Annotated in this window: 96 protein-coding genes, 2 tRNA genes and 4 pseudogenes (2 of these 102 cut by a window edge); 39 read left to right on the plus strand and 63 right to left on the minus strand. The window is 64.5% G+C overall.

The genetic code is table 11. From position 1 onward, the window contains the following. The 5 genes from AC1POX_RS19405 to AC1POX_RS19425 all read right to left on the minus strand — a co-directional run. Positions 1 to 1,355, minus strand: the 5' portion of a protein-coding gene (locus AC1POX_RS19405) for a TIGR04222 domain-containing membrane protein (protein ID WP_372356495.1). It extends 139 nt beyond the left edge of the window; only the first 1,355 of its 1,494 coding nucleotides appear in the window; its start codon is at positions 1,353 to 1,355; its stop codon lies off the left edge, out of view. After that, positions 1,352 to 1,798 (minus strand): hypothetical protein, encoded by a 447-nt coding sequence (locus tag AC1POX_RS19410; protein ID WP_008571207.1) that lies wholly within the window; start codon positions 1,796 to 1,798, stop codon positions 1,352 to 1,354. The genes AC1POX_RS19405 and AC1POX_RS19410 overlap by 4 nt, the downstream gene beginning before the upstream one ends. Further along, on the minus strand, positions 1,795 to 3,132 hold the full coding sequence (locus AC1POX_RS19415; RefSeq protein ID WP_071118101.1) for a phosphatase PAP2/dual specificity phosphatase family protein: 1,338 nt from the start codon (positions 3,130 to 3,132) through the stop codon (positions 1,795 to 1,797). Before AC1POX_RS19415 ends, AC1POX_RS19410 begins: the two co-directional genes overlap by 4 nt. Continuing rightward, on the minus strand, positions 3,129 to 4,889 hold the full coding sequence (locus tag AC1POX_RS19420; RefSeq protein WP_122273360.1) for a bifunctional alpha/beta hydrolase/class I SAM-dependent methyltransferase: 1,761 nt from the start codon (positions 4,887 to 4,889) through the stop codon (positions 3,129 to 3,131). The genes AC1POX_RS19415 and AC1POX_RS19420 overlap by 4 nt, the downstream gene beginning before the upstream one ends. 84 nt (positions 4,890 to 4,973) lie before the next feature. Continuing rightward, positions 4,974 to 5,591 carry a CDP-alcohol phosphatidyltransferase family protein gene (locus AC1POX_RS19425; protein WP_008571211.1) on the minus strand — a complete coding sequence of 206 codons (618 nt, stop codon included), beginning with the start codon at positions 5,589 to 5,591 and terminating at the stop codon, positions 4,974 to 4,976. Between the two features lie 72 nt (positions 5,592 to 5,663). Here AC1POX_RS19425 and purH point away from each other — a divergent pair, with 72 nt between their 5' ends. The 4 genes from purH (at position 5,664) to yccS (ending at position 11,867) form a co-directional block, all read left to right on the plus strand. Beyond that, complete coding sequence (gene purH, locus AC1POX_RS19430) at positions 5,664 to 7,247, plus strand: bifunctional phosphoribosylaminoimidazolecarboxamide formyltransferase/IMP cyclohydrolase (protein WP_008571212.1); 1,584 nt, start codon at positions 5,664 to 5,666, stop codon at positions 7,245 to 7,247. Between the two features lie 24 nt (positions 7,248 to 7,271). Continuing rightward, the gene (locus AC1POX_RS19435) at positions 7,272 to 8,117 is read left to right on the plus strand and encodes a hypothetical protein (RefSeq protein ID WP_209261045.1); all 846 of its coding nucleotides are present in this window, start codon (positions 7,272 to 7,274) and stop codon (positions 8,115 to 8,117) included. 32 nt (positions 8,118 to 8,149) lie between these two features. Continuing rightward, positions 8,150 to 9,445: a phosphoribosylamine--glycine ligase gene (gene purD / locus AC1POX_RS19440; protein WP_014089207.1), complete on the plus strand. Its 1,296-nt coding sequence runs from the start codon at positions 8,150 to 8,152 to the stop codon at positions 9,443 to 9,445. 208 nt (positions 9,446 to 9,653) lie between these two features. After that, positions 9,654 to 11,867, plus strand: coding sequence for a YccS family putative transporter (gene yccS / locus AC1POX_RS19445; protein WP_372356496.1), 2,214 nt, complete (start codon positions 9,654 to 9,656; stop codon positions 11,865 to 11,867). 131 nt (positions 11,868 to 11,998) lie between these two features. On the opposite strand, the gene AC1POX_RS19450 is transcribed toward yccS, so the two are convergent. After that, the gene (locus tag AC1POX_RS19450) at positions 11,999 to 13,189 is read right to left on the minus strand and encodes an MFS transporter (protein WP_372356497.1); all 1,191 of its coding nucleotides are present in this window, start codon (positions 13,187 to 13,189) and stop codon (positions 11,999 to 12,001) included. Between the two features lie 97 nt (positions 13,190 to 13,286). On the opposite strand from AC1POX_RS19450, the gene AC1POX_RS19455 reads away from it, so the two are divergent. The 4 genes from AC1POX_RS19455 to AC1POX_RS19470 all read left to right on the plus strand — a co-directional run bounded on the left by AC1POX_RS19455 (position 13,287) and on the right by AC1POX_RS19470 (position 17,397). Further along, on the plus strand, positions 13,287 to 14,189 hold the full coding sequence (locus AC1POX_RS19455; protein WP_127165416.1) for a LysR family transcriptional regulator: 903 nt from the start codon (positions 13,287 to 13,289) through the stop codon (positions 14,187 to 14,189). 68 nt (positions 14,190 to 14,257) lie between these two features. Then, positions 14,258 to 16,180 carry an MFS transporter gene (locus tag AC1POX_RS19460; protein WP_008574011.1) on the plus strand — a complete coding sequence of 641 codons (1,923 nt, stop codon included), beginning with the start codon at positions 14,258 to 14,260 and terminating at the stop codon, positions 16,178 to 16,180. Positions 16,181 to 16,642: 462 nt separating this feature from the next. After that, positions 16,643 to 16,987 carry a CD225/dispanin family protein gene (locus tag AC1POX_RS19465; protein ID WP_005920117.1) on the plus strand — a complete coding sequence of 115 codons (345 nt, stop codon included), beginning with the start codon at positions 16,643 to 16,645 and terminating at the stop codon, positions 16,985 to 16,987. Next, a complete protein-coding gene (locus AC1POX_RS19470; protein WP_008574010.1) occupies positions 16,987 to 17,397 on the plus strand; it encodes a DUF2752 domain-containing protein in 411 nt (136 codons plus the stop codon). Before AC1POX_RS19465 ends, AC1POX_RS19470 begins: the two co-directional genes overlap by 1 nt. A 79-nt stretch (positions 17,398 to 17,476) precedes the next feature. Here AC1POX_RS19470 and ampE read toward each other — a convergent pair whose 3' ends face one another. The 6 genes from ampE to AC1POX_RS19500 all read right to left on the minus strand — a co-directional run bounded on the left by ampE (position 17,477) and on the right by AC1POX_RS19500 (position 23,490). Continuing rightward, positions 17,477 to 18,367 (minus strand): regulatory signaling modulator protein AmpE, encoded by an 891-nt coding sequence (gene ampE / locus AC1POX_RS19475; RefSeq protein WP_372356498.1) that lies wholly within the window; start codon positions 18,365 to 18,367, stop codon positions 17,477 to 17,479. A gap of 73 nt (positions 18,368 to 18,440) precedes the next feature. Then, the gene (gene nudC / locus AC1POX_RS19480; protein WP_372356499.1) at positions 18,441 to 19,331 is read right to left on the minus strand and encodes an NAD(+) diphosphatase; all 891 of its coding nucleotides are present in this window, start codon (positions 19,329 to 19,331) and stop codon (positions 18,441 to 18,443) included. Positions 19,332 to 19,608: 277 nt separating this feature from the next. Beyond that, entirely contained in the window at positions 19,609 to 20,871 is a 1,263-nt protein-coding gene (locus AC1POX_RS19485) for a lipase family protein (protein ID WP_029818498.1), read from the minus strand. A gap of 958 nt (positions 20,872 to 21,829) precedes the next feature. Beyond that, the gene (gene erpA, locus AC1POX_RS19490) at positions 21,830 to 22,216 is read right to left on the minus strand and encodes an iron-sulfur cluster insertion protein ErpA (RefSeq protein ID WP_002808218.1); all 387 of its coding nucleotides are present in this window, start codon (positions 22,214 to 22,216) and stop codon (positions 21,830 to 21,832) included. Positions 22,217 to 22,299: 83 nt separating this feature from the next. Continuing rightward, positions 22,300 to 22,749, minus strand: coding sequence for a bactofilin family protein (locus tag AC1POX_RS19495; RefSeq protein ID WP_008574004.1), 450 nt, complete (start codon positions 22,747 to 22,749; stop codon positions 22,300 to 22,302). A 3-nt stretch (positions 22,750 to 22,752) separates the two neighbouring features. After that, positions 22,753 to 23,490, minus strand: a complete 738-nt coding sequence (locus tag AC1POX_RS19500; RefSeq protein ID WP_033837242.1) for a DUF6776 family protein — start codon at positions 23,488 to 23,490, stop codon at positions 22,753 to 22,755. 140 nt (positions 23,491 to 23,630) lie between these two features. Between AC1POX_RS19500 and AC1POX_RS19505 the strand changes: the two genes are divergently transcribed. The 3 genes from AC1POX_RS19505 to AC1POX_RS19515 are packed head-to-tail and all read left to right on the plus strand — an operon-like array spanning position 23,631 to position 28,582. Continuing rightward, positions 23,631 to 24,257, plus strand: coding sequence for a DUF4126 domain-containing protein (locus tag AC1POX_RS19505; RefSeq protein ID WP_011346185.1), 627 nt, complete (start codon positions 23,631 to 23,633; stop codon positions 24,255 to 24,257). Between the two features lie 38 nt (positions 24,258 to 24,295). After that, positions 24,296 to 26,272, plus strand: coding sequence for an EAL domain-containing protein (locus AC1POX_RS19510; RefSeq protein ID WP_008575603.1), 1,977 nt, complete (start codon positions 24,296 to 24,298; stop codon positions 26,270 to 26,272). 39 nt (positions 26,273 to 26,311) lie between these two features. Then, positions 26,312 to 28,582, plus strand: a complete 2,271-nt coding sequence (locus tag AC1POX_RS19515) for an ATP-binding protein (RefSeq protein ID WP_029818494.1) — start codon at positions 26,312 to 26,314, stop codon at positions 28,580 to 28,582. 363 nt (positions 28,583 to 28,945) lie between these two features. Here the strand turns inward: AC1POX_RS19515 and bfr are convergent, their stop codons facing one another. The 3 genes from bfr to AC1POX_RS19530 form a co-directional block, all read right to left on the minus strand. Then, positions 28,946 to 29,416, minus strand: a complete 471-nt coding sequence (bfr, locus tag AC1POX_RS19520; protein WP_003483093.1) for a bacterioferritin — start codon at positions 29,414 to 29,416, stop codon at positions 28,946 to 28,948. Between the two features lie 304 nt (positions 29,417 to 29,720). Next, entirely contained in the window at positions 29,721 to 29,930 is a 210-nt protein-coding gene (locus AC1POX_RS19525) for a (2Fe-2S)-binding protein (protein ID WP_029818492.1), read from the minus strand. Between the two features lie 80 nt (positions 29,931 to 30,010). Next, positions 30,011 to 30,628 (minus strand): RNA pyrophosphohydrolase, encoded by a 618-nt coding sequence (locus AC1POX_RS19530; RefSeq protein ID WP_011346181.1) that lies wholly within the window; start codon positions 30,626 to 30,628, stop codon positions 30,011 to 30,013. A gap of 118 nt (positions 30,629 to 30,746) precedes the next feature. On the opposite strand from AC1POX_RS19530, the gene AC1POX_RS19535 reads away from it, so the two are divergent. Then, positions 30,747 to 30,823 (plus strand) — tRNA-Met (locus AC1POX_RS19535). 52 nt (positions 30,824 to 30,875) lie between these two features. After that, positions 30,876 to 30,950: transfer RNA gene (locus AC1POX_RS19540), tRNA-Gln, on the plus strand. 224 nt (positions 30,951 to 31,174) lie between these two features. On the opposite strand, the gene rpsI is transcribed toward AC1POX_RS19540, so the two are convergent. Both rpsI and rplM read right to left on the minus strand, forming a co-directional pair. Next, positions 31,175 to 31,567, minus strand: a complete 393-nt coding sequence (gene rpsI / locus AC1POX_RS19545) for a 30S ribosomal protein S9 (protein WP_003483085.1) — start codon at positions 31,565 to 31,567, stop codon at positions 31,175 to 31,177. 2 nt (positions 31,568 to 31,569) lie between these two features. Beyond that, on the minus strand, positions 31,570 to 31,998 hold the full coding sequence (rplM, locus tag AC1POX_RS19550) for a 50S ribosomal protein L13 (protein WP_003483082.1): 429 nt from the start codon (positions 31,996 to 31,998) through the stop codon (positions 31,570 to 31,572). Between the two features lie 182 nt (positions 31,999 to 32,180). Between rplM and coq7 the strand changes: the two genes are divergently transcribed. Then, the gene (coq7, locus tag AC1POX_RS19555) at positions 32,181 to 32,834 is read left to right on the plus strand and encodes a 2-polyprenyl-3-methyl-6-methoxy-1,4-benzoquinone monooxygenase (RefSeq protein ID WP_277573073.1); all 654 of its coding nucleotides are present in this window, start codon (positions 32,181 to 32,183) and stop codon (positions 32,832 to 32,834) included. Between the two features lie 285 nt (positions 32,835 to 33,119). Here coq7 and AC1POX_RS19560 read toward each other — a convergent pair whose 3' ends face one another. Then, the gene (locus AC1POX_RS19560) at positions 33,120 to 33,434 is read right to left on the minus strand and encodes a DMT family transporter (protein WP_029818486.1); all 315 of its coding nucleotides are present in this window, start codon (positions 33,432 to 33,434) and stop codon (positions 33,120 to 33,122) included. Positions 33,435 to 33,596: 162 nt separating this feature from the next. Continuing rightward, entirely contained in the window at positions 33,597 to 34,391 is a 795-nt protein-coding gene (gene speD, locus AC1POX_RS19565) for an adenosylmethionine decarboxylase (RefSeq protein WP_007967854.1), read from the minus strand. Between the two features lie 137 nt (positions 34,392 to 34,528). Here speD and crp point away from each other — a divergent pair, with 137 nt between their 5' ends. Beyond that, positions 34,529 to 35,221 carry a cAMP-activated global transcriptional regulator CRP gene (gene crp, locus AC1POX_RS19570; RefSeq protein ID WP_005914205.1) on the plus strand — a complete coding sequence of 231 codons (693 nt, stop codon included), beginning with the start codon at positions 34,529 to 34,531 and terminating at the stop codon, positions 35,219 to 35,221. Between the two features lie 320 nt (positions 35,222 to 35,541). On the opposite strand, the gene AC1POX_RS19575 is transcribed toward crp, so the two are convergent. From AC1POX_RS19575 to AC1POX_RS19630, 12 genes are all read right to left on the minus strand, one after another. After that, positions 35,542 to 36,258: a haloacid dehalogenase-like hydrolase gene (locus AC1POX_RS19575; RefSeq protein WP_007967853.1), complete on the minus strand. Its 717-nt coding sequence runs from the start codon at positions 36,256 to 36,258 to the stop codon at positions 35,542 to 35,544. Then, positions 36,251 to 37,126 (minus strand): indole-3-glycerol phosphate synthase TrpC, encoded by an 876-nt coding sequence (gene trpC, locus AC1POX_RS19580; RefSeq protein ID WP_170922806.1) that lies wholly within the window; start codon positions 37,124 to 37,126, stop codon positions 36,251 to 36,253. Before trpC ends, AC1POX_RS19575 begins: the two co-directional genes overlap by 8 nt. Positions 37,127 to 37,188: 62 nt before the next feature. Beyond that, positions 37,189 to 38,226: an anthranilate phosphoribosyltransferase gene (trpD, locus tag AC1POX_RS19585; RefSeq protein ID WP_057681086.1), complete on the minus strand. Its 1,038-nt coding sequence runs from the start codon at positions 38,224 to 38,226 to the stop codon at positions 37,189 to 37,191. Between the two features lie 115 nt (positions 38,227 to 38,341). Beyond that, on the minus strand, positions 38,342 to 38,974 hold the full coding sequence (locus AC1POX_RS19590) for a flavin reductase family protein (protein WP_008575588.1): 633 nt from the start codon (positions 38,972 to 38,974) through the stop codon (positions 38,342 to 38,344). A 142-nt stretch (positions 38,975 to 39,116) separates the two neighbouring features. Beyond that, on the minus strand, positions 39,117 to 39,695 hold the full coding sequence (locus AC1POX_RS19595; protein WP_011346175.1) for an anthranilate synthase component II: 579 nt from the start codon (positions 39,693 to 39,695) through the stop codon (positions 39,117 to 39,119). A gap of 10 nt (positions 39,696 to 39,705) precedes the next feature. Continuing rightward, complete coding sequence (locus AC1POX_RS19600; protein WP_014089191.1) at positions 39,706 to 40,488, minus strand: SIMPL domain-containing protein; 783 nt, start codon at positions 40,486 to 40,488, stop codon at positions 39,706 to 39,708. 18 nt (positions 40,489 to 40,506) lie between these two features. Continuing rightward, positions 40,507 to 41,583, minus strand: a complete 1,077-nt coding sequence (locus AC1POX_RS19605; protein WP_218504780.1) for a threonine aldolase family protein — start codon at positions 41,581 to 41,583, stop codon at positions 40,507 to 40,509. Continuing rightward, positions 41,583 to 43,058 (minus strand): anthranilate synthase component I, encoded by a 1,476-nt coding sequence (gene trpE, locus AC1POX_RS19610; RefSeq protein WP_011346166.1) that lies wholly within the window; start codon positions 43,056 to 43,058, stop codon positions 41,583 to 41,585. Before trpE ends, AC1POX_RS19605 begins: the two co-directional genes overlap by 1 nt. Positions 43,059 to 43,335: 277 nt before the next feature. Next, positions 43,336 to 44,265, minus strand: coding sequence for a lipid kinase YegS (yegS, locus tag AC1POX_RS19615; RefSeq protein ID WP_014089189.1), 930 nt, complete (start codon positions 44,263 to 44,265; stop codon positions 43,336 to 43,338). Between the two features lie 235 nt (positions 44,266 to 44,500). Next, the gene (locus AC1POX_RS19620) at positions 44,501 to 44,992 is read right to left on the minus strand and encodes a GNAT family N-acetyltransferase (protein WP_218533912.1); all 492 of its coding nucleotides are present in this window, start codon (positions 44,990 to 44,992) and stop codon (positions 44,501 to 44,503) included. After that, positions 44,989 to 45,690 (minus strand): ribulose-phosphate 3-epimerase, encoded by a 702-nt coding sequence (rpe, locus tag AC1POX_RS19625; protein WP_173363312.1) that lies wholly within the window; start codon positions 45,688 to 45,690, stop codon positions 44,989 to 44,991. The genes AC1POX_RS19620 and rpe overlap by 4 nt, the downstream gene beginning before the upstream one ends. Positions 45,691 to 45,815: 125 nt before the next feature. Then, complete coding sequence (locus tag AC1POX_RS19630; RefSeq protein ID WP_014089186.1) at positions 45,816 to 46,145, minus strand: J domain-containing protein; 330 nt, start codon at positions 46,143 to 46,145, stop codon at positions 45,816 to 45,818. 209 nt (positions 46,146 to 46,354) lie between these two features. On the opposite strand from AC1POX_RS19630, the gene AC1POX_RS19635 reads away from it, so the two are divergent. From AC1POX_RS19635 to AC1POX_RS19665, 7 genes are all read left to right on the plus strand, one after another. Further along, on the plus strand, positions 46,355 to 47,281 hold the full coding sequence (locus AC1POX_RS19635; protein WP_008575574.1) for a phosphoribosylaminoimidazolesuccinocarboxamide synthase: 927 nt from the start codon (positions 46,355 to 46,357) through the stop codon (positions 47,279 to 47,281). A 216-nt stretch (positions 47,282 to 47,497) separates the two neighbouring features. Beyond that, positions 47,498 to 48,169, plus strand: a complete 672-nt coding sequence (locus tag AC1POX_RS19640) for a hypothetical protein (RefSeq protein WP_372356500.1) — start codon at positions 47,498 to 47,500, stop codon at positions 48,167 to 48,169. A gap of 286 nt (positions 48,170 to 48,455) precedes the next feature. Next, positions 48,456 to 48,977 (plus strand): hypothetical protein, encoded by a 522-nt coding sequence (locus tag AC1POX_RS19645; RefSeq protein WP_081029572.1) that lies wholly within the window; start codon positions 48,456 to 48,458, stop codon positions 48,975 to 48,977. A 220-nt stretch (positions 48,978 to 49,197) separates the two neighbouring features. Beyond that, positions 49,198 to 49,734: a hypothetical protein gene (locus AC1POX_RS19650; RefSeq protein ID WP_109291291.1), complete on the plus strand. Its 537-nt coding sequence runs from the start codon at positions 49,198 to 49,200 to the stop codon at positions 49,732 to 49,734. A 72-nt stretch (positions 49,735 to 49,806) separates the two neighbouring features. Then, a complete protein-coding gene (locus AC1POX_RS19655) occupies positions 49,807 to 51,561 on the plus strand; it encodes a peptidoglycan-binding protein (RefSeq protein ID WP_372356501.1) in 1,755 nt (584 codons plus the stop codon). Between the two features lie 425 nt (positions 51,562 to 51,986). Continuing rightward, entirely contained in the window at positions 51,987 to 53,585 is a 1,599-nt protein-coding gene (locus AC1POX_RS19660; RefSeq protein WP_218489096.1) for a M4 family metallopeptidase, read from the plus strand. Positions 53,586 to 53,681: 96 nt separating this feature from the next. After that, positions 53,682 to 54,167: an Mpo1 family 2-hydroxy fatty acid dioxygenase gene (locus AC1POX_RS19665; protein ID WP_011346155.1), complete on the plus strand. Its 486-nt coding sequence runs from the start codon at positions 53,682 to 53,684 to the stop codon at positions 54,165 to 54,167. Positions 54,168 to 54,192: 25 nt separating this feature from the next. On the opposite strand, the gene AC1POX_RS19670 is transcribed toward AC1POX_RS19665, so the two are convergent. Next, positions 54,193 to 55,095, minus strand: a complete 903-nt coding sequence (locus AC1POX_RS19670) for an NAD-dependent epimerase/dehydratase family protein (RefSeq protein WP_218489097.1) — start codon at positions 55,093 to 55,095, stop codon at positions 54,193 to 54,195. A gap of 164 nt (positions 55,096 to 55,259) precedes the next feature. Here AC1POX_RS19670 and AC1POX_RS19675 point away from each other — a divergent pair, with 164 nt between their 5' ends. The 6 genes from AC1POX_RS19675 to AC1POX_RS19700 are packed head-to-tail and all read left to right on the plus strand — an operon-like array spanning position 55,260 to position 61,203. Continuing rightward, positions 55,260 to 58,088 (plus strand): monovalent cation/H+ antiporter subunit A, encoded by a 2,829-nt coding sequence (locus tag AC1POX_RS19675; protein ID WP_031420833.1) that lies wholly within the window; start codon positions 55,260 to 55,262, stop codon positions 58,086 to 58,088. Then, positions 58,088 to 58,462, plus strand: a complete 375-nt coding sequence (locus AC1POX_RS19680) for a Na+/H+ antiporter subunit C (RefSeq protein ID WP_011346152.1) — start codon at positions 58,088 to 58,090, stop codon at positions 58,460 to 58,462. The genes AC1POX_RS19675 and AC1POX_RS19680 overlap by 1 nt, the downstream gene beginning before the upstream one ends. After that, a complete protein-coding gene (locus AC1POX_RS19685; RefSeq protein ID WP_071117372.1) occupies positions 58,459 to 60,003 on the plus strand; it encodes a monovalent cation/H+ antiporter subunit D in 1,545 nt (514 codons plus the stop codon). The genes AC1POX_RS19680 and AC1POX_RS19685 overlap by 4 nt, the downstream gene beginning before the upstream one ends. Beyond that, entirely contained in the window at positions 60,000 to 60,506 is a 507-nt protein-coding gene (locus tag AC1POX_RS19690; protein ID WP_008575552.1) for a Na+/H+ antiporter subunit E, read from the plus strand. The genes AC1POX_RS19685 and AC1POX_RS19690 overlap by 4 nt, the downstream gene beginning before the upstream one ends. Continuing rightward, positions 60,503 to 60,787 carry a K+/H+ antiporter subunit F gene (locus AC1POX_RS19695; RefSeq protein ID WP_003486364.1) on the plus strand — a complete coding sequence of 95 codons (285 nt, stop codon included), beginning with the start codon at positions 60,503 to 60,505 and terminating at the stop codon, positions 60,785 to 60,787. Before AC1POX_RS19690 ends, AC1POX_RS19695 begins: the two co-directional genes overlap by 4 nt. Further along, positions 60,784 to 61,203 (plus strand): Na+/H+ antiporter subunit G, encoded by a 420-nt coding sequence (locus AC1POX_RS19700; RefSeq protein WP_008575549.1) that lies wholly within the window; start codon positions 60,784 to 60,786, stop codon positions 61,201 to 61,203. The genes AC1POX_RS19695 and AC1POX_RS19700 overlap by 4 nt, the downstream gene beginning before the upstream one ends. Positions 61,204 to 61,542: 339 nt before the next feature. Here the strand turns inward: AC1POX_RS19700 and AC1POX_RS19705 are convergent, their stop codons facing one another. Continuing rightward, positions 61,543 to 62,166 (minus strand): lectin, encoded by a 624-nt coding sequence (locus tag AC1POX_RS19705; RefSeq protein ID WP_122273598.1) that lies wholly within the window; start codon positions 62,164 to 62,166, stop codon positions 61,543 to 61,545. A gap of 165 nt (positions 62,167 to 62,331) precedes the next feature. Between AC1POX_RS19705 and AC1POX_RS19710 the strand changes: the two genes are divergently transcribed. Continuing rightward, positions 62,332 to 62,883: a hypothetical protein gene (locus AC1POX_RS19710; RefSeq protein WP_008575544.1), complete on the plus strand. Its 552-nt coding sequence runs from the start codon at positions 62,332 to 62,334 to the stop codon at positions 62,881 to 62,883. A 321-nt stretch (positions 62,884 to 63,204) separates the two neighbouring features. Here the strand turns inward: AC1POX_RS19710 and hmgA are convergent, their stop codons facing one another. The 3 genes from hmgA to hppD form a co-directional block, all read right to left on the minus strand. After that, the gene (gene hmgA, locus AC1POX_RS19715; RefSeq protein ID WP_014089175.1) at positions 63,205 to 64,524 is read right to left on the minus strand and encodes a homogentisate 1,2-dioxygenase; all 1,320 of its coding nucleotides are present in this window, start codon (positions 64,522 to 64,524) and stop codon (positions 63,205 to 63,207) included. Between the two features lie 85 nt (positions 64,525 to 64,609). Further along, positions 64,610 to 65,002, minus strand: a complete 393-nt coding sequence (locus tag AC1POX_RS19720; protein WP_051876349.1) for an endonuclease domain-containing protein — start codon at positions 65,000 to 65,002, stop codon at positions 64,610 to 64,612. A 171-nt stretch (positions 65,003 to 65,173) separates the two neighbouring features. Continuing rightward, complete coding sequence (hppD, locus tag AC1POX_RS19725; RefSeq protein ID WP_372356502.1) at positions 65,174 to 66,289, minus strand: 4-hydroxyphenylpyruvate dioxygenase; 1,116 nt, start codon at positions 66,287 to 66,289, stop codon at positions 65,174 to 65,176. A gap of 122 nt (positions 66,290 to 66,411) precedes the next feature. Here hppD and AC1POX_RS19730 point away from each other — a divergent pair, with 122 nt between their 5' ends. Beyond that, positions 66,412 to 66,900: a MarR family winged helix-turn-helix transcriptional regulator gene (locus AC1POX_RS19730; protein WP_008575539.1), complete on the plus strand. Its 489-nt coding sequence runs from the start codon at positions 66,412 to 66,414 to the stop codon at positions 66,898 to 66,900. A 359-nt stretch (positions 66,901 to 67,259) separates the two neighbouring features. Here the strand turns inward: AC1POX_RS19730 and AC1POX_RS19735 are convergent, their stop codons facing one another. The 3 genes from AC1POX_RS19735 to AC1POX_RS19745 all read right to left on the minus strand — a co-directional run bounded on the left by AC1POX_RS19735 (position 67,260) and on the right by AC1POX_RS19745 (position 70,527). Further along, the gene (locus AC1POX_RS19735) at positions 67,260 to 67,850 is read right to left on the minus strand and encodes a thioredoxin family protein (RefSeq protein WP_008575538.1); all 591 of its coding nucleotides are present in this window, start codon (positions 67,848 to 67,850) and stop codon (positions 67,260 to 67,262) included. Positions 67,851 to 67,861: 11 nt separating this feature from the next. Beyond that, on the minus strand, positions 67,862 to 69,382 hold the full coding sequence (locus tag AC1POX_RS19740; RefSeq protein ID WP_011346143.1) for a peptide MFS transporter: 1,521 nt from the start codon (positions 69,380 to 69,382) through the stop codon (positions 67,862 to 67,864). A 248-nt stretch (positions 69,383 to 69,630) separates the two neighbouring features. Next, on the minus strand, positions 69,631 to 70,527 hold the full coding sequence (locus tag AC1POX_RS19745; protein ID WP_029818459.1) for a tryptophan 2,3-dioxygenase: 897 nt from the start codon (positions 70,525 to 70,527) through the stop codon (positions 69,631 to 69,633). A gap of 461 nt (positions 70,528 to 70,988) precedes the next feature. On the opposite strand from AC1POX_RS19745, the gene AC1POX_RS19750 reads away from it, so the two are divergent. From AC1POX_RS19750 to AC1POX_RS19770, 5 genes are all read left to right on the plus strand, one after another. Continuing rightward, on the plus strand, positions 70,989 to 74,570 hold the full coding sequence (locus AC1POX_RS19750; protein ID WP_372356503.1) for a lamin tail domain-containing protein: 3,582 nt from the start codon (positions 70,989 to 70,991) through the stop codon (positions 74,568 to 74,570). Positions 74,571 to 74,747: 177 nt separating this feature from the next. Further along, entirely contained in the window at positions 74,748 to 75,836 is a 1,089-nt protein-coding gene (pdhA, locus tag AC1POX_RS19755; protein WP_008575531.1) for a pyruvate dehydrogenase (acetyl-transferring) E1 component subunit alpha, read from the plus strand. Continuing rightward, positions 75,829 to 76,899 carry an alpha-ketoacid dehydrogenase subunit beta gene (locus tag AC1POX_RS19760; RefSeq protein ID WP_011346140.1) on the plus strand — a complete coding sequence of 357 codons (1,071 nt, stop codon included), beginning with the start codon at positions 75,829 to 75,831 and terminating at the stop codon, positions 76,897 to 76,899. The genes pdhA and AC1POX_RS19760 overlap by 8 nt, the downstream gene beginning before the upstream one ends. Position 76,900: 1 nt before the next feature. After that, positions 76,901 to 77,284: an SH3 domain-containing protein gene (locus tag AC1POX_RS19765; RefSeq protein ID WP_008575527.1), complete on the plus strand. Its 384-nt coding sequence runs from the start codon at positions 76,901 to 76,903 to the stop codon at positions 77,282 to 77,284. After that, complete coding sequence (locus AC1POX_RS19770) at positions 77,281 to 78,795, plus strand: dihydrolipoamide acetyltransferase family protein (protein WP_372356504.1); 1,515 nt, start codon at positions 77,281 to 77,283, stop codon at positions 78,793 to 78,795. Before AC1POX_RS19765 ends, AC1POX_RS19770 begins: the two co-directional genes overlap by 4 nt. A gap of 469 nt (positions 78,796 to 79,264) precedes the next feature. On the opposite strand, the pseudogene avrRxv (AC1POX_RS19775) reads toward AC1POX_RS19770, so the two are convergent. From avrRxv (AC1POX_RS19775) to avrRxv (AC1POX_RS19785), 3 genes and pseudogenes are all read right to left on the minus strand, one after another. After that, positions 79,265 to 79,777, minus strand: a pseudogene (avrRxv, locus tag AC1POX_RS19775) (type III secretion system YopJ family effector AvrRxv); the annotation flags it as partial. 16 nt (positions 79,778 to 79,793) lie between these two features. Continuing rightward, positions 79,794 to 80,902, minus strand: a protein-coding gene (locus tag AC1POX_RS19780) for an IS3 family transposase (protein ID WP_122272034.1) whose coding sequence is annotated in 2 segments (ribosomal slippage) — positions 79,794 to 80,641 and positions 80,641 to 80,902 — 1,110 coding nt in all. Because the reading frame shifts where the segments join, the coding sequence is not laid out codon by codon here. A 72-nt stretch (positions 80,903 to 80,974) separates the two neighbouring features. Continuing rightward, positions 80,975 to 81,590: pseudogene (avrRxv, locus tag AC1POX_RS19785) on the minus strand (type III secretion system YopJ family effector AvrRxv); the annotation flags it as partial. Positions 81,591 to 81,924: 334 nt separating this feature from the next. On the opposite strand from avrRxv (AC1POX_RS19785), the gene AC1POX_RS19790 reads away from it, so the two are divergent. After that, positions 81,925 to 83,217, plus strand: coding sequence for a DEAD/DEAH box helicase (locus AC1POX_RS19790; protein WP_122273377.1), 1,293 nt, complete (start codon positions 81,925 to 81,927; stop codon positions 83,215 to 83,217). A gap of 434 nt (positions 83,218 to 83,651) precedes the next feature. Here the strand turns inward: AC1POX_RS19790 and AC1POX_RS19795 are convergent, their stop codons facing one another. The 7 genes and pseudogenes from AC1POX_RS19795 to AC1POX_RS19825 all read right to left on the minus strand — a co-directional run bounded on the left by AC1POX_RS19795 (position 83,652) and on the right by AC1POX_RS19825 (position 91,252). Beyond that, positions 83,652 to 83,987 carry a DUF6172 family protein gene (locus tag AC1POX_RS19795; protein WP_008575519.1) on the minus strand — a complete coding sequence of 112 codons (336 nt, stop codon included), beginning with the start codon at positions 83,985 to 83,987 and terminating at the stop codon, positions 83,652 to 83,654. Positions 83,988 to 84,166: 179 nt separating this feature from the next. Beyond that, complete coding sequence (locus AC1POX_RS19800; RefSeq protein WP_372356505.1) at positions 84,167 to 85,090, minus strand: oxidoreductase; 924 nt, start codon at positions 85,088 to 85,090, stop codon at positions 84,167 to 84,169. A 15-nt stretch (positions 85,091 to 85,105) separates the two neighbouring features. Next, positions 85,106 to 85,930: pseudogene (locus tag AC1POX_RS19805) on the minus strand (efflux RND transporter permease subunit); the annotation flags it as partial. A gap of 27 nt (positions 85,931 to 85,957) precedes the next feature. Continuing rightward, positions 85,958 to 87,060, minus strand: a protein-coding gene (locus AC1POX_RS19810) for an IS3 family transposase (RefSeq protein ID WP_126952755.1) whose coding sequence is annotated in 2 segments (ribosomal slippage) — positions 85,958 to 86,802 and positions 86,802 to 87,060 — 1,104 coding nt in all. Because the reading frame shifts where the segments join, the coding sequence is not laid out codon by codon here. Between the two features lie 68 nt (positions 87,061 to 87,128). Beyond that, positions 87,129 to 89,411, minus strand: a pseudogene (locus AC1POX_RS19815) (efflux RND transporter permease subunit); the annotation flags it as partial. Continuing rightward, the gene (locus AC1POX_RS19820) at positions 89,408 to 90,556 is read right to left on the minus strand and encodes an efflux RND transporter periplasmic adaptor subunit (protein ID WP_057681070.1); all 1,149 of its coding nucleotides are present in this window, start codon (positions 90,554 to 90,556) and stop codon (positions 89,408 to 89,410) included. The gene AC1POX_RS19820 and the pseudogene AC1POX_RS19815, both read right to left, overlap by 4 nt. A 78-nt stretch (positions 90,557 to 90,634) precedes the next feature. After that, positions 90,635 to 91,252, minus strand: coding sequence for a TetR/AcrR family transcriptional regulator (locus tag AC1POX_RS19825; RefSeq protein ID WP_008575513.1), 618 nt, complete (start codon positions 91,250 to 91,252; stop codon positions 90,635 to 90,637). An 88-nt stretch (positions 91,253 to 91,340) separates the two neighbouring features. On the opposite strand from AC1POX_RS19825, the gene AC1POX_RS19830 reads away from it, so the two are divergent. Then, positions 91,341 to 92,849 carry an efflux transporter outer membrane subunit gene (locus AC1POX_RS19830; protein ID WP_372356506.1) on the plus strand — a complete coding sequence of 503 codons (1,509 nt, stop codon included), beginning with the start codon at positions 91,341 to 91,343 and terminating at the stop codon, positions 92,847 to 92,849. Between the two features lie 125 nt (positions 92,850 to 92,974). Here AC1POX_RS19830 and AC1POX_RS19835 read toward each other — a convergent pair whose 3' ends face one another. Both AC1POX_RS19835 and AC1POX_RS19840 read right to left on the minus strand, forming a co-directional pair. Beyond that, positions 92,975 to 93,406 (minus strand): VirK family protein, encoded by a 432-nt coding sequence (locus AC1POX_RS19835; RefSeq protein WP_003486419.1) that lies wholly within the window; start codon positions 93,404 to 93,406, stop codon positions 92,975 to 92,977. A 230-nt stretch (positions 93,407 to 93,636) separates the two neighbouring features. Next, positions 93,637 to 95,046: an FAD/NAD(P)-binding protein gene (locus AC1POX_RS19840; protein ID WP_218556611.1), complete on the minus strand. Its 1,410-nt coding sequence runs from the start codon at positions 95,044 to 95,046 to the stop codon at positions 93,637 to 93,639. A gap of 377 nt (positions 95,047 to 95,423) precedes the next feature. Between AC1POX_RS19840 and AC1POX_RS19845 the strand changes: the two genes are divergently transcribed. Further along, positions 95,424 to 96,179 carry an SDR family NAD(P)-dependent oxidoreductase gene (locus AC1POX_RS19845; protein WP_372356507.1) on the plus strand — a complete coding sequence of 252 codons (756 nt, stop codon included), beginning with the start codon at positions 95,424 to 95,426 and terminating at the stop codon, positions 96,177 to 96,179. A gap of 403 nt (positions 96,180 to 96,582) precedes the next feature. Here the strand turns inward: AC1POX_RS19845 and AC1POX_RS19850 are convergent, their stop codons facing one another. The 6 genes from AC1POX_RS19850 to AC1POX_RS19875 form a co-directional block, all read right to left on the minus strand. Continuing rightward, positions 96,583 to 96,825 (minus strand): hypothetical protein, encoded by a 243-nt coding sequence (locus AC1POX_RS19850; protein WP_207306621.1) that lies wholly within the window; start codon positions 96,823 to 96,825, stop codon positions 96,583 to 96,585. A 53-nt stretch (positions 96,826 to 96,878) separates the two neighbouring features. Continuing rightward, a complete protein-coding gene (locus AC1POX_RS19855; protein ID WP_372356508.1) occupies positions 96,879 to 98,057 on the minus strand; it encodes an RHS repeat-associated core domain-containing protein in 1,179 nt (392 codons plus the stop codon). Positions 98,058 to 98,288: 231 nt separating this feature from the next. Further along, entirely contained in the window at positions 98,289 to 98,756 is a 468-nt protein-coding gene (locus tag AC1POX_RS19860; RefSeq protein WP_372356509.1) for a hypothetical protein, read from the minus strand. Continuing rightward, positions 98,738 to 99,931: an RHS repeat domain-containing protein gene (locus tag AC1POX_RS19865; protein WP_372356510.1), complete on the minus strand. Its 1,194-nt coding sequence runs from the start codon at positions 99,929 to 99,931 to the stop codon at positions 98,738 to 98,740. The genes AC1POX_RS19860 and AC1POX_RS19865 overlap by 19 nt, the downstream gene beginning before the upstream one ends. A 54-nt stretch (positions 99,932 to 99,985) precedes the next feature. Continuing rightward, the gene (locus AC1POX_RS19870; protein WP_372356511.1) at positions 99,986 to 104,053 is read right to left on the minus strand and encodes a DUF6531 domain-containing protein; all 4,068 of its coding nucleotides are present in this window, start codon (positions 104,051 to 104,053) and stop codon (positions 99,986 to 99,988) included. Positions 104,054 to 104,082: 29 nt separating this feature from the next. Continuing rightward, a complete protein-coding gene (locus AC1POX_RS19875) occupies positions 104,083 to 107,763 on the minus strand; it encodes an IPT/TIG domain-containing protein (protein ID WP_481108592.1) in 3,681 nt (1,226 codons plus the stop codon). On the opposite strand from AC1POX_RS19875, the gene AC1POX_RS19880 reads away from it, so the two are divergent. Then, entirely contained in the window at positions 107,762 to 108,901 is a 1,140-nt protein-coding gene (locus AC1POX_RS19880; protein WP_372356513.1) for a cytochrome-c peroxidase, read from the plus strand. The genes AC1POX_RS19875 and AC1POX_RS19880 overlap by 2 nt on opposite strands. Here the strand turns inward: AC1POX_RS19880 and AC1POX_RS19885 are convergent. From AC1POX_RS19885 to AC1POX_RS19910, 6 genes are all read right to left on the minus strand, one after another. Continuing rightward, positions 108,898 to 109,392 carry a hypothetical protein gene (locus AC1POX_RS19885; RefSeq protein ID WP_277574531.1) on the minus strand — a complete coding sequence of 165 codons (495 nt, stop codon included), beginning with the start codon at positions 109,390 to 109,392 and terminating at the stop codon, positions 108,898 to 108,900. The two genes, AC1POX_RS19880 and AC1POX_RS19885, sit on opposite strands and share 4 nt — an antisense overlap. A gap of 177 nt (positions 109,393 to 109,569) precedes the next feature. Further along, complete coding sequence (locus AC1POX_RS19890; RefSeq protein WP_218561053.1) at positions 109,570 to 110,202, minus strand: NAD(P)H-binding protein; 633 nt, start codon at positions 110,200 to 110,202, stop codon at positions 109,570 to 109,572. A gap of 16 nt (positions 110,203 to 110,218) precedes the next feature. Then, entirely contained in the window at positions 110,219 to 112,381 is a 2,163-nt protein-coding gene (gene glgX, locus AC1POX_RS19895) for a glycogen debranching protein GlgX (protein WP_008575501.1), read from the minus strand. Between the two features lie 117 nt (positions 112,382 to 112,498). After that, a complete protein-coding gene (locus tag AC1POX_RS19900; RefSeq protein ID WP_008575499.1) occupies positions 112,499 to 112,684 on the minus strand; it encodes a DUF2934 domain-containing protein in 186 nt (61 codons plus the stop codon). A 21-nt stretch (positions 112,685 to 112,705) separates the two neighbouring features. Then, positions 112,706 to 115,315 carry a malto-oligosyltrehalose synthase gene (gene treY, locus AC1POX_RS19905; RefSeq protein WP_372356514.1) on the minus strand — a complete coding sequence of 870 codons (2,610 nt, stop codon included), beginning with the start codon at positions 115,313 to 115,315 and terminating at the stop codon, positions 112,706 to 112,708. Continuing rightward, on the minus strand, positions 115,312 to 115,343 hold the 3' end of the coding sequence (locus AC1POX_RS19910; protein WP_372356515.1) for a 4-alpha-glucanotransferase. 1,918 nt of this gene lie beyond the right edge of the window; the window shows 32 of its 1,950 coding nt (coding positions 1,919-1,950); its start codon lies off the right edge, out of view; its stop codon occupies positions 115,312 to 115,314. The genes treY and AC1POX_RS19910 overlap by 4 nt, the downstream gene beginning before the upstream one ends.

A 115,343-nucleotide genomic window follows, 5' to 3' on the forward strand; every position in this document is an offset into this window, starting at 1 on the left:
TAGTCGGCCCAAGCGGTTCCGATCAGTGCCGCAGTGCCGTACAGCGCCACCGCCTCGCCTGGATCACCGCCGGTGCGCGCCGCATCGCGTCGCCGTGTCTGACGCAGTGTCGCAAGGCGGGCCTCGCCGCCGAGCGTGCGCCGCACGGGCACCAGCGCAAAGCCCAGCACCAGCAATGTGGTCAGCACCATCAGACACAGCAGATAGCCCACCGGATGGTTGCCCTGCACGCCGATGACCAGCTTGCACAGGCCAAGCCCCCATACCAGCGCCACCGGCACGGTACATGCCAGGCGCACCGCGCGTGCCTGCGCCTGGCTCAGCCACAGGCCCTTGTCGATCAAGCGCTGCTCCAGCGGTGCGGCCAGCGCGCGCAACGCGCGCAAGGCCCACACCGGGTCTTCGGTGGTGCGCACCGCTTCCAGTGCCGGCTCCAGCGCAGGCGGGACTGCAATCTGCCGGTGGCAACGTACCCAGCGACGTGCCGGTTCGGTTGCGTCGCGCTCCAGATACACCGCATTGCGCACCAGCAATTCGGTGAACCACAGGTCGGCCACGCGATCGGCACCGCCGCCCAGATATGCAAGCTCGCTGGCATCCACTGCTGCTGCGGTGCGACCGCGTCGCAGCACCCGCCGCAACCATGCCGCCATCGACCAGGCCAGACCGATCAGCGCGATGAACAGCGGCAGGAAATAGACACCGCGCCAGTGCAGCGGCGACAGCGCCCCGCCATTGGCTGAGTGACAGACCATGCCCACTGCCACCGCGATTGCCCACACAACCACGGCATACGGCACACCGCGCTGCGGCCCAGCTGACTGTGGCGCTCCACGCAAGGCTTGCAAGGTCTGTTCGGCAGTGTGGCCGTGCAGCGGATCCAGCGTCGATTGCGGCGGTCGCGCCACAGGCCACCATTGCGCCGGCGGCTCGCCGAACTGCGTGCGGTAACGCTCCAGCGTCTGGCGGTACTGCGCCTGGAAACGCGCTTCTTCGCCGGCATCGCCGCGTCCGGGTTGATGATGCAGCGTAGTCTGCAGCACGTGCGGGCAGAACTGCTGCCAGTACTCGCGGGTGTCGGTCAGATGCGTGTGCCAGACCTGGTCGACCAACGGGCTGGGGGTGACGTCGACGGTGTCGGTGCAGGCAAGAAAACAGAACCGGCGGTACTCCTCCACCAACGCCTGCGCTTGTTCGGTGCTGCACTGTGCCTGCTTGGCCACGCGCCGAACGAAGGCGGCAAACGCTGCTTCGTCCTGGCCAAAACGATAGCCCTGCAGCCGTTGCCACAGCGCTCGCTGCGCTGGCGTGGCATGGCGCGGTTCGCGCCGAGCGGAATCGGGTTGGTTGCTCATCCGAATATCCTGAGAGCGAGCGCGGCAGCCACCAACAGCAGTTGCACCACCACGCTTGCCAGCTGCCAACGCAGCAGGCGGCGCATGCCGGTCCAGCGCGATGCCCAGTCGCGGGTGGGCGAAAGCTTTGGTATCAGGCCAATCGCATGCATCGCCGCATCGAGCTGGTGCGCGGCGTCTTGCCCGGTGCCACCGCAGCGTTCGAGATGCGCGATGGAGGCTGCCAGCAGGTCGGCATCCAGGCCCACGCGAAACGCCCAATAGCGCTGCAGCACGCCCGCAAGCATGCTGATGGCATAGCTCAACTGCATCAACGGCGGCGCCTGCGCAACACCAAGCAAGCCGATGGCCGCTGCCAGCAGCAGGAGTGAGAGGCGGTCCAATGCTGCACCTTGCCGCAGCACTGCGCGCATGGCCGCCAAGGTCAGCGGGGCGATATTCATTGCGCTCTCCGTTCGGGGATGTCGTCGCCACCGTCATGACCGTCGCATGCCGTCACGATCGCCGCGCGATGCGCATGCCCGAGCACGATCGACGGCCGCACGGCGCGTAACTGTGCGATGGCCGCATCCACGTCCTGGGCGCGACCGCTGCGCACCAGCCAGGTGGCCACACTGGCAGCACTGCGCGAATAGCCCAATGCACAACACACCAGCACCGGCCCGATCGCCTGCGCCTGCGCGATCGCCTGCGCGGCCTCGCGCAGCTGCGCCGGCGACGGCGCGACCAGATCGAGCATCGGCACCACACGGTCCTGCGCCTGCGCGGCGTACAACGAGAGCTCTGCAGACACGTCCACCACGGCGGCACGCTTGTCGCGCTGGCCGGGCAACGGAATCCGCCCCAGCCACACGCCATCGCACACCGCGCGCGGCAACGGCGCACGCCGTGTCCAGAGCCGGGAGTTGCACCAGGCCGCCAACAGATACGGCGCATACAACCAATGGGCTGCAAGACTCAGGCGCCCATCGCTGCGCTTCTGGAATCCGCCCGGCCCGAGCAGCGCGTAATTCAAGGCAACCAGCAGCAAGGCCAGGGTGATCCACAGCAACCACAGTGCTGCACCGCCGCTCCACAGCGCCAGCGCAGCGCTGACCAGCGCGCCGGCCAGATACATCGCGGCCAGGCGCCAACGGCGCAGGTCGCGTGCACACCGTGCCTGCGCAAATGGTGCGGCGACCCGCTCCGGCCATAGCCACACGCAGAGCCAGCCCACCGCGAGTCCGGTAGGAATATCGAGAAAGTGATGCTGATACGTGGTCAGCACCGACACACCGATCAATGCGAACCAGGCATGCAGCAACCAGCGCCACACCCCGCAAAGATGCTGCCCATAGCGCACCCACAGCACCACCAGCAGCACGATGTGCAGCGACGGCGCCTGATTGAAGGGTTTGTCGAAGCCCAGCAGCACCGCGAACAGCCAGCCGAACACACCCTCGGTCTGCGGCCGTACGAAGCTGTAGCGCAGCGGCCACAACACGAAACACGCCACGCAGATCAGCTGGGCGCTGAGCAAGCGCAGTGCATGCGTGTCCAGCTCGCGGCGGTTGCGGCAGACAAAGAACGAGACCGCGTAGAACACATCGATCGACCAGTACGGCACGATGGTCCACGGCCAGAACGGCATACCGTGTTCCCAGCCGAACACCACCGATGGCACATGCGTCGCCCGCCCGGCCAGCGTGTTGGCCAGGCCGTAGCTGAGGAAGAAAAACGGTCCCAGCAACGCCAGCCACAGCGCGGCACGGCCGGATGGGCGCGCAACGTGGCTCATGCGTCGATTCGCTGCGCCATCGAGACGGTGAAGATGCCGAACGCATCGATGCGTTGCGCCACCTTGCGAAAGCCCGCCGCTTCCACCAGGCCATCCATCTCCTGCTGGCTCCGCCGGCGCATCACCCAGGCCACGCCATCGCGGTGACTGGTCAGCGCGCGCGCAATGAATTCCAGTTGCGGATGCCAGGGCTGGCCGGTGTAAAGCAGATAACCGCCCGGCTGCACCGCCGCGGCCAGGCCGGCCAGCGAACGCGCGACCTGGTCGTTGTCGGCAAACAGCTCGTACAGGCCCGACACCACCGCCAGCGTCGGTGCCGGTTGCACTGCGGCCAGCGCTGCCGGGTCGAACGCATCGCCTTGTTCGAAGCGGGCGATATCGCCTGCGCCCAACGTCTGGATCAGCGCCGTGCCCTGGGTCACGTTGAGCGGGCTGAAGTCGCGCAGCACGATCGCATCGGCACGCTGTGCGCCGCTGCCCAGCGCTTGGAGCACATAGCGGCCGTGCCCGGCAGCGACATCCAGCACGCGCACCGGCTTGCCGGCGCCACGCAAGCGCGCCGCCGCATCGCGCAGCAATTCGCCCAGATGGCTGCCGCGGATGCGGATGCCACGCCAGCCGATCGCGTTGAGATACGTGCGGTCGATCATGCGCCCCAACGGCCCGCGACCACGCGCCTGATTGCGGTAGATGTAATCCAATGTGCTGCCGGAATCGAAACCGGTCTGCAGACCAAGCGCGATGCCCTCGGAGAGCCTGCCACCCAGGCGCAGGCCGGCACGCACGCCACGCCAGCGCAGGTCCTGCAGGCTATTGCGCTGCGGCGGCCAGGCCAGCCGTTCGGCCTCTTCGAAACTGGGCCCGGCACGGTGTGCATCGCCCAGCGCGGCGCGCACCGGCGGTTGCGCAAAACGCGCCTGGACGAACTGGCGAATGTGCGCGATGGCCATCGCGCGATCGCGTTCGCCCAAGGTGTCGTGGAAGAACCCCGGCAGCCAGTGGCGCTGCTTGATCGGCGAGCGCAGGTTTTCGTAGAAGCGGTCCTGCGGGCCGCGATGCACCACAAAATCCGCACCGGAGACCAGCAACTGGGTCGGCACGGTAATGGCCTGTGCATCGTCCACCACGCGATCGGCTGCCGCATACAGACCGAGCAATACGCGCACCGAAATCGGGCGGGTGATCAACGGATCGGTGCGATAGCTTTCCACGCGCGCCGGATCATGCGTCAGCCATTGCGGCTTGACGTAGCTGTTGACGAAAAAGTTGCCGCGCAGCGCATGCAGCAACGCCAACCCGGGGCGTGCAAACGGCACATACAACTTCACCTTGAACGCCGGCGATGCCAGCACCAGCGCGCGCAGCGGCGGGGCGTAATCGTGCACCCAGGTGGCGGCCACCACCGCGCCCACACTCTGCGCAATCACCACGATGTCCTGCACCGCAATGCCGTGGGTGGCGCGAAGATGCGCGATGAAGCTGTCCAGATCGCGCACCAGCGCTTCGAAGCCCGGCGCATCGCCACGCACGCCCGGCGAGCGGCCGTTGCCGCGTGCGTCCCAGGCGAAGAACTGGGCGTCGGGCATGTCGAGTTCTTCGGCCAGATGCATCACACGGCCAGAGTGCTCATGGCCGCGATGCAGCAGCACCACCGCCTTCGGCGTGCCGGTCGCAGCGGCATCGTGCAACGGCCAGTGCCGGTAGAACAGCGGCACACCATCGAAACTGACGAACTCGCGCTCTAGCACTGTGCGCATCGAAGCATCCTGAAAAGTCGAAAGGTTGAATCGCAGAGATCACCACAGCGCAGCGGCCAGCGGCGTTGCTGCGGGAATGGATCGCTAGGTGCCTGCGGGCGCCTGCGCCAGGCCGGCGCGCACCCGCCGCCACACCGTGACCGCGCAGGCCAGGCTCACGGCAATGGCGACCCAGGTGACGCCGCGCGCACCCAGCCAGCCACACGCCAGGCCCACGCCCAGCACGCCGATGACGAAGGCGCGGTCGCTCTTGCCCATCGGCCCGTCGTAGCGGCGGCTGGCGCCGACCATCAGGCCGAGCACGCCGGCGTACTCGGTCAGCGCGGCCAGCAGCGCGAAGATCCACAGCCAGGGCGCACTCACACCGGGCACGCCAAGCAGGCTCAAGTACAAGGCCGCATCAGCCACCACGTCGCACAGCTCGTTGAGGTAGGCGCCCAGCCGCGACTGCTGGCCGAATTCGCGCGCCAGCATGCCGTCCACCGCATTGAGCGCCATGCGCAGCAGCATCCACACCGGCAGCAGCAGATACAGCAGCGGCCAGCTGGGGCCGCCGCGCAACACCACCGCCGCCACCATCAGCGACACCGCCGCTGCGCCCAGCGTGACCTGATTGGCGGTGATGCCACCGCGATACAGCGCGCCCACCATCGGCCGCAGCAGCGCCTGGAAGCGTCCCTTCAATGCGTAGATCGAGGCCATACGGGGTGTGAGTCCATTCGAGCGCTGGCGCAGCCTACAATATCGGCTGCTCCGCAACGACATCCCCCACCGATGGCCTCTGATTTCCTGCCCGTGCGCCGGGCCCTGCTCTCCGTTTCCGACAAGACCGGCCTGATCGACCTGGCCCGCGCGCTGGTGGCGCGCAACGTCGAGCTGCTGTCCACCGGCGGCACCGCCAAGGCGATCCGCGAGGCCGGCCTGCCGGTGAAGGACGTTGCCGAGCTGACCGGTTTCCCGGAAATGATGGATGGCCGCGTCAAGACCCTGCACCCGCTGGTGCATGGCGGCCTGCTCGGGCGCGCCGGTGTCGACGAAGCGGTGATGGCCGAGCACGGCATCGTGCCGATCGACCTGCTGGTATTGAACCTGTATCCATTCGAGTCGGTCACCGTGAAAGCCGATTGCACCCTGGCCGATGCGGTGGAAAACATCGACATCGGCGGCCCGGCGATGTTGCGCAGTGCGGCCAAGAATTTCGCCCGCGTGGCCGTGGCCACCGACCCGGCGCAGTACGCCGACCTGCTGGCCGAGCTGGAAGCCAACGACGGGCAGCTGTCGGCGGCCAAGCGCTTTGCGCTGTCGGTGGCTGCGTTCAATCGCGTGGCCCAGTACGACGCGGCGATCAGTAACTATCTCTCGGCAGTGGCCGACAGCAGCGAGGCGGTGCCCACGCGCAGCCCGTTCCCGGCGCAGATCAATTCCAACTTCGTCAAGGTGATGGACCTGCGTTACGGTGAGAACCCGCACCAGTCCGGCGCGTTCTACCGCGACCTGTATCCGGTGCCGGGCACGCTGGCCACCTTCCAGCAGCTGCAAGGCAAGGAACTGAGCTACAACAACCTGGCCGATGCTGATGCAGCGTGGGAATGCGTGCGCCAGTTCGACGCGCCGGCCTGCGTGATCGTCAAGCACGCCAACCCCTGCGGCGTGGCGGTGGGCGCGGGCTGCGGCGATGCCTATGAACTGGCCTACGCCACCGACCCCACCAGCGCGTTCGGCGGCATCCTGGCGTTCAACAAGACCCTGGACGCAGCGACGGCAAAGGCCATTCTGGACCGCCAGTTCGTCGAAGTGCTGATCGCGCCCGACTACGAGGCCGGCGCACTGGAATACGCCACCAGGAAGGCCAACGTGCGCGTGCTCAAGATTCCGCACGGCAATGGCTTGAACAACTACGACACCAAGCGGATCGGCTCGGGCCTGTTGATGCAGTCGGCCGACAACCGCAGCATGTCGCTGGGCGAGTTGAGCGTGGTCACCCAACGTGCGCCCAACGAGGCAGAACTGGGCGATTTGCTGTTTGCCTGGCGCGTGGCCAAGTACGTCAAATCCAACGCGATCGTCTATGCCAAGGACAGCCGCACCATTGGCGTGGGCGCCGGGCAGATGAGCCGCGTGGTCAGCGCCAAGATCGCCGCGCTCAAGGCCGAAGAAGCCAAGCTCACCGTGGCCGGCTCGGTGATGGCGTCCGATGCGTTCTTCCCGTTCCGCGACGGCATCGATGCGGCGGCTGCGGCCGGCATCAAGGCGGTGATCCAGCCGGGCGGTTCGATGCGCGATGGCGAGGTGATCGCCGCCGCCGACGAACACGGCATCGCGATGGTGTTCACCGGCGTGCGCCATTTCCGGCATTGATGTCACCGACACAGGGATAGGTCGATGCAGCGTCTGCGTTGTTTTGCCGCGTTTCTTGCCACCGCCGCGCTGTTGAGCGCGTGCAAGCAGGCGCCTGCGCCCGCTGCGGCGCCGGGCGCCGCGGCACCTGCCGCGCCCAGCGACGGCCCCCGTCTGAGCCGCACCGAGCGGCTGGATGGGTTCTTGCGCACGCGCTACGGCGCCAAGGCCGGCCTGGCCGCGCAGTGGAGCGGCGAAGCCGACGGCTTCAAGGCCGACAGCGCAGTCTGCGCCGAACAGCCGGTGGTGGTGGGCGACCAGGTACAGCAACTGCTGGCGGTCTGCCACAGCCTCAGCGATGCCGGCCACGGCAATCCGGGGCTGATCGATTTCTTCGTGCTGCGCGGCGATGGCGACGGTTTCAAGGTCGTGGCCGAACGGCTCGCCGACGGCTACGGCAGCGCCGGCCAACCCGGCAGCGTGGACGTCCTGCGTCTGGGCAGCGATTTCTACGGCTTTGCCGTGCACAGTTTCTGGATGGGCCAGGGCCTGATCCTCGAATCGCAGGATCTGGTCGTGCCCGGGCCCAAGGGCCTGGTCAATGCCGGCTCGCTGCGGGCGCACATCGACAACAGCGGCGCACTGGCCTGCGACGACGACGCGCGCGAGCCGGACCAGACCCAGGCGCAATGCCTTGCCGAGGCCTTCGACGTGGATTTCGCGCTGGAGGTGGACAACAGCGCGCCGCAGGCGCGCACCTGGCCGCTGCGCATCCGCGAGCACGGCAGCGATTGCGGGGTGGCCCTGGACAAGACCCACGTCTTCGCGCTCGACACCAAGACCTGGACCTACCCGTTTCCCAATGCACTGCAGCGCGAAGGCTGCAGGTAACGCCCCTTCCCCCGTACTAGCGAGCAACTGCCTTGAAAATCCTCGTCATCGGCTCCGGCGGCCGTGAACATGCCCTGGCCTGGAAGATCGCGCAGTCCGCGCGCGTGCGCGAGGTGCTGGTGGCACCGGGCAATGCCGGCACCGCCACCGAAGCCAAATGCCGCAATGTCGCGATCAAGGTCAATGATCTGGACGGCCTGCTCGCGCTGGCGCAGCGCGAAGCCGTCGCGCTGACCGTGGTCGGCCCGGAAGTGCCGCTGGTGCTGGGCGTGGTCGACCGCTTCCATGCCGCCGGCCTGCGCATCTTCGGCCCCACCGCCAAGGCCGCGCAGCTGGAAGGCAGCAAGGCCTTCGCCAAGGATTTCCTCGCCCGCCACGGCATTCCCACCGCTTATTACGCCGTGCACACCGAAGTCGACGCCGCGCTGGCGTATGTGCGCGAGAAAGGCGCGCCGATCGTGGTCAAGGCCGATGGCCTGGCTGCCGGCAAGGGCGTGATCGTGGCGATGACCCTGGCCGAGGCCGAAGACGCGGTGCGCGACATGCTCTCGGGCAATGCGTTCGGCGATGCCGGCGCACGCGTGGTCATCGAAGAATTCCTCGACGGCGAAGAGGCCAGCTTCATCTCCATGGTCGATGGCAAACACGCCTTGCCGATGGCCACCAGCCAGGACCACAAGCGCGTCGGCGACGGCGACACCGGCCCCAATACCGGCGGCATGGGCGCCTACTCGCCGGCGCCGGTGGTCACGCCCGAGGTGCATGCGCGGGTCATGCGCGAGGTGGTCGAGCCGACCGTGCAGGGCATGATCGCCGATGGCGTGCCGTTCACCGGTTTTCTGTATGCCGGGCTGATGATCGACGCGCACGGCGCGCCGAAGGTGATCGAATTCAACGTGCGTTTCGGCGACCCGGAAACCCAGCCGGTAATGCTGCGCCTGCAGTCGGATCTGGTCGATCTGCTCGACGCGGCCATCGACGGCAAGCTCGATGGCGCGCACGCGCAGTGGGACCCGCGCCCGTCGCTGGGCGTGGTCATCGCCGCCAAGCCTTACCCGGACACCCCGGTCACCGGTGAGGTCATCACCGGGCTGGACGCGGTGCCGGCCAGCGCCAAGGTTTTCCACGCCGGCACTGCGCTGAATGCCGCCGGCGAGGTGATCAGCGCCGGTGGCCGCGTGCTGTGCGTTGCGGCGCTCGGCGACAGCGTGCAGGACGCCCAGCGCAACGCCTATGCTGGCCTCGAGCCGATCCACTGGCCCAACGCCTTCCAGCGCAGCGACATCGGCTGGCGGGCCATCGCCCGCGAGCAGGCGGCGCAGGGCTAAGCGCCTCGCGCCTGCAACCACCGCGTTGCGCGCTGTCGCCACGCGGTGGTTGCAGGTTTCTGCGCACCACCAGGCATCCTGCCGATACCGGCGCGGGCCACCTGCGGCGCCTGGCACCGTGCGGCTACTGACAAAGAACTAGCCGCCATCCACATCGGCGGCGCGTGGCTGCGGCAATAATGCCCGGGCTCCCTGCCTTGTAGAGACTGTGGCCACTCCCTCCTTCGAAACCCGCTTAAGCCGCTTGTGGGCCCATGAAAAGGCCAGCTATGGCCTGCGTGTGTTCATCGCGCTGGCGGTGGCGATGGGCGTGTGCTGGCACTGGCAACAGCTCACTGCGGTGCCGGCGCTGTTTCTGGGCGCGATCGCCAGCGCCATTGCCGAAACCGACGACAACTGGCTGGGCCGCATCAAATCGGTGCTGCTCTCGCTGCTGTGTTTCGCCGCCGCCGCCGCCGCAGTGGTGGTGCTGTTTCCGTATCCGCTGCCGTTCGTGCTGGGCATGGCGTTGGCTACGTTCTCGCTGACCCTGCTCGGCGCACTGGGCGAGCGCTATGCCTCGATCGCGCAGGCCACGGTGGCCCTGTCGATCTACGCCATGATCGGCATGGACCAGCATGGCAGCCGCGATCCGCTGGTCGCCTGGCACGGCGCGGCGCTGCTGCTGATCGGCGCCACCTGGTACGGCGTGCTGTCGATCCTGTGGACCATCCTGTTCGCCAATCGCCCGGTGCGCGAGCGGCTGTCGCGGCTGTTCTTCGAGTTGGGCCGCTACCTCAAGCTCAAGGCCGATCTGTTCGAACCGGTGCGCCAGAGCGACCTGCATGCACGCCGGCTGGCCTTGGCCGAACAAAACGCCAAGGTCGTCGGCGCGCTCAATGCGGCCAAGACCGCGATCATGAGCCGCTTCGGCCGCTCGGGGCGGCCGGGCGTGCAATCGGGCCTGTATTTCCGGCTGTATTACATGGCGCAGGACTTCCACGAGCGCGCCAGCTCCTCGCACTATCCCTACGAGGCGCTCACCGACGCGTTCTTCCACAGCGACGTGCTGTATCGCTGCCAGCGCTTGCTCGCCCTGCAAGGCAAGGCGTGCGCGGCGTTGGGCGAGGCGATTCGCCTGCGCCAACCATTCGATTACGGCGACAGCAGCCGCCTGGCCACCGAAGACCTGCGCCAATCGCTGGATTATCTGCACGCGCGCGCCGACCCCGCACTGGCCCGCCTGCTCGGCGCGCTGGAGCTGCTGGTGACCAATCTGCAGAGCATCGAACGCAGGTTGTCGGAAGCGGCGCAATCCGATTCCACCAGCGACAACCTCGACACCCGGCTACGCGATTCCTCGCCGCACACCTTGCGCGAAATGGGCGCGCGGCTGGTGCAGCAACTCACGCCCGGCTCGGTGCTGTTCCGCCATGGCCTGCGTATGGCCGTCGCGCTGCTGGTGGGCTACGCCATCATGCAATCCATCCACGCCGACAACGGGTACTGGATCCTGCTCACCACCGCATTCGTGTGCCGGCCCAACTACGGCGCCACACGCCTGCGGCTGGTGCAGCGCATTGCCGGCACCTTGATCGGCCTGGTCGCCACCTGGGCGCTGATGCAGCTGTTCCCCACCACCGAAGTGCAGCTGCTGCTGGCGCTGGCCGGCGCGCTGGTGTTCTTCATCACCCGCACCGATCGCTACATGCTGGCCACCGCCGGCATCACGGTGATGGCGCTGTTCTGCTTCAACCTGCTGGGCGATGGCTTCGTGCTGATCTGGCCGCGCCTGATCGACACCCTGATCGGTTGCGCGATCGCCGCGGCCGCCTCGTTCCTGATCCTGCCCGACTGGCAGGGCCGCCGGCTGAACCAGGTGATGGCCACGGTGCTGGCCAGCTGCGCGCGTTATCTGGCCCAGGTGCTGGAGCAGTACGCCAGCGGCAAGCGCGACGACCTGCCCTACCGCATTGCGCGCCGCGACATGCACAACGCCGATGCTGCGTTGTCGGTGGCCTTATCCAACATGCTGCGCGAACCCGGCCGCTATCGGCGCAATCTGGATGCGGGCTTTCGCTTCCTGGCGCTGTCCAACACCTTGCTCGGCTATCTGTCGGCACTGGGCGCGCACCGCGCCGCACTGGAGGGCGAACACGACGCCACCATCGCGCAAGCCGGCGAATATCTGCAGCGCGCACTGAGCGAGATCGCCAGCGCCCTTGGCCAACGCCAACCGCTGCCGGCGCACGACGAAAGCGAAGAACTGGCCACCGCCGAAGCGCTGGAACACCATCCGGTGCAACTACCGCCCAAGCAACGCCTGGTGCGCGACCAACTGGCATTGACGCTGCGCCTGCTGCCCAAGCTCCGCGCTGCAGCGCTGGCAGTGACAACGGCGCCGGCGGAGAATACGCCACGTCTGGCGACCAGCAAGGCCTAGCCGCCAGCGGTCGACAGGCCTGGGCGCCGCGCCGTACATGCAGCCTCGATGCGGTAAGCGATGTCGAACACGGCCATGCCGCGTATTCGCCACTGCGTGCAACCGCTGCGTCGTCGCCCCACCGGCCACGCTCACTTCCACTGCCTGCGCGCCACGCTCAGCCCCACCCAGCCCAGTGCCGCTGCAGCCAGTACCGCGCCGCCGATCACCACACCCATCCACCCGGCCTGCGCATACGCGGCCGTGCCCAACGTCGACCCCACGGCACCACCGATGAAATAGCAGGTGATGTAGGCCGAGGTGATGCGATTGCGCGCCGCCGGGTTGCGCTGGTAGATCACGCTCTGGTTGGCGATATGCACGCCCTGCACTGCGATATCCAGCAGCAGCACGCCGACGATCAGCAGCCCGATCGAGTGCGGCGCAAACGCGAGCAAGCCCCACGACAGCAGCAACATCGCCAGCCCGCCCCAGCTCACGCGGTCGCCATGGCCGTGATCGGACCAATGCCCGGAGCGATTGGCCGCCAGTGCACCGGCCGCACCGATCAGGCCGAACAAGCCGATCACCGCAGTGCCATAGCCATAACTCGGCCCGGACAACAAAAACGCCAGCGTGGTCCAGAACATGCTGAATCCGGCAAAGATCAGCCCGCCCAGCACCGCGCGCGAACGCAGCACCGCATCGTCGCGCAGCAGCGTCAGCACCGAGCCCACCAACTGCGGATACGCCAATTGCGCGTTGCCGGGATGGCGCGGCAGCCCGCGCCACAACAGCCCGGCGGTGAGCAACAACGCGACCGAGGCGATCCAGTACACCGTATGCCAGCCGCCGACACCGGCCAGCACGCCGGCCGCGGTGCGCGCCAGCAAGATCCCCAGCAGCAACCCGCTCATCACCGTGCCGATCACCCGGCCACGCTCGTGGGGCGCCGCCAGCGTGGCGGCGAACGGCACCAGGATCTGCGCCGCCACCGAGCTGGCGCCGGTCACGATGGTGCCGACCAGCAACATCGCAAAACTGTGCGAACTGGCGCTCACCAATAAGCCAATCGCGCTCAACACGAACAGGCCCACGATCAGGCCGCGGCGCTCCAGCCGGTCGCCAAGCGGCACCAGCAACAGCAACCCTGCCGCGTAGGCCAGCTGCGCCGCGGTGACCACCGCACCGGCACTGCGCACCTGGATGCCGAACGCCTGCGCCAGCGTTTCCAGCAGAGGCTGGGCGTAGTAATTGCTCGCCACCGCCAACCCGGTGGCTGCAGCCATCAGCAGCACCAGGCGACGGGGCAAGGGCGGGTGGGAGGTGGGCTCGGTCTGCATGGCTACTGCCTGGTCAAGGAATGTGCACAGTGTGGGCAGCCGGCATGCATCTTTCCAATGTATTGTTTTCACCGTCGCCATCTTTTTTCGAGATTGCATGCTGACCTTGCGCCAACTGGAATTTGCGATTGCCGTGGCCGAAGAAGGCGGCTTCACCGCTGCTGCGCGCCGCTGCAACACCGTGCAGTCGGCGCTCAGCCACCAGGTCGCCAAGATCGAAGAGACCTTCGGCGCACGCCTGTTCGAACGCGGCACCCGCCAGGTGCGGCCCACCGCCGCCGGCGAGGTGTTCCTGCACAATGCCCGCCAGACCCTGCGCGCTGCCGAGCGCCTGCACGAGGAAATGGCGCAGGCCCTGGGTACCGTGCGCGGGCGGCTGGCGTTGGGACAGATTTCCTCGCTCACCACCGTGCAACTGCCGGCGTTGCTGCAGCAGTTCCGCAGCGCGCATGCGCGGGTGGACGTGCATCTGCGCACCGCCATGAGCGAGGCCTTGCTGCACGATCTGGGCGAAGGCCGGCTGGATGTCGCCCTGGTGGGGGTCGGCCCGCAGCTTGCGGTGCCGGCGCAGCGCCTGCTGCTGCATGAAGAGGCCTTGGCCTTGATCGTGGCACCGGGCCACCGCTTTGCCGCACGCAAACGGGTGGCACTGGCCGAGCTTGACGACGAACCGATGGCCGGGCTGGTTCCCGGTGCCGGCGTGCGCGGCATCATCGATGCTGCGTTTGCGCAGGGGGGCCTGCGGCAACGCCAGCAGTACGAAGTCACCCATGCCGATCTGGTGCGCGAACTGGTCGCCGCCAACCTGGGCGTGGGCATCGTCCCGCAGACCATGGCCGGGGCCATGCACGGCGTGGTCACGGTGGCCTTGAAGGAGCGTTACCGCTTTCTGACCTACGCGGTGTGGCGGCCCGATCCCAGCCCGGCCGCACGCGCCTTCGTGGCCTTGCTGCGCGCCCAGCTCGCGCAACGCAGGCCGCCGGCACGTAGAAGCCGCTGAGCGCAGCCGCCATCCACCAGCACGCCGTGGAAGCCTGCTAGGCTGCGCGCGTTCGCAAAGGAAACTGCATGTCCGGTCACAGTCAGTTCGCCCTGCTCAGGCAGCGCCGCTTCTTGCCGTTCTTCGCTGTCCAGGCGCTGGGCGCGTTCAACGACAATGTCTATCGGCAGGCCATCATCGGCCTGCTGTTCTATCTCGGCATCGATGCCGCCCAGCGCACGCTGTATACCAACCTGGCGCCGGCATTGTTCATCCTGCCGTACTTCCTGTTCTCCGCGCTGGCCGGGCAGATCGCCGAGAAGCTGGAAAAGCAGAAGCTCATCGTGATCACCACCACGATGGAGATTGCGATCATGTCGCTGGCCGCAGTGGGCTTCATCACCGAGAACATGGTGATCCTGCTGATTGCGCTGTTCTGCACCGGCCTGCAGTCCACGCTGTTCGGGCCAGTGAAATATTCGATCCTGCCCTCGGTGCTGAAACCGGAAGAACTCACCGGCGGCAACGGCCTGGTCGAAATGGGCACCTCGATCTCGATCCTGTGCGGCATGATCTTCGGCGGACTGATCTTCCAGATCGCCGGCAGTCATGGGCCGGAGGCTGCCGCCACCGCGGTGATCGCGATTGCCGTCACTGGCAACCTGGTGGCGCGGCTGGTACCGCGCGTGGACGCCGGCGCGCCCGAGCTGAAAATCAACTGGAACCCCATCCCCGAATCGCGCGCCATCATGCGCCTGACCCGCCGCACGCTGGCGGTGCGCAACGCGGTGCTGGGCGTGTCGTGGTTCTGGTTCGTCGGCACCGTGCTGACCGCGCAGCTGCCCACCTATGCGCAGCTCAACCTGGGCGGCCAGCAGGACCTGTACGTGTTCGCGCTGGCGCTGTTTTCGATCGGCACCGGCGCCGGCTCGCTGCTGTGCGAACGCCTGTCCGGGCGCACCGTGGAAATCGGCCTGGTGCCGCTGGGCGCGTTCGGCATCAGCGCCTTCCTGCTGGACCTGTACTTCGCCCGGCCTGGCGCGGCGCCGGCCACCGGCCTGTCGATCGGCCAGTTCGTGCAGCAGCCCGGCAGCGTGCGGCTGATCATCGACCTGGTCGGCATCGGCCTGTTCACCGGCCTGTTCGTGGTGCCGTTGTTTGCGCTGATCCAGAGCCGCACGCCCAAGGCCGAGCTCTCGCGCGTGATCGCCGGGCTCAATATCCAGAACTCGTTGTTCATCGTGGCTGCGGCGGTCATCGGTATCGCGCTGCAGTTGCCGCAGGTGGTGCTGTTCGGGGTGCGGATTCCGCTGCCGGGCCTGAGCATTCCGCAAGTGTTCCTGGCGCTGGCGATCGCCAACACGCTGGTGGCACTGTGGATCTTCACCCTGGTGCCCGAATTCCTGATGCGCTTCCTCAGCTGGGTGCTGGTGAGCGTGTTGTACCGCCTGCGCGCGCGCAACATCGACGCGCACGTGCCCGACGAGGGTGCCGCCCTGCTGGTGTGCAACCACGTCAGCTACATGGACGCGCTGATCCTGTCGGCGGTGATCCCGCGTCCGGTGCGCTTTGTCATGTACTACAAGATCTTCCGCATCCCGGTCATGCGCTGGATCTTCCGCACCGCCAAGGCCATCCCGATCGCCGGCGCGCGCGAAGACCCCGCATTGATGCAGCAGGCCTTCGACCGCATCGATGCCGCATTGGCCGATGGCGAGCTGGTGTGCATCTTCCCCGAGGGCGCGTTGACCAAGGATGGCGAAATCGCCCCCTTCAAATCCGGCGTGGAAAAGGTTCTGCAGCGCCGCAACGTGCCGGTCATTCCGATGGCGCTGCGCGGCATGTGGTCGAGCATGTGGAGCCGGCGCGACACGCGCCTGGGCCGCATGCGGGTGCCGCGGCGGATGCGCGCGCAGATCGACGTGGTGGCAGGGGCAGCAGTGGCCGGCGATCAGGCCAGTGCCGCGCTGCTCGAACAACAGGTGCGCGCGCTGCGGCAGGATCAGCCCTGAGCCCGGCCGGTGCAGGCTTTGCCTCCATGGCGCGCCGCGAGTAGCCTGTGCGCCATTGCACGCTTTGCCGTCGCAGCCGCCAAGCGGACGCGGCCGGTCGTACCGGGGGACGTCGTTGTGCTCAACATCATCGCGCCTGAGGCGTCTGCCGTGACCGGCGGGCGTCACGCATTCCAGCGGCTGGCTGTGCCGGCAGCGATGGGCATGCCGCCGCGTTCGTTCGCTGCGCAGGCGTGGAGCGCCCGTTCGCTGGCGCGAGCAGCCATCCGGCACCGCGAGACGCTACTCGCCGCTGCCGCGACCGACACGCCGGCCCCGGCTCACACGCGCGCCAAAGCGCGCATGAGAGTCACTCGGCCGTCGTCAGCGCACACCGGGCGCATCGCCGCCGCGCATGGCGCCCGATAATCCACCCCACTCACCCATCAGTTCGCTGTTGTTTACCACCCAAGGAGCTTCACCATGAGTGCCATGCCACCGCCGATCCATCCCTCGTCCAGCGCCGCGCCCGGCCCGGTACCGAATCACCTGATCTGGGCGATCGTTTCCACCGTGCTGGGCTTTTGCCTGTGCTGCCCGGCGCTGATCTCCGGCATCGTGGCGATCGTGTTTTCCAGCAAGGTCAACGGCCTGCTCAACCAGGGCGACATCGACGGCGCACGTCGCGCCTCCAACACCGCCAAAACCTGGTGCATCGTGACCAGCGTGCTGGCCGCGATCGGCCTGCTGATCAACATCGGCATGGTGGCCACCGGCGGCATGCAGGGCTACATGGACTACATGCAGCAGTTGCAGCACATGCAGTAATGGAACTGCGTCCACGCCACTGGCTTGGACTGGGGGCGGCCACCAGCGTGGCCGCCCTTGGCGTGTCGTTGCTGTATCGCTTCGATCCGAATGCGGGCAACAGCCCGTTCCCGCCCTGCGTGTTCCGCGCCGTCACCGGCTGCTATTGCCCCGGCTGTGGCATGACCCGCGCACTGTATGCGCTGGTCCACTTTGACCTGCCCGGCGCCTTCGCGATGAATCCGGCCGCCGTGCTCGGCCTGTTCACCCTGCCCGGCCTGATCGCCTGGAAAGCCGGCTGGCGCGCACGCTGGTTTGCCCCGGTGGTGGCCGTGATGTCCGAACCGAAGTTCTGGTTATGGGCATTGCCGATGTATTGGATCGCAAGGAATTTGCCGTGGTACCCGTTTACGCTGCTGGCGCCGGGTTAGACCGCAAACAAGCGCGATGCGCCGAGGTTCCCACGCGGACGCGCGCTACACATTCTTTCGCACGACATCATGCGCGGCGCTACCGCACCCATCCCGCAATCACCAACAACGCCAGCACCACCAACCACAGCAGCAGCACGCGCCACACCAGGCTCATCGCATCGCGGACTTCCGGCAGGCGACGCCACACCGGTACCAGCCCCGAATCGGTGTAGTCGTGCGCTTCCTCGCGCAGCTCGGCGCTGACGCTGGCGCGCGCCACAGCACCGAGAAAATGCGGTTCCAGCGACCAGCGGTTGCCATGCGCTTCGCGCCAGGCGCGGAACACGGTGTCGAAGTTACCCACCAGCGCCATCGACATCGCCATCAACTGCGCCACCGGCCATTCCAGCACCGCCAGCAGCCAACGTGCGCCGGCCAGATTGCGGGGCGGCAGCAACACGGCCAGCGGGCTTTCCACCGCCAGCGCAGTGAGCCGATACAGCACCGCGCCGAACGGCCCCAGCAGCAGAAACCACCACAGCATCGCGAACCAGCGCCGCAGGCCGTTGACCACCACCGCTTCCACCAGCGATGGCGCGTCTTCATGCACGCTGCCGCCTGCGGCCTGCAGGTGCGAAATCGCTTCGCGCCGCGCGTGCGGCTCGTCGGCATCGATCACCGCTTCCACATCGCGATCCAGATCGCGCGGGCCCCAGGTCCAGGCCAGCACCGCCACGCCGAACAGCAAATCCAGAAAACCGTGCCAGACATCGTCCAGCAGCCACTGCACCAGCAGCACCACCAGCGCCGGCAGCACCGCCAGCAGCACGCCATAGAGCCCTTGCCACGCACCGCGCCCGGCCGCGTAACCGTCCAGCCGGCGCAGCCATTGGCCGAACCAGGCGAAATTGCGCAGTCTGGCTACCTGCGCCGGTACCAGATGGCCCAGCGTGAGCGCGACGACGACGGCAACCAAGGTGGTGAACATGGGCAGGCCTCCTCAGCCGAGTCTAGCCGAGCGGACGCGAGCGCCGCTGCAACACTGCAAAAGCCGGCCTGGCTCAGCCATGCGCACGATGCCAATGCTCGATCAACGCACGCGCAATGGAAATGCGTGGCGGCAACCCGATGTCGCCCTCGCCGGCCAGCGCAGCGCTGATCTGCGCATGGCTGACCCAGCGCGCGTCTTCCAGCTCGCCGGTGACCTGCGGCACCTCGGTCGCTACGGCACGCGCGGTGAAGCCCAGCATCAGCGCGCCCGGGAAGGGCCACGGCTGCGCGCCCAGGTAGCGGCAGTCCTGCACATGCACGCGGGTTTCCTCGAACACCTCGCGCGCCACGGTCTGCTCCAGCGACTCGCCCGGTTCGACGAACCCGGCAATCACCGAGTAACGTCCTGGGGCCCAACTGGCCTGACGACCAAGCAGCAAGCGCGCTCCATCGCTGACCGCCACGATGATGGCCGGGTCCACGCGCGGGTAATGCTCGATCTGGCATTGCGTGCAGTGCGCAATGAAGCCGGCGCGCCGGAACGCGACCGCACCGCCGCAGACACCGCAAAAACGCGTGCGCGATTGCCAGTGCAACATGGCGCGTGCATAGGCGAAGGCGGTAGCGATCTCGGCAGGCCAATCGGCGGCGGCCTGGCGCAGATCGATCCGCTGCGGCGCCTGCACCGCGACAATGTCGGCCGGCACACAAAACCAGCCCACCGCATCGCGCAGACCCAGGAAGATCGCAGCCTCCGGCCCGTCGCCCAGTTCGGCGCCATCCAGCAACAACGGCTGGCCATCGGCATCGGCCAGCGCCGCGCCTTTGGCGTCGATCAACAGCACACGGCCCTGCGGCCACAGACGCGCCAGGGCGTCGGGATCGTCACGCAACATATCGCCGCGATCGAGCGGCGCGTGGGTGAAGGCAAAACCGGAAGATGAAAAAAGAGACTCTGACATCGGCGCAAGCCTGCCGATAATCGGCAGCGCCTGCAACCATCGTACGCACTCGACCGAGCGCGCCTGCGGTGCGTGTTCAGACGCGGGCGCCGCCCGCGCTGGCCACCGGCTTGGAACGTGGTTCACGCCTGGTCGCGCGGCCCCCATCACGGGACCGCGCGCAGGCGCGGCCATGCCAGTACACGCACGTTCGCCAATGGTCACGGCAGTGCGCTGCACCGGCTGCAGTGAAGAACCGTGCAGGTTCTTTCGGCAGGGTCAAGCAACGAGCGCTGTATCAGCGCTGCTTGTCCAACAGCTGATGCCGCACCGCCACGATGCACGGCTCGTTCGTCAACAGATGGGCGAAGGCCGAGTTGTCGCTGGAGTTGCCGGTGCCGATATCCACCAACGCCACCTGGTTGCTGCCACGCCGCTTGAAGCTGGCGATGGCGGTCTGCGCGTTCTTGAGCGGAATGGTGGCATCGTTGGACGAACCGCACAGCAAGGTCGGGGTTTGCGGCGCCCACGCCAGCAGATCGTTGCGCGCCAGATCCTGGCGGAACGGGTTGGCGGGGTTGCTGGCAAAGTCGCGGTAGAAGCCAGGCTGGAAATACGCCTTGATTTGATCGATGCCTGGCAAGGTGTCGCCGAGAAACAGATCGGTCAGGCTTTGCTTGCCCGGGAACAAGGGCTCCACTTTGGCAGTCCACGGCTCCTGAAACACCTGTCCGGGCTCCAGATAGATGTTCTTGTAGGTGTGCTCCATCGCGACGATGGCATAGCTGCCCAGAATGATGCCGAAGCTGCTTTCGCCTACCGCATTGCTGCCGCTCCAGCTGTCCAAAAATGTCTGCTGCAGCGCGTAAGGCCCGGAGATCGGCGCACTGGCCACCAGATGGAATTCCTTGGACAGATGCGTCTCTATCTCACGCTGGGTGGCCATCGCCGTGTGGCCGCCCTGCGAATAACCCGACAGCATCACCTTGCCGGACAGCGGCGTGTTCAAGCGCTGCAACACACTGCGCGCCGCACGCATCGCATCGATGGTCGCACTCGCCTCGGTCGCGCTGTGCAAATACGGGTGATAACCGTAGTTGGACTTCCCGAGCCCCAGATAATCACTGCTGACCACGACATACCCCTGGCTGGCCAGGCGCGTGACCAGTGGGTCGTTGCCCTTGGCATCGCGGATGTCCTTGGCCTGCTCCTCAGTGCGAACCGTTCCGGTCGGACGTCCCCAGCCGAGCAACGGATACGGCCCTACGCACCGCTCGCCATCTGGAACCAGCAGCACGCCAGATGCGGTTGCAGGTTCGCCTTCGACACCGACGGTTGCATAGGTGAATTCGGCGACACGGACATTGCATTTGGGCTGTTCGGCCTGCGGCTCGGAGGCCAGCATCGCGCCGATCGCGTCACGGCTGTAGCTGGTCAGGAAATTGCTGGTAAGCAAGGTACCGCGCGCGGGCGCGGCCTGCGCGGCGGGTGCAAGCACTGCGCTGGCGATGCCCAACATGGCCGCCAGGCCAAACGCCGATCGGGAGTTGATCTGCAACATGAAGTAATGCTCTCTTGGGGAAGGACGGAACAGACGCGCAGCAATCAGCCGACACCGGATCGGTGCCGGTGCCCGATCCAGGTGCGGAACGAGCGGGAACGCTCACTGCACCACGGCGTGGAATCGACACAAGGCATGGCATGCGCATCAGCACGGTGTCGCACACGACTGCGGTGGATCAGCGTGGACAAGCGGCAATGCCTGAAAAAAACGCGCATATCGTGGCGCCAGCGGTAAGCACGCACGCAGTATGGTCATCCGGATCTGCGCGCCATCGCGCACGCACGAAGCTGGCGCGCGCGCCGCGAAACCTGCAGCGCAGAAAGTGGCGTGGCGCGTTACGCGCGCGTGCAGATCACCCGCCTTGCGGGCGCAGCCCAAGCAATCGGGTGCGTGCCCGGCGATCGACCGCCAGCGACTCGCTGCATTCCTGCCGTCGTGCTGAAGCACCCTGCAGCGCCGCGCATGACGCAGGCATTTTCAACTACGCACGTGGCTCGCAACGACGCGCGCGGTTCGCTCGTCTCCACGTGGCGCACAGCGCTGTCATCGTCTTGAAGCATTGCCGCAGTCATTGCGCAACGTGGAAGCACTCACACGCATGCCTGACCAGTGGCGGCCATGTACGCACTGCGCAGCTCGGGTTGGCCGCCTCATCGTGATGGCGGCCGGCGGTCGCCCGACGAGCCGCAGCCGCACAACAAGCGATGCACCACCCTCATCACAGCGCGCACTGCAAGGCGAGCGAGGCATACCGGCCAGTCCCGCCACCTGCAACGCCCACCTCATCGCGAGCCGGTCAACATCTCGCGCAAACAGCGCGCAGCCGTACCGCAATCGATCACACGTTCGGCAATCGCCTTGGCATCAACGCAGGTGCCTGCAGGAATAGGCGCTACGCGCCAGCAATTCGCATTTGCCCAGATGCATCGAACAATCCGCATCTATCCAGAGGCAATCAGACGCTGAAGCTGCTTCCGCACCCGCAGGTGGTCTTCGCATTGGGATTGCGGATGACGAACTGCGCGCCGGTCAGGCTTTCGGTGTAATCCACCTCGGCGCCCATCAGGTATTGCAGGCTCAGGGGATCCACCAGCAGCGTCACGCCATCGGTGGCCACGGCCAGGTCGTCCTCGGCGCGGTTCTCGTCGAACTCGAAGCCATACTGGAAACCGGAACACCCTCCGCCCTGTATGTACACGCGCAATGCCAGGTCGGCGTTGCCTTCTTCCTGGATCAGCTCGCGCACCTTGGCGGCAGCGGCCACGGAGAAGTTCAGTGGCCGGTCGATGGACTGGTAGTCCGGCGCCGGGGCGGCAGTAGGAAGCGAAACGAGCGTACTCATGGCGCCAGCATGGGGGCCAGACGGTCCCACTTCAAGCCAGGCCGCCGCATCGGCTGCCGCGGCATTCACTGCGCATGCCGCACTCAGGCGTCGGCGGTTTCGGCCTGCAACGCCGTGGCCGGCTCGGCACGGCCGGCTTCCGGCGCCGGCAGCGCCGCGGTTGCGCCGGCCGTCGCGGCATGGATCAGCCGCCCGGTGAGCTGCGCGCCGGCGCTCATTTCCACCACCTGGTAGTGCACATTGCCCTGCACGCGCGCATTGGCGGCCAGTTCGACCCGCTCGGCCGCATGCACATCGCCGGTCAGCTGGCCGTTGATGATCACCACCGGCGCACGCACTTCGCCTTCGATGCTGCCCTGCTCGGCCACCGTGAGGGTCGCGCTGGCGCCGTCTTCGGCGATCACCTTGCCCAGGATGCGGCCTTCCACATACAGCCCGCCGCTGAACATCAGGTCGCCGCGGATGACCACCTGCGGCCCGATCAAGGTATCGACCACGGTCTGCGCACCACGGTTGGACTTGTTTCCGAACATGAGCTACTCCCCCGCGCCATTGCCGGCGACTTTCCAATCGAATGTCTGACTGACCGGCGCCCCATCGCCGCTCAGGGAGATTTTGACACGTTGCGGGGTGAAATCCTTCGGCAGGATCACGCTACCGTCCAGCTGCTGGAAATAGCGGAACGAGTACGGCTGCCCGGCAGCATCGGGCTTCTGGTGCAATTCGTTCCAGCTCACCGTCACCAGCTTGCCGGCGCGCACGCCTTCCACCGCAAAGCGCAGTTGGCCCTGGCTGATCGCGCCGCGGTTGAGGTTCTGGGTCAGCACCACGCTGTAATTCCAGGTGCCGCCGGCTTCGGCAGTGAATTGCACCGAGTGCGCGTTGAGCCCCTTGCGCTGCGCGGTGGAGCCCACCAGCCGCTCGTAGAACGCCACGTCGGCGCGCAGCGCGGCGATCTGCTCGTCGCGCTCGGCCAGCGAGGCCTGCACTTCGGTATTGGCCGCGCGGCTGATCTTGTCGGACATCGCCAGATTGACCTGGCGCTGCTGCAACTGCTCGATCTGCCGACGTTGCTGGGCCTGGCTGCGTTGCGCCTGCTGCAGCGCTGCCTCGGCCTTCACCAGCCGCGGTGCGGCCGTGCGCGTGGCCATCCACCACACCCCGCCCAGCGAAGCCAGCCACACGATGGCCACCAGCAGCCACAACCAGCGGCGACCGGGCCGGCCGCCGCCGGAGGCACGTTGGACGATCTGCACGCGTGCGGCTGGTCTCATAGGCATCGGGTCCGGACGGGCCGGCGCAATCATGGGCGGCGTAGTGTGCCAGAGCCCAGACAATGGTCGCGCTGGCGTTGGACCGGCGGTTATCCCAAAGTTCTGCGATAGTTCTGCAATTGTTTGCAGGGAACCACGCCATGAGCGAAGCGCATCTGTTCGTGATCGGCATCCTGCTGGCCTGGCTGGCCGGCATCCGGGTCTATCTCACCGTGTTCGGCGTCGGCCTGGCCGGCCTGCTGGGCTGGATCGACTTGCCGCCGGCGCTGCATCCGGCGCAGTCGTGGTGGGTCCTGGGCACCTCCGGCGCGCTGGCAGTGGCCGAATTCTTCGCCGACAAGATCCCCGGGGTGGATTCGGGCTGGGACCTGCTGCAGACGCTGGCCCGCGTGCCCGCCGGCGCCTTCCTGGCCGCGGCAACGCTCTCGCCCGACGGCGACCTGGGCGCGGGCGCCCTGGCGGCCGGTGCCGGCGTGGCGCTGACCAGCCACACGCTCAAGGCCGGCACGCGCGCACTGCTCAACACCTCGCCCGAACCGGCCAGCAACTGGATCGCCTCGCTGGCCGAGGACACCATCGCCACCACGGCCTTGGCACTGGCACTGGCGCACCCCTGGCTGGCACTGGGTCTTGCGGTGGGTTCCAGCCTGCTGGCGGGGCTGGTGGTGTGGTGGGTCTGGCGATTGCTGTGGCGGGGCATGCGTCGGCTGGTTGCGCCGATGCGCCCCGCCGCTACGCCAACTGCACGCAGCTCCCCGCTACCGTGAAGTTCATCGCATAATCACAGCGACTGTAGGGAGTATCGATGGCCGCCCGAGATCCGGTTTCTTCCACCACACGTGACGACACCGCCACGCGTAATCGTCCACTTCGCGCCGAGACGCCGCCGGCCGACCACTGGCGTCGCTGGGCCGATGAGGTTGCGTCGCCGGTCGACACCGCTGTGCCGGTGAGCGCGGCGATCATTCCTGCGCCTGCCACTGCAGCGGTGCCCAGCCCGGCCGCGGCCGTGTCGGCGCCGCGCGCGTCGGCGGCCAGCGGCAGCGCGCGTGTTGCCGCAGCATCGGCGCCCACGGCGTTACCCACATCGGCAGCGGCCACCGCGCCGCACGACGGCGAGGACAATGTCGCCGCCGATGCGCCGTACCGCGTCCTCATCGTCGAGGACGACCGCTCGCAGGCCTTGTTTGCGCAGAGCGTGCTGCATGGCGCCGGCATGCATGCGCAGGTCGAAATGACCGCCGCCAGCGTGCCGCAGGCGATCCAGGACTATCACCCGGATCTGATCCTGATGGATCTGCACATGCCCGAGCTGGACGGCATCCGCCTGACCACGCTGATCCGCCAGCAGCCCGGTCAGCAGTTGCTGCCGATCGTGTTCCTGACCGGCGACCCGGACCCGGAGCGCCAGTTCGAAGTGCTCGACAGCGGCGCCGACGACTTCCTCACCAAGCCGATCCGCCCGCGCCACCTGATCGCTGCGGTGTCCAACCGCATCCGGCGCGCACGCCAACAGGCGCTGCAGCAAGCCGGCGAACAGGTCAGCGCGCGCAGCAATCCGGAAACCGGCCTGCCCACCCGCGGCCACGTGATGGACCTGCTCGCCGATGCGCTGGAGCGCAAGCAGTCCGGCGGCCTGTTCTTCATCGAGATCGCCAGCGCGCTCGGCCTGCGCGAGCGCTACGGCTATGCCGCCTACGAGCGCCTGATGACCCAGGCCGGGCACCGCCTGGCCAGCGCCGCCCAGCCCTACCCGCTGGCGCGCCTGAACGACAACAGCTTCCTGCTGCTGGCCGTCGACATGCCCGAAGCCAGCCTGGAACAGCAGGCACTGGAGATCCGCCAGCGGCTGTCTGCCAACGCCTTCCCGGTGCGCGAAGAAGAATCCGTGCACGTGCGCTGCGCCATCGGCGTGGCACCGCTGGGCGTGGGCTTCGACGACACCGGCAGCGCGCTGGAAGCGGTCGAACGCACCGCGCTGCAGGCACGCCTGCGCAGCGACGGCGTGCAGACCTACCTGGCGCCCAGCCAGGCCGAACAGCAGGAACAACTGCGGCTGGTCGAAGGCCAGCTCGAACTGGCCTATCAGCCGATCGTGGCCGTGGCCGGCGGCGACACCGCGCAGTACCAGGTGCTGCTGCGGCTGCGCCAGGCCGACGGCACCTTGCTCTCGGCAGGCCAGGTCATTCCTGCCGCAGAAGCCGCCGGGCGCATCGCCGATCTGGACCAGCAGGTCATGGACCACGCACTGGGCCTGCTGCACCTGTACCAGCACGCCAGCCCGCCGCTGCGCCTGTTCGTCTCGCAATCGCCGCGCACGCTGGCCCGCGACGCCTTCGCCGACTGGCTGCTCAAGGCGCTGGTCGAACGTGGCGTGGCCGGCCAGTCGCTGATCGTGGATCTGCGCCTGGACGATGCATTGATCCATGCCGTCACCGTGCAGCAGTTCTGCGCCAAGTTGATGCCGGCCGGCGTGCAGTTCTGCCTCAGCCAGTTCGAACCCGGCGACGAGGCCAACGCACTGCTGGCCCAGCTGCCGCTGAGCTTCGTGCGCATGGCCAACCGCTTCGCCGATGCGCACGGCAACGCGGCGGTGCGCGACGAACTGCGCGGCGTCATCGACATCGCCCACCAGCGCGGCCTGCTGATCATCGGCCAACGCATCGAAGATCCGCAGGCTGCGGCTGCGATGTGGATGAGCGGCGTGGATTTCATCCAGGGCAACCTGGTGCAGACGGTCGGCAAGGAACTGGACTTCGACTTCACGAGCGCGGTGCTCTGAGTGAGAGAGCGGGCAGCAGGTCTTCGCGCCTGGAGCATCTTGGCAGTGCTGGCCGCGCTGGCGGCCGCACTCGGCGCAGGCCTGCAATGGTCGTCGCTGCAAGGCCCCTGGCGCGCCGTCAGCGCGGTGTCGGCAGTACTGGCGGTGGTCTGCGGGCTGTGCGCCGCACTTGCGGCCCACCGGGCTGCCCAGGCGCAGCATGCGTTGGCACAGCGCCTGGAAGAGGCCGACCTGGCCCGCGAACGCTTGCAGCAGGAACTGCGGCGCCACGGCGAACTCGAACAGGAACTGTTGCGCGCCAAGCAGGCCGCCGAGGCCGCCACCCTGGCCAAGGGCGAATTCCTGGCCACCATGAGTCACGAGATCCGCACCCCGCTCAACGGCATCATTCCGATGCTGGAGCTGATCTCCAGTGGCCAGCTCAGCGTTGACCAGCGCGACATGCTGCAGACCGCCACCGGCAGCTCGCTGCAGCTGCTGCGCATCGTCGACGACATCCTCGATTACTCCAAGCTCGAGGCCAACAAGCTCGAACTGGAAATCACCACCTTCAACCTACGCGAGCTGCTCGACGGCGTCATCCAGTTGCTGCAGCGCACCGCCGAAGGCCGCCAGCTGCGCCTGAGCCTGGATATCGAACCGTCGGTACGGCTGCTGGTGCGCGGCGACCCGATCCGCCTGCGCCAGGTGCTGGGCAACCTGATCGGCAACGCCATCAAGTTCACCGAACGCGGCAGCGTCGACATCCAGCTGCGCCGCCTGGGCGAAACGCGCGCCCAGCACCTGCTGCGCTTCCAGGTGCGCGACACCGGCATCGGCATCGCCCCGGACCAGCAGGCACGCCTGTTCCGCTCCTTCGCACAAGCCGATGCCTCCACCACGCGGCTGTACGGCGGCACCGGCCTGGGGCTGGCGATCTGCAAGCGCATCATCGACCTGATGGGCGGCCGCATCGGGGTGGAATCCGAACCCGGGCGCGGCTCCACCTTCTGGTTCGAAATCCCGCTGCTCAAGGTCATCGGCGACCTCCAGCAGGCCACCGGCGCCGATGCCGCACGGGTGATGGTGATCAGCTCCGATGCGCGCCTGTCGCAACGCCTCAAGCGCCTGCTCGACAGCTGGGGGGTGTCGCACGTGCTCATGGAAACCACCCAGGAAGCGCTCGAACGCGTGCGCCGGCACAACGACAGCGAGGGCTTCCGTTGCGTCATCGCCGACCACGACACGTTGCGCTACAGCGCGCGCGCGGTGCACCGCGCGCTCGCCCGCCCGGAAAACGCCAACAGCGCGCGGCTGATCTGGCTGTACGGCGAAGAACCGGTACCGGCCGAATTGCAGGATCACGCCACTCTGGTGCCGCGCCAGAGCCCGGACGAAACCCTGCGCGCCCTGGTGCTGCCGCCCGAACCCAAGCCCGCCCACGTCACCACGCTGGCCTCGGCGATGATCCCCGAGCCATTGCCGCCGCCGATGGCCAATGCGCGCGAGGTGCGCATCCTGCTGGTCGAAGACAACCCGGTGAACCTGCTGGTCGCGCAGAAGCTGCTGGCCGTGCTTGGCTTCGAGGCCGACACCGCCACCGACGGTGAAGCCGCACTGGCCAGCATGGAATCCACCCGCTACGACATGGTCTTCATGGATTGCCAGATGCCGGTACTGGATGGCTATGCCGCCACCCGCCGCTGGCGCGCGATGGAAACCGAGAGCGGCGGCCGCCCGATTCCGATCGTGGCCATGACCGCCAACGCCATGGCCGGCGATCGCGAACGCTGCCTGGCCGCCGGCATGGACGACTATCTGTCCAAGCCGGTCGCACGCGAACAGCTCGACGCCTGTCTGCAGCGCTGGCTGCCGCGTCAGGCGCTGCTGCCCGGCCCAAGCAGCGCCGGCCAGGCGACCCACGACCCCGAAAGCGCCAGCGCCGCTGCCCAGGCACGCGCACTGCCGATCCTGGACAACAGCGTGATCGACGAGCTGTACGAAGTGGCCGGCGCGGACACCATCACCATCCTGCAGCTGTTCCTGGAAGACGCACCGCTGATCATCGAGCAACTGGAAGCGGCCGCCGCCAACCGCGACAGCATGCAGCTGCGCGACCTCGCCCACACCCTCAAGTCCTCCAGCGCCAACGTCGGTGCGCAGGCGGTGTCCAACGCGGCCCGGCGCATCGAACTGGCCGCCCGCACCGGCACCATCGAACGCCCCTCGGTCATGGTCGCCCTGGTCATCGCCGAATACGCCCGCGCCCGCCTGGCGCTGCTAGGCCAGGTCGCCCGCCTGCAAGCCGCCGCCAGCACCACAAATCCGTAGTCGCATCAGCGCTGTCGAAGCAGCAGCAGACGCCTGGCGCCGCCACCTGCATCGAACTGCCGAGGGATGCCATCCCGGCCGCGAACACGCTCGGGTAGAGCCGCCCTAACCACGAACGTTATTCGGCCGCTGCCCTGACAGCGCGGTGAGCGGCCCGGGATCCTGGTTCCGAAAGGACACCAGAGCCCCTCTCCTGCGGGAGAGGGGTTGGGGCGAGGGTAAGGACGAAGCCGCGCACTCTCACCCGGCAACAGAATCTGTAGAAGCAAATCATCAGCGAACAATCGCTGAGAACCCCGACCGGCAGCAGTACCGCGCATCCGCAAATTCAGGGCCAAACAAGACAGCCCTGACCATGCGCGTTCAGTCGTCCAGCTTGGTCAACAGGTAATTCGGCTCGCCGATGCGCGCCACCAGGTCCAGCTGGGTTTCCAGCCAGTCGATGTGCTCTTCTTCGGACTCCAGGATGTCCACCAGCAACTGGCGGCTCACGTAGTCCTTGACGGTCTCCGCATACGCCACCGCCTCGCGCAGCACGACAACCGCCTCGCGCTCCAGGGTCAGATCGCAGCGGAACATCTCGGTCGGGTTCTCGCCGATGCGCAGCTTGCCCAAGGCCTGGAAATTGGGCAGTCCTTCGAGAAACAGAATGCGGTCGGACAGCTTGTCCGCATGCTTCATTTCGTCGATGGATTCCTTGTACTCATGCTCGGCCAGTTCTTTCAGGCCCCAGTTCTTCAGCATCTTGGCGTGCAGGAAGTACTGATTGATCGCAGTGAGTTCGTTGTAGAGCACCTTGTTGAGGTACTCGATGACCTTGGTATCGCCCTTCATGCGATGTCTCCGAGACAGTGAGCCGGCCGCACTCTAGCGCGTTGGCGCGGCACATGAAGGAACGCGAATCGTGATCAGTTGCGGGACGCGCCGCGGGCAGCTGCCAGCTGCAATCGCGAATCAGGCGTGGAAGGCCGCAGTCTTGTGCCGGCTATCAACGGGCGACCACTTTGCCGCAGGTGGCGCCGGCGAGGCAGGATGGAACTGGCATTCGCGGCGCGGGCCGGCAGATGCATCTGGCATCAGGTACCGCGTGGGAATCCCGGAACAGCCATCGTCGGGACATCGGCCCCGAGCGCCTGCCTCAGGCAGCGCTAGCCAGCCCCAGGAGCGGCAACGGCAATGCGCGGGTGGCATGTGCCTGGCTCAACAGATCGCCCGCCATCTCCAGGCATGAGCCGCAATTGGAGCCACAGCCGGTACGCATGGTCAGTTCGGCAAGGCTGGCGCAGCCATTCTCGGCCGCTTCGCGGATCTGGTGGTCGGTGACCCCATTACAGATGCAGACGTACACAGTATCGGTCGGGTGTTGGCGATCCGGAAAGGACCGGCGCTGATTGCACCGCAAACGAGAATAGGTGTCAATTCCATCCGTTAATCATTATTAATCCGCATCGCGCGAGCCCCGCTGCGCTTGCGTGGCCGCTTGCGTGGGCTGTCGTGCCCCGCCGCGCTGCTGCCCGGCAGCCACGCCTCCAGCGCACGTTGGGGCATCGCACCGACTGCCGCCGGGCCGGCCAGGCTTTGCGCAAGCGGCGCCAGATGACGCAGCGCGCGCGCATAGACGCCGCGCTTGAACATCACCACGTGCTCGACCGGATACCAGAAATCCACCCAGCGCCAGTGGTCGAACTCCGGGGTGTCGGTATGGTCGAGCTTGAGATGGGATTCATCGCCGGTGAACTGCAGCAGGAACCAGACCTGCTTCTGCCCGATACACACCTGCCGCTCATTGCGGCGCACTGCCCTGCTGGGCAGCCGATAGCGTAGCCAGCCAGGCGTGGCGCCGAGCAATTCCACATGCTCGGGCAACAACCCGGTTTCTTCGCGCAACTCGCGGTACATGGCTTCAACGGGCGTCTCATCGGTGTTCATGCCACCCTGCGGGAACTGCCAGCCGTCCCTGCGCACGCGTCGTGCCCAGAACACCTGACCGTCCTGCCGCATCAGCACAATGCCGACGTTTGGCCGGAAACCGTCCGGATCGATCACGATGCGGACTCCTGAAAATCTACTGCCACCGACTCTGCCACGGCGACGCCTGGCTCACAAGCTGAAAACGAAATGCTTGACAACAGCACGACGCATCGTGAGAATTGCCGGCTCCCTAGGCTATGTAGCTCAGCCGGTTAGAGCACAGCACTCATAATGCTGGGGTCGGTGGTTCGAGTCCACCCATAGCCACCAAGGTGTTCACGCCCTCACCGGCATGCAATAATCTTGGGCCAACACGTTTTATTGCCCCGTCGCCAAGCGGTAAGGCACCTGACTCTGACTCAGGCATTCGGTGGTTCGAATCCATCCGGGGCAGCCAAACACAAAAGGTCCGATCGAAAGATCGGGCCTTTTTTGTTGCCCGGCGTCCGGCGGCAACGCATGGCGCATCTGCGTTCATGCATATCGCATTCGGCCTCCAGGACGATCCTGGCCACGCGCTCGTACAGGGCACATACCAGGACCCAAAACGACAAAAGCCCGGCGTGGCCGGACTCTTGAAGCAGGCATCCCGGCGAACCGGGATGCACCAAACGCAATGGATCAGCGCTTGGAGAACTGGGTGGCGCGACGGGCCTTATGCAGACCGACCTTCTTACGCTCGACTTCGCGAGCGTCGCGGGTCATGAAGCCAGCCTTGCGCAGCTCGGACTTCAGGGTTTCGTCGTACTCGACCAGCGCACGGGCGATGCCCAGACGGATCGCACCGGCCTGGCCGGTGGTGCCGCCGCCGGAGGCGGTGACCATGATGTCGAAGCTTTCGGTGTTCTTGGTCAGTTCCAGCGGCTGGCGCACGATCATGCGCGCAGTCTCACGACCAAAGAATTCGTCCAGCGGACGATCGTTGACGGTGATGTTGCCGGTGCCCTTGCGCAGGAACACGCGAGCGGTGGAGGACTTGCGGCGGCCAGTGCCGTAGTTTTGCGTGATAGCCATGATTAGATATCCAGAACTTGCGGCTGCTGGGCGGCGTGCGGATGCTCGGCACCCGAATAGACCTTGAGCTTGCGGTACATGGTGCGACCCAGTGGGCCCTTCGGCAGCATGCCCTTGACGGCGATTTCGATCACGCGCTCCGGGTGGCGCTGCAGCGCCTGCTCCAGGCTCTCGGTCTTCAAGTTACCGATGTAGCCGGTGAAGCGGTGATACTTCTTGTCTTTCAGCTTGTTGCCCGTGACGACGATCTTCTCGGCGTTGATTACCACCAGGTAATCGCCAGTATCGACGTGAGGGGTATAAACCGGCTTGTGCTTGCCGCGCAGGCGGCGGGCCAGTTCGGTGGACAGACGGCCGAGCGTCTTGCCGGCGGCGTCAACGAGATACCAGTCGCGCTGGACGGTCTCGGACTTGGCGGTGAACGTAGTCATGAGAAAACTCTTGAGTGGTCGGGCGGATTGCAGCGGCCGATGACCACTGGAACTTTGCCACGCGTTGTGAAGGCGAAACAGAAGAGGCGGGATTGTACGGGACGTTCGGCGGCGGCGCAAGTTGCAGCAACAACCGCGCCATGGCGGTTGGCAGCACGGCGGACCGGGGCCAGAATCGCCGTATGACCCAGATCTCCCCCACCCGCCTGCATAGCCCGCTCGACCGGCTGCTGGTCGAAGCCCAGCGCGCGCTGGACACCGTCTTCGGCAATCCGCCGGCCGAGCGTCCCAATCCCGCCGCCGACACGCCCGACGTCGTCCTGGACCCGGAGCAGCGTCGTCATGCGGCCGGCCTGATGCGCATCAACCATGTTGGCGAGGTGTGCGCGCAGGGCCTGTATTTCGGCCAGGCCGCCGTCGCCCGCGACGCACACACCCAGCACCACCTGCTGGAAGCTGCCCAGGAAGAAACGGATCACCTGGCCTGGTGCGCCGACCGCCTGCACGAGCTGGACAGCCGCCCCAGCCTGTTCAACCCCGTGTGGTATGCCGGCAGCTACGCGCTCGGCGCGCTGGCCGGGCTGCGCGGCGACGACTGGAGCCTGGGATTCGTGGTCGAGACCGAACGCCAAGTCGAAGCGCACCTGGACGAGCATCTGGAAACCCTGCCCCAGGACGACCAACGCAGCCGCGCCATCCTGCGCGTGATGAAGATCGACGAGGCCCGCCATGCCGACCAGGCCGAGCAGGCTGGCGCCCGCCCGCTCCCGGCTCCGATCCCCAGCGCGATGGCCCTGGCCTCCAAGCTGATGAAGACGGTTGCTTACCGCCTCTAGTTGGGAATTGGGAATTGGCGACCAGCGACCAGGATTTAGACCGCACCCGAGTACACCCGACACGGCGATCAACCGCTGGCCGGCACACCACTGAAGCACAGCCCCCCATTGTTTAGGGGGGCGCGCCAAACGCGTGGGGATAGGTAGCCTCTGAGTCGGGCCCCAAGGTTTGCGCCGCAAACCTGGGGCTGTGCCCACATTGCGCGTGCAGCTACGGCCGAATGGGTGGATAGGCAGCCTCCAGGTGGGAGCCCAGGGTTTGCGCAGCAAACGCTGGAGGACTGACTACCCGACCAGCTTCAGCCCGATCGCGCCGGCCACGATCAGACCGATGCATGCCAATCGCGACCACGAGGCGCTATCGCCAAATAGCGCGATACCGGCAATGGTCACGCCCAGGGCGCCGATGCCGGTCCAGATCGCATAGCCGGTGCCGACCGGAATGGTCTTCAGCGCCTGCGTCAGAAACCACAGGCTGATGCCGGCAAGGCCGATTGTCAGCACGGTCGGCCACAGGCGAGTGAAGCCGTCGCTGTATTTCAGTCCCATGGCAAAGCCGATCTCGAACAGGCCGGCCAGCAACAGATAGATCCAGGGCATTGCAGTACTCCTCACAGAAAAAACGGACAAAAAAAAAGCGACCCAGTGTCTGCACACTGGGCCGCCGTCGGCTGTGGAACGCGAGGTCGTCGCGTGGCGGGCCGTCCCGCCTTGTGGCGTTTGCGCGCTTGCGGGCAAGCACGCGACAGGATGCGCCTGCGCTTATTCGCTCAGGTTGCGTCCGTGAAACAGTTCTTCGATTTCGCGCTTGAGCAGCGTTTCGATCTTCATGCGCTCCTTGAACGACAGGTTCTTGGCGCGCTCTTCGAACAGGTACTGATCCAGGTCGAAGTCCTTCAGGTGCATCTTCGTGTGGAAGATATTTTCCTGGTAGACGTTGACGTCGAACATCTCGTAGCGCGACTTCACGTTCTTGGCGAGAAATTGCTGGATCGAGTTGATCTTGTGATCGATGTAATGCTTCTTGCCCTTCACATCGCGCGTGAAGCCACGCACGCGGTAATCCATGATCACGATGTCCGATTCCAGACTCTCGATCAGGTAGTTGAGCGCCTTCAACGGCGAAATCACGCCGCAGGTCGCGACGTCGATGTCGGCGCGGAACGTGGCGATGCCTTCCTGCGGGTGCGTTTCCGGATATGTATGGACAGTGATATGACTCTTATCCATATGAGCAACCACGGCATCGGAGATCAGCTCCTTGCCGGCCTGCTTCTTGTCGATCACCGGTTCTTCGGAGATCAGGATCGTCACCGATGCGCCCTGCGGATCGTAGTCCTGACGTGCGATATTGAGGATGTTGGCGCCAATGATCTCGGCCACATCGGTCAGGATCTGCGTCAGACGATCGGCGTCGTATTGCTCATCGATATACTCGATGTAGCGCTGACGCTCCTCTTCGGTACGCGCATAACAGACGTCGTAGATGTTGAAGCTCAACGCCTTGGTGAGGTTGTTGAACCCCTGTAGCCTCAGACGAGGCAACGGCTTGACCACGTCGGTCTGTCCTTATGGAAAGCGGGAAAGGAGTCAATTATGAGCCAAAGATCCCAGCAACGAAATGCCGATGTTAAGAGTGGTTTACCTTGCATGACTCATGCCGTTAAGCTTCAGGAATCACACGCGGAACTACCATGAGCCCAGGAAATACGACGGTTGTCACTACGACGGTACGTAACGCTACCCCTTCCCTGGCGCTGGACGCGGGCACCATCGAGCGGTTCCTGGCGCACAGCCACCGAAGGCGCTATCCGACCCGGACCGATGTGTTCCGGCCAGGAGACCCGGCCGGCACCCTCTACTACGTGATCAGCGGCTCGGTGAGCATCATCGCCGAGGAAGATGACGACCGTGAGTTGGTGCTGGGCTACTTCGGCAGCGGCGAATTCGTCGGCGAGATGGGGTTGTTCATCGAATCCGATACCCGTGAGGTGATCCTGCGCACCCGCACCCAGTGCGAGCTTGCCGAGATCAGCTACGAGCGGCTGCAGCAGCTGTTCCAGACCAGCCTGTCGCCGGATGCGCCGAAGATCCTGTATGCGATCGGTGTTCAGCTTTCAAAACGGCTGCTCGATACCACAAGGAAAGCCAGCCGCTTGGCCTTCCTCGACGTGACCGACCGCATCGTGCGCACGCTGCACGACCTGGCCAAGGAGCCGGAAGCGATGAGCCACCCGCAGGGCACCCAGCTGCGTGTCTCGCGCCAGGAGCTGGCACGCCTGGTCGGGTGCTCGCGCGAAATGGCCGGCCGCGTGCTCAAGAAGCTGCAGGCCGACGGCCTGCTGCATGCACGCGGCAAGACCGTCGTGCTGTACGGCACCCGCTGACGGCGCTGTGCAGCCAGTGCCTTGTGCACTGGCTGCATGCCGGTTTCGGCTCCGATGGATTCGATTGCGACGGTGCCAACATCGGCACTTCATGCCCTCTGCAGCGGCACTTTTGCGCGATACCTCTTATAAGAGAGTCTTCGCGCCGTCGAACCGCACGCTCTGCATCGCGACTGCGTCACGATCCTGAAGATTCGTTGCGCTACAGGTCGCATCCGTTTGCCCGCGCGACCCGCCATGGAAATGCGCCATCGCAAGCTGGACTGCGCAATCGTTGCGCTCCGCGCGAAACGACCTAGCTGCCTGAATGTTGCGCTCGCCTACAGCGCCTTGCCGCCGCGGTCGCGGCAACCCCAGTTGAGGATGGGCGTGCCTGTCGGCAGTACCTGGCGGAACAGCGCTTCGCGGTTGGCCTTGGGATTGACCACCACCGGCGCGCGCGCGGCCTTCAAGAGCGGCAGATCTGCGGTGCTGTCCGAGTAGGCGATGGCGATATCGGCGTAGCCGCGCTCGCGCAGCATGCGCATCTTTTCTTCGTTATGGCAGTGACGTCGCGCAGTGACTGCGCCCAGGCGCGGGCCGACCAGGCTGCCAATGACCGGCACGTCCTGGTGGGCCACGAAACCGAGAATGGCGCGCGCCAACTCCGGCGGTGCGCCGGTGGCGACCACCACACGGTCGCCGGCGGCGCGGTGTTGGGTGAAGACCTTCAAGGCATGCGGGAGCAGGCGCTGGCGGATCTGCGCTTCATGCTTGAGCACGTATGCGTCGATGAAACGGTTGAACTCGCGCGCGCGGTGCAGGCCGAACGTGGCGATCCACACATAGCCGGACACGCCGCGCCGCCGGGTTGGCAGCATCGCCACCATCGGACCGAGAATTGGCGAGGCCAACAGCGCAACCAGCAAGCGCAACGGGTTGCGCTTGATCAGCCAGGCAAACAGATGACTGCCGGAATCGCCGTCGTACAACGTGTGGTCGAAGTCGAAGACCACCAGCGGTGCGTCTTCGCGCGGAACGGGATACGACTCAGTCATGCGCGAAGAATAGCTGACGCAGCGACTCGCCGGGTTCGGCCGCGCGCATGAAGGTCTCGCCGACCAGAAACGCGTTCACATCGTGACTGCGCATCAGTTGCACATCGGCCTGGGTGACGATGCCGCTCTCGGTGACCAGCACGCGATCGCGCGGCACCGCCGCGCGCATGTCCAACGTGGTCTGCAGCGTCACTTCGAAGGTGCGCAGGTTGCGATTGTTGATGCCGATCAACGGCACCGGCACCTGCACCGCACGCTCGAGCTCGTCGATGTCGTGTACTTCTACCAGCACGTCCAGGCCCAGCTGCATGGCCAGGCCCGATAGATCGGCCAGTTGGGCGTCTTCCAGCGCGGACACGATCAGCAGGATGCAGTCGGCGCCGAGCACGCGGGCTTCGTAGACCTGATACGGGTCGACGGTGAAATCCTTGCGCAGCACCGGCAGCGTGCAGGCGTCGCGCGCCTGGCGTAGATAGGCATCCGATCCCTGGAAGAAATCCACATCGGTGAGCACCGACAGGCACGTCGCGCCACCGAATTCATAGCTGACCGCGATATCGGCCGGCTGGAAGTCCGGCCGGATGACACCCTTGGACGGGCTGGCCTTCTTCACTTCGGCAATCACGGCCGGGTCGCCTGCGGCGATGCTGGCCTGCATGGCAGCTGCAAATCCGCGCGTGAGCGGTAGGTCGGCGCTGCGCGCGATCAATTCGGCCAGCGGCACGCGCGCACTGCGCTCGGCGACTTCGTCGGCCTTGCGGGCAAGAATGGTGTTGAGGATGTCGCTCATCGTATCGGGTCCTGGCGGGCGGGCATTATCGGTCAAGACGGGCGCACTGGAGCGCGGCTGCGCGCAAGCACGCAGCATGCCAGCGCCACGGTGAGGATGCTGGCGGGCGATGGCCGCTGCGCGGCGGTTGCCGGCATGGCTCAGGCCTGCACGGCAAGCTGGCGGGTATAGGCGACATAGGCGTCCACCCGCACGCGCGCCGAGCCGTCGGCGATGACCGCGCGTGCGCGCAGCACGCCATCGGCAATGCTGTGGGCCACGCCGGCCACGTACAACGCAGCACCGGCGTTGAGCGCCACGATATCCAGCGCGGGGCCGGGCACGTTGTCCAATACCTGCAGCAACATCGCGCGCGATTGCGCAGCATCGGCCACCTTGAGGTTACGGCTGGCCGACATGGCGATGCCGAAATCTTCCGGGTGCACTTCGTATTCGCGCACCTGGCCATCGCGCAATTCGCCAACCAGCGTGCCAGCGCCAAGCGAAAGTTCGTCCATGCCGTCGCGCCCCCACACCACCAACGCGCGTTCGGCGCCGAGTTCGTGCAAGACGCGCGCCTGGATACCGACAAGGTCGGGGTGGAACACGCCCATCAGGATGTTCGGCGAGCCGGCCGGATTGGTCAGCGGACCCAGGATATTGAAGATGGTGCGCACCCCCATTTCGCGCCGCACCGGTGCCACCACCTTCATGGCCGGGTGATGCACTGGTGCATACATGAAGCCGATGCCGGTGTGCGCCAACGCGCTAGCAACCTGCTCGGGCTGCAGCTCGATCACCGCGCCCAATGCTTCCAGTGCGTCGGCACTGCCGGATTTGGACGAGACGCTGCGATTGCCGTGCTTGGCCACCTTGGCACCGCCGGCTGCGGCGACGAACATGGCGCAGGTGGAGATGTTGAAGGTATGCGAACCGTCCCCGCCGGTACCGACGATGTCCACCATGTGCTGGCGATCGGCCACGTCCACGCGGCGCGAGAACTCGCGCATCACCGTGGCCGCACCGGCGATTTCGCCGATGGTCTCTTTCTTGACCCGTAGCCCGGTGAGGATGGCCGCGACCATCATGTCGGAGACCTCGCCGCGCATGATCTGCCGCATCAACTCGACCATTTCGTCGTGGAAGATTTCGCGGTGTTCGATGGTGCGTTGCAGGGCTTCTTGCGGCGTGATGGGCATGGAAACAACCGTGGCAGAACGTGATGGATGGAGACGCAGGCGGCTTGCGACGCGCGCGATCAATGCAGGAAAGCGCAAGCGCCAGGCGACGCGACTGCCGTGGCAGCTGCGACGATCACTGGCCTGGACGCGTCATGCGAAAACGCGCCTGCGGCTGCACTTCGTAATAATCGGCCGGCCCGCCCGCGCGCAGAATCGTCTGCACTGCGCCCGGATCATAGATGCCCTCGTGCAGCGCCGACCTGGCCAGGTGCACGCCGACCACTTCGCCCAGCACCAACCAGGTCTGGATGGCGTGACCGGCAGCGGTTTGCAGCGGCAGCAGCTGGCTGAGCCGGCATTCGAAACTGACCGGACTGGCAGCGACCCGTGGCGCAGCGATCAGCCGCGATGGCGCCACCTGCAGGCCGGCCAGACCGAATTCATCGACCTCCGCAGGCACCATCGCCGCGCTTGCGTTCATTGCTTCTGCCAACGGCCGGGTGGCCAGATTCCAGGTGAATTCGCCGGTGGCTTCGATGTTGCGCAGGCTGTCCTTGCGACCGATGCTGGCAAAGCCGACGATCGGCGGGATGTAGTTGAATGCATTGAAAAAGCTGTACGGCGCCAGATTGGCGATGCCCTCGGCGCTGCGCGAGCCGATCCAACCGATGGGACGCGGGCCGACGATGGCGTTGAACGGATCGTGCGGCAGCCCGTGACCCTGCGTCGGCTCGTAGAAATGGATGCTGTCGTCGGGTGTGCTCATCGTGATCCGAATGCAGTGGAAGGCGGCGCGGTGTTTGAACACGTAGCACAGTACGGCGCGCGTCGGGCGATGTCGCGATTTCGCGTCGTCGCTGCACCGATGCCGCAATGCGATACGTCACGATGACACAGGCACATCGCAATCAACGCTGCAGAAAGTTTTTCAGCAAGGCATGTCCGTGCTGGGTCAGGATCGATTCGGGATGGAACTGCACGCCTTCGACCGGAAACTGGCGATGGCGCAGGCCCATGATCTCTTCCATCGAGCCATCCGGATTTTCGGTCCAGGCGGTGACCTCCAGTGCGTCCGGCAAGGTGGTCTTGTCCACCACCAGCGAGTGATAGCGCGTGGCCTCGTAGCTGTCCGGCAGGCCGGCGAACACGCCCTTGCCCTGATGACGAATCGGCGAGGTCTTGCCGTGCATGATGTTGCCGGCGCGGATCACATCGCCACCGTAGACCTGGCCAATGCTTTGATGGCCCAGGCACACGCCCAGGATCGGCGTGGTCTGGCCTAGCTGCTCGATCAATTGCAGCGAGATTCCGGCTTCGTTGGGCGTGCACGGACCGGGCGAGATGACGATGCGCTCGGGCTTGAGCGCGGCGATCTGGTCGACGCTCATGGCGTCGTTGCGCACCACCATGACCTCGGCGCCCAGCGCCTGCAGGTACTGCACGAGGTTGTAGGTGAAGCTGTCGTAGTTGTCGAGCATCAGCAGCATGGCAAAGGACTCATTGCGCGATCAGGAAGACCGCATAGATGTTTTCGGTATAAGTGATAGTGCCGGTCATCAGGCTCTCGCCGACTCCCTGGCCCACTGCGCTTGGCGCAGGCGACGACGGTGGAGCCGGCGGCGAAGGCGGAGACACGATCGAGCCTGGCGTTGCCGCTGTGGCGGCCGACCAGGTGCCTGCTTCGACGCCATAGGCAAAATTGGGAGCGACATCCGAAATGCTGTAAATGCCGCCGAGCCGGACGCCGTACGCAGCGGCAAGCCCCTGAGCGGACTGGCGTGACTGCGTCGCGGCTTCACGCTTGAGTTCCGCACGTAACGCGGCAGCATCGGCGTAGGCCGTTTGCATCGATAACACCTGCACATTCTCGTTGGCGTCCAAGTCGCCGAGGAAGGCACGCACATCTTTCAATGAAGTAAAGGTGCCACGAATCCTGCGCTCCACCCGGGTCCCCTCGAAGACGGATTTGCCCGCCTCATAACGCGATTGCGGAGAAATCGAGAGTGCAGAGGCGTAAAGGGAGTCCTTGAGAACGTGATCGCGCTGTAATCCATCCAGAACCAACCTGGCACGGTCTTCGACAAACTTCCGCGCCAAGTCGGGCTGTAATTCCGTCTTGCTGATCTTGAGGTCAACGATAAAGCGGTCTGGATCGACCGTGCGAAACGCCTGGCCTTTGACCAACAAATGCGGCTGCGACGGCAGGGCATTGATCTGCGCCATTCCAACAGTGGGTAGCGTCAGCACAGCGGCGAGCATCCAACCAGCGATTGTGTTCATCGTTGTCGTCCTTGAGGTCTAGTCATGGCCCTGCACTGCGGGGTGCTGCAAAAGGGCCGCCACATCCGCACACAGCCGATCGACCGCCGTGGCCGTGGTCGCCCACGAGGTCACGAAGCGGATCACCTGACTGCCATCGGTGCGCACTTCCCAGCGCTCGAAGTCGTAGCCTTGCGCCAGCTGCGCGGCCTGCTGCGCGCTGACGGCGATGAACTGCTGGTTGGTCGGCGAGTCGCTGGTGAAATGCGCGCCTGCCGCAAGCAGGCCGGCGCGCAGGCGTTGCGCCATGGCATTGGCATGCGCGGCCAGTTCGAAGAACAGACCATCTTCGAACAACGCCGCAAATTGCGCGCCAAGCACCATGCCCTTGGCCAGTAGCGCGCCGCGCTGCTTGATCAGGTAACGCAAATCGGGCTGCAGCGCCGGATTGACGATGACCAGCGCTTCGCCGAGCAGCGCACCATTCTTGGTGCCGCCGATATAGAACGCATCGGTCAGCGCGGCAATGGTGGGCAGATCCAGATCGTTGCCGTCGGCGGTCAGCGCCGCCCCCAGGCGCGCGCCATCCAGGTACAGCAGCAGATCGTTCGCGCGACAGAAGCCAGATAATTCTTCGAGTTCTGCACGTGTATAGAGGGTGCCGCTTTCGGTGCTGTTGGAAATGTAGACCAGGCGCGGCTGCACCATGTGTTCGTTGCCATGCACAGCCAGCACCGGCTGGATCAACGCAGGCGTCAGCTTGTCGTGCAGCGCCGGGACAGTGAGCACCTTGTGGCCGGTCGCTTCGATGGCGCCGGTCTCGTGCGTGGCGATATGCGCCGCGTCCACCGCGATGACGGCCTGATGCGGGCGCAAGAACGCGCTGATCGCAATCAGATTGGTCTGCGTGCCGCCGACCAGCAGATGCACGTCGGCCTGCGGCTGCGCGACGGCATGGCGGATCAACGCAACCGCACGCGCTGTGTGCCGATCGGTGCCGTAGCCGGGATGCTGATCGGCGCTGGCCTGCGCCAACGCCTGCAACAGCCGCGGATGCGCGCCTTCGCTGTAGTCGTTGCGAAAGCTGATGCGCGTCGTGCTGCCCTGCCCGTCCATCACAGGCCCTTGGCCGCCTGGGCAACTGCGCGAAACAGCGCGCGCCCCTTGTTCATGGTCTCCTGCCACTCCAGGTCGGGGTCGGAGTCGTAGACCACGCCGCCGCCGGCCTGCACATACAGGTAGCCGTCCTGGATGACGGCAGTGCGGATGGCGATGGCGGTGTCGGCATCGCCATGCCAGCCGATATAGCCCACCGCGCCGGAATAGACATTGCGTTTGACCGGCTCCAGCTCGCGAATGATTTCCAGCGCGCGGATCTTCGGCGCGCCGCTGACGGTGCCGGCCGGGAAGGTGGCGCGCAGCACATCGCTGTAATTCAGGCCGGCCTTCAGGGTGCCGGTCACTTCGCTGACGATATGCATGACATGGCTATAGCGTTCGATCACGAACTGCTCGCCGACCTTGACCGTGCCCGGTTCGGCCACGCGGCCGACATCGTTGCGCCCCAGATCGATCAGCATCACGTGCTCGGCGCGTTCCTTCGGGTCGGCCAGCAGTTCGGCTTCCAGTGCCTTGTCCAGTTCGGGCGTGGCGCCGCGTGGGCGGGTGCCGGCGATCGGGCGCACAGTGACCACGCCATCGCGCAGGCGCGCCAGAATTTCCGGCGACGAACCAACCACCTGGGTACCGCCGACATCGAGAAAATACATGTACGGCGACGGGTTCAACGCACGCAACGCGCGATACACGTCCACCGGGCGCGCGCGGAACGGCACGCGCAAGCGCTGCGATGGAACCACCTGGAAGATGTCGCCGGCGCGCACGTATTCCTGCGCCTTGCGCACCACGGCGTGGTACTCCTCGCGGGTGAACGAGGAATGGAAGTCCGCTTCGTCGATCGCGTCGGAAATCTGCGCCCGCGGATAACCGGCGCCGCCCTGACGCAGGCGATGCGCCAGCTCGTCCAGGCGCCGATTGGCGCGCACATAGGCCTGCGGCTGGCGCGGGTCGGCATGCACGATCAGGTACAGACGGCCCTTGAGGTTGTCGAACACCGCCAGCTCTTCGGAGAGCATCAGCAGGATGTCGGGCGTGCCGAGTTCGTCGGGTTTGTCGCCACTGCCCAGGCGCGGTTCGATGTATTGGATGCATTCGAAACCGAACCAGCCGACCAGTCCGCCGGTGAAGCCGGGCAGGCCATCGAGTTGCGGCACCGAATGTTCGGCGCGCAACGCATCAACTTCGGCCAACGGGTCGGCGACCTCACGGGTCTCGACGACTTCGCCGTGTTCGCTGACCTCCAGCGTGTGGCCCCGAAAGCTGTACACGCGCCGCGCCGGCAGGCCGATGATGGAGTAGCGCCCGAAGCGCTCCCCGCCTTCGACCGATTCGAACAGATAGGTGTAGGCGCCGTCGGCGAGCTTCAGATAGACCGACAGTGGCGTGTCCAGGTCGGACAGCACTTCGCGGACAACGGGAATACGGGTGTGGCCTTCAGCGGCCTGGCGCTGGAACTGCTCTGCAGTGATCAAGACGACTTTCCTTCCGGGACTCTGTGGCGGGGCGGACGACGGCAACGGGCCACCATCGCCACCAGCGGCGAGCGGAAGAGAAGGAGCGTGGAGTCGTCAGGCGGGACACGCGGCTACTGTAGCGCAACTGCTGGCCCAGGGCAGCAGGCGGGGGCGAACGTCGTTCAACAACGGCGAAGGTGGGCGCGGCGATTGCCTGGCCCACCCGAAACGCATGCGAAGCTTTCCCGATACCCCCATCCCCGATTCCCGATTCCCGATTCCCGATTCCCGATTCTCACCCGCCAAGCAAAGGGCACTCACCCGGCAAGTGCATTCGCAGACGCGCCGGGACGCATTCGATGCGGAAGTGCCGCGAGGTTTCCGGTTCGCCGTCCAGGTTCAAGGTCAGCGGTTGCTGGGAAACGATTTCCAGCCACGGCACGCGGGCGCGCACGGCCACGCGTTCGAGCGCGGCCTGTTTGCCGCCGGTGACCAGGGTGCCGAGCGTGGCGGCCACTTCCCCGTCGAGGTCGGGGACGATGGTGACATCCAGCAGGCCGTCGTCGATCAGTGCTTCCGGGCACAGCGCCTGGCCGCCGCCGGCCTGGCGCCCGTTCCCCAGCCCGAGAGCGATGAATTCGCCTTCCCAGCTGAACTCCGGGCCGCTGAAGCGGGCGCTGATCGGGTCGATGCGGCCCAGCCGCGACATGCCGGTGATGAGATAGGCCAGGCCACCGAGCATCTTCTTCAGGCCTTCGTCGGTTTCCACCGTGACCTGGGTGCCGAAGCCGCCGCTGGCCACATTGGCGCACCAGTGTGGGCCGTGGTCGGCGTCGATCCGCAGCAGGTCGACCGGCTGCGCGACGCGCTCGGCGATCAGGGTCAACGCCTCCAGCGGGGCGATCGGCAGATTGGCGGCGGTGGCGAAGTCGTTGGCGGTGCCCAGCGGCACCAGGCCCAGCGACGGCAGCGAGGCCGCATCGCCCTCGTGGTGCGCCAGGGCGGCGGCCACTTCGCTCAGGGTGCCGTCGCCACCGGCGGCCACCACCGTGTGCACGCCATCGGCCACCGCCTCGCCCACGTAGCGCTCGGCATCGCCGTCTTCCCAGGTGACCCGCACATCGAGCTGGATGCCGCGCTTGCGCAGCGTTCCCACCGCCTCACGCAGGTCCATGTTGTCGGTGGACTTGCCGTTGAGGATCACACGCCAGTGGGACGGGGCCATGCGCGCTGCCGATGCTGTGAGGGTAATGGCCGCAGGCTAGCAGCGGGCCAATGGGCAGATCGTGAATAGGCGCTGCCGGCGCACTGTCATTGCGGTGTCATCGATGACCCGGAGAGTGGAAGGCCATAGCAGGGACGACGGGCGGAGGCAGGATCAGCCTCCAATTTTCTTGAAGGCCGCCCCGATAGGAGCGGCCTTCCTTTTGCATGAGGCTGGATTGCGCGGCGTGCCTGGCTCAGGCGCCTGCCGCAAATGCGGCCAACCGTTCGCCGTCGAGCCGGTACACGGTCCAGCCGTCCATCGGGCGCGCACCGACTGCCTTGTAGAAGTCGATGGCCGGCTGGTTCCAGTCCAGCACCGACCATTCGAACCGCCCGCAGCCGCGCTGCACGGCCAGCTGCGCCAGGTGCCGCAACAGCGCAAGGCCCGCACCCTTGCCGCGCGCTTCCGGCCGGACGAACAGGTCTTCCAGGTACAGGCCGTTGCGGCCGAGCCAGGTGGAGTAGTTGAAGAAATACACCGCAAATCCCAGCGCCTGACCGTCCTGCTCGCAGATCAGCGCATGCGCGGTGGCGCCGTCGCCGAACAGACTGGCGCGCAACTCCTCCAGGCCGGCCTTGACCGCGCCCGGCTCGCGCTCGTACACCGCCAGCGCGGTGATGAGGTCATGCAGCAGCGGCACATCCTCAGGCGTGGCGCTGCGGATCTGCGGCGCGGGCCGGCTCATCGCACCGCATCCACCGCCGCGCGCATCTGCGCAATCACCTGCGCATAGTCGGGCGCATTGAAAATGGCCGAGCCGGCGACGAAGGTGTCGGCGCCGGCCGCGGCAATCGCACCGATGTTGTCGGCCTTGACCCCGCCATCGATCTCCAGCCGGATCGGCTTGCCCGTCGCGTCGATCTTGCGGCGGAGGGCGCGCAGCTTGTCCAGTGCGGACGGGATGAAGGCCTGCCCGCCAAAGCCCGGGTTGACCGACATCACCAATACCAGGTCCAGCTCGGGCAGCACCCAATCCAGGATGTCCACCGGCGTGGCCGGGTTGAGCACCAGTCCGGCCTGGCAGCCATGCGACTTGATCAGCTGGATCGTGCGGTGCACGTGGCGGCTGGCTTCGGGGTGGAAGCTGATGGTGGTGGCACCGGCGTCGGCGAAATCCGGCACGATGCGGTCCACCGGCTCGACCATCAGGTGCACGTCGATCGGCGCGGTGATGCCGTGCTTGCGCAGCGCCTGGCACACCATGGGGCCGATGGTGAGGTTGGGCACGTAGTGGTTGTCCATCACGTCGAAGTGCACCCAGTCGGCACCAGCCTTGAGGACGTTGTTCACTTCCTCGCCCAGACGGGCGAAATCGGCGGACAGGATGGACGGGGCGATCGCCGTCGGTTGCATGGGCAGCTCGGAAAAATGCAGGAGCGCCATTGTCGCAACCGTGGCCCGGCGAGGAAAGCCGGATGCCGCTGGGCGCTGGGGCTTTCGATGTACAGCGCGCTGCGTCGACGCCCGGCACTGCGCAACGCAGCGGTTTTCGGCGTGCAGCCTTGGCTTCAGCGCTTGCGCTGCCGTTGAATCCGGTCGTAGGCGGCGTTGATCTGGCTGGCCTTCTTTTCGGCCTGGCGGCGGGCTTCCGGGTCGGCGTTGGCGACCTTGTCCGGGTGGTAGCGGGACATCAGCCGGCGATAGGCCAGGTCGATCTCGGCAGTGGTGGCGTCCGGCTCCAGGCCCAGCGCCTCGTACGGATTTTCCGCGCGCCGTTTGAACCAGCCGGCGTCGACCGCGTGGCCGATCGCCAGCCCGATCAGCAGCCCCACCACCGGCGCCCCGCGAAACAGCAAGGCACCGGCCAATGCGCCGAGCAGTTTTCCGTACCAGGACATGGGGGCGATCGGGGGCGGGAGGCGGGCTGGCGATCTTACCCGAACGCCCGCCCGGCCTGGCTGACGGCTCCTGCACAAGCCCCACCGCGCGGGCTTCCAATAAATTCTGCGGGAGGCGGCGAAGCGCCGTACACTACGCGGCCCGCTGCCTACCCGCGGGCCCGCCGGGTCCCGGGGACAGCGTCATAGCGACGTCCTTAGGAGTGCCTGTGTCGACCACGCTGTTGCAATCCGATCTGCCCGGCCTGCCGTTGCGTCACCGTGGCAAGGTCCGCGATGTCTTCGATCTTCCCCGCGACCGCCTGCCCGCCGATGCGCCCCCGGGCGACTATCTGTTGATGGTGGCCACCGACCGCCTGTCCGCGTTCGACGTGGTGCTGCCCGACCCGATTCCCGGCAAGGGCGAGATGCTGTGCCAGGTATCCAACTTCTGGTTCCACAAGACCGAACACCTGATGCCCAACCACCTGGTGGACATCCGCGTGGAGCAGGTATTGCCCGAGGGTGTCGATCCGGCCTTGTACGCCAAACGCGCCGTGGTCACGCGCAAGCTCAAGCCGGTGCCGGTGGAAGCCATCGCCCGCGGCTATGTGATCGGCAGCGGCTGGAAGGATTACCAGCGCACCGGCAAGATCAGCGGTATCGAATTGCCCGACGGCCTGCGTCAGGCCGAGAAACTGCCCGAGCCGATTTTCACTCCTTCGACCAAGGCAGCGGTTGGCGACCACGACGAAAACATCGACTTCGATGCAATGGTCAAGACGGTCGGCGCCGAGCTGGCCGAACGCGTGCGCGATGCCACCTTGCGCATCTACCGGTTCGCAGCCGATTTTGCTGCCGAACGCGGCATATTACTGGCCGATACCAAGTTCGAATTCGGTACCGATGCCGATGGCCGCCTGTACATCATGGACGAGATGCTGACTCCGGATTCCTCGCGTTATTGGCCGGCCGACCAATACGAACCGGGCACCAGCCCGCCGAGCTACGACAAGCAGTTCGTGCGCGATTATCTGGAAACCCTGGACTGGGGCAAGACCGCGCCCGGCCCGCGCCTGCCGGCCGACGTCATCGATCGCACGCGTGCGAAATATGCCGAAGCGCTGCAGCGGCTGGCGGATATTTCGGTGGATTGATTGCACGCGCCCGGTGAAAGGGCGAGGCGGCGCAGTACGCAGACGCCTATGCCTGCGAGCGCCGACATTCTCGGCGCGTCGATTTCTCGACTACCGACTGAAGGCCAGGTTGGTGATCAAGCGTGAAGCTTCATGACGGCTATCGCACACACTCGCCCACCAGCATCCCCACCGCGCCCACTGCGATGGTGTGTTCTCTTGCCCAGCAAGGCCGCAATGACCATGTCAAGTCACTTGTGTCGCGTGCTGCCTGCCTTGCGCAGCGCACTAATTCCCGGTCTAGCGCTCGCACTGAGCGCCTGCACTGCCGGCGAATCTGCACCCCACGCCGTTCCCTCATCAGCACCGGCAGCACCTGCGAAGAACAACGCACCCGCAGCATTGCAGGTCAACGCCAGACTTGGCGCGCTGATACAGGCCGCTGGCGCAACCTGCACGGATGCAACGACTGCAACAGGATGCACAGCAGGCAATGTCGACACGGGTGATTTTTACGATGTGGAGTTTCTGCCCGATTGTGGCGATAAGGGCTTCTTCGCCGGCGTCGCCCAGGCGAACGGAGCAGATCTGTTGGATGCCGTTCCCGTCACCGGCAGCCGCGCAACGGCTACAGCCAATCTTGCCCAAGGCCAGCTCGTCTGCGTCCAGGCGATCGGCCGCGCCGGACAGAACCCGCGGTATTACTACGTCGCCGCAATTCCAGCGAGCACCGTTGCAAGGTGCAAGAACACCGCATTGTGCAAAACCTACGGCGACAGGCCGATCAAGCAGATCAAGCCTGCAAGTGGCGAGCACTGCCACGCCGCAGCACCAGGACAATCCACTGGCAATTGCGCGCAAGGATGGGTGAATGCGGACGCACTCGAAGTATTTTCGAACGGAATCTAGTTGCGCGCACCAAACGGGTGATTTGCAGGCAACCCATCCATTACTGCATGACGATTGCTGCAATGGATCCAGATGAGGTACCCGGCCCGTGTTGAGGACACTCACCGGCCTTGGCATCGTTTGAGCAATCGGCCACCGTCATTCCGGTCACGCTCCCAGGGTGCGGGCCTGCCGCGTCCGGCCGGCTCGCCGCACTCTGGCCCCGCAAGCCTTCACGCATTTGCACACAGTGCGCAGATACCATCCTGCGCGCTCGCACATCGCCCGATACGATCAGGAGGATCCGTTGGCCCTTTTACGAACATCTCTGCATGCCCTCGCACTGAGCCTGGCGCTGGTTGCCTGCAAACCGCAAACAGAGCCAGCAGGCGCGGCAATGCCCGCAGCGACAGCAGAGGCAGCGGGCACCGCGCCTGCCGCCTCAACCCCTGCTACGGCGTCAGCCACGCCCGCTCAGCCGACGACCTGCCCCACCGCCGACTTCTCTGCATTTCTAAAAAGCTTCAGTGCAGACATCGCGGCCCAGGAGAAAGCCACGGCCGACCCGCTGACCATGATCCGGATCGATCCGGATGCGCAGCCGGAACCGGCGCCAGTCACTCGCGAGGTTGCGCTTGCCGACGTCAAATGGCCGGTTATCCCGAACCTGGACGTGGCCCGCTCCGCGGGCCGCGAGGTCGTGGTGTCCGAGAACGCAGGCGGTCGCCAGGTGCTGGTGCGTACACCTGACAGCGGCGACCAACAGGTCTACCACTTCGCCCAGCGCCCATGCTGGACCTTGGTCAAGGTCGACGACCAGTCGCTGTAACGGCGCGGGCAACACCGCGCCACGCAAAAACCCAAATCAGGAGACGGCCGTGCCCCCCTTCAGAGTGCTCATCCCCGTGCTGGCAGTAGCGCTTGCCGCGTGTAACGGTCCGCAGGCAGCCGATGCGCCTGAAACGCCGGCCAATGCACCCGCAGCCGCGGCCGGCCCACCCGCACCGGCCGCGACACCTCCTGCCACACCGACACAAGGGACTGTACCCATGGCAACGATCGACTCCTTCGTTCCAGCAGGATCGAAGGCACTGGATACCCAACGCGGCGACCTGACTGGCGCCGGACATTCGGACGCACTTGTCGTGATTTCTCCGCCGGCAACCGGCAACGAAAAGCTCGGCGAAGGGCAGCCACGTCGCGTCCTGCTGCTGACCCAGAACGCCGATGGCAGCCTGCAAAAGGCCGCTGAAAATAATCGCATCGTGCCCTGTGCCCGCTGCGGCGGCCTGGCAGGCGACCCGTATGCGTTTTCGCGCGTCCAGCCCGGGCAATTCACCATCTCCATCTCAGGCGGGTCGCGCGAGCGCTGGGCCGACGACTTCACGTTCAAGTATTCGGCAGACAGGCAGACCTGGTTGCTGGACAAGGTCGTGCGCGATCTTTCCGATACCGAGACCGAACAACACAACACCCTGGAATTAACCGACAAGGATTTTGGGACGGTGACGTTCCAGGACTTCGACCCCGCCACGCTCAAGAAAGTCGCGGCGCTGGACGAGGCTGGAGCCCAGAAACAAAATTAAAGGGAAGTAATGGCTGACGCGGACAAGGATGGGTCCGTCTTTTCATGTTGCTGAGAAATGAGGAGTTACACCATGGCAACCGATCGCGAAACTGGGCTGCTGCAGGCAGCCTATGCAGCAGGAATCACCCGGCCCAACGAATTGGCGAATTTCATGGCCCAGGTAGGCCACGAATCGGGCGGACTCAATCGCCTGGAAGAAGGGTTCCGCTATACCCGCGGCCCCTCGCAAGTGAGCTCGAAAGTGCGTTCTGCACTGCGCGAAGGACCGGAGGCGCTGGAAGAAGCGCGCCTTGAGGCATTGCGCGGCCAGCCGGAGAAACTCGCGGAATTGATGTATGGCGGGCGCATGGGCAACAACGAGCCCGGCGATGGCTATCTTTACCGTGGTCGCGGCTACATCCAGCTCACCGGCAAAGATCAGTATCGCGAGGCCGGCGAAGCGCTGAAACTCGACCTGGTCGCGCACCCCGAACTGGCCGCGCAACCGGAAAACGCGTCGCGGATCGCAACCTGGTACTGGCAGCACAATGTGCCGCAAGCGGCCAGGCAGGATGCGCATGCAGCAGGCGTTGCGATCAACGGCGGCGATCCGCCCAATGGACTGGCTGACCGCGAAAGCCGCTTCGCGCGCTGGCAGCGCGACCTCACGCCCGATGTGATGCACAAGCTCGAACACGGTCAACTCGGACAGACCGTCGCGCCCGCGCAGCATTCGGCACCGACGCAAGCACCGCATGCCGGTTCGAACGCGCATTCGTTCCAGGCCACCATGGAGCGCATGCTTCCGCCGCAGAACGGCACCGCGCCGCATATCACCGGGCATTACGGCGAGCACCGCAGCGCGCGCGACCACGGCGGCACCGACTTCAATTATCAGGGCGGTCAGGCAGGACGCAATCTGCAGCATCCAACCGTGCATTCGCCGGTCGCCGGAACGGTGACCTTTGCTGGCGGAAGCTACGGCACCGTCAAGATTCGCGATGCACAAGGCAACTCGCACGAGATCCTGCATCTGGATGGCGTCAAGGTCAAAGAAGGGCAAACATTGTCGGCAGGCGACGCGATCGGCACGATGGGGGGACGTGGGCCCAATGGCGCAAGCCAATATGCGCAGCATGTGCATTACCAATTGCGCGATGCCAACGGCAAATTGACCAGCCCCGAGACCTTCTGGAATCAGGGTCACCAACACGAAGCGGGTGCGCGCCACACGCAGGCAGCACCGGCAAGCGGAACAAGTGCCCTGCGGCATGGCGACAACAGTCAGGATGTGGGCAAGCTGCAGCAGGACCTCAACCGTCTCGGTGTACGCGATGCACAAGGCAACCGCCTGGCCGAAGACGGGCGCTTCGGCGACAACACGCGTGAGGCGGTAATGGCGTTCCAGAGGCAGCATGGGCTGCAGCAGGACGGTGTTGTCGGCCGCGATACGCGTGCAGCATTGGCTGCACAACCGGCGCAGACGCGCGAGGCGCAGGTTGCTGCGCCGAAAGGGCCTTCGCTCAACGATGCATCGCATCCCGACCACGCGCTACATAACGCAATCCGCAGCAAGCTGCCGAGCATGATCTCCAACGAGACGGCGGCACATGTCACGCTGCAGGCGAAGCAGAATGGGATCGACAGCGCGGACAAGTTGCAGAACGTGACAGTGCAGGACGGCAAGGCATTCGTCATGGGCACCACGCCGGGCTTCCGTGCGGCGGTGGACCTGAACCAACCTGCTCCGACACTTGAGCAAACCAGCGCGCAGTTGCTGGCTGGTCACTCGCAGCAGCAACAGGCCCAGCAAGAACAGCAGAAGGTTGCGATGGGAGGTCGCTGATCTTTCAGCGATAGATCAAGAAGACGCCGGCCAGGAGATTGGCCGGCGTTCTTGTTTCCACATGCACCGTGGGAGTCACGACACATCGCGCAAGCTGATCGTCATTCAACGGCCAGCGCGCGTGGTGATGGGACACCGCAACACCCCGCGCTGGCGCAACGATACGGCGCAACCCTGCCTGACACCACTGCATTGCGCGCATGCTTGGCCGCAGCGGCCAATGACACCATGCATCCGCTGCGCCTCTGCGATGTGCGCCACAGCGGAAAGTGGCCGGGCGCACAGAACGCAACACATCCGTAATTTTTACTACTGTCCAGTTCGTGACTGTGCAAGCGTAACTGCCGGCACCCAAGGTGCCATCGGCGATCGGCTGTCGGGGGGCTGCCGGTCTTTGCATTGCACGTTTTCTGGAGAGAGTCGTCATGCAATTCCATGTCCTGGGCGCGGCAATCTGCTGCGCGCTCTCGTTTTCTGCTGCCGCGAATGCTGCCGATGTGTCGGCAAATGCCGCTGTTTCGCGCGCGCAATCGTTATTGGGGAACAACGCGTCTGCATTGGCCAATCGCGCGCCGGCCGACGCCTTCATCGCACGCGACAGCATCGTCGATGCCGACGGTACCGAACATGTGCGTTTCGATCGTACCTATCAGGGCCTGCCGGTGATCGGCGGCGACGTGGTGGTGCACTCGCGTCGCGGGGTGATGCGTGAATTGAGCCAGACCATGGACACCACGGTGCGTCCGAGCCTGGTGCCGGGAATCGATGCGGCAAGCGCGTTGCGTGTGGCCGGTTCGCACTTCGATGTGGCGCAGGATGCCGCGCCGCGTGCGAGTCTGGCGCTGTATGCACGCCAGGGCGCGCCGCGCCTGGTGTACGAGGTAATTTACAGCGGCGTCAAACCCGACCAGACACCGACCGAGATGCATTACATCGTCGATGCGGTGAACCAGCGCATCCTCGAATCCTGGGATACCGTGCATACCGCATGTAGCGGCGGCACCAGCGCCGCTGGCACAGGACGTTCGTTGTATGCGGGCAGCGTGACGGTGAACACGACGCGCTGCAGCAGCACCAGCTACGAAATGACCGATCTCAGTCGCGGCAGCGGTGCGACCTACAACATGCGCAACAGCACCTCCGGCAATGGCACGCTGGTCACCGATGCCGACAATGCCTGGGGCAGCGGCACCACCGGCGATACGGTCACCGCAGCGGTCGATGCGCATTACGGCGTGGCGTTGACCTGGGACTATTACCGCACCACGCATTCGCGCACAGGCATTGCAAACGATGGCGCCGGTGCACGGAGCCGGGTGCATTACGGTAGTCGCTACAACAACGCCTTCTGGCAGGACAGCTGTTTCTGCATGACCTTCGGCGATGGCGACGGCAGCACGTTCACGCCGTTGGTGTCGGTGGATGTGGCCGGCCACGAGATGACCCACGGTGTGACCAGCCGCACCGCCGCGCTGACCTACTCGGGCGAATCGGGCGGTTTGAATGAAGCCACGTCCGACATCATGGGCACCATGGTGGAGTACTCCGCTGCCAACAGCGCCGAGCCGGGCAATTATCTGATTGGCGAGAAGATCATCCCCAACAACAGCACCGGCACACTGGCGTTGCGTTACATGTTCAAGCCAAGCCTGGATGGCAAATCGCCCGATTGCTACAGCAGCAGCCTGGGCTCGCTCAATGTGCACTACAGCTCGGGCGTGGCCAATCACTTCTACTATCTGCTGGCCGAAGGGGCGGTGGTGCCGAGCGGGTTCGGCTCGGGCACCAGCTACAACCTGACCCCGACCAGTCTGGTCTGCAGCGGCTCCACGGCGCTCACCGCGATCGGCCGCGCCGCGGCCAGCCGCATCTGGTATCGCGCACTGACGGTCTACATGACCTCGTCCACCAACTACGCGGCGGCCCGTCGGGCCACGCTGAGCGCAGCCACCGATCTGTACGGCAGCACGTCCACGCAATACCGCGCAGTAGCGGCGGCGTGGAGCGCGGTCTCGGTGAACTGACGGTGCGTCCCTCGCCACGCCACCAAGGCGTGGCGAGGGCACATCTGCCATGGCGCCATCCGCGCGCGTATGCTTGGATCATTCCTGGGAGGGAACATGAGCCAAAGCACCACGACCGCGCGACCGATCGAGCGCTATTTCGCCAGCTATTCCGACGATCATCAAAACGCGACCAATCAGCAGATCCACGTGCTGGCGGTGCCTGCCATCCTGTGGTCGGTGGTGGCGCTGTTGTGGTGCATCCCGGTCGGCGGTAGCTGGTTCAGCAGCGGCGTGTGGGCCGCGCTGTCGATGTTTGCGGCGTGGTCGTACTACAACCGGCTGTCGCGCCCGCTGGGGCTGGGCATGCTGGGGATCTTTTTCTTCTTCGGCTGTCTGTGCCGGTTGATCGAAGGCCGCATCGGGCTTGGCGGCCTGTTCACCACCGCGCTGACGGTGTTCGTGCTGGCGTGGATTGCGCAGTTCGTCGGCCACAAGATCGAAGGCCGCAAACCGAGCTTCCTGACCGATCTGACCTATCTGCTGATCGGGCCGATCTGGGTGCTGGCCAAGGCGTATCGCCAGCTGGGTTGGCGTTACTGAACGTCGCCGACAGACCAGCCAGGCCTCACGCGCCGATCCCGAGCTCTTCGGGCAGTGGGCGAAATGCACGCGGCGCATAGCCGAAATCGCGGCGTGCCGGCTCCAGATCGAATACCAGGTCCTCGCGCATGCGCTGTAGCGCGGCGGCATTCAAGCCCCGCAGGCGGCCCAGGCGTTGCGCTGCGGTGAGTGCAAGACCGAACAGGCTCGGCGGCACCTGGTACAGACGTGCAGGCCGTGGCAGCGCTTCCAGTACGCGCTCTACCATCTGCGTGTACGCCAGCACTTCGCCGCCGCCCACGGCATAACTGCGCTGCTGGGTGGCCGGCTGGCCAACCACCGCCAGAGCGGCGCTGGCCAGATCTTCCACATGCACGGGCTGGCGAAGGCCAGTGGCGTTGGCGGGCAGTACGAACGCGCCGGTGCGCTGCGCCAGCCCGGCGATCTGGGTCAAGGTTTTGTCGCGTCCCGCGCCGTAGACCAGGGTCGGCCGCAGCACGGTGGCACTAGCGCCACGCGCACGCGCGGCGGAAAACAGCGCCTGTTCGGCAGTGGCCAGACGCTGGGCCACGTCGCGCTCAGCCGCGTCGATGGAGTGTTCCTTGACCTCAACGCTGGTGGAACCGAACGCCACGATACGCGGCGCTACCATCGGGTTTTCGGCATACCAGCGTGCGAAGTGGTCCAGCGGACCACAGCTGAAGATCACCTCGAACGCCTCGCCGGCAGCTGCCGGCACAGCCAGATCGCCCTGCCGCCAGATCAGACCGGAGCGCGCTGCGCGCGGCTGGCGCGACCACGCTGTCACCTGCCATCGGCCGCTCAGCAGGCGGGTCAGCAAGCGCTCGCCGATTTGCCCGCTGCCGCCGAAGACCAGGGCGCGCGGCGCAGATGCAGCGGTGGACGGAGCGGGATTGGCGGCAGTCACAGGGCATTATCGATGCATGAATGCCTGCAGCATAGCGAGTGCGGCATTGCAATGTGCAGCCAGTGGGGCCGATGGCAGGCCATGTGCGCTGGCGGCGTTGACGCGGACGTCAGTCAAGGGTTTGTTAAGCTCTCGGGCCTGCTCGCGAATCTTGTGTTCCCTGCATGCCTTTCTCGCTGGAAATTCTGCTGGCGCTGCCATTTGTCATGGCCGCTGCCGCTGCGCTGCTCTGGCGCGCCTCCCGTTCGATCACTGCGTGGTTGGCTGCGGCCGCGCCGTTGGCCGGGCTGCTGGTGCTGGCGCTGTTGACGCCCGCGGTGCTGCGCGGCGAGGTGATTGCCAGCGAGCACGCGTGGCTGCCGCAGATTGGCCTGATGTTTTCGCTGCGGCTCGATGGCCTGGCCTGGATGTTCGCACTGCTGGTGCTGGGCATCGGTGCGCTGGTGGTGCTGTACGCGCATTACTATTTGAGCCCACGCGATAGCGCGTCGCGTTTTTTTGCCTATCTCTTGCTGTTCATGGGCGCGATGCTCGGCATGGTGTTGTCGGGCAACCTGCTCTTGCTGATGGTGTTCTGGGAACTCACCAGCATCAGCTCGTTCCTGTTGATCGGTTTCTGGTCGCACCGCAAGGACGCGCGCGAAGGCGCACGCATGGCCTTTGTGCTGACTGCCGGCGGCGGCCTGGCGTTATTGGGCGGCGTGTTGATGATCGGCCGCATCGTGGGCAGTTTTCAGCTCGATGCCGTCCTGGCCGCCGGCGATGTGATCCGCGCCAGCCCGCTGTATCCGTACGCGCTGGGCCTGGTGTTGCTGGGCATCTTCACCAAGAGCGCGCAGTTCCCGTTCCACTTCTGGTTGCCACACGCAATGGCGGCGCCCACGCCGGTGTCGGCGTATCTGCATTCGGCCACGATGGTGAAGGCCGGCGTGTTTTTGCTGGCGCGTTTGCATCCGGCGCTGGCCGGTACCGATCTGTTTTTCTACACGGTGACCAGCATCGGCGCGATCACGGTGCTGTTGGGCGCCTGGCACGCCATCTTTCAGCACGATCTCAAGGGCGTGCTGGCGTACTCGACCATTTCGCATCTGGGCCTGATCACGATGCTGTTCGGCCTGTCCACGCCGATGGCGGTGGTGGCCGGCGTGTTTCACCTCATCAACCATGCGGTCTTCAAAGCGTCGTTGTTCATGGCCGCCGGCATCATCGACCATGAGACCGGCACGCGCGACATGCGCAAGCTGGGCAATCTGCGCCGGTTGATGCCGGTGACCAGCGCGCTGGCCATCACCGCTTCGCTGGCCATGGCCGGCATTCCGCTGCTCAACGGCTTCTTGTCAAAGGAAATGTTCTTCGCGGTTGCGCTGGATACCGAAGCGCCGCAACTGATGCGCATCCTGGCCAGCACCGCTGCGCTGCTGGCCGGCCTGCTGGGCGTGGCGTACAGCCTGCGCTTCGTGCACGACACGTTCTTCGGCGAAGGCCCGCGCGCGCTGGACACCACGCCGCACGAGCCGCCGCGCTGGATGCGGATTCCGGTCGACGTGCTGGTACTTACCTGCGTGGCGGTGGGCATCGTGCCGGCATGGACAGTGGCGCCCGTATTGCGCGCCGGTGCCACCGCGATCTTGGGCGACCGGCTGCCCGACTACAGCCTGGCGCTGTGGCATGGCGTCAATTTGCCGCTGGCGATGAGCGTTGCCGGCATCGTCGGCGGTGCGTTGTTGTACGTGGCGCTGCGCCGCACGCTGGATCTGTATGCAATCCAGAACCGTTCGCCGGGAAAGGCACTGTTCCAATGGAACCTGCGTGCCTTGTTCAGTGCCACCGCACGCATGACCGACGCCGTCACCAACGGCAACCTGCAGCGCATGTTGATGCTGCTGGTGCTAAGCGCGGTCGTGGTGGCGCTGGTGCCGTTCCTGCAAGGCGGTGCATTGCCGCAATGGCCTGCACCCATGCCAATGCCGGCGCTGGGGTGGATGGTGTGGCTGTTGATGATCGCATGCGCCCTGGGCAGCCTGTTCCTGTACAAGCAGCGCCTGTTGGCGGTGCTGGTGCTCGGCGGCACCGGGCTGGCGGTCAGCCTGACGTTCGTGTTCTTGTCGGCGCCGGATCTGGCGCTGACGCAGTTGCTGGTGGAAATGGTCACGCTGGTGCTGATGCTGCTGGCGATGAACTACCTGCCCGAGCGCTCGTTGCCCGAACGTGCGCGGCTGCGCAAGATGCGTGATGCCGCAATTGCCATTGCCGGCGGTGCCGGTCTTGCGGCGTTGGCGTATACCTTGATGACGCAACCCAGCCATTCGGTCGCCGGCGAACTGCTGCAGCGCGCCTTGCCCGAAGCGTATGGGCGCAATGTGGTCAACGTAATTTTGGTGGATTTCCGGGGCTTCGATACCTTTGGCGAGATCACCGTCTTCGCCATCGCCGGGCTGGTGGTGCACGCCTTGCTGCGCCGCGCGCGCATGGCACCGGAGCGCACCATGCCGGGGCCGCCGATCAAGTTGCCGGTGCCGGCCGATCTGGCGCAGATCATGTTCCCGCTGACATTGACGGTTTCGCTGTTCCTGTTCCTGCGCGGGCACAACGCGCCGGGAGGCGGCTTCATTGCCGGGCTGGTGCTGGCGGTGCCATTGCTGATGCAGTACGTGATTCAGGGGACGGCCTCGGTGGAGTCGCGCTTTGGTTTCGACTACATCCGCCTGATCGGCATCGGCTTGTTGTGCGCGCTGGTCAGCGGCGCCGGCTCGCTGGTGTTCGGGCTGCCGTTCCTGAGCAGCGGACATCTGGAAATTCCGCTGCCGCTGTTGGGCGAGCTGGAACTGGCCAGTGCGCTGGGCTTCGATACCGGCGTGTACCTGGTGGTGTTCGGTGCGGCGATGTTGATGCTGTCGATGATGGGCACGATCAAGCCCTCGCGTACGCGCAGTTCGCAGCGCGGCGAGATCGACCCCACCCAACGTTCGACACGCACCGCGGAGCAGCATTGATGGAATTGGCAGTGGCAAGCGCGATCGGCGTCCTCACCGCACTGGCGATCTATCTGCTGCTGCGCGCGCGCAGCTTCGATGTGATCCTGGGCATGACCTTCCTGTCGTATGCGACCAACCTGCTGATCTTTGCCGGTGGGCGCTTGCGCAGCGGCCAGGCGCCGGTGTTGCGCGACGGCGTGCCGGCCGAGCTGATGCATCACACCGATCCGCTCCCGCAGGCCTTGGTGCTGACCGCCATCGTGATCGCGTTTGCGATGACCGCGGTGAGCCTGGTGCTGGCGATCCGCAGCCGTAGCGACAATGGCAGCGACCATGTGGATGCGCACGAAGATGCCGCGACCGGCACGGATACGCGGCAGGCCCGGCGATGAACCATCTGCTGATCCTGCCCATCCTGATCCCGATGCTGGGCGCGTCGGCATCGTTGTTCGTCGAGCACCGCCGCTATGGGCCGCGCGTGCAGCGCAGCGTGGCGTGGGTCAGCATCGCCTTGTTGGCCGCGGCGGTCATCGCCCTGTTCGCACGCGCGGCCGACGGCCAGATCCTGGTCTATCTGCTCGGCGACTGGCCGGCGCGCATCGGCATCGTGCTGATGGGCGACCGCTTGTCGGCATGGATGCTGCTGACGACCTTGATCCTGGGCTCGGCGTGCCTGCTGCATGCATGCGCAGGCTGGGACCGGCGCGCACCGCATTTCCATGCATTGTTCCAGTTCCAGTTGATGGGCTTGAACGGCGCATTCCTGACCGGCGACATCTTCAACCTGTTCGTGTTCTTCGAGGTGATGCTCATCGCCTCCTACGGCCTGCTGCTCAGCGGCGGGCGCGGGTTGCAGATGCGGGTGGGCCTGCATTACGTGGTGTTCAACGTGTGTGCGTCGACGTTGTTCCTGATTGCGCTGGGCCTGCTGTTCGGTGTGTTCGGCACGCTCAACATGGCCGAGCTGTCGCAGCGCATTGCCGATCTGCCGGCGCAGGACCTGCCGTTGGCAAAGGCCACGCTGGGCTTGTTGCTGCTGGTGTTCTGCAGCAAGGCCGCGTTGCTGCCGTTGTATCTGTGGTTGCCGGAAACCTATTCGCGTGCGCCGGCGGCGGTGGCTGCATTGTTCGCCATCATGACCAAGGTGGGGTTGTACGCAGCGCTGCGGGTATCGTCGTTGTGGTTCGGCGCCGGTGCCGGCGCGCTGCACGGCTTCGGTCGCCACGCGCTGTTGTGGCTGGGCATCGCGACGCTGCTGATGGCCGCGTTCGGGGTGATGGCCGCATCGCGGCTGCGGGTGATGGTGTCGTACCTGGTGGTGTTTTCGGCAGCGACCTTGTTCATCGCGTTTTCGCTGGACGATGCCGGCGCACTGGGCGCGGGGCTGTATTACCTGCCGCACAGCAGCTTTGTCGCCGCTGCGTTGTTCATGGTCTCTGACCTGATCCGCCGTCGCCGCGGCAGTGCCAGCGACCGCAAGGAAGTGGTGGCGCCGCTACCGGGGCGGGCCATTCCGGGCACGATGTTCATGATTGCCGCGGTGGCGGTGGCCGGGTTGCCGCCACTCTCCGGATTTCTGGCCAAGGCCGCATTGCTGCAACACGTGCCTGAAGGGCTGGTCGGGCCGGTGTGGATCGCGGTGCTCGGCAGTAGCCTGCTGATCGTGATCGGCCTCACCCGCGCCGGCGTACGCTTGTTCTGGCGGGTGCCGGCGGCGGCGGAAAATGCGCCGGAACTGCAGCCGCCGCGGCGTGGCCGCATGCGTCCGGTGGAGACCGCCGCCACGGTGCTGTTGCTGAGCGGGCTGGTTGCGATGACCGGCGCCGCAGGTCCCCTGATGCATTACACCGATGCGGCCGCTGCGCAGTTGCGCGACCCCGGCGCGTATGTTGACCAGGTCCGCGCCACCACGCCGCAACGGAGGCAGCCATGAACACGCGTCTGCCACTGCGTCGCCGCCTGTTTCCCTCGCCGCCCTTGAGCGTGACGGTCTTCGTGTTCTGGCTGCTGCTCAGCGATAGCTTCGGCCCGCAGCAATGGGTCTTGGGCATGCTGCTGGGCGTGGTGGTACCGATCTTTGCAGCGCGGCTGGACCGCGAGTTCGCACAGATCGGCTCGCTGCGCTCGGTGCCACGCATGCTGCTGGTGGCCGCGGGCGACATCGTGCGCTCCAACATCAAGGTCGCTGCGCAGGTGCTCGGGCCAGAATCGCGTATCCATCCCGGTTTCATCTGGGTGCCGCTGGACATCGCCAACATCCACGGCATTGCCGCCTTGACCAGCATGATCACGCTGACCCCGGGGACCGTCTCGGCCGCGCTGTCGGACGACCGCAAATATCTGCTGGTGCACGTACTGCATCTGGACGATCCGCAGGCCTTGATTGCCGAGATCAAGACCCGCTACGAAAAGCCCCTGATGGAGATCTTTCCATGACCGGCCACATGTTCATCGAATCAACCATCGTGATCTGCATGCACGCGGTGGGCCTGGCCATCCTGATGGCCTTATGGCGGCTGCTGCGCGGGCCGACCGTGCCAGACCGCATCCTGGCGCTGGACACGCTCTCGGTCACCGCCATTGCCGAATTGATGCTGCTGGGCATGTACCTGGATTCGCCGATCTACTTCGAGGCGGCCCTGGTCATTGCGATGCTCGGCTTCGGCAGCACCGTGGTACTGAGCAAGTACGTGTTGCGGCGGAGTATCGTCGAATGATCGCCCTCACCGAATACTTGCTCAGCGCCTTGCTGCTGGCGGGCACGTTTTTCATCCTGATCGGCGCTTTCGGTCTGGTGAAGCTGTCGGACTTTTTCAAGCGCCTGCATGCACCGACCAAGGCCAGCACGCTGGGCGTGGGCTGCGTGTTGCTGGCCTCAGTGGGATACCACCTGTTTCTCGGCGTGGACCCGCAGCCGCGCGAATTGCTGATCACCGTATTCCTGTTCATCACCGCACCGATCAGCGCGCACTTGATGGCCAAGGCAGCGCTGTCGCTGATGATGGAAAACCGCCCGGAAGTACCGAACCACGGCGACGCGCAGCAGGAAGGATTGCCGCAGGTCAAAGGCGATCTTGGCGAGAACGAAGAAACCGAGAAGCAGCATCCGGGGCCTGCGTCCGAGGGTGGCTGAGGCGTTGCTGCCCGGCGTGGCGTGTTTGCCGATCAGGTCCCGTTGCTGCTCAGAACCTTCTCAACGGCGCAACTGGCTGAGCCGGTAGCCCGCACATGGGGCATCGACTCACGAGCGCTCACTTCGTGCGTTCGCCTACCACAGATGGGCATGCAACTGCAGTGCGGCGCGACTCAACAACCACGCGCGGCGCTGCGCCACCGTTGCGCAGAGCGATTCTGCGACCGCCCACCATCGCCCGCCGGCGCGACGCATGGGCCGCAGCAGGAATGACACACCCTCCGCTAGCGCAGGATACAAACGCCTGCGCAAGACGACACCGCCATCGCACCTTGCATGTCAGCCGCAGCCTTCGACGTAATCCACCTGCGGCGGCTTGCCCACGCGCCAGCTGGTGACTTTGCCGTCTGCATCGGTCTCGAATACCAGCGCGGTCTGCGTGGCAGCGTCGGGGAGACGCAGCGTCAGCGCGCCTGGAATGTACTTATGCGGCTGCTCGGTCAGGCCGTCGGGGTACAACGCACGCAGCTGCGCCAATGTCATGCCGACCTTGCCGCCGCCCGGCGCCGTCTCTTTCGCTTCGTTGGTCTGCAAGCGCACCAATTGCCCGCCTTCGAACATGAAGCCCAAGCGACGCGCATCGCTGGCCCACCGTGGGCGCAGCAGGTAACAGCCATTATCGGGTGCCGCCTCGCCCTGCAAATCGCCACCCCAGGCAGCCCGCGCCTGGCTGGCATCCATCCCAAAGCGCAAATCGCCATAGCCATCCATGCGCGCAAGCGCAGCGGGGTCCTGCTGGGTGCGCGGTGGAAATGTGCCAGCTGGCGCCGTGGCCGGCGGGACAGTGGCCGCCGGTTGGTCGTCAGCGGCCGCAACCGGTGCGTGCTCGGCGTTGGCGGGCGTGGCCGGCGCGGGCGATTGGTCGGCGCGGTTGCAGCTGGTCAGTACGAGCAATGCGCTCATCAGGCCCAATAGTCTGTATGTCATCTGCGCGTTTCCTAGAGTTGCAGTACAGCGTACACAGCCACCATCGCGACCTTGTGGAGAGCGTGGCCACACACCGTCGCCGCCATGTCATCGGCGCTTCATTGGCGGGCGTCACGCTATTGGCTTCGCAGGACCGCCGCCATGATCCCACGCAAGACCGAGCTCGCCCTAACCACGTTGCAATCGCACCGCAGCCCGCTGACGCTGCTGCAACGGCGCGCGTTGATCCTGGCCGACGGCCAGCGCGATCTGGCCACGCTCGCCATGCTGCTGGGCGGCGACGGCACAGGCTTGGTGCAGAGCCTGTGCGCGATGGGGTATCTGGATCTTGGACCCGCTGCAGGCGGTGCTGCGGGTCAAACGCGCACGGCAGCCACTGCCGCGCTGCCCGATGTGCACGAAGCACCCGTGGCCCTACCGGACGCAGGGCCCAGCGAAGAAGAGCTGCGGCGCCTGCGTCGCCGTGCAGCGACCAATGCACGCCTGTATTTGCTCGATATCCTGCAGTTGCAACGCAATGCCCTTGCCGCTGCGCTGCATCGGCAACTGCACGCCGCGCGCGACGACGATCAGATCCGCACGACCATCGCCGAGGCGTTGCACGCGCTGCCGCAGATCACCTCGGCGAGCTACGCCGAACGTGTCCGTACACGGATCGGCGAGCTGCTGCCGGAGACCTTGCAAGCCGCGTGATACATCCGCGTGATCTGGCAGTGGTGGCCAGCGCGCGCCGACCGGCTCTTGCCGAGTCGCTCAACATGCGCAGGGGCTGGAGCCGAGCGCCGCATCACCGCAACGGCAGCAGCCCGCTCACCCACCGCTCGCATCACATCGCTGACGCACAGACAGAGCAGCTGCAGTCCGGCTTGGGAGCGTCGGACCCCTGCCGCTCAGCCGCCAGGCGCAGCCGGCTGGTACTCGGGGCAGGCATCTGGCCGCCATCCACTCCAGGCACCGTGTGCCTGAGCATCGTCCGCACCATCTGCCAATTGCTTGCGAGGTCTTGGCCGCGCGCTAGGTTGCGTCTTCCGTTGTCGGCGGTTGAAACGCAGCGCGCAATCCGGACCAGCACTGCTGGTAATCGGCTTGCCGATGGGCGGCGTTCAATGCCTGCTGCGTAGGGCGCAACACCGCGCGCGTTTCGAACATGAAGGCCATGGTGTCGGCGATCACGTCCGGGCGCGTGAGATCTGCCTGTGACGCCTTGTCGAAGGTGGCCGCATCCGGGCCGTGCCCGCTCATGCAGTTATGCAACGAGGCGCCACCGGGCGCGAAGCCTTCGGCCTTGGCATCGTAGACGCCATGCACCAGGCCCATGAATTCGCTGGCGACGTTGCGATGGAACCACGGCGGGCGGAAGGTGTGCTGTGCCACCAGCCAACGCGGCGGGAAAATCGCAAAATCCATGTTCGCCGTCCCGTGCGTGTCGCTGGGCGAGGTCAGCACGGTGAAGATGCTGGGATCGGGATGATCGAAACTGATCGAGCCGATGGTGTTGAAGCGACGCAGGTCGTAACGATAAGGCGCGTAATTGCCGTGCCAGGCGACGACATCCAGCGGCGAGTGACCGATGTCGGCACGCCAGAGATGGCCCTGGAATTTGGCCACCAGTTCGAACCTGCCTTCGCGTTGTTCGAAGGCGGCGCGAGGGGTCTGGAAATCGCGCGGATTGGCCAGGCCATTGGCGCCGATCGGCCCCAGGTCCGGCAGGCGCAGCAGGCCGCCGAAGTTTTCGCAGACGTAGCCACGCGCTTCACTATCGAGCAGTTCCACCCGGAAACGCACACCGCGCGGTATCACGCCGATCTGTTGCGGCTCCAGTTCGAGCACGCCCAGTTCGGTGCAGACCCGCAACCGGCCGAGCTGCGGCACCAGCAGCAGCTCGCCGTCGGCGTCGTAGAAGAAACGATCGCGCATGGAGGCGTTGGCCGCATACAGATGCACGGCCACGCCGGTCATCGCCTCCGGGCTGCCATTGCCGGCCATGGTGTACAGGCCATCGACGAAATCGGTGCGCGTGGCCGGCAACGGCAACGGCAACGGACTCCAGCGCATCTGATCCGGCGGCACCGGGCCGCCGCCGAAGTCGTTGTGGAGCCGAGACTGCTCGATCAGCGAGAAACGCCCATGCACCGCTGCCGGACGAATGCGGTACAGCCAGCTGCGCCGGTTCTCGCCGCGTGGCGCGGTGAAGGCGGTGCCGGACAACTGCTCGGCGTACAGGCCATGCGCCACGCGCTGCGGTGAGTTCTGCCCGACCGGCAGACTGCCGGCCACCGCCTCGGTTGCGAACTCATTGCCGAAGCCGGTCATGTAGGAAGTCTGGTCATGCATGGGCGTGGGCTCTTTGGTTGCGGCACCACCGTTGCAGGGAGGTGCGATGATTGCAGGGAGGTGCGATGTTAGAGAAACGCAATGTTCAAGCCCCTCTCCCACCGGGAGAGGGGTTGGGGTGAGGGTACGGCGTCGCGACTATCGTGAAGATCGCCTCAACCACAGCATCCAGCGAAAGCAGCACATCGTTATTCCAAAAGCGCAGCACGATCCAGCCTTTCGATTGAAGCCACCGCGTCCTTGCCTGATCGAAGGATGCCTGATGCTGCGATCCGTCCAACTCAACAATCACCTTAGCTTCAATGCAACAAAAGTCTGCGATGTACGGTGGAATCGGATGCTGCCTTCGGAACTTGAAGCCTTGGAGCTGATTCCCACGCAGACGGCGCCATAGTGCACGCTCTGCGTCGGTCATGTGGCGACGCAATGCGCGTGCGTGGGCACGGGTGACGGTAGGCAATGGCGGTTTGATTTTCATCGCTCCACCGTACCCTCACCCCAACCCCTCTCCCGTGGGGAGAGGGGCTTCAAGCACGTCCGTTTTCATGGGCTTTTCTTATCAGACAGCCTGGTCTTGCTGAGGTGGCGCTCGAGGGTCTTGCTCCAAGCGAATCCCGAATCCCGAATCACCAATACCCAATCCCCGCCCTCAAAGCACCCCGCGCTTGATCTGATCGCGCTCGATGCTTTCGAACAACGCCTGGAAATTGCCTTCGCCAAAGCCTTCGTTGCCCTTGCGCTGGATGATCTCGAAGAAGATCGGGCCGATGCAGTTGGTGGTGAAGATCTGCAGCAGCTTGCGCTGCTTGGTATCGGGGTCGGCGTCGATCAGGATCTTGTTGCGGCGCAGGCGTTCGACATCTTCGCCATGTGCGGGGATGCGCAGGTCCACCACATCGAAATACGTGTCCGGCGTATCCAGGAAACTCACGCCGGCGGCGCGCATCTTTTCCACGCTGGTGTAGATGTCGTCGGTAAAGCAGGCGATGTGCTGGATGCCTTCGCCCTGATACGCGTCCAGATACTCGTTGATCTGGCTCTTGGGGTCGGAGGATTCGTTGAGCGGGATGCGCACGATGCCGTCCGGCGCGGTCATCGCCTTGGACACCAGGCCGGTCTTGGCGCCCTTGATGTCGAAATAGCGGATCTCGCGGAAGTTGAACAGGCGCTCGTAATAGTCTGACCAGCGCTGCATGTTGCCGAAATACAGGTTGTGGGTCAGGTGGTCGATGAAGGTCAGTCCGAAGCCGGCCGGGTGCTGGTCGGCACCGTCGATCGGCTCGAAATCGGCGTCGTAGATACTGCCGGACTCACCGTAACGGTCCACCAGGTACAGCATGCAATCGCCGATCCCCTTGACCACCGGCGCCGGAACCGCGCGGGTGTCGGGCTTGTTCTGCACGGCTTCACCGCCGTTGCCCAGCACCGTCTGTAGCACGGTCTCGGACGGGGTGCGGAAGCGGATGGCAAAGCCGCAGGCGCAGGGGCCGTGCGCGGCGGCGAAATCGGCAGCGAACGAATCGGGATCTTCGTTGAGCAGGAAGTTGACCCCGCCCTGGCGATAGACGGTAATGGGGCGGCTGCGGTGACGCAGCACCGCGCTGAAGCCCATCTTGCGGAAATAATCGTGCAGCTGTTCCCCCTGGCCGGCCGGTGCGGCGAATTCGACGAACTCGAAGCCGTCGATGCCCATCGGATTGTCGAAGGTGGTGACCTGCATGCCAGGATCGGGGCGGGTTGCAGTGGTGTTCGGTTGTGCGCTCATCTTCGTTTCTCCACGCTTGGGGGGCCGCAGGGCTATGCGGAGTAGCAGAAGACCCGCGAGAATGCGCAGGCCACCCTCGGTTTGTAGTTGCAAATGAAACCAAAATCAAGACACAGTGCAACATGAGCGATCTCGACAGCCCCCACCCGCCGCAATATCCCGTGCTGCTCAACCTCGAGCAGTTCCTGCCGTATCGCCTGAGCGTGCTGTCCAACCGTATCAGCAGCAACATCGCCAAGGTATACGGCGATCGTTACGGCATGGCGATTCCCGAGTGGCGGGTGATCACGATCCTGGCGCTGTATCCGGGTTCCTCGGCCAGCGAGGTCTCCGACCGCACGGCGATGGACAAGGTGGCAGTCAGCCGCGCCGTGGCGCGCCTGCTGGAGCGCGGCTTCATCCGCCGCGAGACCCATGGCGACGATCGCCGCCGCTCGATGCTGGCGTTGTCGCCGGCCGGGCGGCAGGTCTACGAGACCGTCGCGCCGCTGGTCAACGAGATGGAACAACGGCTGATGTCGGTGTTCAGCGCCGAAGAACAGCAGGTCCTGGAAACGCTGATCGACCGGTTGGCCAAGGACGGGCTGCCGCGCATGGCCAGCAAGGACTGAACAGCGCTACGCCGAGAGCCAATGCGTGGTGCCTTGGCGCCGCGCAGGATCGGATCCGGTTGCAATCGGCGCTGGCGCAGCACTGGCCTGGATGCCGTGCCGCGGCGCTGTCGCGCGATTTCGATAGATTGTCGGCGCGCTCGGAAACGACTGTTCGCTGGCTCGCAAATCGCGCATTGACGCAGCGCATCGCATGCCGGTGTGCGCTGCCGTCGCCAGCAAGGCCTCATCACATCGCGCCAGGGCTGCGCGCGTGAAAGTCACAGGCTGAGTTCGCGCCGAGCGATAGCCATCGGCACGATGCAGACAAAAACCCCCGCAGCAATGCGGGGGTTTTTGTGTGACGCGTTCGCCCAGCATCAGGCCTGCGGTGGCGCCCACTGCTTGAGGAAATCGAACAGCTTCTTGCGGTCGAAACCCTCGCCCTTGCGCAGCTCCGGGCCGGACTGCGTGGTCAGCAGCTTGCCGTCGCTGTCCAGCACCAGCAGCGACGGGGCGTCGTTGAGCTGGGCGAACGCCGACAGGAAGGCAGCGTTCTCGTTGGCTGCATCGCGGTTGACCTTGACCACCACGAAGTGCGCGTCGCGGAAGCTGCGCAGTTCCGCATCGCCGCCCATCAACTCGTCCAGCGCCTTGCAGGGCTCGCAAGCGGCATTGCCGACATTGAGCACGATGCGCTTGCCGCCGCGCTTGGCCTCGACCTTGGCCGTCTCCAGATCGGCCGCCGGATCGCGCGAGGGGTCGTATTGCGCATTGAGCGCAGCGGCCGCGGCGATGTCGGCCGCGGTCGGCGTGTTGCCCGAAGACACCGGTTGGCTGGGATCGGCGCTGGGCGGCTTCTGCATCGAGGTATCCAACGGCTTGGGCGCCTCCTGCGGGCTGCTGGTCTGCCCGCAGGCGCTCAACAGACCGGTCAGCAGCAGGCCACAGACAAGGGGTTTGATCGGCATCGCTGTTCTCCTCACTTCACACCATGCATCAATTTATTGATCAGCGGCGCGATCAGGAACAGCAACGCGCCGGCGCCCACCAGCGCCCAGAACCCGAACGTATACCCACCCAGCGCCGAGGACACGCTCATGCCTTCGTTTCCGCTGACATGGCCGGCGAAAATGCCCGACAGGTTGTTGCCGATGCCGGTGGACAAAAACCAGCCACCCATGCCGAAACCGACCAGGCGTACCGGGGCCAGCTTGGTCACCATCGACAGGCCGATCGGCGACAGGCACAGCTCGCCGACCGACTGGATGACGTAGACCATGAACAAGGTCCAGAACGGAATCTTGCCGGCGTCGTTGACCAGGCTGGACAGCGCAAACATCAGCAGCAGGAAGGCCAGGCCGTTGAACAGCAGGCCCAGGCCGAACTTGCGCGGAATCGACGGATTGAAGCGGCCGGACTTGACCCAGATCCACGCGATGACCGGTGCCAGCGCAATGATGGCGATGGAGTTCACCGACTGGAACCACGCGGTGGGGAAGGTCCAGCTGCCGAAATTGCGGTTGACGATGTTGTCGGCCAGGAAGGTGAACGAGCTGCCGGCCTGTTCGAAGAACATCCAGAACAGCACGTTGAAGGCGAAGATGATCAGCATCGCGATCACCTTGTCGCGCTGTACCTTGCCTTCACGGATGCCTTCCACCAGCAGCATCACCGACAGGCCGATGAACAGCACCGTCAGCACGATCTGCAACACGTCCGCACCGACGGCGAGCAGGAAGTACACGCCTGGAATCGCCAGCAGGCAGCCCACCAGCACCATCAGCACGCGGCCCATGCCCTGCGCGTTGGGCGCCGGTGCGCCGATGCCCTTGAGCTGGACGCGGCCGAACCAGAACCACACCAGGCTGATCAGCATGCCCACGCCGGAAGCCATGAACACCATCTTGTAGGACGGCATGACTTCAGTGCCGAACACCTTTTCGGCCAGCAACTGGGTCAACACCGGCGAGATCATCGCGCCCAGGTTGATGCCCATGTAGAAGATGGTGAAGCCGCTGTCGCGGCGCGGATCGGCCACCGAATACAGCTTGCCGACCATGGTGGAAATGTTCGGTTTGAACAGCCCGTTGCCGACCACCACGGTGGCCAGGCCGATCTCGAACATGGTGTGGTCGGGAATGGCGATCAGGAACAGGCCGGTCGCCATGACGGCCGCCCCGACCAGGATGGAGCGCTGGTAACCGAGCACGCGGTCGGCCACGTAGCCGCCGAAGATCGCCGCCGCGTACACCAGCGCCAGGTAGGCGCCATAGGTCCGCCCCGCCGGCGCCTGGCCGGTGGCATCGCCATTGAAGAACTGCGCCACGATGTACAGCACCAGCGCCCAGCGAATGCCGTAGAACGCAAAGCGTTCCCAGAATTCGGTCATGAACAGCAGCCACAACGGCCGGGGGTGGCCGAGCAACGTGGGGAACTCGGGAGGCGCCGGCGGCTGCGGCGGTGTGGAGGCGGATGTCGGCGCGGTCGCGTCAACGCTCATAGAGGTCCCTTGCGTATTCAGTGATGGCTGGGTGCACCGAGGCGAGCCCGGGCGACGCGCGAGGATCACTTAGACGTCATGTACGCGTCAAATTCGCCGGAGTCAGCTGCCTGATGGCCGTGGGTGGAGTTGGCGGAATTTGGCCGCGTGCTGGGCGCCAGGGGCCGGCGTGAGATCGCGCCGGCCCTCTTCCGAAAGCACACGCGCTTGCGTGCGCTTGCCTTGCCCTTGCGCATGCTTGGCCTTGCTCAGCCCTGCGCGGTGTCCGGGGCGCCTTGCGGGGGGCGGCCGTCCACGCCCACCGAGGTGCGCACGTCGAACAGTTCCGGGAAGAACGTCAGCGCCAGCGCCTGCTGCAGGAAGCCGACGCCGCTGGAGCCGCCGGTGCCGCGTTTGAAGCCGATCACCCGCATCACCGTGCGCATGTGGCGGAAGCGCCACAGCTGGAACTGGGTTTCCACATCCACCAGGTCCTCGCACAGCGCGTACTCGCGCCAGTAGCGGTCGGTGTTTTCGTAGATGCGCTCGAAGACCGGCCGCAGGCTGTCGTCGGCCACGTGTGCGGCGGTCCAGTCGCGGGCCTGGTAGTGCTGCGGAATCGCGTGACCGAAGCGCGCCAGATAGCGCAGGAACTCCTCGTACAGGCTGGGTGCTTCCAGCGCCTCGCGCAGCCGCGCCTGGCCGTGCGGGTCGTAGGCGAACACCTGCAGCATCTGCGGGTTCTTGTTGCCGAGCAGGAACTCGATGTAGCGGTATTGCAGCGACTGGAAGCCCGACGACGGCCCCAGCACGTCGCGAAACCCCATGTATTCGCTCGGGGTGAGCGTTTCCAGCACCGACCACTGCTCGGTCAGTTGCCGCAGGACCTGCTTGCTGCGCGCCAGCACCTTGCGGCATTGCCAGACCTCGTCGCGCTGCAGATGCACGATGGCCGCGCGCAACTCGTGCGCCAGCAGCTTCAGCCACAGCTCGGAGGTCTGGTGCTGGATGATGAACAGCATTTCATCGTGATGCGCCGGCTCGGACAGGGGCTGCTGCGCAGACAGCAGCTGGTCCAGCCGCAGATAGCCGCCGTAGGTCAGCCGCCCCTCCAGATCGGTGTGGATGCCAGGTTCCAGGTCACGCAGGTTCTTGTCGACGGGCATGGCATCGCGCTGAAGATCGGGCCACGCAGGGTAACGCAGCGGCCGGGATTCGGGATTCGGGATTCGGGATTCGGGATTCGGGATTGGCGGATGGCGGATGGCGGATGGCGGATGGCGGATGGCGAAGCGTATTGGCCCACGGCTATCGCCGGCCCTGGCTGGCTGCTTGCAGCCCTGGCGGGATTGCCTGAGGGGATCGGGGCCAGCGAGATACGTGCGCAGGTACCTCGTAGAAAATCCGTATGCACGATTGGCACGCTCAGGCCTCATTGTCGAGCCCGCTTCCTTCAGCTTTGAACCACTTGGCAGGCGCCCGGTGCGGTCTCAGCCACTGCGCCGCTGTCACCATATCGTCAACCTAGGTCTGCAAATTCATGCAGAATCGAACGGCGCTGCCGGCCAGGGACGTGGCCGGACCAGGGGAGCGTTTCACGTCTCAAGGATCAGGGGACTCTCATCTCATGCATGTGTTGCAGCGTCGTGCAGCCGTATTTCTGTGTGCGCTGGCCGTGGCCGGCCACGCCAATGCCCAGGTCGTCATCAGCCAGGTCTACGGCGGTGGCGGCAATAGCGGCGCCACCCTCCGCAGCGATTTCATCGAGCTGCACAACATCGGCAGTGCCCCGGTCAGCCTGGATGGCTGGTCGGTGCAGTACGCCTCCGCGGCCGGCAGCAGCTGGCAGGTCACCCCGTTGGCGGGCACTGTCCCGGCCGGCGGCTATTACCTGATCAAGCAGGCCGACGGCAGCGGCGGCAGCGTGGCGCTGCCCACGCCCGATGCCATCGGCACGCTGGCCATGAGCGGCACCGCCGGCAAGGTGGCGCTGAGCAATAGCGCCTCCGCGTTGAGCGGCACCTGCCCCACCGGCAATGCCGATCTGGTCGGCTATGGCAGCACGGCCAGCTGCGCCGAAGGCAATGCGCCCACGCCGGCCCCCAGCAACACGCTGGCGGTGCTGCGCGGCAACGACGGTTGCACCGATACCGACAACAACGCCGCCGACTTCGCCACCGGCGCGCCTGCCCCGCGCAATGCCGCCAGCCCCGCGCGCCTGTGCAGCGGCGGCGGCCAGCCGGTCGCCACGCTGGCCGATGTCAGCCAGGCCGAAGGCAATGCCGGCACCCGCAGCTTGGTGTTCACCCTGAGCCTGAGCCAGCCGGCCGGTGCGGGCGGGGTGAGCTTCACCGCCGCCACCGTCGATGGTACCGCCACTGCCGGCAGCGACTATGTCGCCCTGCCCGCCACCACCCTGCGCATCGCCGCTGGCGAACGCAGCGCCACCATTTCCGTCGATGTCCTGGGCGACACCACGCCGGAGCCGGATGAAAGCTTCCGGCTGCAGATCAGCGGCCTCACCGGCGCGCTGCCGGCCACGCTGAGCGCCACCGGCACCATCCTCAACGACGACTTCAGCCTGTTGCCGATCCACGCCATCCAGGGCAAGGGGGCGCGCTCGCCGCTGGAGGGCCAGGTGGTGGCCACCTCGGGCATCGTGACGGCACGCCGCAGCGCCGGGTTCTTCCTGCAGGCGCCCGATAGCGAAGCCGACGCCGACCCGTCCACCTCCGAAGGCGTGTACGTCTACACCGGCAGCGCACCGCCGGAGGCGGCCGCCATCGGCAACCGGGTGCGCGTGCAGGGCACGGTGATCGAATACGTGCCCACCGCCGACCCCACCCAGCCACCGCTCACCGAGATCGGCGGCAGCCTGACCGTACTGGCCGATTCCACCGGCAACCCGTTGCCGATGCCGGTGGCGTTGAGCGCGAACTTCCCCAACCCCAACGGTGCCTTCGATCAGCTCGAAGCGCTGGAAGGCATGCGCGTGGCCGCCGCCAGCCTCACCGTCAATACCCCCACCGGCGGCAGCGTCAACGAGACCAACGCCACGGCGACCAGCAATGGCGTCTTCCATGCCGTGGTCACCGGCGTGCCACGCGCCTACCGAGAGCCGGGCGTGCAATTGCCCGACCCGCTGCCGGCCGGCTCGCCTGCCGGCGTGCCGCGCTGGAATACCAATCCCGAAGTGATCGCGGTCGGCAGTGCCGGCGTCGGCGCCGAGCGGCTGGATCTGGCCTCCGGCTGCCAGGTGCTCGATGTCGTCGGCCCGCTGGATTACAGCTTCCGCCGCTACACGCTGTATCCGGAACGCACCCCGCAGGTGAGCTGCAACGGTGCCGACCAACCGCGCCCGGCACCGGTACCGCAGGCCGACGACGTGGCCGTGGCGACCTACAACATGGAGCGCTTCTTCGACGACCAGAACGACCCGGCGATCGGCGAACCGGTGCTCACGCCGGCCGCCTTCCAGGCCCGCCTCAACAAGGCCTCGCTGGCGATCCGCAACTACCTGCACACGCCCGACATCCTGGGCACGGTGGAAGTGGAAAACCTCAGCGTGCTGCAGACCCTGGCCGCGCGCGTCAACGCCGATGCGGTGGCCGCCGGCCAGCAGGATCCCAAGTACGTGGCGTACCTGCAGGAAGGCAACGACGTGGGCGGCATCGACGTCGGTTTCCTGGTCAAGACCGCACAGATCGCCGGCGGCGTGGCGCGCGTGGAAGTTCTCTCGATCGCTCAGGAAGGCAAGACCACCACCTGGACCGAGCCGGGTGGCGGCGTGAGCCTGCTCAACGACCGCCCGCCGCTGGTGCTCACCGCCAACGTGCACCAGGCCGACGGCCGCGTGCTGCCGCTGACCGCCATCGTGGTGCATCAGCGTTCGCTCAACGGCGCCGAAACCGACGATGCGGCCGGCATGCGCATCCGCGCCAAGCGCCAGGCGCAGGCCGAGTATCTGGCGCGCCTGCTGCAGACGCGTCAGCAATTGAACCCTGACGAAAAAGTGCTGGTCATGGGCGACTTCAACGCCTTCGAATTCAACGACGGCTATGTGGATGCGATGGGCACCGTCACCGGCAAACCGGCGCCGGATGCGCAGACCGTGGTGGGCGGCGATGGCACCGATCTGGTCAACCCGGATTACACCGACCTGACCTGGTTCAACACGCCCGACCAGAGCTACTCGTACGCCTTCGACGGCAACGTGCAGTCGCTGGATCACATCCTGGCCAACGATGCGCTGATGCGCGCGCCGCAGATCGCCTCGCTGTCGGTGGGCCACGCGCGCATCAATGCCGACTTCCCCGGCACCGCGCGTAACGATGCCAATACGCCGACGCGGCTGTCCGATCACGATCCCACCGTGGTGCTGTTGCGCATGACCAAACAGGTCAATGCGGACCTGGGCGTGGCGGTCACTGCTGCGCGCGATCAGGTCACCGAAGGCGAGCGCATCGATTTCAGTGTGGACGTTGAAAACCGCGGCCCCGACAGTGCGGCGTTCGCTGCGGTTGCCTTGGCGTTCGATGCCGCAGTGAGCCCACGCGTCACCGCCGCACCTGGCTGGGTGTGCCAACCGCCGCAGACCGGCACCCAGACGGTGGTCACCTGCACCATTGCAGCGTTGGCAGCCGGTAACGCGCAGAACTTCTCGGTGCAGGTGGAGGCGGGTGCGGCATTGGCCGGACGGACGTTGACCCTGGCTGCATCGGCGGCCTCGCAAACCCCCGATCCGCAGTCGGGCAACGACACCGATGCGGCCAGCGTGACGGTACAGGCGCAACCCCGCAGCGACCTGGCGGTACGTTTCGACGGCCCAAGCAGCCTGCCGACCACCGCCTTCAGCGCCACCTACCGCGTGCTGGTGAGCAATGTCGGCGCCGCACCGGCGCAAGGCTCCGGCCTGGTGATCGAAGGCAACACGGTGTCGGCGTTGTCGCAATTGGTACCGCCGCAAGGCTGGCGTTGCGACAAGCAGACCCAATCGCTGCGTCGGGCCCGCTTCGTCTGCAGCACCGCCGCGGTGGTACTGCCCGGCGCGCAGGCAACTTTCCAGTTGACCGTCGCTGCCAGGCCCATCCCGGCCGACGGCGCGGTGCGGGTGCAGGCCACGGCCACCTCGCGTTCGCCCGATGCCAACCCAGCCGACAACACTGCGCTGATCGTCACGCCGATCGGCGGAGGTGATGGGCGCCGCTGATCGCAGTGCAACACGTCGCAGTTCTCTACTGCGACAAAGGGCGCGGCCTGGTCCGCGCCCTTTTTTTTGTGCAAGCCAGCATGATTGTCTGCTGCGGTGCAGGACAGCGTTTTGCTTCGCCGTCCTTAACATGGCAACTCATATCATTTGAAACTTCTTGATGAAGGTGTCGTCGCAATGAGCGTAGCCGCGCAGTTCCAGATCGACTATCTGCAATACATGGACGCGGACGGCCAATGGGTCCGCGACGACCTTCCGGCCGACGCCGCCAACCCGCAACAGCTGCTCGCCCTGTTCAAGCGCATGTTGTTCGTGCGCACCTTCGACACCAAGTCGGTGGCCTTGCAGCGCACCGGCAAGCTGGGCACCTACGCGGCCTGCATCGGCCACGAGGCCACGCATGTGGGCATCGGCGCTTCGATGCGCAGCGGCGATGTATTTGCGCCCAGCTACCGCGAATACGGCACCATGTTCGAACGCGGCGTGCGCCCGCGCGATGTGCTGCTGTACTGGGGCGGCGACGAACGCGGCAGCGACTATCCGCGCGATGCCGATGCGGCGATCGACTTCCCGATCTGCGTGCCGATCTCCACCCAGTGCCTGCACGCGGCCGGTTCGGCGCTGTCGTTCAAGCTGCAGGGCAAACCGCAGGTTGCGGTGGCCTGCTGCGGCGACGGTGGCAGCTCCAAGACCGACTTCTATGCCGCACTCAATTCGGCCGGCGCCTACAAGCTGCCGCTGATCCTGTGCGTGATCAACAACGGCTGGGCGATCTCGGTGCCGCGCTCGGCGCAGACCGGCGCGCAGACGCTTGCGCAGAAGGGCCTGGCCGGCGGCCTGCAGTGCCTGCAGGTGGACGGCAACGATCTGGTTGCCGTGCTCGAAGCCATGCGTCAGGCACGCGTGCGCGCACTGGCCGGCGATGGCGGCACGGTGATCGAGTTTTTGACCTATCGCCTGTCCGACCACACCACCGCCGACGACGCGCGGCGCTATCGCGGCGAAGAAGAGGTCAAGCAGGGCTGGGCGCGCGAACCGCTGCTGCGCCTGCGCCGCTACCTCACCGCGCAAGGCCTGTGGGACGCCGCCCAGGAAGACGCCTGGAAGGCCGAATGCAGCGCGCGCGTGGACGAAGAGGTCAACGCCTATCTCAACACGCCGGTGCAGCCGGTCGAAGCGATGTTCGATTACCTCTACGGCGACCCGCCGGCCGAGTTGCTGGCACAGCGCGCCGAGGTGATGGCGCTGGAGTCGCGCCATGGATGAGCTCACCCATGTGCCTGCCGACACCTCCCAGCACGCCAGTGCCCCCTACAACGCTGCGGCAACGCGCGGAGAGATCGCCATGAGTTCGCCCATCACCCTGATCGAAGCCATCACCCAGGCGCTAGCCTGGGAGCTGGAACACGACCCCGCGGTACTGGTGCTGGGCGAGGATGTCGGCGTCAACGGTGGCGTGTTTCGTGCCACCGCCGGCCTGCAGCAACGCTTCGGCAGCGACCGCGTGCTGGACACGCCGCTGGACGAAACCACCATCGCCGGGCTGAGCGTCGGGCTGGCCGCGCAAGGCATGAAGCCGGTGGCCGAAGCGCAGTTCGACGGCTTCGTGTATCCGATGGTCGACCATCTGATCTGCCACGCCGCCCGCCTGCGCAACCGCACCCGTGGCCGCCTGCATTGCCCGATGGTGCTGCGCGTGCCGTGGGGCGGTGGCATCCGCGCGCCGGAACATCACAGCGAAGCCAACGAAGCCATCTTCACCAACGTACCGGGCCTGCGCGTGGTGCTGCCGTCCTCGCCGCAGCGCGCCTATGGCCTGCTGCTGGCCGCCATCCGCGACCCGGATCCGGTCATCTACATGGAGCCCAAGCGCATCTATCGCCAGTACAAGGAAGTGGTGGCCAACGACGGGCAAGCGCTGCCGCTGGATGTGTGCTTCGTGCTGCGCGACGGCACCGATGTCACCCTGGTGACCTGGGGCGCGCAGGTGAAAGAGGCGCTGGAAGCGGCCGACAAACTCGCTGGCGAAGGCATCAGCGCCGAGGTCATCGACGTGGCCACGTTGCGCCCGCTGGACTTCGACACCATCGCCGAATCGGTGGCCAAGACCGGCCGCTGCGTCATCGTGCAGGAAGCCCCGCGCACCGCCGGTTTCGGTGCGGAAATCGCCGCGCGCCTGGCCGAACAGTCGATGTACGACCTGGTGGCGCCAGTGGAACGCGTCACCGGTTACGACACGCATATCCCGCTGTTCCGGCTGGAAATGAAGTTCCTGCCGAGCGTGGAGCGCATCGTCGCCGCGGCACGTCGCGCGGTGGCTGCCGGCTGATATGCGCGCCCGTCTGCTTTGCGACCATCGCGCCGCCTACGCCAACCCGGTCCGCTTCCAGGCAGGCCAGCAGGTCGGCGTGGGCGTGCGCGACGAAGAATGGCCGGCGTTTGCCTGGGTCACGACCGATAGCGGACGCGCCGGTTGGGCGCCGCTGGCCTGGTTGCGCCCGCTGGGGGACGGCCGGGCCGAAGCCCTGCGCGATTACGACGCACGCGAACTCGATGCCCAGACAGGCGAGGACGTGTTGCTGCATCACGAACACGGTGGCTGGTGGTGGTCCGAACGTGCCGACGGCACGCAGGGCTGGCTGCCGGCCGCCGACCTTGAACTCCTCGACGACACCACGCCGCAGCTGCCGGCCGCGCAAGAGAACCTGCCATGAGCGACAACAAGAATTTCCACCTGCCCGACCTGGGCGAAGGCCTGCCCGACGCCACCATCGTGGAATGGTTCGTCAAGGAGGGCGACACCGTGCGCCTGGACGACCCGCTGGTGTCGATGGAAACCGCCAAGGCGGTGGTCGAGGTGCCCTCGCCGTTTTCCGGGACCGTGGTCAAGCTCGCCGGCGCCGCCGGCGATGTGATCGTGACCGGCTCGGTGCTGGCGCAGTTCGCGCTGGATGCCTCGCAGCCGCAACGCGCCGACGGCCAGGACACCGGCCATTCGCATGGACCGGCGCCGACGCACGCACCCACGCCCAGCACCGGCGACAGCGCGGCTGGGCACACCACGCGCGTGGTGGCCTCCGATAACGGCGGCGAAATTGCCGATGCCGATGCCGATGCTGGCGATGGCAGCAGCGATCGCGACGATGCCGGCACCGTGGTCGGCGCGATGCAAAGCTCCAACGCCGTGCAGAGCGAGCAGGCCATTACCGTCGGCGGCGTGCGCGCCATGCCGGTGGTGCGCGCGCTGGCGCGCAAGCTGCGTGTGGACCTGGCACAGGTGCGCGCTACCGGCCCGGACGGCACGGTCACGCTGGCAGACGTAAAGCACGCAGCGGCCGCCGGTACCGCGCAGTTCTCACCCGGCGCGCATGGCGCGCCGACCTCTCCTGCCAGCGGGAGAGGTGGTCCGATCGGTGATGGTGGGAGAGCTGCTGGGAGCGCTGCCGACGGCAGGGATCGATCCGCAACAGCACCCCTTCTTCCGCCTGCGGGAGAAGGTGCCCGCAGGGCGGACGAGGGCAACGCCCGCTCCACGCTGTCGGCCAGCGGCAAGCCGATGCGCACCCAGTCGCCCGGCATCAGCACCAAGGGCCAACCCGAGCAACTCAAGGGTGTGCGCCGCAACATGGCACGTGTGATGGCCGATGCACACACCAAGGTGGTGCCGACCACGCTCAACGACGATGCCGATCTGCACGCCTGGCAGCCCGGTAACGATGTCACCGTGCGTCTGGTGCGCGGTATCGTGCGCGCCTGCCAGGCGGTGCCCGCACTCAATGCCTGGTTCGACGGCGACGCACTCAGCCGCACCCTGCACCACCAGGTCGACATCGGCATTGCCGTGGATACCGAAGAAGGCCTGTTCGTGCCGGCGTTGCGCAACGCCGACATGCTGGATGCGCATGGCATTCGCGAAGGCGTCAACCGGCTGCGCCAGCAGGTGGAAAGCCGCAGCATCGCCGCGTCCGAACTGAGCGGCTACACCATCTCGCTGTCCAACTTCGGTATGTTTGCCGGCCGCTACGCCACGCCGGTGGTGGTGCCGCCCTGCGTGGCGATCGTGGCCGCCGGCCGCGCGCGCTACCAGCTCACCCCGGTGATGGGCGGCGTGGAAACGCACAAGGTGATGCCGCTGTCGCTGACCTTCGATCACCGCGCCGCCACCGGCGGTGAAGCGGCGCGCTTCCTGCGCGCCTTGCTGGACGATCTGGCGTTGGCCAACTGAGCACTTGCGCGGCGGCTTGCCGGCTCGCCGCGCAGGCTGGAAAACGCCCCGGCAGCAACCGCGAACGCGGGTACACGCAGATGCGCGCGTGTGCCAGGTGGACGAGCGCAATGCAGCGGATGATTTCCAACGTCAGCGGCGCCCGCAGCCGCGCAATGTTGCGGTGTGCTAAGGAACCTCGATCAAGCGCCAGGTTGGTTGCACCAAGTTCAGATTCGCGGCATGGACAAGAACACGGCGCCAGTGCTGACGTCGCTTGCGCTCTCGTATCTGTCACGATGCGCCGGCAGCCGCTGCCACTGGATGATCCTGCCTGGCGTAGCGACAAGCCCTTCAGACACAGCAAACCTCATTCGACAAGCCTGCCGTTGCGCTTTCCATCAGGGTCGCCTTATTACATACCGAAAAAAAGCCCGCTGGGAAGCGGGCCTGTGAAGGTAAGGAAAGTAAATAATATTTGGTAATTGTCTCAGGATTCTAAGGCGTGACGGATCTTTCGGGCTCTGGATGCTTCGATTGACATGCTGTAGGTCTTATCGCGCTGGACCTGGAACTCCTCCAGTCTACGGCTCAGCGACTCCTTGTAGACAGCGGCCCTGCCTGACCTCACGTCGGTACCCGACGCGCCAGGCTGATCTGCCTCGAGCTCGTCGATGGTGCGCCTGGAATGCGCATGCTTGTAGAAGTTTGCCGGCAGCAACCTGGTTCCTTTAAGCAAATAGACGCCAAGCTCGTTAAGGTGCTGACTTTCGGGAGTCATCCCCTTGATATTTCCTTTCTTTCGAAGATCTTTATGCCATTGGTCAAAGGTGCTTCTTTCCTGGTATGCCGCCAGGGCATAATCAAGAGAAAATATGACACACCCACCGATTGACTTAAGTGCTTCCGCCTCAATCACCGCAAACGAAATTTTCCTACCGAACTGAGACGTGAGATTTTCTCTCATTTTCACGAAACCAGGCATGTGGTCCGGGTTATAAGTGTCGACTCCCCGTAATTCAATGCCAGCTAAAACTAGAGGTCTGCGGTTGATGTTGATCACGGAACTCGACGGGCGTTAGCCCGCCCAGGCTGTCGTGCGGGATCTGTTGGTTGTAGTCGGCGAGCCACTGTTCGGTCTGTTCGCGGACCTCGCTTAGCGTGCGGAAGATGTGCATGTCCAATACGCCACGCCGATAACTGCCGTTGAAGCGTTCGATGAAACCGTTTTGCATCGGACGCCCCGGCTCGATGAAATCCAACGCGATACCCTTGCGCTCAGCCCACTCGGCCAAGGCCAATGCAACAAATTCCGGGCCATTGTCCAAACGCAACTTGTTCGGATAGCCGCGCCAGGCTGCGATGCGTTCCAACGTGCGGATGACGCGGGCGGCCGGAAGATTCAGGTCCACATCGATGGCCAAGGCTTCCCGACTGAAATCGTCGATGACATTGAACGTGCGGAACCGCCGACCATCCCATAACGCATCGGACATGAAATCGATCGACCATCCAGCATTGGGTCGATCGCCGCATGCCAGCGGCTTTGGATAGCGCGTCGGGACCCGGCGCCTGCTGCGACGTCGTTGATTGAGTTTCATCAAGCAGTACACGCGCCAGACCCTTTTGTGATTCCACACATGTCCGCGACGGCGGATGATCTGAAAGAGCTTTCCAAATCCACGCTCGGGAAAACGCTCGGCCAACTCGGACAACAGCGCGATGACCTCCTCGTCGCGATCGGGACGGCGCCGATAGCGCGCTGTCGAGCGAGCCACGCCAACTACTGAACAGGCCCGGCGCTCGCTCCAGCCATGCCGCTCGACGAGCCAGGCCAGAAGCGGGCGTTTGTGCGTCGGGTCTACAGCTTTTTTGCGATGACATCCTTCAATGCATGGTTTTCCATCGCGAGCTCGGCGTACATGCGCTTGAGCTTGCTGTGCTCGGTCTCCAGGTCGCGGAGGCGTTGCACGTCAGCGGCCTCCATGCCGCCGTACTTGGACTTCCAGACGTAGTAGGTCGCCTCGGAAATGCCCAGCTCGCGACAGACATCCTTGACCTGGCGGCCGCCCTCGACCTGTTTCAGCGTGGCGACGATCTGGCTCTCGGTGAACTTGCTCTTGCGCATTGTTGGTCTCCTTGGTGGCTAGTGTGCTGGAGACCTCTAGTTATGGCTGGATCAATTTTACGGGAGACTGACATAAGCAGATGCAGGTTCCAGCGCGATAATCGACGTATGACCACTCTCGTGATTGCGCACGTCGAATGCGACGCGATGCCACTTTCTCGGATCTTCGTCCAGTCGCACTACCGCTCTTAGGGGCAATCCTGTCTTATGCCAGCGACTCAGATCATTCAAGAATTCTCCCGGTGTGTCGAAGCTGCGCAAATTTAGATTGTTTAATCTATTGTCGTATGAGCGGACCAGATGAGGGAGATTTTCAATGTCCATCAGCCGAAGTGACTCGCTGATGGGTTCATTTCGCCTCAGTTGATCAAGGGTTGCGTTGGCATAGGAGACCAGGCTTGGCGGGGCTAAATGTCCGCGCGACTCCACCGCATCCGACAAGGCCTCGGCCTTCTTGCGAGGCCTTGTCGGGAGAGCGGAAAAAGCAGAGTTACTGGGCGGGGAATCCGGCGGCGGAGAGGCCGGAGGCGTAGACGCCTTACTGCTGGGTGCTGAGTCAGCCTCCGGAATATGATGTTGAAAACGACTGCTGCTTGAGCCGCCCACTCCTAATGATCTGAAAAATTTCTTCATTTTTTACCACCATTTTTTGTATGGATCTGAATTGCACTCTTATGGAGTCGCACATATATTAGATCGCGCTAATCGAAGAACTCGGTTTCGTTGCGCGAAGATCTAGGCAATAATGCGAAAAGCTGAAAAACCCTGAACGAAGCACTACAGATAAGCGACACTAATTCACACTGAAGAGTGATCTGCGCAACTGATGTTCGGTGACTAACCGACCCCAAAAAAGCCGGGCCACGGCCGTGGATTAGTCGCATTGGACGCAGCACACCTCGGGTCGACATACCGGTTGTTTGCACTGCCGCTTGGCGGTGCCATGGAGCGCTATGCTTGGCTAGCGCATCTGCACTTCGTTTCGGCATGCACGCCGTCGACAATGCGCGGATAATCGCGCGATGTCACTGAAAGCAGATTTGCTGTCGCTACAGCTACAGCCCGTATTCGAGTCCGCGCTCGCCAGGGCCGGTGTGCATGCGCTCACGCCGATCCAGGTCGCGATGATTCCGCCGATGCTGGCCGCACGCGACCTGATCGCCACCGCGCAGACCGGCTCGGGCAAGACCCTGGCATATGCCTTGCCGCTGCTGCAGCAGCGCTTGCAGGCGCCGGAACAGGCGCCGCGCGTGCTGGGCGGGCTGATCCTGGTACCGACGCGTGAGCTGGTCGCGCAGGTCGCGCAGACCCTGCTGTCGCTGGCCGCCGCCTTGCCGCGACGGCTGAAGATCGTCGCCGCCACCGGCGGTGAAGCCATCAATCCGCAGCTGATGGCCTTGCGCGGTGGCGCCGACATCGTCATCGCCACCCCGGGGCGGCTGCTGGACCTGGTGACGCACAATGCGCTGGGCCTCTCGCAGGTAAGCACGCTGGTGCTGGACGAAGCCGATCGCCTGCTCGACCTGGGCTTTGGCACCGAGCTCGATCGCATCCTGGCCTTGCTGCCGGCGCAGCGGCAAAGCGTGCTGGTCTCGGCCACCTTCCCAGCCGCCATCGCGTCGCTGGCCAAGCGTCGCCTGCGCGATCCGTTGCGCATCACCCTCGACGCCACGCCCGAACAGGCACCGGCGATCGCGCAACGCGCCATCGCAGTGGATGCCGGCCAACGTACGCAGCTGCTGCGTCACCTGCTGCTGGAATACGGATGGCCGCAACTGCTGGTCTTCGTCGCCAGCCGCCACAGCGCCGACAAGGTTGCCGAGAAACTGAGCAAGACCGGCATCGCCGCCTTGCCGCTGCACGGCGAATTGAGCCAGGGCCGCCGCGAACGCACGCTGCGCGCCTTCAAACAGGCGGACGTGCAGGTGCTGGTGGCCACCGACCTGGCCGGGCGCGGCATCGACATCGACGCCTTGCCGGCCGTGCTTAATTACGACCTGCCCCGCTCCACTGTCGACTACACCCACCGCATCGGCCGCACCGCACGCGCCGGTGCCAGCGGCGTGGCGATCAGCTTCGTCACGGCAGACAGCGCCCAGCAGTGGCGGCTGATCGAAAAACGCCAGGGCCTGCGCGTGCCGACCAGCGTGATCGAAGGGTTCGAGCCAACCCCGGTCCAGGCGCCTGCCCCCGACCATGCGCCCGGCGCAGCGGTGCGTGCAGCGGATGACAACGGCGGCATCAAGGGCAAGCGGCCGAGCAAGAAAGACAAATTACGCGCCGCGGCGCAGGCGCAGGCTGGCAAGCCGGGCTGAGAGTAGCGAACGCATCGTCGCAAGCAGTCCTAGCACCGGCGCGTGATGACTGCGCCCACACCGCCGCACTGCAGCGCGGGCTGGCCTGGCAACCGCGCGCCTCGGCAGCCGAACGCGCTCAGCATGCCTAAGCCGCAACCGCCCAGCAAACGCTCTGGCGCAACAGCGTCGGCCAGCCACGGCCCGCTCGAACCGCTGCGTCCGAGCGGTAAGTATCCGCTACCAAGCACCAGCAGGGTTGGCCGGTGGCAGCGTCCCCGTCGCTTCGCCAATAAGGACGCTCGCCAGCGTCAAGTCCCCGCAGGCCTCCTGCACCCCTGCCAGTTGCCATCCACAACGCGCGAGGCCTGGCTCGTCCATGCGATACGGTCGACATTCCGCCAGCAACTGCTCGTCCCGCAGCGGTGCGCCGCCGACGGGACGACGATCAAACCTCAGTCCTGCTCGAAATCCAGTTCGCCATCACCGAACGCATGATCGCTCTGCGCGCGTGGCGTGCGCTTGCCCGGCTTGCGCAGGATTTCGACGAAGAACTGCTCGCCACCGTCGGCGACGAGTGCGTTGATCGAGCGGATCAGCTCGGCCGGCGGCAGTGCCACGGCACTGGCTTCATCCACACCGAAGCGCATCTCGAAGTCCCAGTAGTCCGCGCCAGCCGGCAGCTCCTTGCGGCGCTCGCGGCGGATGTACTTGCGGATATCGTGCTTGCTGGATTCCAGCAGACGATCGCGGTTCTTGCCTTCGAGGTTGAGCTGGTAGGTCTTGCGCATGGCGACATCGGTGGTGGGGACTGGCCGCCTATTGTGAGGCCAAGGCGGCATCCTCGGTGAATCCAGCATCAAGTGGCGCTGCAGAACCGCCAAATGGCGGCATGCGCGCCTGGACTGACGCAATCGCGCCGTACGGCCCAACCCCTGCGTTCCCGGCCGCATCGACGCCCTGACGCATCTCACCGCAGCCCGAGCTGCTTGCGCAGGCTGCCGTCCACCGCGCTGGCGGGCAGGAACCGGCGCAGCTTGCTCAGCAGTGATGCCTGCCCGGCGGGTGTGCGGCGCATGCGCCACCTGCCCAGCGCCGCCTCCACCACGGTGGCGGCCACGCCATGCGGTTCCGGCGCGGTGTCGATACTGTGCGTGACTGCCCGCGCCACCACGCCACGCTCGCGGTCGTAATCGGCAATGGTGGCCTGCACCACCGGCGAATTGCTGCCCAGGCTGGTCTTCGTATACGCAGGCTCCACCAGCGTCACGCGAATGCCGAATTGACGCAGCTCGTGATCCAGCGTTTCCGACAGCCCTTCCACCGCATGTTTGGAGGCGGCATACACACCCATGTACGGCGCCGGCAGGAACCCCAGCACCGAGCTGACATTGACGATGCGGCCCTGGCCGCGTGCGCGCATCTGCGGCAGCACGGCCTGCACGGTGCGCAGGATGCCGAGTAGGTTGATGTCGAATAATGCGGCCGCTTCGTCGACGCTGGTTTCTTCAATGGCACCGACAAGATTGGTGCCTGCGTTGTTGACCAGTACATCGATGCGGCCCGCGCGGGTGATGATGCCATCGGCCGCACGCTGCACCGAAGCGGCATCGCGGATATCCATTTCCACCAGCTCCACGGCCGTCAACGGTGTGGCACCGGCCAGGTGACGCACGCTGCCGTAAACGATGCAGCCGGCTCGGGCGAAGTGTTCTGCGGCGGCACGGCCAATGCCGGACGACACGCCCGTGATCAGCACAACGGTCTGCTGTTGCATTGCGGTTCCTTCAATCAAGAGAAAGACATCGGCGATACGCGTGCGGCCTGCAGGGCATGCGTTCGGAAGGTGGTGACGATGGCGCACGACATTGCGCTGCGACGGCACCGTGGCCACCGTCGCAGAAGTGCTTCATGCAGGCCGGGCAATGTCCGGTGCGTTATTCCCTTTGCCGGGATCGGGCCGGATCTTGAACCAGATCGAATACATCGCCGGCAGGAACACCAGGGTCAACACGGTGCCGGCCAACGTGCCGCCGATCAGCGTGTAGGCCAAGGTGCCCCAGAACACGGAATGGGTGAGTGGAATGAATGCCAGGATCGCCGCCAGTGCCGTCAAAATCACCGGACGCGCACGCTGCACGGTGGCTTCCACCAACGCATGGAACGGATCCAGACCCTCGGCTTCGTTGTGATGGATCTGTCCGATCAGGATCAGCGTGTTGCGCATCAGGATGCCCGACAGCGCAATCAATCCCACCAGCGCATTGATGCCGAACGGCTGCTGGAACAGGATCAAGGTCGGCACCACGCCGATCAGGCCGAGCGGGCTGGTCAGAAACACCATCACCATCGCCGAGATCGAGCGCACCTGCAGGATGATGATGAGCAACGTGGCCGCCAGCATGATGGGGAACAGCGGCAGCATCGCGGCGGTGGCCTTGCCGGACTCCTCGATGGAGCCGGCCTCCTTGATCTGATATCCGCTGGGCAGTTTGTCGATGATCGGCTGCAGCTGCCTGGTGATCGCAGCCGAGACATCCGGCGGCTGCAGCGTGTCGTCGACATCGCCGCCCACCGTGATGGTCGGCACGCGATCGCGGCGCCGCATGACCGGCTCTTCCATCCGCACATCCACCTTACCTACCTGCGACAGCGGGACGCGTTGGCCGTTGCCGCCGGCCAGGGTGAAGTCGGCGATGCGTGCCGGATCCAGACGGGTATCGCCGGCCCGACGTCCCCCCGCTCTGAGTAGCGGCCGGGTTTAGAGTCCGGGGTTGATGATATCGGTGTTGGCCAGCTGTTGGGCATACGCAGATGGCGTCATGCCGCCAATGGCCTTCTTGGGTCGCTCCTCGTTGTATTCGCGTCGCCAGCGTTCGATCTCGGTACGCGCATGCAGCAGGGTTGGGAACCAGTGCTCGTTGAGGCATTCGTCGCGCAGCCGGCCATTGAACGATTCGACGTAGGCGTTCTGGTTTGGCTTGCCAGGCTGGATCAGCCGTAACTGCACGCCACGCGCATGTGCCCAGGCCACCATCGCTTTGCCGCAAAACTCCTTGCCGTTATCTGTGCGGATCACCTGTGGCAAGCCGCGACTGTGCGCCAGCCGATCCAGCACGCGTGTCACGCCATGGCCCGAGATTGCGCGCTCCACCTCGATGGCGATCGCTTCGTGGGTTGCATCGTCCACGATCACCAGACACTTGATCACTCGGCCTTCGGCGCTGCGGTCGAACACGAAATCCATCGACCACACCTGATTGGCCTGCGATGGCCGCAGCAGCGGCTGACGCTCTCCTATCAGCACCTTTTTGCGCTTGCGGCGCCGGACCTGCAGCTGCTGCTCGCGGTACAACCGCTCCACACGCTTGTAGTTCACGATGCGTCCTTCCTGTCGTAATTTGAGATAGATCATCCCCACACCATAACGGCGATGGCGATGCGCCAACGCACAGATGCGTTCGCGCAGTGCGACGTTGCGATCTTCGCGCGGGCAATATCGCAGCGCACTGGCGCTCATGCCGATCACTGCCAACGCACGACGCTCGCTGGCACCACGCCCGATCCACTCGCGCACCAGCATGCGACGCGCCGGTGCGCTCACCACTTTTTTCGCAGTGCATCCTTGATCAGGTCGTTCTCGAACAGCTGCTCGGCCAGCAACTTCTTCAGCCGCGCGTTCTCGGACTCAAGGTCCTTGAGCCGCTTGGCATCGGGCACGCTCATCCCGCCGAACTTGCTGCGCCACAGATAATAGGAAGCCTCGCTGAAGCCATGCCGCCGGCACAGGTCCTTGATCGCCACACCGGCATCAGCTTCGCGCAGGAAGCCGATGATCTGTTCTTCAGAAAAACGCTTCTTCACGTCCAATCTCCTCGAGTTAGGGAATTGGACTCCAAACTGAGGTGCTACTCAAAATCGGGGGGGCGTCGGGCCGACCGCGCCACCACCTGCACGCTGCGGATATCCTCGCGCACCAGCGTGGTCGGCACGCCGCTGAGCAGGAACTGCAACTGCTGGGCGACCGCGGCCGAGGTCAGCCCCACCGCCTGCAGGCGATCCTGGTCCAGGCTGAAATGCAGGGTCGGTGTGCGCACGCCCCAGTCGGTATTGACGGTGCGCAGCATCGGGCTGTCCTGCATCACCTGCATGACCTGCGCAGCGATGCCGCGCAGCACCGTCGGGTCCGGGCCGCTCACCCGGTAGGCGACCGGAAACTTCGAATACGGGCCGAAGGTCAATTGCGTCACGCGCACGCGCGCTTCCGGTGCCAGGCCTTGCGCGATCGCCTCACGCAAGCGCAGCTTCAACGCATCGCGCTCGTGCTGGTCGTCGGTGCGCACCACGATCTTGGCGAACGATGGGTCCGGCAGTTCCGGACCCATCGCCAGGAAAAAGCGCGGCGCGCCCTGACCGATGTAGGCGGTCACGATCTTTGCTTCCTTCTGCTTGGACAGCCAGTCTTCCACCTTGGCGGCCGCCGTGCTGGTCTGGTTGATCGAGGTGCCGTACGGCAGCTGCACTTCCACCAGCACTTCGGGCCGGTCGGAGATCGGGAAGAACTGCTTCTTGACCATGCCCATGCCCACGACCGCCAGCACGAACAGCCCCACCACGGACCCTGCGACCAGCCACTTGCGGGCAATGACGCGACCCAGCGCCTGGCGGAAGCGGTTGTAGCGCGGCGTGTTGTAGATCGCTGCGTGGCCGCCTTCGACTTTCTTCAGGTCGGGAAGCATCTTCACGCCCAGATACGGCGTGAACACCACCGCTACCACCCACGACACGATCAACGCAATGCCCACGATCCAGAACATGTTGCTGGTGTATTCGCCGGCAGTGGAAGCAGCAAATCCGTTCGGCATGAAGCCCACCGCGGTGACCAGGGTGCCGGACAACATCGGTGCGGCGGTGTGGCTCCAGGCATACGCCGAGGCGGCAACGCGGCTATAGCCTTCTTCCATCTTCACCACCATCATCTCGATGGCGATGATGGCATCGTCGACCAGCAAGCCCAGCGCCAGGATCAACGAGCCCAGCGTGATTCGGTCGAAATTCTTGCCCGTCGCCAGCATCACCACGAACACTGCTGCCAGCGTCAGCGGCACGGCTGCCGCCACCACGATGCCCACGCGCCAGCCCATGCTGACGAAGCACACCAGCATCACCACCAGCAACGCGACGAAGAACTTGGTCATGAACTCGCCGACCGACGCATCGATGTTGACGGCCTGGTCGGTGACCTTGCTCAGACGCATGCCCAGCGGCAGTTCGGCATTGATCGCCCCCACTTCGGCGTCGAGCGATTTGCCCAGATCCAGGCCATTCCAGCCATCGCGCATGATGATGCCCAGCAACAATGCCGGTTCGCCGCCGCTGCGGATCATGAAGGTGGACGGATCTTCGTAGCCGCGTTTGACGGTGGCGATATCGGACAATTTCAGCGTGCGGCCCTGCACGACCAACGGGGTGTCGCGGATCTTCTGCAGGCTGTCGAGCGCGCCATCCAGGCGAATGAACACCTGTGGCCCGCGCGTTTCCACCGAGCCGGCCGCATTCAACGCGTTTTGCGCGTTGAGTGCGGCAAACACGTCCTGCGGACTGACTCCCAGCGTGGCCAGACGCTCATGCGAGAACTCGACAAAGATGCGCTCGGGTTGCTCGCCGATGATGTTGACCTTCTTGACGCCCGGCACGTGCAGGATGCGCTGGCGCAGGGTCTCGGCATCGCGTGCCAGCAGGCGCTGCGGCTCGCCCTTTGCCTTGAGCGCGAACAGCGCAAAGGTGACGTCGGCATATTCGTCGTTGATCAGCGGCCCGATCACGCCGGCCGGCAAGTTGGCCACTTCATCGCCGGCCTTCTTGCGCGCCTGGTAGAACTGCTCCTGCACCTCCCCAGGCGGGGTACTGTCCATCAAGGTCAGCGTCGTAAACGCAAGACCCGGACGCGTGTAGGTTTCGGTACGGTCGTACCAGCGCAATTCCTGCATGCGCTTTTCGAGTTTCTCGGCCACCTGGTCCTGCATTTCCTGCGGCGTGGCACCGGGCCAGGCGGTCACGATCGTCATCACCTTGATGGTGAATGCCGGGTCTTCGGCACGACCGAGCTTGAGAAACGCCACCAAGCCGGCCAGCGAGATCAGGAAGATCAGAAACAGCGTGATGGAGCGCTCGCGCACGGCAAGCGCCGAGAGATTGAACCGGCCCTCGCTCACGGCTGCGCTCCTGCCGCCTTGGCGGTGCTGCCAGCAGTGGCCGCGCTGCTACCGGCCACGCCTTCGCCGGCAATGCGTACCTGCTCGCCTTCGCGCAACAGATGCGCCCCCAACGCCACGATGCGCTCGCCGCGTGCCAGCTTGCCGGCCACGTTGGCGTGGTCATCGTCCAGGCCCAGCACCGTCACCGGCCGCCAGCTCACCCTGGTCGGGTTGCCGGCAATCACCCACACGCCCGGCCCCTTGCCGGCGTCGAACAGCGCGGCCAGCGGTACCTGCAGGCCGGCCTGGTTCCCGGAAGCGGTGCCGCCGGGGACGCGCACGCTGACCGTGGTGCCGAGCGGTGCCTGTGCGAGCGCGCCGTCCAGCACGTAGCGTGCCTCGAAGGTGCGGGTGAGCCGGTCGGCGCTCTCGGACAGCTGGCGCAAGGTGGCCGGCACGGTGACGGCGGCGTTGCCGAACAGCGTGGCTTGGGCCACCGAGCCGACCTGCGGGCGCAGGGTTTCCGGCAGCTGGATCACCGCTTCGCGCGGGCCGGCGTGCGCCAGCCGCACCACCGGCTGCCCGGCCGCAACCACCTGGCCCGGCTCGACCAGCGTTTCCATCACCACGCCGTCGGCGTCGGCCACCAGGTCGGTGTAGCGGTTGGCGTTGCGCGCCACGTCAGCCTGGGCCTGGGCGGCGCTCAGCTGCGCCCTGGCCGCATCGGCGGCGGCCTTGATCTGGTCGTAGGCCGAAGCCGAGATGGCGCCGGTACCGCGCAGGTCGCGGTACCGGGCTTCATCTTCGGCGGTCTGCTGCGCCCGGGCGCGCGCGGCGGCCACCGTGTCCTGCTGCGCACGCGCAGCCAGTTGCAGATCCACCGGGTCGATACGCATCAGCGGTTGCCCGCGCTTGACGCTCTGCCCGGCATCGACCAGCCGCTCGGACACCTTGCCGGCCACCCGGAACCCCAGGTCGCTCTGCACGCGCGCCGCTACCGTGCCGGAGAAGGTGCGCACCGCAGCGCTGGCATCGCCAGCCGTGGCAACCCGCACCCGCGGCGCGGCGGTCCGTGGATCGGGCTGCGCCTTGCCGCCGCAGGCGCTCAGCGCCAGCGGCAAGACACAGAGGAAGGTAAAGGCGACAAGGCGGCGGCGACGCATGGCAATCCCGGAGCGATCGGATGAAGGCTCGCATCCTGAGACTTGTGACTAAATCAGTCAATAGTCACAAACAATTTTTTACGGCGACAGGCTTCGCAATACCAGGCTGGACAACAGCAGCGGCACGTCGCCGGCATGATCCAGGCTGTGCTGCAGCAGCACCGGATTGATGTAGGGGCGCATCACCAGATAGGTGGCCTGGGTCAGTTCGTCCAGCGGCGTCTTGCGCTCGAAGTCACCGTTCTGGCGCCCTTGCACCAGGATGTCCTGCAGCAGTGCCTGGATGTGGCCCTCGTACGCAATGACGGGCGGCCAGCGCTCGGTCGCGGCCGACGTGGCGATCTCGTACAACTTGCGCTCGCGCGAGTACAGCCGCAGGCTCGCCTCGATAATCGCCTTGAAAAGGCTACGCAATTTCTCTGGCGGCGACGCCGCGGCAGACACCGCAGCCAGCACCTCGGCCTCGATCTCCCCCAGGCAATGCGAGCAGATCATCTCGCCGATGGCCTGCTTGGATTCGAAGAACTTGTAGATGTAGGCCTTGGAAAAACCGATCTCCCTTGCCAGGTCGGACACGGCCGTCTTTTCGTAGCCGTAGCGGCTGAAATGCTCGGTGGCGGCCACCACGATCTGGTCGCGGACATCATGGTCGGCCGGGCCGCGGCCCGACACGGGATAGTTGGATGCTTTGCTCATCGCGACAGCTTAGCGCCGTCGCTGCCGACTTACAAAAGTGACTATTTCGTATTATAGTCACTCACCACTTGTCATTCCGGCCCCGCACATGTCGTCACTCCGCACCCTCGCAGTGTTCGTTGCCGCCAGCCTCGTCACAGGTTGCGCGGTTGGTCCCGACTACGCCCGGCCGGAGGTGCCGCTGCCGGACCGCTACATCGGCCAGGCGGATATCGCGCAGCGCCAGGCCGCAGTGCCAGCCGACCTGTCGACCTGGTGGGACGGCTTCAACGATCCCGACCTGAGCCGCTACATCAATGCGGCGCTGGCGCAAAACCTGGACCTGGCCCAGGCCGGCGCACGCGTGGCCCAGGCGCGCGCCGGGCTGACCGCCGCCACTGCCGCGCTGCTACCGGCGGGCAACGTGAGCGGCAGCGCCACGCGTGCCTACCAATCGCTGGAAACCCCACTGGGCCAGGTGCTCAACAGCACGCCCAACTTCGACCGCCATGCCAGCGTGTACGAAGCCAACCTGGGCGCCAGCTGGGAGCTGGATCTGTTCGGGGGCCTGCGCCGCGGCCGCCAGGCGGCCTTGGCCGACTACCAGGCCACCGAAGCAGGTGCTGCTGCCACCCGTCTGGCGGTGGCCGCACAGACCGCCGATATCTACATCAGCATCCGCGGCCTCCAGGCGCGGCTGGACGTGGCGCAGCGCCAGGTCGCCACCCAGCAAGGGCTGGTTTCGATGGTGACGCTGCTCCACCGCAAAGGCCTTGCCGCCGAACTGCAGTTGCAGCAGGCCCAGGGCGCACTCGCGCAGGCGCAGGCCGGCGTGCCGCCTCTGGAAGCCGGCCTGGTTGCGGCAATGAACGCGCTGGACGTGATGCTTGGCGTGCCGCCCGGCACGCACCGTGCCGAGCTGTCGGCGACCAAACCCATTCCGCCAGCCCCCCAGATCGCCGACAGCGGCACCCCCGGCGACCTGCTACGGCGCCGGCCCGACCTGATCGTGGCCGAGCGTCGGCTGGCCGCCTCCAATGCGCGTATCGGCGTGGCGATGGCCGAGTACTACCCCAAGTTTTCGCTGAGCGGCCTGCTTGGCAGCGCCACCGCCATCTCCGGTGCGAACCTGTTTACCGGCGACGCCGCGCAGTCGTCCGGCGTACTCGGCCTGCGCTGGCGGCTGTTCGACTTCGGCCGCATCAACGCACAGATCGCACAGGCCAAAGGCCAGCAAGCCGAACAATTGGCGGCTTATCGCCTTGCGGTATTGCGCGCCACCGAAGACGTCGAAAACGCATTCACCGCACTGATCAAACGCGAGCAGCAGGCAGCGGTGCTGACGCAGGGCGTGGATGCACTCGGCAAGGCACGCGGCGCCTCTGCGCTGGCCTACGAAAAAGGCACGGTGAGCCTGATCGAAGTGCTCAACGCCGACGACAGCCTGCTACGCGCCTCCGACGCGCAGGTGCAGGCGCGTACCGACGCGGCGCGCAGCGCGGTTGCGACCTTCAAGGCGCTGGGCGGCGGTTGGCAGGCCGGCGGTGCGGGTCCTGCTGCGATCGCTGTCGCCGTGGACAGCAACCGTCACCAAGACGACACGACAGCAACTAAGTGAATGACACGCCACGCTGACGTTGATGGGCGTCTGCGCAGGTGGCACGCCACCGCTACCGATGTCGCCGGCTACACGCAACCGCAAGAGCTGGCCGACAGGGTCAGCAAACGGCTTGTCAGCCGTACTCAATCGGCATGGAAGCGCACGCCTGCATTGATCTTGCATTGATACGCCAGCACCGGCCCGCGTTGCTGCAGGCCCGGCAAGTCGTACATGTAGGTGGTGAAGCGCAGCGTGTCATCCGGGCGCAGCTGGTAGCGCATGAATTGCTGGATCGGTTTGCCGTCGTTGGCCACGGTGAAATGCGCATCGGAAAAGGCCACGGTACCGTCGGCGGTGATGCGATAGGCATCGATGTGGCGGCCGCCGCGGGTCTGGGTGGCCGGCGTGCCTTCTTCGGGCGTGCAACGTGCAAGGTCGGTGCTCACACTGACGTCGTAGCCGGCGTCCAGGGCAGCGAGAACTTCGGCGCGGTTGTTCAGCGATTCGGTGGCCAGGGCAGGCAGCGCACACGCGCACAGCGTGGCGAACAGCGCGGCAGGAACAAGACGTGGCATGGCGGACTCCAGGCGGGGAAATGGATGCGACGGCCTGGGCTTGCATGCGCCCAGGACCGCCAACATGACCCACTTCGGCCTGCATGAGCACGCGGCACTACGCATCGCGCGGCATGAGTGCGCTCGCCGGCGGACGCCGCGCACAGATCCAGAGGTCGGCCATCACTGCGCATGCGCGGGCGGCGCGATGCGCAGGTCAAGATCGTCAAAGATCTCGTCAATTACCACATCTACAACCGCGCGTTGACCTCGCGCGGCACGTGCTCGGGCGTGGGCTGTAATGCCGGCGTTGCGCCCAGCAACAAGCGGTCGGCCAATGCACGCGTGGCCACGCGCAACTCGGGCACGGCGGTGATTTCCCAGTAACGCCCCCGCAAGAGCGGCCCGACGCAATACAGTCCCGGCACGATCTGACCGGCGCTGTCACGGACGCGCAACTGCGCATCGGTGTCCACGCCCAGGCCCAAGGGATCGGCCCGCAACAGACCGGCTTCGCGCATGCCGGCGATCAAGGGATCGCTGGTGCGATCGATGTCGGTATCCAGCCCGGTAGCGCGAATTACCGCATCGTAATGACCGGTCTGCGCGTCGGCAGCACCACGCGGGCGGATCACCGCCTCTACGCCATCTGGCACCCAGCGCGCCCGCAGCAAGCGCGCAGAGACGATCTGCAACTGGCCCGATGCCTGCAACTGCGCCAGCTGTTCGGCCGCACCGGGCGCCACGCGATGGCGCGCCACTTCCCAGTACGGGCGCAGGTGCCGCAAAAAGCGTGCACGCTGGGGAAGTTCCAGGCGCTGCCACAGCGGCTGCAAATGCGGGCGCAGCGCATCCACCACGCGACGCCAATCGTCGACCACCGCACTGAGCTGACGCACTCCGCGCAGCAGGCCGCGCAGGTCGGCGTCCTTGAGCGCACGCTGCAGATGCGGCGGCAATTCCAATGGCGCGCCGGGCTGGCGCAGATGCGCCTGCGGTGCCAGCCCGCGCCGCGAAATCGCCAGCAGGCGGCCGCGATGCCCGCGCGTGTGCAAGGTCAGCGCCACGTCCACCATGGTCAACCCGGTACCGACGATCAGCACATCGTCGTCCGGCGACAGCCGCGCCAATGCGTCGCCCTGCCACGGCCACCCGATGTAACGCGGATGCACGCTCAAGCGCGGGCCGATACCCGCCAGCGCCTGCGGTTGCAGTGCGCCGACCGCCAGTACCACGCGATCGCTCTGGAAGGCATCGCCATTGGCCAGAAACACACGAAACCCCTTGCGCACGCGCTCCACCGCCACAGCTTCCTGCGATAACCGCATGACCGACGCCTGCGCACCGCTCACTGCTGCATCCAGTTCGCTACGCAGATAGTCGCCATAGGCCAGCCGCGGCAGGAATTCCAGCCGCCCGCTCTCGCCCAGGTGCAGGGTGTCGGCGAACGCGCCGGGGGCCTGCGCGTCGATGCCCAGATCCTTGGCACGCACGTTGAGCAGATGCTCTGGCCGCGCTGCGCCGTAGGCGATCCCGCTTCCAAAGGTGTCGGCCACGCCGACCAGGGTGATGCGTACCTGCGCATCGGCCGTCTGCGCCAGCGCACGGACCAGCGCGGTGCCGCAGAAGCCGGCGCCGATCACGGTGATATGGGTTTCCATGTGCAAATTCCGCTTGATGACCCGCAAGTTGTGCCCGCAGCGCGCCGCCGATGTGTAAACGTTTGGTTAGCGCCGGGCAAGCAAAAACGCATAAGCTGATCGCCGGCAGTGATGAGGCAGGCGGGGCATGCAACGCCGATCGTCCATGGCAGCGATATGACAGCGGTCGCCACCATATGTAGTGGTGCCGCGTGCGTTTGCGCATGTCTGTTTTCTGCGGCGCTGCGCAATTTGGCGATGCAAACGGCTGAGGCCAATGGTCCGGTGCAGCGCAAACATGCAGGGCGATCGTCGTCCGTGCCGCACTTGCGATACGCGTGGCGACCCCGTGGCGCGCGGCTATCGGATAATACGGCCATCCAAACCGAGCAGCCGCCATGTCAAACACCGCAGTTCGTCCGCAACGCGTGCTGATCGCTGGCGGCAGCCGTGGCATTGGTCTGGCGATCGCAGAAGGCTTCGTGCGTCATGGCGCGCAGGTTTCGATCTGCGCACGCAATGCCGCCGGTCTTGCACACGCTGCAGACGCACTGGCGGCGCATGGCACCCCGGTGCACACACTGCCTTGCGACCTGGCAGACGCCACGCAGATCGATGCCTACGTCCACGCTGCAGCACAAGCGCTGGATGGGCTGGACGTGGTCATCAACAACGCTTCCGGCTTTGGCCATGGCAACGACGATGCAAGCTGGCAGGCCGGACTGGATGTCGACCTGATGGCCGCGGTGCGCTGCAACCGCGCCGCGCTGCCGTATTTGCGCCGCAGCGCGGCTGCGGTGATCCTCAACATCAGCTCGATCAACGCGCAACGCCCTACCCCACGCGCGATTGCCTATTCCACCGCCAAGGCGGCACTCAACTATTACACCACCACCCTGGCTGCAGAACTGGCGCGCGAGCGCATCCGCGTCAATGCAATCTCGCCTGGATCGATCGAATTTCCCGATGGACTATGGGACACGCGCAGCCGCGAGGAGCCGGAACTATACGCGCGCATCCGCGACAGCATCCCGTTCGGTGGCTTCGGACAGGTGCAGCATGTTGCCGATGCGGCCTTGTTCCTGGCATCGCCGCAGGCGAGTTGGATCACCGGGCAAGTGCTGGCGGTGGATGGTGGGCAGTCGTTGGGGTGAGCCTCGTCCACTGCTCGAAGAGCAACAATTCGCCAATGCAAACTAGCACCCATTAAGATAGGTCGAAATAATTCCTCGACTCACACACGCAGTTCATAATGAATCGGACTAAAAATAATTTTTAGCCAAAACATATCAAAGCCTTGCCAATTTCCACATAGCTCATATTCGATCCGACGATCGACGCTATCTGCAGGCCAGCACCAGAGTGGTAGCATCAGCTCGAATATATCACTACCGAAGGAGCAGCAGTGATTTTTCATGCAAACGATCTTAGCCTTACAACATCGGATGGCAATTTCGCAAATAAAACCTCGCCACAGAGGCATTTGCTTACCCACAAAACCCCATTATAACTCTATAAGAAACTCAATGACTGCATGCCTCATGCTGTAATATAACGTCAAATTCCCAATGACATTTCCGATTCTTTCTTGGTGGGATAATACACTTTTTTCTTGTCAAGTTCGAAAAATAAAGTGCCATGAATACCTTGAGCCAACTTTTTGTCGACTGGATTTTTCCAAACTCTATTTAGTATATTTGTTGCACGCTTTTCACCCACCCGTGAAACAAAGTCACTTATGAACTCAACGTCCTGACCTGAATCTGGAAAAATTTCATGAAAGTCATCAACATTGGCCATAAAAATATCGTAAGTGCAATTATCTGCCCCATCAACGACCTGTATATTCGGCATTAGCGTCCACCTCTCTTTCGTCCACCTGGATAAACATTATCATATCCACCACCGGGCTTTTGAACATCCCAGTGTGGTCCTCCATGCGCTCCAGATCCTGGCCCCGTCGGCACCCAAACATTGCCTTTGCTGTCTGGCCACCCATGGCCACGTCCATTCGGACTCCTGACCTTTTTTCCATCCCATTTTTTTGGACACACATAGCCGTCTTCAGGAGTAGGCATGCCTGGCGCCTGGGCATCATTATCACCATTTTCATTTGCATGCCATAGACCCTCAATCTGATTCGCCGCATTTCTATTAGCTTCTTGCCCAGCTGGCGTTGCATTATAGGCGCTCCATGCAAGCAAGCCCGCTAGCATTGCCTCGCAGCCACCTCCGGCACACAAAAATGGGATTGCTAGCCATGCTATCGTCCCGTTCGGATCTACATATGAAAGTGGATTTCCGCCTACATACGCATAGCTATTGTTTCCTCCAGCCAAACCGATAGGGTCCTCACCAACAAATCGCCCCCACTGCGTCCGATAATACCGCGCACGATAATAATATAGGCCATTGGCATCTTTTTCCCTTCCCGTGTACTGATAAGGATTTGTGTAAGCCGTGCTGCTCTGAGCGGTCGTGCCATACGGATCATAGTCATATCGCTGCACCGCGCTACCCGCCGCATTCGTCAGCAAGCGCGTGCTGCCCAGCTGGTCGGTCAGGAAGTACGTTCTGCCGCCGGTGTCGTTGCGTGCATAGCGCTGGTCGATGCCAAGCCCGGTCAGGATAGGGTTGACGGTGGTGCCTTGTGTCTCCTGCACCGTGTCCAGGCCGTCATACAAGTACTGCGTGCTCGTGCCACCCTCGGTTCTGGCCGTACGCCGTCCCAATGCGTCGTAGCTGAAGCTGGCAATCGTCGTGCCGCCTTGCTGGATCTCTTTCAGACGGTCGCGGTCGTCCCAGACGTAACTGCGACTGCCATCACTGAGCAGGTTGCCGTTGTCGTCGTAGTTCAGCGCGACGTTACTGGCCGTCGTCTGCCGGTTGTTGTCGTCGAAGCTGTTGCCGCTGCTAGCGGCCGGAAGGGTCTGCGGCGCATGGGTGCCGGTTTGTGCGACCAACTGACCCACCGTGTTGTAGCCGTAGCCTAGGCTTCCCAATGCCGCCTGCCCGGCCTTGCCCCAGGCCATGCCGGTGAGCTGGTCGGCATTGTTGTAGGTGTAGACCGTCTACACCTGGTTGGGCAAGGTCTGGGTGGTGAGGCGGTTGGCGTAAGCGTACAGCAGCTCATCAACTGGGTGATGCCTTTCAACCACTCGAAATCACCACAATATTCATAAAAATATAATCGAATTATTGATCACACACACTTACGCCACCCATTGGCAGATAAAGCCTTGATCATTATCCATATACGCAACTCAGAGATTCCCGTGCGAATAAACCGCATCTTTATCTATTTGATCTGCCAAACGATGACATGGCGATTTTTCTTCGAAAAATTTTAAACACTCCTTAACATAGCTGATCTTACGATCAATAGAAACACCTCTCCTCCATCCCTCATAGAGGGCATAAATAATCGCAAACGTCCTGGTGCCGCTTGAAGAATTACTCAGGCGCCCACCTAACTCTCGCCCCACTTGATCATCAAAACACTCAATGGGCAACAATGCGTAGTCGCTAGGCCTGAAATTCTCAACTCCATACAAATAGAGATCCACACGCTTCGCAGGAGGATACGAACAAACTCTTTTCATCATTTCATTAGTTGGCAAGCTCGAAACGCTTCTATATATAACTCCATCTCCATTATGTTCAGCGCAAGAAATACCTGACAACATAATTAAAGAAAATAACAACCTAGAACCTATCTTGGGCAGCCACATGAGGGTCCTCCCTGTCTAGCAATATCAGCCAATATCTTCTGCTCTGCATTAATCCCCTGCTTCTCGAAACCAATTGAGTCATGAGCATCTCCGCGATTACCGGTTTGAATTAACCCACTAAGACTCTGCAAGACATAAACAGAGATAAAAGTTGTTCCATACACCCCTTGTTGAACCGAATGGGTCACTTCATGCCCAAGTGTTGCAATACCGCTAGCAGTGTTGGGACGATCATTCTGAAGATAAATATTAGATCCAATCGTAATTCCATTAAAACCATCAACCACAAACCAAGGAAGACCTTCATGAACACGAGCGTCGGCAAGAGCGTCTTTTGGCAGATACGGCGACAATGCATCAATCTCGCAGGGGGTGAGCCTTCGACCTGGCTTAACGCCTTTGCTGCCCATTAATCCGAGCGGGTCAATACTATTGACAGGATTTCCGTCAACATAACCATACATATTAACCCCACCAGCAAGCTTTATGGGATCTTCACTGATAAATCTCCCCCACTGGGGTCGGTAATACCTTGCCCGATAATAATAAAGCCCGTTTAGGTCTTTTTCCCGCCCTGTGTACTGGTAAGGATTCGTGTAAGCCGTGCTGCTCTGCGTAGTCGTGCCATACGGATCGTACTCGTAACGCTGCACTGCGCTGCCCGCCGCATTCGTCAGCAAGCGCGTGCTGCCCAGCTGGTCGGTCAGGAAGTACGTTCTGCCGCCGGTGTCGTTGCGTGCATAGCGCTGGTCGATGCCAAGCCCGGTCAGGATAGGGTTGACGGTGGTGCCTTGTGTCTCCTGCACCGTGTCCAGGCCGTCATACAAGTACTGCGTGCTCGTGCCACCCTCGGTTCTGGCCGTACGCCGTCCCAATGCGTCGTAGCTGAAGCTGGCAATCGTCGTGCCGCCTTGCTGGATCTCTTTCAGACGGTCGCGGTCGTCCCAGACGTAACTGCGACTGCCATCACTGAGCAGGTTGCCGTTGTCGTCGTAGTTCAGCGCGACGTTACTGGCCGTCGTCTGCCGGTTGTTGTCGTCGAAGCTGTTGCCGCTGCTAGCGGCCGGAAGGGTCTGCGGCGCATGGGTGCCGGTTTGTGCGACCAACTGACCCACCGTGTTGTAGCCGTAGCCTAGGCTTCCCAATGCCGCCTGCCCGGCCTTGCCCCAGGCCATGCCGGTGACTTGGTCTGCGTTATTGTACGTGTAGACCGTTTGCACCTGATTAGGCTAGGTTTGCGTAGTCAGGCGATTGGCATTGTCGTAGGCGAAGCTCACCTTCTCGCTGCCTTGGGTGATGGCGGTCAGTCGGTCTCCGTTGTCGTAACCGTACACAACCTCTGCCTGCGTGGCCGCCTGCATCTTCGTGCGGCGCCCCGCCGCGTCATAGCCATACGTAACCGTCCCTTGCGGACTGTTGGCGGCAACGACTTGGTCGAAGTTGTCATAGCCCCAGCTCAACGTCGCCGACAGGCTATCCGCCAGCGCCACCATCCGGTTGCCCGCGTCGTAGCTGGCGGTCAACGTGCCGCCCATGCCGGGGTAGGTGGTCGTGGCGGGCCGACCCAGCGTGTCATAGGTGTAGGTGGTCACCCGGTTGCGCCGGTCTGTGTAGGTTTTTACCCGGTCCATCTTGTCGTAGGTCCAGCGCTCCACCTGACCCAGTGCGTCGGTGCGTGTTACGCGACGATCGCGCTCGTCATAGGTATATGTCACGCCGTTGCCGTGCGGCAGCAGGATTGCGGCCACGTTACCGTTGGCGTCGAAACCCGTCTGCACGGTATTCCCCAACGGATCGACTGACTTTACGGCTCGCCCCAGTCCGTCGTACTCCATTCGTGTGAGGTTACCCTGCACGTCCTGGGCGGCAATCATCCGCCCCAGCACGTCATAGCGGAAATGCACATTGCGACCGAGCGGATCGCTGATCTGGGTCAGGTCTTCGCCGGTCCAGATGAAGTTGGTAGTGTGATTCAAGGCATCAGTCAACGTGAGACGTTGCCCTGCGGCATTGCAGGTTGCTTTGGTGACTTTTCCCAGTGGGTTGGTGACCGACGTTAGGCACCGGCTGGTGTAGCCGAAGCTGGTCTTGTGGTTGAGCGGGTCTGTGATCGATGCGAGATCGCCATCGGCGTTGTAACCCAATGTTGTGGTGCGCGCTTCGGTGGTCCCTGCCATTACCTTGATCTGCGTCTTGCGACCGCTGCCATCGTAGGAATATTCGGTGCGCCGCCCAAGCGGATCGATTTGAGCAGTGATCTGCCCGCCGGCGCCGCGTTCGTAGGTGATGGTCTGGGCAAGGTCCGTACCATAGGCAGCAGTATCGGTCTTGGGATACAGGGTGGCGGGATCGAATGTCACGCGACGCTTGCTGCCGTCAGGCTTGGTGATCAATCTACCGAGCATATTGCCCTCGATATGGGCATAGTCGATGGTCAATACCCCACCGTCTGCCTGCATCTGCTTGACCACGCGACCGGTCCATGATCCGAGTCCCACGTCATCTTCAAACTCATTCCATAACACGCGTTGATTCTTGCCATCAAAGATTCCCTGCAAGCGCACCTGGGCTGGAATCATCAACGTTTTTTCACGCACCTTATAGGTGAAGCTACGTGTAGTCCCGTCGGGCCGCGTGACCTTACTGAGATACCCGTCGGAGTTATATGCGTAGGACCAACTACTGCCCAGAGGATCCTTGACGCTGCTGATTCGATTACTGCTGTCGTAGGCGATTGCAAGATAACGCCCATTCGCCGATATGATGCGCGAAACGAGGCCTGCATCGTAGACATAATCGACCCGGTTGCCGAACCGATCGGTGGTCCATTCAAGCTGATTCGGAGAGTACTGGTTGAAGTACATCTTGCTGCCGTCGCGCAATGCGAGCAGGTAGCCGTGCCCCGATGGAGTGCCTTGCGTGATAGTAGAACCCGCATACCCTGAAAGAGAGCCGGACTGCGCCCATTGGCCGGTTAGTCCACTTCCGGAGATGCGGCTGAAAACTATGGGTGCACCACTCGGAAGCACCAAGTGCAGCTGATTATAATCTCCAGTCGGCGAGTACAAGGTGTAACGAAAACCCGCAGCAGTTCCGATACCAAAATCACGCTTGAGAGTTTCCCGTGGCCTGTAGAAGCGAGTAATCGCAATAGGCGAGAGACCGCCCACCACTGCATCGGTCTCTTCGTAGGAAAACTCACCCGTGTAAAGATCGATCGGGTCACCTGCAGTAGCGCCCGCGCCACCGGCATCGCAATTACAACCGTCGCTGACGGGTGGCTTATCGGGCTCAGGAGGCGGGTTATTCGTGTCGACGCTATAACTTGCTCCCATTGCCTGATACAGGCCTACGCCGGCTTCTGGCGCAATACGCGTGCCATCGGATGTCACACGCCCCTTGCCATACACACGCCACCCCTCGGCTGGCTCATAGATCCAGAAGTTGGCTTGCGTGCCTGTAGGCAATTTGTCGTAATTGGGATACAGCACCTTGACGCCCTGCGCGGCTTGCGGCGTCAAGCCCTGGATCAGCGCGCCGCCTGGCTCAAGTGTGAAGTACATCGGGTAGTTGGCGGGCACCGGGAACGGAGCACGATTGACTGGCGTAGGCACGATCGCCAGCTCATTGACCAGACGACCCTTGCGATCGCGAATCACGGTACCGGCCGGGATATGAATCTGCAGACCGGGGATATCCGGATGGGTGACCACCACGTCCCGCTTCAATGGTGAGGCAATGCTTGTCTTATCGCGTGCACTGATCTGCGGCACGTACATCGTGTAAGGCAACCGGGTAAGCTCACCGGCCTTGAGATCTACGCCCACGACGAATTGGCCGTATTCGCGCCCGGCGATGTTGGCAGACGTGCCATCGACATAGAGCTCTTGCCGCCCTGTTGCGATACCCGTGAGCACAAACCGTCCCGTCGGGTCCGTGCGTGTTTTGTTCAACCCAACGCTAATCTCCACGCCAGCAAGAGGCCGACTATTGACCAGCAGCACTTGGCCGCTGACGCTGGTCAGCCCACTGGCCATGGCGGCAACTTCAAGCGCACTGATCGGCAAAGCCTCAGGCTGCGCGCCCTGGACACGCCAACGCGAATCGGTGCTGTCCTGGCCTGGCTGCCAGACGCCTTCAGTCAACGAGGACGACTTCTTGCAGGGTGATGGATGGTCAGTGCCGCATCCCATCAGAGCCGGATTCTTCGGGATGTCTTCACCTGCCTTGCCCACGTCCTTGGCGGTCGCGGTTTCCGCATCGACAGCACCGTCAAGCGCACGGGTCTTGAACTCAACGACAGATAGCGGCACACCTTTGCCATCCAGACCGTGCAGCCCCTGCGCCAGCACCGTGTAGCTGGTGTCCGGAAAGAGCGTGGTCCTGGGCTGGATGAAAACGAGCCGGCCGCCTTCCGCCGCTGATACGCGCGTATCCACCAGTCCCCCTGGCCCCATCAACGACACTGTCGTGTCCTTGACATCCGCGCCTCGCACCGGTCGCGTAAAACGCAGTGCGATGCGAGTGTCGGGGTCGGCTTGGGCCTCCCCTGTCGCTGGAAGCGATGCAGCCAGCGCGGCATCCGCCGATGCTGCCCAGTGCGGGTTGGCTGTAACAAACGTCTGAGTCACCGGGTCGAACAACAGATCGGTACGTGCACCGGCACTTGCTCTCATCCCTCCAGACAGGCGTACCTGGCCATCGGCCTGCAGGGTAGCGACCTGGCCAGTCCTGGCAGGCATGGCCAAGGTCACCACATGCTGGGTCTGGGGATTCCAGAGTTGAGCTTGCCCTGGACTCCCTAGACCGCCCGCCAGCAACAACTGACCATCTGTCAACACCGTCGCGCTATGTTGCGCACGTGGACTCACACCTGCCAGTGCAATGGGCTGCAGCCTATCTTGCTCGGGATCGATCAAATATCCGCCTGCACGCAGTGCGCCTTGTGCGCTTGCACCGCCCCAGATCAGCACCTGTCCATCGGCTAGCCGCGTCAGACTGGCGCCTATGCGTTGCTCAGGAAGCGTCCAGGAGCGAACTCGCTGTTGCTTGGCCTGTTTCGTCAAGACTATGGAAGTACCAGACGCTTCCAGACGTAGCGTCTGGTCGTCGCCAAGCGAAATCCGTTGAGCCACTGATGCATAGCCTGCCGCAGATGCATTCGCATTTGTCGCGGGAGTGCTCGCCAAGTTCGGTGACTGAGCCCAACTGGCGGAGCCAGTGCTCGATAAAGCAGCAAGCATGCCCAGGCTGGTGCTCCATAGCCAATGCTTCAGTGTCTTGTTGCCAGCTTCCATTTCGGCATCCTTGGAATCGCGTAGTACAGTCATTTCGATGAGGTGAGCGTCAGCTGCGTGCTGAGCGTCTCGCCGTAGTACGGGTCCACATATATCGTGTAAGTACCCGTTGCCGGCAGGCTAGACAGATTCAGTGTTGCTGCCGATGTCGCGCCGACGGAATTTAGATGAACGCCGTCCGGCTTATACACCGTGTAATACGCCATACGCTCTGCCGGTACCGTCGTCTGACCTGCCACCTGCAATGCCACCGTCTGACCTGCTGTACCCGCAAAACTCAACCGCCCGTTCTGACCGCGACGACCCAAGGTCAATGTCTGCACCTTGTCCGCCACCAATGTCCCGGCCACATCCGTCGACAAAGTGCTCTTGAAGCTCATCGTCTGGTTGCCGTTGTAAGGCGGCGTAACCACCACGCTGTAAGTTCCAGCGTCCAAGTTGACTAGGTTGGTCTGACAACTGCCAATGCTGGCAGAACAATTCTGGCTTGCGATACCCGCGCCATCAGCACGGTAAACCGTCAACGACACCGAGCTTGTCGTATTGGGCGTCACCAGATCGCTCAGTGCAAAGCCCATGTTCTGGCCAGCCGTTGCCGTAAAGGTCAAATAGACATTCTGACCAGGCACCGTCGTCGCAAAACTGCCACTGGCACCATTGGTCACCTGTCCACTGGTCGTCCCTGTGGCTAGCGTCAACTGTGCACTCAACGTCTCGCCGTAATACGGATCCACAAACACCGTATAGGTCCCTGTCATCGGCAGGTTCGGCAGATTCAACGTCGTAGCCGAGGTCGGCGCAGCAGAATTCCACGCCGTTCCGTCCGGCTTATACACCGTGTAATACGCCATACGCTCTGCCGGTACCGTCGTCTGACCTGCCACCTGCAACGCTACCGTCTGACCTGCTGTACCCGCAAAACTCAACCGCCCGTTCTGACCGCGACGACCCAAGGTCAATGTCTGCACCTTGTCCGCCACCAGTGTCCCGGTCACATCCGTCGACAAAGTGCTCTTGAAGCTCATCGTCTGGTCGCCGTTGTAAGGCGGCGTAACCACCACGCTGTAAGTTCCAGCGTCCAAGTTGACTAGGTTGGTCTGGCAACTGCCAATGCTGGCAGAACAATTCTGGCTTGCGATACCCGCGCCATCAGCACGGTAAACCGTCAACGACACCGAGCTTGTCGTATTGGGCGTCACCAGATCGCTCAGTGCAAAGCCCATGTTCTGGCCAGCCGTTGCCGTAAAGGTCAAATAGACATTCTGACCAGGCACCGTCGTCGCAAAACTGCCACTGGCACCATTGGTCACCTGTCCACTGGTCGTCCCTGTGGCTAGCGTCAACTGTGCACTCAACGTCTCGCCGTAATACGGATCCACAAACACCGTATAGGTCCCTGTCATCGGCAGGTTCGGCAGATTCAACGTCGTAGCCGAGGTCGGCGCAGCAGAATTCCACGCCGTTCCGTCCGGCTTATACACCGTGTAATACGCCATACGCTCTGCCGGTACCGTCGTCTGACCTGCCACCTGCAACGCTACCGTCTGACCTGCTGTACCCGCAAAACTCAACCGCCCGTTCTGACCGCGACGACCCAAGGTCAATGTCTGCACCTTGTCCGCCACCAGTGTCCCGGTCACATCCGTCGACAAAGTGCTCTTGAAGCTCATCGTCTGGTCGCCGTTGTAAGGCGGCGTAACCACCACGCTGTAAGTTCCAGCGTCCAAGTTGACTAGGTTGGTCTGGCAACTGCCAATGCTGGCAGAACAATTCTGGCTTGCGATACCCGCGCCATCAGCACGGTAAACCGTCAACGACACCGAGCTTGTCGTATTAGGCGTCACCAGATCGCTCAGTGCAAAGCCCATGTTCTGGCCAGCCGTTGCCGTAAAGGTCAAATAGACATTCTGACCAGGCACCGTCGTCGCAAAACTGCCACTGGCACCATTGGTCACCTGTCCACTGGTCGTCCCTGTGGCTAGCGTCAACTGTGCACTCAACGTCTCGCCGTAATACGGATCCACAAACACCGTGTAGGTCCCTGTCATCGGCAGGTTCGGCAGATTCAACGTCGTAGCCGAGGTCGGCGCAGCAGAATTCCACGCCGTTCCGTCCGGCTTATACACCGTGTAATACGCCATACGCTCTGCCGGTACCGTCGTCTGACCTGCCACCTGCAACGCCACCGTCTGACCTGCTGTACCCGCAAAACTCAGTCGCCCGTTCTGACCGCGACGACCCAAGGTCAATGTCTGCACCTTGTCCGCCACCAGTGCCCCGGTCACATCCGTCGACAAGGTGCTCTTGAAGCTCATCGTCTGGTCGCCGTTGTAAGGCGGCGTAACCACCACGCTGTAAGTTCCAGCGTCCAAGTTGACTAGGTTGGTCTGGCAACTGCCAATGCTGGCAGAACAATTCTGGCTTGCGATACCCGCGCCATCAGCACGGTAAACGGTCAACGACGCCGAGCTTGTCGTATTGGGCGTCACCAGATCGCTTAGTGCAAAGCCCATGTTCTGGCCAGCCGTTGCCGTAAACAAAATCCTCTTACTCTGTGCCGCGACAGAGAGAGATTGGGATAAGACAGAGCCATTGACTGCTAATAGTGGCGATTTTTCTACAGCCAGCTTCCAAGTGGCAGGCGCGCTGGAAGGACGCAATAGCAGCAAATAGGTTCCGCCAATCGAAATCCTTGGCAAGTGGACAGTTGGACTTGCCGCTGAAACCGAGCCGGAAGCAGTGCTGACATTCGTTGGACCATACGCGGTGTACTCGATTGTCAATGTCCCCAAGCCACTGAACTGCAGACTTGGAAAATCGCCCACAGCGGCGTCATACAACACAGCAACTGCCTTCCCAGTTGTGTTGACTGCCAAGGTCTGCGCGGCAGCATTAAGCCCTAGCCGCTTCACGGACTCAATAGTCGCAGTCTCGATGCCTGTGGGGGCCACCACCACGTCCTGACTGCTCGTGGCCGAACCGTAGGGCGTAATAATCGTAACCTTGCCGCTGCCCACCTTCGCCGGAACTGGAAAAGCGATCTGCGTATTAGACGAACTCGATGTAGCGACTGCCCGTCCATTGAGCAGCGTCGAGGTCTGCCCTACGACAGGTAACAATTGTTTACCCGCAATTGTAATCTGCTCACCGACTGCCACAAGAGTAGGAGCAACGGATGTGATCGTTGGAACCGCAGCAGCAGCATCAACGACGAAATTGACGGGACTTGCGGCTACGGCGGTGCCGACCGCAACTGAAACGGGTCCTGTGGTGGCGCCAGCGGGAACAGTGGCGGTTATCTCGTTGACGGTAGCGGCTACAGTCGTTGCCACCACACCGTTGAACTTAACCGCATTTTGCGTGGCTGTCGTACTAAAGCCCTGGCCCTTGATCTTAACGGCCGTGCCCGGAGCGCCACGCCCTGGACTGAATGTGAAGATTGCCAACTGACCAGCAGCGAATCGATCTACTGTGAGCAGATTGCCTATGCCGTCGTAGATGTATCGAGCACTAGACCCAACATCGTCACTAACCGCGACCAATTTGCCACTGCTGTCATAGACATAGTTGGTGGCTGAGGACGCCACGGACAAAAACATCAATAACGTCAGCAGGAGTAATTTACCTGCGCGCCAGAGGCCTAGTGGAGCCCTCATAGACCCGCGCACGTCCGTTGCTTGCTCGCGATGCGAGGTCAATCGCCCATCCATGAGGCTTCCTTTGATCCAACGAGCAGTCAGCTCGGGGCTAGATTTTTGTAGTTTATATTCATACTCTGTTCAATCTTTGAAATCAAGAAAAATGTCGCGAAGTGCCATCATCTTCCTCTCCTTGGCCGTCGCCCTTCCTTTGTTGGGAGTGAGCTGGCTGGCCGGATTGGATCTGGATCAAAGGAAAGCCCATCAAGCCAAAGCGGACCTGGGTGAGACTTTGTTCCGAGACACAACTCTCAGTGCAAATCGGACACTGGCCTGCAGTTCATGCCATGACCCCAGCAAGGCGTTTGCCCAAGACGTCGCGGTTCCCACTGTCTATGGTCAACGCACTGGCACCCGGAACGTGCCGAGCTTGCTAGACCTTCCTCACTTCACTCACTTCTTCTGGGATGGTCGTGAGGAGCGGCTGGACCAAGCAGCGGTGGCGGCCTTCACCAATCAGGCCGAAATGGCTCAACCCGATATGAGTGTGGTGATCAAGGCGGTGTCACAGAAGCCGGACTACCGAATACGGTTTAAAGCGGCATTTGGCAATGAGCGTGTCGACCAGGAACGGATCTCCAGTTCCATCTTGGCTTACCTGGCTTCTGTGACCACTGGCCGCAGCCGATACGATGCTTTTGTCGCGGGGAATACCGCTGCCTTGACAACGGCAGAGCGCCGCGGCCTGGATGTGTTCCGGGGGAAAGCCGAATGTTCCTCATGTCACGCATTGGAGGCAGCACCGGCCGCTTTCACGGACAATCAGTTTCACCATTCCAACGTCGGGATGGATCGGATGGCTGGGCAAGTGGGCACCACCATTGAATCCTTTAAAACCAAGCGCGAGCAGGGTGTCCCATTAGCTGCGCTAGTCTTGTCAGACCCAGACATTGCCGCATTGGGACGGTTTGCAATCAGCGGCCAAGGCAATGACTTGGCGGCCTACCGCACACCAACGCTACGCAACGTCACCCGCACGCCACCGTATATGCACGATGGTAGCGTTCGAAGCCTTGAAGAGGCGATCCAACGCGAGATCTATTACCGCAGCCTTGCTCGTGGCACACCTATCTCGCTGACTGCAGCAGAGCAACAGGATTTGCATGCATTCTTGCATGCACTGGAAGACCTACCAAACGACACGCGTTAAGATTTAGTGTCGACTTCGGCAGCAGCAGCGGGCCGGCTTGGCACCACATCAAACTCGCGCTGAACTACTTTTCCAGTCTTACCAAGCCGCGCTTCTAACAAGTGGCGCCCCTCAGACCAACGCTGAGTAGGCTTGAACTCGAAGTGCGCCGAATCACTATTCGCGGCTACCGGTTGAACCTTCTCACCTAGCACCTGGCCATTCTTTAGATCGATCAACCGCAGCGAAATAGATGGCACCTCAGACCCAGAATGGGTGACTGACACTGTGACTGAAATCGGTGAGTCAGGACCTACCGGCTCGGACCGGTTCTGGGTTGTGGCCCCGTTCCCCTTGGTCACCACCAGAATTTCCCGAATCTTTGCCGAACTCGCAGCTGCTAAAGGCGCTGTTGATGCTTGCGGCTCTTTTCCACCACTGCCCGCAGGCGCGGTGCAACTGCACAATGCGCCAGCCAACAAAACCAAAGTCCCTTTCATCAACAAATGCATGGCCGTTTCCTTTTGGCGAACCTGTCGCGGACAAAGCAAGGTTATCAGGAACCAGGGCTCCGCTGCATCTCAGCAAAGCATACGATTGTTCGAACAGACTCGTTGAGATTTGCTACTACTACGAGTCTGGCGAGACCATTGTCCTCTTAGCGTTCTGACTTACGCAGACGCCTCGCGCTAACCCACCAGCTCCGCTGCCTCGACGCTGTGCTCCCCACGTGCCGGCGATAACGCGGCGGCGACCATCGCCGCTGCAATCCGCTCGGCCGGATTGATGCGAAAACGACGTGGCAGGAGCGGGCCGAGCGCGCCAAGGACGACGCTGCCGATGTGCTCGCCGGTGCGGCGCTCTTCGCGTTCGCCGCCGATCAGGCCGGGGCGTACGAAGGTGAGCGAGGGGAAACCGATCTGGCGCAGATCGCGCTCCAGTTCGCCCTTGACGCGGCTGTAGAAAATGCGCGACTGCGCGTTGGCGCCGGCCGCCGAGTTCAGCACGAACACCGAGGTACCTTGTGCGCAGGCGGCGCGCGCGATGGCGAGCGGGTAATCGTGGTCGATACGATAGAACGCATCGCGCGAGCCGGCCTGTTTCATCGTGCTCCCCAACGCACAGATGGCCGCTTCCATGCGCGGTGCCGTCCAGTGCTCGAGCCGCTCGAAGTCGATCACCTGATTGCGCAACTTGGGATGGATCTGCGCCAGCGGCCGCCGCGTCATCGCCACTACGCCGGTGCACCGCGTATCGCCCAGCAATTGCTGCAGCACGTGCCTGCCGACCAGGCCGGTCGCCCCTGCCAACAAGACATCCATCAGGCCATCCTCGCCATCAGCGCGCTCCTTCGGAGACGATCCGCGCACTGCTGACAATGCGATCGCGCTCCACCGCCAATAGCGTCAGCGAATGCGCCGGGGCCTTCCATTCGCTGCCACCGGCCACCACACGGCCGCCGTGGCGCGCGGTGTCCACCAGCACGCGCCAATGTTCGTCATGCATGGCCGGCAGCGTAAACGACACCGCGGTAGAGGCGGCATTGATCAGCATCAGCAAGGTCACGTTGGCGGCAATCTCGCGCAGGCCGGTGGTCGGCGAGCGGCCATCCAGACGCAGCATCAACGCGCGCGCTTCCGGGTCGTGCCAGGCGGCTTCATCCATCTCGGTGCCGTTGGGCGCCAGCCAGGTCAGATCCTTCAGGCCCAGCGCCTCGTCGAACTTGCCGTCGAAGAAACGCGCGCGATGCAACAGCGGGTAGCGCTGCCGAATACGAATCAACCGGCGCACGAATGCGGCCTGGTCGGCGGCGGCGGCCTTGGTGGCAGCGGTCCAGTCGATCCAGGTCAACTCGTTGTCCTGGCAATACGCGTTGTTGTTGCCGTTCTGGCTGTGGCCGAACTCATCGCCGGCCAGCAGCATCGGCGTGCCCTGCGACAACAGCAAGGTGGCGAGCAGGTTGCGCATCTGCTGGCGACGCAGCTGCTTGATCGCCGGGTCGTTGGTCTCGCCTTCCACGCCATAGTTGGAAGAGATGTTGTGGTCGCTGCCGTCCCTGCCGTCTTCGCCATTGGCGAGGTTGTGCTTGGTTTCGTAGCTGACCAGGTCGCGCAGGGTGAAGCCGTCATGCGCGGTGACGAAATTGACCGATGCGGTGGGGCGGCGGCCGCTGTGATTGAACAGGTCCGCAGAGCCGGTGAGGCGCGTGGCCAACTCGGCCAGCTGGCCGCTGTCGCCGCGCCAGAAGGCGCGCACGTTGTCGCGGAACTTGTCGTTCCATTCCACCCAGCCGGGCGGGAAATTGCCCACCTGATAACCGCCGGGGCCGATATCCCACGGCTCGGCAATCAGCTTGGTCTGGCTGAGCACCGGATCCTGGCGCACCGCATCCAGGAAACTGCCGGACGGATCGAAGCCATAGCGTTCGCGGCCCAGGATGCTGGCCAGATCGAAACGGAAGCCGTCCACGTGCATCTCCTGCACCCAGTAACGCAGTGAATCCATCACCATACGCAGCGCGCCGACATTGGTGAGGTCGAAGGTGTTACCGGTGCCGGTGTCGTTGATGTAGAAGCGGCGATCGTCGGCCAGGCGGTAATAGCTGGCGTTGTCGATGCCCTTGAACGAGAGCGTGGGCCCGAGCTCGTTGCCTTCGGCGGTGTGGTTGTAGACCACGTCCAGCAGCACTTCCAGGCCGGCGTGGTGCAGGCGCGCCACCATCTGCTTGAACTCGGCCACCGTGCGCGTGGACATGTAACGCGCCTGCGGGGCAAAAAAGCCCAGCGTGTTGTAGCCCCAGTAATTGCGCAGGCCTTTTTCCAGCAGATATTGATCGTCCACGAACGCATGCACCGGCAGCAATTCCACTGCGGTGACGCCGAGCGAACTGATGTGGTCGATCAATTCGTCGGTTTTCAGCGCCGAAAAGGTGCCGCGCTCTTCCGGCGGCACCGCCGGATGCAGCATGCTCAGCCCGCGCACGTGCGCTTCGTAGATCACCGTGCGGTTCCAGGGCGTCTGCGGCGGGCGGTCCTGGCCCCAGGTGAAGGCCGGGTCGATCACGGCGGATTTGGGCATGAACGCGGCGCTGTCGCGGCGGTCGAAGCTCAGGTCCTTGTCGCGATGGCCGATGATGTAGCCGAACAGGTGCGGCGCCCATTTGAGTTCGCCAACGATCTGCTTGGCGTACGGGTCCAGCAGCAATTTGTTGTGGTTGAAGCGGTGCCCGGCATCGGGCGCATATGGCCCGTGCACGCGGTAGCCATACAACTGGCCGGGCCGTGCGTCGGGCAGATAACCGTGCCAGACCTCGTCGGTGTATTCGGGGAGCGCAATGCGCTCCTGTTCGCGGCCACGTTCGTCGAACAGACACAGCTCCACCCGGGTGGCATTGCGCGAATACAGCGCGAAGTTGACGCCCAACCCATCCCAGGTGGCACCGAGCGGGTTGGGACGGCCTTCGCGAATGCGCGAGCGCTGGGTGAACTTGCGAGTGGCCATCGGTGACTCCTTAGAACGGTGAACGCAAACGGTGCGCGATTTTGCACTGGCGGCGCAGTCCGCAGCACACGGGCCGGCGCGCAGCAGGCCGGCCCATGCACGCTGCCAGACGCGCCGTTACTGGCGTGCAGCGATCGGGGTGGCCGCGTATTCGGCGGCCTGTTCGGCGGCGCGCTCCTCGGCCTCCACCAACCGCTCGGCCATGGCCCAATGGCGGTCCGCGTGCCCGTCCGGGCGGCCCTCCGCCTCCCAAATCTCCCGTGCCAACTGGGCAAGCCGCGCCTGCCGTTCCATGTCATTCATTGCGTACGTTTCTCTCAGGGGTCAATTTTCTTGGGACAACAACACTGCCACCGGCGCACGTGCAAACAGCGTGGATAGCGCCACGCGGCCGTGCTGCGACTGCAGCGTGCTGCCATCGAGCACATTACGGTATGTGCCCTCGCCCAATGCCAACGACGCCTGACCCCAGGTGGCAGGCGCCACCAGCAACGGCAGATCGCCCTCGCCCTCGACGCCGGCGCCCAGCCGCGTGACGGCCACCACCAGCGACTGACCGCGATACTGGCGACGGAATGCCAGCACCTGCGCATCGCCGCTGACCGCCACGTTCAAGGGTTGGTAGTCGCCCTTCGCAAATAGCGCTGGAAATTCGCGGCGCAACTGCAGCAACAGCGCCGTCAGGCGCGCCTTGACCGCGCCATCGCGCCAGCTGCGCAGCAACCCGGAGAAGTCGCGCGCCTGCTGCAGCCACTGCTGGCGCTGGACGTAATCCACCGGACGGCGGTTGTCCGGATCCACCAGCGACAGATCCCAGCCTTCGGTCCCCTGGTACAGGTCGGGCACGCCGGGCACGGTCAGGCGCAAGGTGGTTTGCACCAGGCTGTTGCGCGCGCCGGCGGCGGCGATGTAGCTGCTTGCGCGCAGCAGCGCGCGCCGCAGCGGCAGCCCGGCGCGGCTGCACAGCACCTGCTCCACGGTGGCCTGCACGGCGTGCTCATAGGCCGGCGAGCCGTCGGTCCAGCTGGTGTGCAGCTTGGCTTCGCGCACCGCCTTGAGCAGCCATTGCGCGATGCGCTCGGCGTAGCCGGCAAGCGGCTCGGTCTGGTCGGCGCCCAGGCCGATCGGCCAGGCCGCCACCAGGGTCTGCCACAACATCTGCTGGTCGCCCCCGGCCAGGGCCGGCGATTCCAGCGCGTCGGCCAGCGCATCGAACTGGGCGCTCTGCTCGACCCACCAGCGCGGTTGCTCGGACAACACCGCCAGCCGCATGCGCAGGTCTTCGCCACGCTTGTGGTCGTGGGTGGCGGTGGCCAGCAACGCGCGCGGGTAATGCTTGGCGCGCTCGAGATTCTGCGCGTGGAACTCGGCCGCTTCGTTGGCGAAATGGGTCGGGTGGCTGCCGACCTCGTTGCGCGACAGCAGCACGCCGTGCCGGTAGAACGCGGTGTCCTCCACCGACTTGGCATTGAGCGGTGCGGACAGCTGCTCCACGCGACGGCGCAGGATGCGCCGCAAGGCGATCTGCGCACGGTCTGCGCCGGCATCGTCGAGCAACCACCGCTCGATCGCATCCACGGCCGCCACGATCGATTCCGGCATCCCCTCGCGCGCCTTTGCAGCGGTCGCGCGCAATCGCTCCGCTTCGCTGCCGGTGACGCCCTTGGCGCCGGCATAGGTGCGGTACACCGGGAACCAGCGCAGCAGCACGCACAAGCCGCGCGCCAGCATCTGCGGGCTGAACTCGCGCGTGGGCGGATCCAGCCGCGCCAACGCCGACAACGCACCCACGGCGCGATTGAATTCGCTCTGCAGCGGGCCACGCAGGATTTCGTCGCGGGCGGTGCGTTCTTCCTGCGCGAAATCGCCGCTGCGCCCGCTCACCTTCTGCCAGGCACGGACCAATGGCCGGAAGCCGGCCGCATCGTGCAACAGCCCGCCCACCTGGTCCATGAAGTCGTAACCGGTGGTGCCATCGCACGGCCAGTCGGCCGGCAGGTGCTCGCCCGGTGCGAGGATCTTTTCCAGGTACAGGCCCAGCGTGCCGGGCTTGAGCCCACGCGTGCGGCCAGCCGCATCCAGCCGGCTGCGCAGCTTGCGCACATAGCCGGTGGGGTCGGTCAGCCCGTCCACGTGGTCGATGCGCAAGCCGTCCAGATGGCCTTCGGCCACCAGCCGCAGCGGCAACGCGTGCACCGCGTCGAACACCGCCGGCAATTCCACCCGCAAGGCCACCAGCGAGGTGATATCGAAGAAGCGGCGGTAGTTGAGCATGTCGTTGCCCACGCGCCACCAGTTCAGGCGATACGGCTGGCGTTCGATCAACATGTGCAGGCGGCCGTCGCCGCGTTTGGCGCCGTCGTTGTAGTCGCGCAGCCACTGCGCACGTGCGCCCTTTTCGGGGATGTCCAGCGTCTGCGGACGAATCGGGTAACGCTGGTCGTAATGCGCCAACGCCGCGCTGCCGTCGTCTTCGATCACCAGCGTGATCAGGCCTTCGGCCAGCGCTGTCGCATACGGGCGATCCAGCACCGCCAGCCACAGCTTGCCGTCGCGCCCGGGCGCGCGCCAGTCGATGTCGAACCAGTCGGCGTGCCTGGCACTGCGGCCATTGCGCAGCACATCCCACCACCACGCATTCTGCGCATGCGTGGCCATGTGGTTGGGCACGATGTCGGCGATCAGACCCATGCCGTGTTCGCGCGCGGCCTGCGAGAGCGCCACCAGGGCGTCTTCGCCGCCGAGTTCGGGATTGACCACGGTGGGGTCGATATTGTCGTAGCCGTGCGTGGAGCCCGGCACGGCCGTGCCGATCGGCGACAGGTACAGGTGACTGATACCCAGGCCTGCGTAGTACGGCACCTGCGCGAGCGCATCGTGCAGGGTGAAGCCGGCATGCAGCTGCAGGCGGGCGGTAGCGCGAAGATCGATCATGGATGCGGTTCCGAAACGGCCGCGACGC

Source organism: Xanthomonas sp. NCPPB 3442 (genome assembly GCF_056725145.1).

Bases quoted from the DNA above. Each gene is read 5' to 3' on its own strand.
- AC1POX_RS19505 (WP_011346185.1), top strand. From the start codon at position 23,631: ATGAGCGAAGCGCATCTGTTCGTGATCGGCATCCTGCTGGCCTGGCTG.
- AC1POX_RS19880 (WP_372356513.1), top strand. From the start codon at position 107,762: ATGAGGCTTCCTTTGATCCAACGAGCAGTCAGCTCGGGGCTAGATTTT.
- AC1POX_RS19455 (WP_127165416.1), top strand. From the start codon at position 13,287: ATGCTGACCTTGCGCCAACTGGAATTTGCGATTGCCGTGGCCGAAGAA.
- AC1POX_RS19720 (WP_051876349.1), bottom strand. From the start codon at position 65,002: ATGAAAATCAAACCGCCATTGCCTACCGTCACCCGTGCCCACGCACGC.
- ampE (WP_372356498.1), bottom strand. From the start codon at position 18,367: ATGTTCACCACCTTGGTTGCCGTCGTCGTCGCGCTCACGCTGGGCCAT.
- rpsI (WP_003483085.1), bottom strand. From the start codon at position 31,567: ATGGCTATCACGCAAAACTACGGCACTGGCCGCCGCAAGTCCTCCACC.
- AC1POX_RS19845 (WP_372356507.1), top strand. From the start codon at position 95,424: ATGTCAAACACCGCAGTTCGTCCGCAACGCGTGCTGATCGCTGGCGGC.
- AC1POX_RS19860 (WP_372356509.1), bottom strand. From the start codon at position 98,756: ATGTGGCTGCCCAAGATAGGTTCTAGGTTGTTATTTTCTTTAATTATG.
- trpD (WP_057681086.1), bottom strand. From the start codon at position 38,226: ATGCCCATCACGCCGCAAGAAGCCCTGCAACGCACCATCGAACACCGC.
- AC1POX_RS19825 (WP_008575513.1), bottom strand. From the start codon at position 91,252: ATGAGCAAAGCATCCAACTATCCCGTGTCGGGCCGCGGCCCGGCCGAC.
- AC1POX_RS19735 (WP_008575538.1), bottom strand. From the start codon at position 67,850: ATGCCGATCAAACCCCTTGTCTGTGGCCTGCTGCTGACCGGTCTGTTG.
- erpA (WP_002808218.1), bottom strand. From the start codon at position 22,216: ATGAGTACGCTCGTTTCGCTTCCTACTGCCGCCCCGGCGCCGGACTAC.
- AC1POX_RS19420 (WP_122273360.1), bottom strand. From the start codon at position 4,889: ATGCGCACAGTGCTAGAGCGCGAGTTCGTCAGTTTCGATGGTGTGCCG.
- AC1POX_RS19450 (WP_372356497.1), bottom strand. From the start codon at position 13,189: ATGCAGACCGAGCCCACCTCCCACCCGCCCTTGCCCCGTCGCCTGGTG.
- AC1POX_RS19690 (WP_008575552.1), top strand. From the start codon at position 60,000: ATGAACACGCGTCTGCCACTGCGTCGCCGCCTGTTTCCCTCGCCGCCC.
- AC1POX_RS19655 (WP_372356501.1), top strand. From the start codon at position 49,807: ATGGCAACCGATCGCGAAACTGGGCTGCTGCAGGCAGCCTATGCAGCA.
- AC1POX_RS19870 (WP_372356511.1), bottom strand. From the start codon at position 104,053: ATGGAAGCTGGCAACAAGACACTGAAGCATTGGCTATGGAGCACCAGC.
- AC1POX_RS19820 (WP_057681070.1), bottom strand. From the start codon at position 90,556: ATGCGTCGCCGCCGCCTTGTCGCCTTTACCTTCCTCTGTGTCTTGCCG.
- AC1POX_RS19765 (WP_008575527.1), top strand. From the start codon at position 76,901: ATGCGCGCCCGTCTGCTTTGCGACCATCGCGCCGCCTACGCCAACCCG.
- AC1POX_RS19435 (WP_209261045.1), top strand. From the start codon at position 7,272: ATGCAGCGTCTGCGTTGTTTTGCCGCGTTTCTTGCCACCGCCGCGCTG.
- AC1POX_RS19830 (WP_372356506.1), top strand. From the start codon at position 91,341: ATGTCGTCACTCCGCACCCTCGCAGTGTTCGTTGCCGCCAGCCTCGTC.
- AC1POX_RS19465 (WP_005920117.1), top strand. From the start codon at position 16,643: ATGAGTGCCATGCCACCGCCGATCCATCCCTCGTCCAGCGCCGCGCCC.
- AC1POX_RS19485 (WP_029818498.1), bottom strand. From the start codon at position 20,871: ATGTTGCAGATCAACTCCCGATCGGCGTTTGGCCTGGCGGCCATGTTG.
- AC1POX_RS19410 (WP_008571207.1), bottom strand. From the start codon at position 1,798: ATGAATATCGCCCCGCTGACCTTGGCGGCCATGCGCGCAGTGCTGCGG.
- purH (WP_008571212.1), top strand. From the start codon at position 5,664: ATGGCCTCTGATTTCCTGCCCGTGCGCCGGGCCCTGCTCTCCGTTTCC.
- coq7 (WP_277573073.1), top strand. From the start codon at position 32,181: ATGACCCAGATCTCCCCCACCCGCCTGCATAGCCCGCTCGACCGGCTG.
- AC1POX_RS19695 (WP_003486364.1), top strand. From the start codon at position 60,503: ATGACCGGCCACATGTTCATCGAATCAACCATCGTGATCTGCATGCAC.
- bfr (WP_003483093.1), bottom strand. From the start codon at position 29,416: ATGAAGGGCGATACCAAGGTCATCGAGTACCTCAACAAGGTGCTCTAC.
- pdhA (WP_008575531.1), top strand. From the start codon at position 74,748: ATGAGCGTAGCCGCGCAGTTCCAGATCGACTATCTGCAATACATGGAC.
- AC1POX_RS19855 (WP_372356508.1), bottom strand. From the start codon at position 98,057: ATGGCCTGGGGCAAGGCCGGGCAGGCGGCATTGGGAAGCCTAGGCTAC.
- AC1POX_RS19510 (WP_008575603.1), top strand. From the start codon at position 24,296: ATGGCCGCCCGAGATCCGGTTTCTTCCACCACACGTGACGACACCGCC.
- rpe (WP_173363312.1), bottom strand. From the start codon at position 45,690: ATGGCGCTCCTGCATTTTTCCGAGCTGCCCATGCAACCGACGGCGATC.
- AC1POX_RS19705 (WP_122273598.1), bottom strand. From the start codon at position 62,166: ATGAGCGCATTGCTCGTACTGACCAGCTGCAACCGCGCCGACCAATCG.
- AC1POX_RS19795 (WP_008575519.1), bottom strand. From the start codon at position 83,987: ATGCGCAAGACCTACCAGCTCAACCTCGAAGGCAAGAACCGCGATCGT.
- AC1POX_RS19890 (WP_218561053.1), bottom strand. From the start codon at position 110,202: ATGGATGTCTTGTTGGCAGGGGCGACCGGCCTGGTCGGCAGGCACGTG.
- AC1POX_RS19460 (WP_008574011.1), top strand. From the start codon at position 14,258: ATGTCCGGTCACAGTCAGTTCGCCCTGCTCAGGCAGCGCCGCTTCTTG.
- AC1POX_RS19865 (WP_372356510.1), bottom strand. From the start codon at position 99,931: ATGGCCTGGGGCAAGGCCGGGCAGGCGGCATTGGGAAGCCTAGGCTAC.
- AC1POX_RS19665 (WP_011346155.1), top strand. From the start codon at position 53,682: ATGAGCCAAAGCACCACGACCGCGCGACCGATCGAGCGCTATTTCGCC.
- AC1POX_RS19560 (WP_029818486.1), bottom strand. From the start codon at position 33,434: ATGCCCTGGATCTATCTGTTGCTGGCCGGCCTGTTCGAGATCGGCTTT.
- yegS (WP_014089189.1), bottom strand. From the start codon at position 44,265: ATGGCCCCGTCCCACTGGCGTGTGATCCTCAACGGCAAGTCCACCGAC.
- AC1POX_RS19760 (WP_011346140.1), top strand. From the start codon at position 75,829: ATGGATGAGCTCACCCATGTGCCTGCCGACACCTCCCAGCACGCCAGT.
- AC1POX_RS19650 (WP_109291291.1), top strand. From the start codon at position 49,198: ATGGCAACGATCGACTCCTTCGTTCCAGCAGGATCGAAGGCACTGGAT.
- hmgA (WP_014089175.1), bottom strand. From the start codon at position 64,524: ATGCATGACCAGACTTCCTACATGACCGGCTTCGGCAATGAGTTCGCA.
- rplM (WP_003483082.1), bottom strand. From the start codon at position 31,998: ATGACTACGTTCACCGCCAAGTCCGAGACCGTCCAGCGCGACTGGTAT.
- AC1POX_RS19730 (WP_008575539.1), top strand. From the start codon at position 66,412: ATGAGCGATCTCGACAGCCCCCACCCGCCGCAATATCCCGTGCTGCTC.
- AC1POX_RS19700 (WP_008575549.1), top strand. From the start codon at position 60,784: ATGATCGCCCTCACCGAATACTTGCTCAGCGCCTTGCTGCTGGCGGGC.
- AC1POX_RS19640 (WP_372356500.1), top strand. From the start codon at position 47,498: ATGACCATGTCAAGTCACTTGTGTCGCGTGCTGCCTGCCTTGCGCAGC.
- AC1POX_RS19875 (WP_481108592.1), bottom strand. From the start codon at position 107,763: ATGGATGGGCGATTGACCTCGCATCGCGAGCAAGCAACGGACGTGCGC.
- hppD (WP_372356502.1), bottom strand. From the start codon at position 66,289: ATGAGCGCACAACCGAACACCACTGCAACCCGCCCCGATCCTGGCATG.
- AC1POX_RS19770 (WP_372356504.1), top strand. From the start codon at position 77,281: ATGAGCGACAACAAGAATTTCCACCTGCCCGACCTGGGCGAAGGCCTG.
- AC1POX_RS19600 (WP_014089191.1), bottom strand. From the start codon at position 40,488: ATGAACACAATCGCTGGTTGGATGCTCGCCGCTGTGCTGACGCTACCC.
- AC1POX_RS19415 (WP_071118101.1), bottom strand. From the start codon at position 3,132: ATGAGCCACGTTGCGCGCCCATCCGGCCGTGCCGCGCTGTGGCTGGCG.
- AC1POX_RS19630 (WP_014089186.1), bottom strand. From the start codon at position 46,145: ATGTCCTGGTACGGAAAACTGCTCGGCGCATTGGCCGGTGCCTTGCTG.
- AC1POX_RS19840 (WP_218556611.1), bottom strand. From the start codon at position 95,046: ATGGAAACCCATATCACCGTGATCGGCGCCGGCTTCTGCGGCACCGCG.
- glgX (WP_008575501.1), bottom strand. From the start codon at position 112,381: ATGGCCACTCGCAAGTTCACCCAGCGCTCGCGCATTCGCGAAGGCCGT.
- crp (WP_005914205.1), top strand. From the start codon at position 34,529: ATGAGCCCAGGAAATACGACGGTTGTCACTACGACGGTACGTAACGCT.
- AC1POX_RS19595 (WP_011346175.1), bottom strand. From the start codon at position 39,695: ATGCTGCTGATGCTCGACAACTACGACAGCTTCACCTACAACCTCGTG.
- nudC (WP_372356499.1), bottom strand. From the start codon at position 19,331: ATGTCAGAGTCTCTTTTTTCATCTTCCGGTTTTGCCTTCACCCACGCG.
- AC1POX_RS19470 (WP_008574010.1), top strand. From the start codon at position 16,987: ATGGAACTGCGTCCACGCCACTGGCTTGGACTGGGGGCGGCCACCAGC.
- AC1POX_RS19605 (WP_218504780.1), bottom strand. From the start codon at position 41,583: ATGGACGGGCAGGGCAGCACGACGCGCATCAGCTTTCGCAACGACTAC.
- AC1POX_RS19660 (WP_218489096.1), top strand. From the start codon at position 51,987: ATGCAATTCCATGTCCTGGGCGCGGCAATCTGCTGCGCGCTCTCGTTT.
- AC1POX_RS19680 (WP_011346152.1), top strand. From the start codon at position 58,088: ATGGAATTGGCAGTGGCAAGCGCGATCGGCGTCCTCACCGCACTGGCG.
- treY (WP_372356514.1), bottom strand. From the start codon at position 115,315: ATGATCGATCTTCGCGCTACCGCCCGCCTGCAGCTGCATGCCGGCTTC.
- AC1POX_RS19885 (WP_277574531.1), bottom strand. From the start codon at position 109,392: ATGCATTTGTTGATGAAAGGGACTTTGGTTTTGTTGGCTGGCGCATTG.
- AC1POX_RS19425 (WP_008571211.1), bottom strand. From the start codon at position 5,591: ATGGCCTCGATCTACGCATTGAAGGGACGCTTCCAGGCGCTGCTGCGG.
- AC1POX_RS19900 (WP_008575499.1), bottom strand. From the start codon at position 112,684: ATGAATGACATGGAACGGCAGGCGCGGCTTGCCCAGTTGGCACGGGAG.
- AC1POX_RS19675 (WP_031420833.1), top strand. From the start codon at position 55,260: ATGCCTTTCTCGCTGGAAATTCTGCTGGCGCTGCCATTTGTCATGGCC.
- AC1POX_RS19710 (WP_008575544.1), top strand. From the start codon at position 62,332: ATGATCCCACGCAAGACCGAGCTCGCCCTAACCACGTTGCAATCGCAC.
- AC1POX_RS19790 (WP_122273377.1), top strand. From the start codon at position 81,925: ATGTCACTGAAAGCAGATTTGCTGTCGCTACAGCTACAGCCCGTATTC.
- AC1POX_RS19850 (WP_207306621.1), bottom strand. From the start codon at position 96,825: ATGGCCAATGTTGATGACTTTCATGAAATTTTTCCAGATTCAGGTCAG.
- AC1POX_RS19745 (WP_029818459.1), bottom strand. From the start codon at position 70,527: ATGCCCGTCGACAAGAACCTGCGTGACCTGGAACCTGGCATCCACACC.
- AC1POX_RS19750 (WP_372356503.1), top strand. From the start codon at position 70,989: ATGCATGTGTTGCAGCGTCGTGCAGCCGTATTTCTGTGTGCGCTGGCC.
- AC1POX_RS19575 (WP_007967853.1), bottom strand. From the start codon at position 36,258: ATGACTGAGTCGTATCCCGTTCCGCGCGAAGACGCACCGCTGGTGGTC.
- trpC (WP_170922806.1), bottom strand. From the start codon at position 37,126: ATGCTGCGTGCTTGCGCGCAGCCGCGCTCCAGTGCGCCCGTCTTGACC.
- AC1POX_RS19620 (WP_218533912.1), bottom strand. From the start codon at position 44,992: ATGAGCCGGCCCGCGCCGCAGATCCGCAGCGCCACGCCTGAGGATGTG.
- AC1POX_RS19500 (WP_033837242.1), bottom strand. From the start codon at position 23,490: ATGAGACCAGCCGCACGCGTGCAGATCGTCCAACGTGCCTCCGGCGGC.
- AC1POX_RS19590 (WP_008575588.1), bottom strand. From the start codon at position 38,974: ATGAGCACACCCGACGACAGCATCCATTTCTACGAGCCGACGCAGGGT.
- AC1POX_RS19685 (WP_071117372.1), top strand. From the start codon at position 58,459: ATGAACCATCTGCTGATCCTGCCCATCCTGATCCCGATGCTGGGCGCG.
- AC1POX_RS19495 (WP_008574004.1), bottom strand. From the start codon at position 22,749: ATGTTCGGAAACAAGTCCAACCGTGGTGCGCAGACCGTGGTCGATACC.
- AC1POX_RS19835 (WP_003486419.1), bottom strand. From the start codon at position 93,406: ATGCCACGTCTTGTTCCTGCCGCGCTGTTCGCCACGCTGTGCGCGTGT.
- AC1POX_RS19740 (WP_011346143.1), bottom strand. From the start codon at position 69,382: ATGAGCGTTGACGCGACCGCGCCGACATCCGCCTCCACACCGCCGCAG.